The 115,343-nt window shown below is 48.6% G+C and carries 100 protein-coding genes, 5 tRNA genes and 1 riboswitch (3 of these 106 only partly in view); of the genes, 67 read left to right on the forward strand and 38 right to left on the reverse strand.

Annotated elements, in window-relative coordinates; translation table 11 throughout:
• Positions 1-10 carry the start of an ABC transporter permease gene (locus ACYVIC_RS15660; RefSeq protein WP_460861474.1) on the reverse strand. Its footprint begins 2,477 nt before the window's first position, so only the first 10 of its 2,487 coding nucleotides appear in the window; it begins with the start codon at positions 8-10; its stop codon lies off the left edge, out of view.
• Positions 1-707: the 5' portion of an ABC transporter ATP-binding protein gene (locus ACYVIC_RS15665; RefSeq protein ID WP_460861475.1), read on the reverse strand. It extends 1 nt beyond the left edge of the window; 707 of the gene's 708 nt are visible here — the first part of the coding sequence; its start codon is at positions 705-707; its stop codon straddles the left edge of the window (only 2 of its three bases are visible, at positions 1-2). The genes ACYVIC_RS15660 and ACYVIC_RS15665 overlap by 11 nt, the downstream gene beginning before the upstream one ends.
• A gap of 1 nt (position 708) precedes the next feature.
• Here ACYVIC_RS15665 and ACYVIC_RS15670 point away from each other — a divergent pair, with 1 nt between their 5' ends.
• Positions 709-1,296, forward strand: a complete 588-nt coding sequence (locus ACYVIC_RS15670; protein ID WP_460861477.1) for an arylesterase — start codon at positions 709-711, stop codon at positions 1,294-1,296.
• An 86-nt stretch (positions 1,297-1,382) separates the two neighbouring features.
• Here ACYVIC_RS15670 and ACYVIC_RS15675 read toward each other — a convergent pair.
• From ACYVIC_RS15675 to ACYVIC_RS15690, 4 genes are all read right to left on the reverse strand, one after another.
• A tRNA-Glu gene (locus ACYVIC_RS15675) sits at positions 1,383-1,458 on the reverse strand.
• A 29-nt stretch (positions 1,459-1,487) separates the two neighbouring features.
• Positions 1,488-1,563: transfer RNA gene (locus ACYVIC_RS15680), tRNA-Glu, on the reverse strand.
• 30 nt (positions 1,564-1,593) lie between these two features.
• A tRNA-Glu gene (locus ACYVIC_RS15685) sits at positions 1,594-1,669 on the reverse strand.
• Between the two features lie 15 nt (positions 1,670-1,684).
• Positions 1,685-1,760 (reverse strand) — tRNA-Ala (locus tag ACYVIC_RS15690).
• Positions 1,761-2,102: 342 nt separating this feature from the next.
• Between ACYVIC_RS15690 and ACYVIC_RS15695 the strand changes: the two genes are divergently transcribed.
• Entirely contained in the window at positions 2,103-3,104 is a 1,002-nt protein-coding gene (locus ACYVIC_RS15695; protein ID WP_460861478.1) for an ExeA family protein, read from the forward strand.
• Positions 3,105-3,121: 17 nt separating this feature from the next.
• Here ACYVIC_RS15695 and ACYVIC_RS15700 read toward each other — a convergent pair whose 3' ends face one another.
• From ACYVIC_RS15700 to ACYVIC_RS15715, 4 genes are read right to left on the reverse strand one after another with little or no spacing between them, the layout of a single operon-like run.
• On the reverse strand, positions 3,122-4,807 hold the full coding sequence (locus ACYVIC_RS15700; RefSeq protein ID WP_460861480.1) for a hypothetical protein: 1,686 nt from the start codon (positions 4,805-4,807) through the stop codon (positions 3,122-3,124).
• Entirely contained in the window at positions 4,776-5,675 is a 900-nt protein-coding gene (locus tag ACYVIC_RS15705) for an XrtA-associated tyrosine autokinase (RefSeq protein WP_460861482.1), read from the reverse strand. Before ACYVIC_RS15705 ends, ACYVIC_RS15700 begins: the two co-directional genes overlap by 32 nt.
• Positions 5,672-7,267 carry an XrtA system polysaccharide chain length determinant gene (locus ACYVIC_RS15710; protein WP_460861484.1) on the reverse strand — a complete coding sequence of 532 codons (1,596 nt, stop codon included), beginning with the start codon at positions 7,265-7,267 and terminating at the stop codon, positions 5,672-5,674. The genes ACYVIC_RS15705 and ACYVIC_RS15710 overlap by 4 nt, the downstream gene beginning before the upstream one ends.
• A gap of 49 nt (positions 7,268-7,316) precedes the next feature.
• Positions 7,317-7,952, reverse strand: a complete 636-nt coding sequence (locus ACYVIC_RS15715; RefSeq protein WP_460861486.1) for an XrtA/PEP-CTERM system exopolysaccharide export protein — start codon at positions 7,950-7,952, stop codon at positions 7,317-7,319.
• A 187-nt stretch (positions 7,953-8,139) separates the two neighbouring features.
• Here ACYVIC_RS15715 and ACYVIC_RS15720 point away from each other — a divergent pair, with 187 nt between their 5' ends.
• The 12 genes from ACYVIC_RS15720 to ACYVIC_RS15775 all read left to right on the forward strand — a co-directional run bounded on the left by ACYVIC_RS15720 (position 8,140) and on the right by ACYVIC_RS15775 (position 23,203).
• Positions 8,140-9,549, forward strand: coding sequence for a TIGR03013 family XrtA/PEP-CTERM system glycosyltransferase (locus tag ACYVIC_RS15720; RefSeq protein ID WP_460861489.1), 1,410 nt, complete (start codon positions 8,140-8,142; stop codon positions 9,547-9,549).
• Positions 9,550-9,554: 5 nt separating this feature from the next.
• The gene (locus ACYVIC_RS15725; protein WP_460861492.1) at positions 9,555-10,403 is read left to right on the forward strand and encodes an XrtA system polysaccharide deacetylase; all 849 of its coding nucleotides are present in this window, start codon (positions 9,555-9,557) and stop codon (positions 10,401-10,403) included.
• Between the two features lie 14 nt (positions 10,404-10,417).
• Positions 10,418-11,446, forward strand: a complete 1,029-nt coding sequence (locus ACYVIC_RS15730; protein WP_460861493.1) for a FemAB family XrtA/PEP-CTERM system-associated protein — start codon at positions 10,418-10,420, stop codon at positions 11,444-11,446.
• Positions 11,443-12,660 (forward strand): TIGR03087 family PEP-CTERM/XrtA system glycosyltransferase, encoded by a 1,218-nt coding sequence (locus ACYVIC_RS15735; RefSeq protein WP_460861494.1) that lies wholly within the window; start codon positions 11,443-11,445, stop codon positions 12,658-12,660. Before ACYVIC_RS15730 ends, ACYVIC_RS15735 begins: the two co-directional genes overlap by 4 nt.
• Positions 12,660-14,126 (forward strand): exosortase A, encoded by a 1,467-nt coding sequence (xrtA, locus tag ACYVIC_RS15740; RefSeq protein WP_460861496.1) that lies wholly within the window; start codon positions 12,660-12,662, stop codon positions 14,124-14,126. The genes ACYVIC_RS15735 and xrtA overlap by 1 nt, the downstream gene beginning before the upstream one ends.
• Positions 14,123-15,274, forward strand: a complete 1,152-nt coding sequence (locus ACYVIC_RS15745; protein ID WP_460861497.1) for a TIGR03088 family PEP-CTERM/XrtA system glycosyltransferase — start codon at positions 14,123-14,125, stop codon at positions 15,272-15,274. The genes xrtA and ACYVIC_RS15745 overlap by 4 nt, the downstream gene beginning before the upstream one ends.
• A gap of 2 nt (positions 15,275-15,276) precedes the next feature.
• A complete protein-coding gene (locus ACYVIC_RS15750) occupies positions 15,277-17,169 on the forward strand; it encodes an XrtA/PEP-CTERM system amidotransferase (protein WP_460861499.1) in 1,893 nt (630 codons plus the stop codon).
• Position 17,170: 1 nt separating this feature from the next.
• Positions 17,171-18,094 carry a hypothetical protein gene (locus ACYVIC_RS15755; protein WP_460861501.1) on the forward strand — a complete coding sequence of 308 codons (924 nt, stop codon included), beginning with the start codon at positions 17,171-17,173 and terminating at the stop codon, positions 18,092-18,094.
• Positions 18,091-19,302 (forward strand): TIGR04063 family PEP-CTERM/XrtA system glycosyltransferase, encoded by a 1,212-nt coding sequence (locus tag ACYVIC_RS15760; RefSeq protein ID WP_460861502.1) that lies wholly within the window; start codon positions 18,091-18,093, stop codon positions 19,300-19,302. The genes ACYVIC_RS15755 and ACYVIC_RS15760 overlap by 4 nt, the downstream gene beginning before the upstream one ends.
• The gene (locus tag ACYVIC_RS15765; protein WP_460861504.1) at positions 19,292-20,419 is read left to right on the forward strand and encodes a glycosyltransferase family 4 protein; all 1,128 of its coding nucleotides are present in this window, start codon (positions 19,292-19,294) and stop codon (positions 20,417-20,419) included. Before ACYVIC_RS15760 ends, ACYVIC_RS15765 begins: the two co-directional genes overlap by 11 nt.
• Positions 20,416-21,774 carry a phenylacetate--CoA ligase family protein gene (locus tag ACYVIC_RS15770; protein ID WP_460861506.1) on the forward strand — a complete coding sequence of 453 codons (1,359 nt, stop codon included), beginning with the start codon at positions 20,416-20,418 and terminating at the stop codon, positions 21,772-21,774. The genes ACYVIC_RS15765 and ACYVIC_RS15770 overlap by 4 nt, the downstream gene beginning before the upstream one ends.
• A gap of 79 nt (positions 21,775-21,853) precedes the next feature.
• Complete coding sequence (locus ACYVIC_RS15775; RefSeq protein WP_460861507.1) at positions 21,854-23,203, forward strand: putative O-glycosylation ligase, exosortase A system-associated; 1,350 nt, start codon at positions 21,854-21,856, stop codon at positions 23,201-23,203.
• A gap of 5 nt (positions 23,204-23,208) precedes the next feature.
• Here the strand turns inward: ACYVIC_RS15775 and ACYVIC_RS15780 are convergent, their stop codons facing one another.
• Positions 23,209-23,922 carry a hypothetical protein gene (locus ACYVIC_RS15780; RefSeq protein WP_460861508.1) on the reverse strand — a complete coding sequence of 238 codons (714 nt, stop codon included), beginning with the start codon at positions 23,920-23,922 and terminating at the stop codon, positions 23,209-23,211.
• A 165-nt stretch (positions 23,923-24,087) separates the two neighbouring features.
• Here ACYVIC_RS15780 and ACYVIC_RS15785 point away from each other — a divergent pair, with 165 nt between their 5' ends.
• Genes ACYVIC_RS15785 through ACYVIC_RS15840 form a run of 12 tightly spaced genes read left to right on the forward strand, consistent with a single transcriptional unit; the run spans position 24,088 to position 37,667 of the window.
• Positions 24,088-25,521: an oligosaccharide flippase family protein gene (locus tag ACYVIC_RS15785; protein ID WP_460861510.1), complete on the forward strand. Its 1,434-nt coding sequence runs from the start codon at positions 24,088-24,090 to the stop codon at positions 25,519-25,521.
• Positions 25,522-25,536: 15 nt separating this feature from the next.
• Entirely contained in the window at positions 25,537-26,442 is a 906-nt protein-coding gene (locus ACYVIC_RS15790) for a polysaccharide pyruvyl transferase family protein (RefSeq protein WP_460861511.1), read from the forward strand.
• 1 nt (position 26,443) lies between these two features.
• Positions 26,444-27,403: a glycosyltransferase family 2 protein gene (locus tag ACYVIC_RS15795; RefSeq protein WP_460861512.1), complete on the forward strand. Its 960-nt coding sequence runs from the start codon at positions 26,444-26,446 to the stop codon at positions 27,401-27,403.
• A 32-nt stretch (positions 27,404-27,435) separates the two neighbouring features.
• Positions 27,436-28,416, forward strand: coding sequence for a glycosyltransferase family 2 protein (locus tag ACYVIC_RS15800; RefSeq protein ID WP_460861514.1), 981 nt, complete (start codon positions 27,436-27,438; stop codon positions 28,414-28,416).
• 49 nt (positions 28,417-28,465) lie between these two features.
• On the forward strand, positions 28,466-30,256 hold the full coding sequence (locus ACYVIC_RS15805) for an asparagine synthetase B family protein (protein WP_460861515.1): 1,791 nt from the start codon (positions 28,466-28,468) through the stop codon (positions 30,254-30,256).
• Positions 30,249-31,187: a polysaccharide deacetylase family protein gene (locus ACYVIC_RS15810; protein ID WP_460861516.1), complete on the forward strand. Its 939-nt coding sequence runs from the start codon at positions 30,249-30,251 to the stop codon at positions 31,185-31,187. Before ACYVIC_RS15805 ends, ACYVIC_RS15810 begins: the two co-directional genes overlap by 8 nt.
• Positions 31,188-31,203: 16 nt before the next feature.
• Positions 31,204-32,340, forward strand: a complete 1,137-nt coding sequence (locus ACYVIC_RS15815; RefSeq protein WP_460861518.1) for a hypothetical protein — start codon at positions 31,204-31,206, stop codon at positions 32,338-32,340.
• On the forward strand, positions 32,337-33,446 hold the full coding sequence (locus ACYVIC_RS15820; protein ID WP_460861519.1) for a GNAT family N-acetyltransferase: 1,110 nt from the start codon (positions 32,337-32,339) through the stop codon (positions 33,444-33,446). The genes ACYVIC_RS15815 and ACYVIC_RS15820 overlap by 4 nt, the downstream gene beginning before the upstream one ends.
• Entirely contained in the window at positions 33,439-34,263 is an 825-nt protein-coding gene (locus tag ACYVIC_RS15825) for a serine aminopeptidase domain-containing protein (RefSeq protein ID WP_460861520.1), read from the forward strand. Before ACYVIC_RS15820 ends, ACYVIC_RS15825 begins: the two co-directional genes overlap by 8 nt.
• Positions 34,260-35,114 (forward strand): hydrolase 1, exosortase A system-associated, encoded by an 855-nt coding sequence (locus ACYVIC_RS15830; protein WP_460861521.1) that lies wholly within the window; start codon positions 34,260-34,262, stop codon positions 35,112-35,114. Before ACYVIC_RS15825 ends, ACYVIC_RS15830 begins: the two co-directional genes overlap by 4 nt.
• An 18-nt stretch (positions 35,115-35,132) precedes the next feature.
• Positions 35,133-36,443, forward strand: a complete 1,311-nt coding sequence (locus ACYVIC_RS15835; protein ID WP_460861523.1) for a hypothetical protein — start codon at positions 35,133-35,135, stop codon at positions 36,441-36,443.
• 57 nt (positions 36,444-36,500) lie between these two features.
• Positions 36,501-37,667 (forward strand): right-handed parallel beta-helix repeat-containing protein, encoded by a 1,167-nt coding sequence (locus ACYVIC_RS15840; protein ID WP_460861524.1) that lies wholly within the window; start codon positions 36,501-36,503, stop codon positions 37,665-37,667.
• Between the two features lie 75 nt (positions 37,668-37,742).
• Here ACYVIC_RS15840 and ACYVIC_RS15845 read toward each other — a convergent pair whose 3' ends face one another.
• Both ACYVIC_RS15845 and ACYVIC_RS15850 read right to left on the reverse strand, forming a co-directional pair.
• The gene (locus ACYVIC_RS15845) at positions 37,743-38,987 is read right to left on the reverse strand and encodes a pyridoxal-dependent decarboxylase, exosortase A system-associated (RefSeq protein ID WP_460861526.1); all 1,245 of its coding nucleotides are present in this window, start codon (positions 38,985-38,987) and stop codon (positions 37,743-37,745) included.
• Positions 38,984-40,576, reverse strand: coding sequence for an acyl-CoA ligase (AMP-forming), exosortase A system-associated (locus ACYVIC_RS15850; RefSeq protein WP_460861527.1), 1,593 nt, complete (start codon positions 40,574-40,576; stop codon positions 38,984-38,986). Before ACYVIC_RS15850 ends, ACYVIC_RS15845 begins: the two co-directional genes overlap by 4 nt.
• A gap of 151 nt (positions 40,577-40,727) precedes the next feature.
• On the opposite strand from ACYVIC_RS15850, the gene ACYVIC_RS15855 reads away from it, so the two are divergent.
• Genes ACYVIC_RS15855 through prsT form a run of 3 tightly spaced genes read left to right on the forward strand, consistent with a single transcriptional unit; the run spans position 40,728 to position 45,071 of the window.
• Entirely contained in the window at positions 40,728-40,970 is a 243-nt protein-coding gene (locus ACYVIC_RS15855) for a phosphopantetheine-binding protein (RefSeq protein ID WP_460861528.1), read from the forward strand.
• A gap of 59 nt (positions 40,971-41,029) precedes the next feature.
• Complete coding sequence (gene wecC, locus ACYVIC_RS15860) at positions 41,030-42,274, forward strand: UDP-N-acetyl-D-mannosamine dehydrogenase (RefSeq protein WP_460861530.1); 1,245 nt, start codon at positions 41,030-41,032, stop codon at positions 42,272-42,274.
• 40 nt (positions 42,275-42,314) lie between these two features.
• A complete protein-coding gene (gene prsT / locus ACYVIC_RS15865; protein WP_460861532.1) occupies positions 42,315-45,071 on the forward strand; it encodes an XrtA/PEP-CTERM system TPR-repeat protein PrsT in 2,757 nt (918 codons plus the stop codon).
• 157 nt (positions 45,072-45,228) lie between these two features.
• Here prsT and ACYVIC_RS15870 read toward each other — a convergent pair whose 3' ends face one another.
• The 6 genes from ACYVIC_RS15870 to ACYVIC_RS15895 all read right to left on the reverse strand — a co-directional run bounded on the left by ACYVIC_RS15870 (position 45,229) and on the right by ACYVIC_RS15895 (position 51,694).
• Positions 45,229-46,116, reverse strand: coding sequence for a PEP-CTERM sorting domain-containing protein (locus tag ACYVIC_RS15870; protein ID WP_460861534.1), 888 nt, complete (start codon positions 46,114-46,116; stop codon positions 45,229-45,231).
• A gap of 176 nt (positions 46,117-46,292) precedes the next feature.
• Positions 46,293-47,144, reverse strand: coding sequence for a ThiF family adenylyltransferase (locus tag ACYVIC_RS15875; protein WP_460861536.1), 852 nt, complete (start codon positions 47,142-47,144; stop codon positions 46,293-46,295).
• 66 nt (positions 47,145-47,210) lie between these two features.
• A complete protein-coding gene (locus ACYVIC_RS15880; protein ID WP_460861537.1) occupies positions 47,211-48,005 on the reverse strand; it encodes a PEP-CTERM/exosortase system-associated acyltransferase in 795 nt (264 codons plus the stop codon).
• Between the two features lie 112 nt (positions 48,006-48,117).
• Positions 48,118-48,621 (reverse strand): GNAT family N-acetyltransferase, encoded by a 504-nt coding sequence (locus ACYVIC_RS15885; RefSeq protein WP_460861538.1) that lies wholly within the window; start codon positions 48,619-48,621, stop codon positions 48,118-48,120.
• A 69-nt stretch (positions 48,622-48,690) separates the two neighbouring features.
• Positions 48,691-51,006 carry an acyl-CoA dehydrogenase gene (locus ACYVIC_RS15890; protein ID WP_460861540.1) on the reverse strand — a complete coding sequence of 772 codons (2,316 nt, stop codon included), beginning with the start codon at positions 51,004-51,006 and terminating at the stop codon, positions 48,691-48,693.
• A 1-nt stretch (position 51,007) separates the two neighbouring features.
• Positions 51,008-51,694, reverse strand: a complete 687-nt coding sequence (locus ACYVIC_RS15895) for a TetR/AcrR family transcriptional regulator (protein WP_460861541.1) — start codon at positions 51,692-51,694, stop codon at positions 51,008-51,010.
• A 478-nt stretch (positions 51,695-52,172) separates the two neighbouring features.
• Between ACYVIC_RS15895 and ACYVIC_RS15900 the strand changes: the two genes are divergently transcribed.
• Positions 52,173-54,776 carry a TonB-dependent receptor gene (locus ACYVIC_RS15900; RefSeq protein WP_460861543.1) on the forward strand — a complete coding sequence of 868 codons (2,604 nt, stop codon included), beginning with the start codon at positions 52,173-52,175 and terminating at the stop codon, positions 54,774-54,776.
• Between the two features lie 115 nt (positions 54,777-54,891).
• Positions 54,892-56,148: an HD-GYP domain-containing protein gene (locus ACYVIC_RS15905; protein WP_460861545.1), complete on the forward strand. Its 1,257-nt coding sequence runs from the start codon at positions 54,892-54,894 to the stop codon at positions 56,146-56,148.
• A gap of 49 nt (positions 56,149-56,197) precedes the next feature.
• On the opposite strand, the gene ACYVIC_RS15910 is transcribed toward ACYVIC_RS15905, so the two are convergent.
• Complete coding sequence (locus ACYVIC_RS15910; protein ID WP_460861546.1) at positions 56,198-58,417, reverse strand: S9 family peptidase; 2,220 nt, start codon at positions 58,415-58,417, stop codon at positions 56,198-56,200.
• Between the two features lie 117 nt (positions 58,418-58,534).
• Here ACYVIC_RS15910 and upp point away from each other — a divergent pair, with 117 nt between their 5' ends.
• The 3 genes from upp to ACYVIC_RS15925 all read left to right on the forward strand — a co-directional run bounded on the left by upp (position 58,535) and on the right by ACYVIC_RS15925 (position 61,290).
• Complete coding sequence (gene upp, locus ACYVIC_RS15915; protein WP_460861548.1) at positions 58,535-59,161, forward strand: uracil phosphoribosyltransferase; 627 nt, start codon at positions 58,535-58,537, stop codon at positions 59,159-59,161.
• A 69-nt stretch (positions 59,162-59,230) separates the two neighbouring features.
• Entirely contained in the window at positions 59,231-60,121 is an 891-nt protein-coding gene (locus tag ACYVIC_RS15920; protein ID WP_460861550.1) for an alpha/beta fold hydrolase, read from the forward strand.
• A 59-nt stretch (positions 60,122-60,180) separates the two neighbouring features.
• Positions 60,181-61,290 (forward strand): META domain-containing protein, encoded by a 1,110-nt coding sequence (locus ACYVIC_RS15925; protein WP_460861552.1) that lies wholly within the window; start codon positions 60,181-60,183, stop codon positions 61,288-61,290.
• Between the two features lie 62 nt (positions 61,291-61,352).
• Here the strand turns inward: ACYVIC_RS15925 and rplT are convergent, their stop codons facing one another.
• From rplT to ACYVIC_RS15960, 7 genes are all read right to left on the reverse strand, one after another.
• The gene (rplT, locus tag ACYVIC_RS15930; protein ID WP_068235207.1) at positions 61,353-61,712 is read right to left on the reverse strand and encodes a 50S ribosomal protein L20; all 360 of its coding nucleotides are present in this window, start codon (positions 61,710-61,712) and stop codon (positions 61,353-61,355) included.
• A gap of 17 nt (positions 61,713-61,729) precedes the next feature.
• A complete protein-coding gene (gene rpmI, locus ACYVIC_RS15935) occupies positions 61,730-61,927 on the reverse strand; it encodes a 50S ribosomal protein L35 (RefSeq protein ID WP_027672243.1) in 198 nt (65 codons plus the stop codon).
• Between the two features lie 88 nt (positions 61,928-62,015).
• On the reverse strand, positions 62,016-62,558 hold the full coding sequence (gene infC / locus ACYVIC_RS15940; RefSeq protein ID WP_460861682.1) for a translation initiation factor IF-3: 543 nt from the start codon (positions 62,556-62,558) through the stop codon (positions 62,016-62,018).
• Between the two features lie 41 nt (positions 62,559-62,599).
• On the reverse strand, positions 62,600-64,510 hold the full coding sequence (gene thrS, locus ACYVIC_RS15945; RefSeq protein WP_460861554.1) for a threonine--tRNA ligase: 1,911 nt from the start codon (positions 64,508-64,510) through the stop codon (positions 62,600-62,602).
• 200 nt (positions 64,511-64,710) lie between these two features.
• The gene (locus ACYVIC_RS15950; RefSeq protein WP_460861555.1) at positions 64,711-65,955 is read right to left on the reverse strand and encodes an EAL and HDOD domain-containing protein; all 1,245 of its coding nucleotides are present in this window, start codon (positions 65,953-65,955) and stop codon (positions 64,711-64,713) included.
• Between the two features lie 18 nt (positions 65,956-65,973).
• Positions 65,974-66,483, reverse strand: a complete 510-nt coding sequence (locus tag ACYVIC_RS15955; RefSeq protein WP_460861557.1) for a DUF6436 domain-containing protein — start codon at positions 66,481-66,483, stop codon at positions 65,974-65,976.
• Positions 66,480-67,973, reverse strand: coding sequence for a methyl-accepting chemotaxis protein (locus ACYVIC_RS15960; protein WP_460861560.1), 1,494 nt, complete (start codon positions 67,971-67,973; stop codon positions 66,480-66,482). Before ACYVIC_RS15960 ends, ACYVIC_RS15955 begins: the two co-directional genes overlap by 4 nt.
• A gap of 140 nt (positions 67,974-68,113) precedes the next feature.
• Here ACYVIC_RS15960 and ACYVIC_RS15965 point away from each other — a divergent pair, with 140 nt between their 5' ends.
• From ACYVIC_RS15965 to ACYVIC_RS15975, 3 genes are read left to right on the forward strand one after another with little or no spacing between them, the layout of a single operon-like run.
• Positions 68,114-68,974: a fructosamine kinase family protein gene (locus ACYVIC_RS15965; RefSeq protein ID WP_460861561.1), complete on the forward strand. Its 861-nt coding sequence runs from the start codon at positions 68,114-68,116 to the stop codon at positions 68,972-68,974.
• Between the two features lie 55 nt (positions 68,975-69,029).
• Positions 69,030-69,794, forward strand: coding sequence for a pteridine reductase (locus tag ACYVIC_RS15970; protein WP_460861563.1), 765 nt, complete (start codon positions 69,030-69,032; stop codon positions 69,792-69,794).
• A gap of 23 nt (positions 69,795-69,817) precedes the next feature.
• Positions 69,818-70,018 (forward strand): CPXCG motif-containing cysteine-rich protein, encoded by a 201-nt coding sequence (locus ACYVIC_RS15975; RefSeq protein ID WP_460861564.1) that lies wholly within the window; start codon positions 69,818-69,820, stop codon positions 70,016-70,018.
• 5 nt (positions 70,019-70,023) lie between these two features.
• On the opposite strand, the gene ACYVIC_RS15980 is transcribed toward ACYVIC_RS15975, so the two are convergent.
• Positions 70,024-70,647, reverse strand: coding sequence for a riboflavin synthase subunit alpha (locus ACYVIC_RS15980; RefSeq protein ID WP_460861565.1), 624 nt, complete (start codon positions 70,645-70,647; stop codon positions 70,024-70,026).
• 60 nt (positions 70,648-70,707) lie between these two features.
• On the opposite strand from ACYVIC_RS15980, the gene ACYVIC_RS15985 reads away from it, so the two are divergent.
• The 13 genes from ACYVIC_RS15985 (at position 70,708) to ACYVIC_RS16045 (ending at position 80,834) form a co-directional block, all read left to right on the forward strand.
• Positions 70,708-72,066 carry an MATE family efflux transporter gene (locus tag ACYVIC_RS15985; protein WP_460861567.1) on the forward strand — a complete coding sequence of 453 codons (1,359 nt, stop codon included), beginning with the start codon at positions 70,708-70,710 and terminating at the stop codon, positions 72,064-72,066.
• Positions 72,067-72,069: 3 nt separating this feature from the next.
• Positions 72,070-73,080: a DUF3080 family protein gene (locus ACYVIC_RS15990; RefSeq protein WP_460861569.1), complete on the forward strand. Its 1,011-nt coding sequence runs from the start codon at positions 72,070-72,072 to the stop codon at positions 73,078-73,080.
• 129 nt (positions 73,081-73,209) lie between these two features.
• A tRNA-Val gene (locus ACYVIC_RS15995) sits at positions 73,210-73,286 on the forward strand.
• 436 nt (positions 73,287-73,722) lie between these two features.
• Positions 73,723-73,859: riboswitch (molybdenum cofactor riboswitch) on the forward strand.
• Positions 73,848-74,819, forward strand: a complete 972-nt coding sequence (moaA, locus tag ACYVIC_RS16000) for a GTP 3',8-cyclase MoaA (protein WP_460861570.1) — start codon at positions 73,848-73,850, stop codon at positions 74,817-74,819. It overlaps the preceding riboswitch by 12 nt.
• A 1-nt stretch (position 74,820) precedes the next feature.
• Positions 74,821-75,399 (forward strand): molybdenum cofactor guanylyltransferase, encoded by a 579-nt coding sequence (mobA, locus tag ACYVIC_RS16005; RefSeq protein WP_460861572.1) that lies wholly within the window; start codon positions 74,821-74,823, stop codon positions 75,397-75,399.
• Positions 75,386-75,925 (forward strand): molybdenum cofactor synthesis domain-containing protein, encoded by a 540-nt coding sequence (locus tag ACYVIC_RS16010; RefSeq protein ID WP_460861574.1) that lies wholly within the window; start codon positions 75,386-75,388, stop codon positions 75,923-75,925. Before mobA ends, ACYVIC_RS16010 begins: the two co-directional genes overlap by 14 nt.
• Before the next feature lies 1 nt (position 75,926).
• Positions 75,927-76,430: a cyclic pyranopterin monophosphate synthase MoaC gene (moaC, locus tag ACYVIC_RS16015; protein ID WP_460861575.1), complete on the forward strand. Its 504-nt coding sequence runs from the start codon at positions 75,927-75,929 to the stop codon at positions 76,428-76,430.
• Positions 76,423-76,671 (forward strand): molybdopterin converting factor subunit 1, encoded by a 249-nt coding sequence (moaD, locus tag ACYVIC_RS16020; protein WP_460861577.1) that lies wholly within the window; start codon positions 76,423-76,425, stop codon positions 76,669-76,671. The genes moaC and moaD overlap by 8 nt, the downstream gene beginning before the upstream one ends.
• Position 76,672: 1 nt before the next feature.
• Entirely contained in the window at positions 76,673-77,125 is a 453-nt protein-coding gene (gene moaE, locus ACYVIC_RS16025; protein ID WP_460861579.1) for a molybdopterin synthase catalytic subunit MoaE, read from the forward strand.
• 2 nt (positions 77,126-77,127) lie between these two features.
• Positions 77,128-77,904 (forward strand): molybdate ABC transporter substrate-binding protein, encoded by a 777-nt coding sequence (gene modA / locus ACYVIC_RS16030; RefSeq protein ID WP_460861580.1) that lies wholly within the window; start codon positions 77,128-77,130, stop codon positions 77,902-77,904.
• A complete protein-coding gene (modB, locus tag ACYVIC_RS16035; RefSeq protein WP_460861582.1) occupies positions 77,894-78,577 on the forward strand; it encodes a molybdate ABC transporter permease subunit in 684 nt (227 codons plus the stop codon). The genes modA and modB overlap by 11 nt, the downstream gene beginning before the upstream one ends.
• Positions 78,574-79,620: a molybdenum ABC transporter ATP-binding protein gene (gene modC / locus ACYVIC_RS16040; RefSeq protein WP_460861584.1), complete on the forward strand. Its 1,047-nt coding sequence runs from the start codon at positions 78,574-78,576 to the stop codon at positions 79,618-79,620. The genes modB and modC overlap by 4 nt, the downstream gene beginning before the upstream one ends.
• A gap of 152 nt (positions 79,621-79,772) precedes the next feature.
• Positions 79,773-80,834 carry a DUF3083 family protein gene (locus tag ACYVIC_RS16045; RefSeq protein WP_460861586.1) on the forward strand — a complete coding sequence of 354 codons (1,062 nt, stop codon included), beginning with the start codon at positions 79,773-79,775 and terminating at the stop codon, positions 80,832-80,834.
• A 92-nt stretch (positions 80,835-80,926) separates the two neighbouring features.
• Here the strand turns inward: ACYVIC_RS16045 and ACYVIC_RS16050 are convergent, their stop codons facing one another.
• From ACYVIC_RS16050 to narL, 3 genes are all read right to left on the reverse strand, one after another.
• The gene (locus tag ACYVIC_RS16050; protein ID WP_460861587.1) at positions 80,927-82,543 is read right to left on the reverse strand and encodes a thiamine pyrophosphate-binding protein; all 1,617 of its coding nucleotides are present in this window, start codon (positions 82,541-82,543) and stop codon (positions 80,927-80,929) included.
• Positions 82,544-82,641: 98 nt separating this feature from the next.
• The gene (gene moeA / locus ACYVIC_RS16055; protein ID WP_460861589.1) at positions 82,642-83,877 is read right to left on the reverse strand and encodes a molybdopterin molybdotransferase MoeA; all 1,236 of its coding nucleotides are present in this window, start codon (positions 83,875-83,877) and stop codon (positions 82,642-82,644) included.
• 3 nt (positions 83,878-83,880) lie between these two features.
• Positions 83,881-84,531 (reverse strand): two-component system response regulator NarL, encoded by a 651-nt coding sequence (narL, locus tag ACYVIC_RS16060; RefSeq protein WP_460861590.1) that lies wholly within the window; start codon positions 84,529-84,531, stop codon positions 83,881-83,883.
• A gap of 324 nt (positions 84,532-84,855) precedes the next feature.
• Here narL and ACYVIC_RS16065 point away from each other — a divergent pair, with 324 nt between their 5' ends.
• Positions 84,856-86,472 (forward strand): MFS transporter, encoded by a 1,617-nt coding sequence (locus ACYVIC_RS16065; protein WP_460861592.1) that lies wholly within the window; start codon positions 84,856-84,858, stop codon positions 86,470-86,472.
• A 61-nt stretch (positions 86,473-86,533) separates the two neighbouring features.
• On the opposite strand, the gene ACYVIC_RS16070 is transcribed toward ACYVIC_RS16065, so the two are convergent.
• Positions 86,534-88,318 (reverse strand): ATP-binding protein, encoded by a 1,785-nt coding sequence (locus ACYVIC_RS16070; protein WP_460861593.1) that lies wholly within the window; start codon positions 88,316-88,318, stop codon positions 86,534-86,536.
• A gap of 335 nt (positions 88,319-88,653) precedes the next feature.
• Between ACYVIC_RS16070 and ACYVIC_RS16075 the strand changes: the two genes are divergently transcribed.
• The 8 genes from ACYVIC_RS16075 to nrdD all read left to right on the forward strand — a co-directional run bounded on the left by ACYVIC_RS16075 (position 88,654) and on the right by nrdD (position 100,391).
• On the forward strand, positions 88,654-92,370 hold the full coding sequence (locus ACYVIC_RS16075) for a nitrate reductase subunit alpha (protein ID WP_460861594.1): 3,717 nt from the start codon (positions 88,654-88,656) through the stop codon (positions 92,368-92,370).
• Positions 92,371-92,386: 16 nt separating this feature from the next.
• Entirely contained in the window at positions 92,387-93,922 is a 1,536-nt protein-coding gene (gene narH / locus ACYVIC_RS16080) for a nitrate reductase subunit beta (RefSeq protein ID WP_460861595.1), read from the forward strand.
• Between the two features lie 4 nt (positions 93,923-93,926).
• The gene (gene narJ, locus ACYVIC_RS16085) at positions 93,927-94,682 is read left to right on the forward strand and encodes a nitrate reductase molybdenum cofactor assembly chaperone (protein ID WP_460861597.1); all 756 of its coding nucleotides are present in this window, start codon (positions 93,927-93,929) and stop codon (positions 94,680-94,682) included.
• Between the two features lie 12 nt (positions 94,683-94,694).
• The gene (gene narI, locus ACYVIC_RS16090; RefSeq protein WP_460861598.1) at positions 94,695-95,384 is read left to right on the forward strand and encodes a respiratory nitrate reductase subunit gamma; all 690 of its coding nucleotides are present in this window, start codon (positions 94,695-94,697) and stop codon (positions 95,382-95,384) included.
• 177 nt (positions 95,385-95,561) lie between these two features.
• Positions 95,562-96,329, forward strand: a complete 768-nt coding sequence (locus ACYVIC_RS16095) for a peptidylprolyl isomerase (protein ID WP_460861599.1) — start codon at positions 95,562-95,564, stop codon at positions 96,327-96,329.
• Positions 96,330-96,575: 246 nt separating this feature from the next.
• Positions 96,576-97,793, forward strand: coding sequence for a hypothetical protein (locus ACYVIC_RS16100; protein WP_460861601.1), 1,218 nt, complete (start codon positions 96,576-96,578; stop codon positions 97,791-97,793).
• A 330-nt stretch (positions 97,794-98,123) separates the two neighbouring features.
• The gene (gene nrdG, locus ACYVIC_RS16105) at positions 98,124-98,576 is read left to right on the forward strand and encodes an anaerobic ribonucleoside-triphosphate reductase activating protein (protein ID WP_460861603.1); all 453 of its coding nucleotides are present in this window, start codon (positions 98,124-98,126) and stop codon (positions 98,574-98,576) included.
• A 12-nt stretch (positions 98,577-98,588) separates the two neighbouring features.
• Positions 98,589-100,391 (forward strand): anaerobic ribonucleoside-triphosphate reductase, encoded by a 1,803-nt coding sequence (gene nrdD, locus ACYVIC_RS16110; RefSeq protein ID WP_460861604.1) that lies wholly within the window; start codon positions 98,589-98,591, stop codon positions 100,389-100,391.
• Positions 100,392-100,458: 67 nt separating this feature from the next.
• Here nrdD and ACYVIC_RS16115 read toward each other — a convergent pair whose 3' ends face one another.
• Positions 100,459-100,839 (reverse strand): SirB2 family protein, encoded by a 381-nt coding sequence (locus ACYVIC_RS16115; RefSeq protein ID WP_460861605.1) that lies wholly within the window; start codon positions 100,837-100,839, stop codon positions 100,459-100,461.
• Between the two features lie 317 nt (positions 100,840-101,156).
• On the opposite strand from ACYVIC_RS16115, the gene ACYVIC_RS16120 reads away from it, so the two are divergent.
• Both ACYVIC_RS16120 and ACYVIC_RS16125 read left to right on the forward strand, forming a co-directional pair.
• Positions 101,157-103,424 carry a nitric-oxide reductase large subunit gene (locus ACYVIC_RS16120; RefSeq protein WP_460861607.1) on the forward strand — a complete coding sequence of 756 codons (2,268 nt, stop codon included), beginning with the start codon at positions 101,157-101,159 and terminating at the stop codon, positions 103,422-103,424.
• Between the two features lie 102 nt (positions 103,425-103,526).
• Complete coding sequence (locus ACYVIC_RS16125; protein ID WP_460861609.1) at positions 103,527-104,213, forward strand: MOSC domain-containing protein; 687 nt, start codon at positions 103,527-103,529, stop codon at positions 104,211-104,213.
• Positions 104,214-104,247: 34 nt separating this feature from the next.
• Here ACYVIC_RS16125 and ACYVIC_RS16130 read toward each other — a convergent pair whose 3' ends face one another.
• Complete coding sequence (locus tag ACYVIC_RS16130; RefSeq protein ID WP_460861610.1) at positions 104,248-104,718, reverse strand: hypothetical protein; 471 nt, start codon at positions 104,716-104,718, stop codon at positions 104,248-104,250.
• A gap of 175 nt (positions 104,719-104,893) precedes the next feature.
• On the opposite strand from ACYVIC_RS16130, the gene ACYVIC_RS16135 reads away from it, so the two are divergent.
• Together ACYVIC_RS16135 and ACYVIC_RS16140 are read left to right on the forward strand one after the other, a co-directional pair.
• Entirely contained in the window at positions 104,894-105,190 is a 297-nt protein-coding gene (locus ACYVIC_RS16135; RefSeq protein WP_460861611.1) for a hypothetical protein, read from the forward strand.
• A gap of 129 nt (positions 105,191-105,319) precedes the next feature.
• Entirely contained in the window at positions 105,320-106,504 is a 1,185-nt protein-coding gene (locus tag ACYVIC_RS16140; protein ID WP_460861613.1) for an HPP family protein, read from the forward strand.
• A gap of 2 nt (positions 106,505-106,506) precedes the next feature.
• On the opposite strand, the gene ACYVIC_RS16145 is transcribed toward ACYVIC_RS16140, so the two are convergent.
• Positions 106,507-108,468 (reverse strand): methyl-accepting chemotaxis protein, encoded by a 1,962-nt coding sequence (locus tag ACYVIC_RS16145; RefSeq protein WP_460861614.1) that lies wholly within the window; start codon positions 108,466-108,468, stop codon positions 106,507-106,509.
• 167 nt (positions 108,469-108,635) lie between these two features.
• Here ACYVIC_RS16145 and ACYVIC_RS16150 point away from each other — a divergent pair, with 167 nt between their 5' ends.
• Positions 108,636-109,040: a ribonucleotide reductase subunit alpha gene (locus tag ACYVIC_RS16150; RefSeq protein ID WP_460861615.1), complete on the forward strand. Its 405-nt coding sequence runs from the start codon at positions 108,636-108,638 to the stop codon at positions 109,038-109,040.
• Positions 109,041-109,122: 82 nt separating this feature from the next.
• Here the strand turns inward: ACYVIC_RS16150 and hemN are convergent, their stop codons facing one another.
• Positions 109,123-110,484 (reverse strand): oxygen-independent coproporphyrinogen III oxidase, encoded by a 1,362-nt coding sequence (gene hemN / locus ACYVIC_RS16155; RefSeq protein ID WP_460861617.1) that lies wholly within the window; start codon positions 110,482-110,484, stop codon positions 109,123-109,125.
• 85 nt (positions 110,485-110,569) lie between these two features.
• Entirely contained in the window at positions 110,570-111,082 is a 513-nt protein-coding gene (gene ubiT / locus ACYVIC_RS16160; protein WP_460861618.1) for a ubiquinone anaerobic biosynthesis accessory factor UbiT, read from the reverse strand.
• Positions 111,083-111,192: 110 nt separating this feature from the next.
• Between ubiT and ubiU the strand changes: the two genes are divergently transcribed.
• The 3 genes from ubiU to mog all read left to right on the forward strand — a co-directional run bounded on the left by ubiU (position 111,193) and on the right by mog (position 113,735).
• The gene (gene ubiU, locus ACYVIC_RS16165) at positions 111,193-112,185 is read left to right on the forward strand and encodes a ubiquinone anaerobic biosynthesis protein UbiU (protein WP_445426625.1); all 993 of its coding nucleotides are present in this window, start codon (positions 111,193-111,195) and stop codon (positions 112,183-112,185) included.
• Between the two features lie 4 nt (positions 112,186-112,189).
• Positions 112,190-113,062: a U32 family peptidase gene (locus ACYVIC_RS16170; RefSeq protein WP_460861621.1), complete on the forward strand. Its 873-nt coding sequence runs from the start codon at positions 112,190-112,192 to the stop codon at positions 113,060-113,062.
• Between the two features lie 136 nt (positions 113,063-113,198).
• The gene (mog, locus tag ACYVIC_RS16175) at positions 113,199-113,735 is read left to right on the forward strand and encodes a molybdopterin adenylyltransferase (protein ID WP_460861623.1); all 537 of its coding nucleotides are present in this window, start codon (positions 113,199-113,201) and stop codon (positions 113,733-113,735) included.
• Here the strand turns inward: mog and ACYVIC_RS16180 are convergent.
• Positions 113,732-115,343 carry the 3' portion of a protein kinase domain-containing protein gene (locus ACYVIC_RS16180; protein ID WP_460861624.1) on the reverse strand. Its footprint extends 125 nt past the window's final position, so the window shows 1,612 of its 1,737 coding nt (coding positions 126-1,737); its start codon lies off the right edge, out of view; it ends in the stop codon at positions 113,732-113,734. The two genes, mog and ACYVIC_RS16180, sit on opposite strands and share 4 nt — an antisense overlap.

Consider the following 115,343-nt stretch of genomic DNA (forward strand, 5'->3'; position numbering starts at 1 on the left):
TAGCCCACATCTGACAACTCCTTTAGTTCACTATTAACAAAACGCCCCGCCTGCATTTGATATTGGCGCTGACAGCGCCTGGCCAACTCACTGTTGTGTGTTACCAGCACTAGCGTTGTGTCTTGCTCAGCATTTAACTTAAACAATAAATCTTCTATCTTACGCCCGGTCGCAGCATCCAGGTTCGCTGATGGCTCATCGGCAAATAACACCGCTGGCCGGGTGATAAACGCCCGCGCAATTGCTACCCTTTGTTGTTCTCCACCAGACAATTGTGCCGGGTAAAAATCAGCCCGCTCTGCCAAACCAACCTGTTGCAGCAAACTTATTCCCCGGGCCCGGGCATCCGCGATACCAGCCAATTCTGCTGGCAGAGTAACGTTTTCCAACGCGGTCAGGCTGGGTAACAATAAAAATGACTGAAACACAAAACCAACATTACTGGCACGAATTGCTGCACGCTGATCTTCCGACAACTGATGTAACGGCTGCCCTGCCAGTACAACTTCACCTTTAGAGGGTAAATCCAGGCCGGCAAGCAAACTCAGTAAGGTTGATTTACCGGAGCCTGAAGCACCAACAATGGCAACTGTCTCGCCACGATTGATCGTCAAGCTGATATCATGCAGGATAGTTAAGGAACCATCGGCCACTTTTACATTCTTAGCCAGGTTAACTGCTTTTATATGAACTTCAGGTGTTTTCATTATGCGTATTATCTTATTTCTGTTAATTGGATGCTTTAGTCAACTGAGCCTGGCCCAGAAACTGCTGATCTTAGGCGATAGCCTCAGTGCCGCCTACGGTATGCAACAACACCAGGGCTGGCCACATTTGCTGCAGCAAGACACTCACTGGCAACTTATCAATGCCAGTATTAGTGGCGAAACTACCGCTGGCGGTCTGGCACGCTTACCGGCGCTGTTAGAGCAGCATTCGCCAGACGCAGTGCTGATTGAACTTGGCGGCAACGATGGCTTGCGTGGATTCGCTATCGCAACGGTAAAATCTAACCTTAACGAAATCATTAATTTAGTAAAAAAACATCAGTCCACGCCCATTCTAATGCAAATACGCATTCCACCAAACTATGGACCACGCTACATACAGCAATTCAGCGCAATTTATCCGCAGTTAGCCCAAGAACAAAAAATTACGCTCTGGCCATTTTTTATGGATGATATTGCCAGTAATAGCGATTTGATGCTATCTGATGGCATACATCCAAACCAGGCAGCCCAGCCACTGATAAGCAAATTTGTTGGGAAATTATTGGCTGACTTTGAGCCAGAATAGCAAAAACGGCCGCAAGGATGCGCAGCTAAAATGTAACTGAGTATGTAATTTGAGGGTGAATTTATAGAATTAACACTGACGCGAAGTGGCGTCCCCTAGGGGATTCGAACCCCTGTTACCGCCGTGAAAGGGCGGTGTCCTAGGCCTCTAGACGAAGGGGACACAGTAACAGATAACAATGAATGATGAATTGGCGTCCCCTAGGGGATTCGAACCCCTGTTACCGCCGTGAAAGGGCGGTGTCCTAGGCCTCTAGACGAAGGGGACGCAAAGACATTCATTCAAAACAAGATTTATTGGCGTCCCCTAGGGGATTCGAACCCCTGTTACCGCCGTGAAAGGGCGGTGTCCTAGGCCTCTAGACGAAGGGGACGCACTAAAAAAATCTTGGTGGAGCTAAGCGGGATCGAACCGCTGACCTCTTGCATGCCATGCAAGCGCTCTCCCAGCTGAGCTATAGCCCCACACTTTATGCTCATTGCTTTCTTACGTTAGCGCTGAACACGGGGCGCATTCTAGGGTGCCACTGAAAATGTGTCAACAGTTTTTTCTGGCAGTTTTTCCGTTCGATCGCTTTTTAAGCATAACGCTGAAATTATAGACAATACATGTAAGAAAAAGCTGTTTTTAGAGTACCTTAGACAAGCACCAGCTAACTTGATGCCAACCAGAATATTTCTTAGGCCTGCCAACAGCTTGAATATGTTCAGCAGCAAATGTGTTGTTCCAGCTGTTTTTTGTATAAACTATCAGCAGCCGACAAAACAATGTCAGACTGAATTTTTTGATGTAAAGGATTGTAGCTTATGTACGAGAAGTACTTCGGGTTCAAGGAAAGGCCGTTTCAGTTAACACCCAGCCCTAACTGGTTTTATGCCAGCAAGCTTCACAAGCGCGCGTTGGCATACCTGCAATATGGTTTGTCACAAGGCGAAGGTTTTATCGTCATTACCGGTGATGTCGGCACAGGCAAAACAACGATAGCCAATCAGTTGTTAAGCCAGCTAAGTCAGGACGAAATTATCGCCAAGCAAATTGTCACGTCAAAACTTGAACCCGATGATTTGATCCGCATGATCGCCTCCTGTTTTAACCTGGTCGTGACCGAACATACCAAAGCCAGTTATCTTGATGCGATATATAACTATCTTAAACGGCTGCATTCTCAACACCGCCGCGCGCTGCTACTGGTTGACGAAGCTCAAAATTTGCCACTGGCGTCCATAGAAGAATTGCGCATGCTGTCAAATTTTCAAATAAACGGTAAGCCATTGATCCAAAGCTTCCTGTTAGGCCAGAACGAGCTAAATGCTATTATTCAAGCGCCGAATATGGAACAGTTTCGTCAGCGTATTATCGCCTCTTCCAACTTATCTGCATTTCAGTTAGAAGATACCCGCGCTTATGTTCAGTACCGTTTACAACAAGCGGGTGGCACACTCAATTTACTGACTGACGATTGCTACGCCCTGATCCAGAATTACAGCAAAGGCATCCCGCGTAAAATTAATACTGTAATGGATCGGGTGCTGTTATTTGGCTATTTGGAGGAATGTAAGCAGATTAACGCAGACAATGTCAGCGCTGTACTTGAAGAAATTGCACAGGAAGTGGCAAACATGCCGCCCAAAACAGAATACAACACCGAAGCAACGCCAAACACGACCGCAAAACCAAAAAATATGTTAAACGAGCTTTCTGGTATCATCGACAGCGAGCTGGAGCAAAAATTAAAACTGGTTAAAGAACTTGATGCGCTGCTTAAACGCCAGCAACAACTGTTAAGCAGCCGCAACAATAATGACTAAATGTGCCGGCTAGTTCTTTATAGCCGGTGACTATAGCTTAGCCATACGCGGTTTTCAGACAAATTAAAGGTGTCTTGTGAAGAGTTTCTGACTGTGCGTCTAAACTTCAATTTCACGGTCGCATGTTCATTCAGCTTCCGCTCAAAGCCGGTTTCAACTAAAATGTTGTTGTCGGTACGTTCTTCATCGTTGTACGACATATCATAATGGCTGGCTGACAACTGGAAACTGCTTAGCCGGCCAACCTGCCAGCTTGATACTACATTTACTGCCTTGGTGACTGAAGAGCGCAAAGACTCAGCATACTGATCTTCCGTCCTACTGAGCGAAATATTCAACTTTAATCGCCGTTGAGTGTACCCCAGATTAAACAGTGCAGAACGGCGCTTAACCAGCTCCTCACTGATATCAAACCCTTGCTGAATAAATTGCTGCAACGACTCGCCCGGCTGCAGCTGGTAGTTATTGGTTGGTGGTTTAATACAATCAGCAATTTGCTGTGAACCCAAAGGACAAACAAAGATACCCAAATCTTCAAAAATCTGCTCTAAATTAGACAAAACCTGCAACGACTCAGAGACATTTAACCGCGCAGACACTAAACGCATATTATACTGACCGGCAACCGAGGTTGTCCGGCCAAAAAACTGCCGATCATACCGGTACAGCAGCGAGCTACGCCGGCTAGGAGCTATAAATATTTCAGTGGCGTAATATTTTTCTTCTTCGGTTTCTTCATCGGCTGCGTCTTGCTCACCACTGCGCGAGGAGCGATTTTGTGTGACATTAATATAGGATACGGTACCAAAACGGTACTCCAGCCCAGCACCATAGGATTCAAAAGTACTGAAGTAATTGACAAAATTTCCGCTGCCAGCAACGTCGCCATTGATATTGTCCTGATAACTGGCACGAACGATAGCAGACAAATTGCCAAACAACGGCAGGCCACCAACAAAGCTGGCCTGTTCGCTATCAAAGTCTTGTGCCGACTCGCGGCTGGTTTGGTTCACATTACCGCTTAACAGCCAAAAAGCACCAACCCCCCTAGTCCCGCCAGACAACTGCATGGTTGCCCGCAAACTGTTGTTATCAAAACTATTAATACCATCGTCAAGATCCGGCCGCTCCGACCTGAACTTTTGATAGGACAAACCAAGTTTGGTTTGAACAGCAGCAGTGCGCAGGTTAGTAAAAAGCAGGTTAGCACCGTAACTGGTGGTTTTAGATAAATTATCACTGCCGGTTATAATGTCAGAAAAAATATTGCTTTGAGCATTGCGGACCTGATGGTCAGACTTTGCATTCAACTGCAGCGATAACCGATTATCAAACATCGATAAACCACTATTACCGGTGAAACTGGTCAGATTTTTGTGCTTGCGTTGGCTGTCGTCATACCAGACTGATTCATTTTTAATCTTCAAACTGGCTGATGATTGCAAGCCTTTGTGTGTCATTAAAATAGCCGGCGCAGCCATAACCGCAAGGCCTCTATCCACCCCAGGCCCCGCTAGCTCATCACGTAACCAAAATCCATAAGCACCGGTTTCAATTTCCGGCGTCACAGTAATGTCTGCAGCACTGCTGGCAGAATACATCGTAAAGGCAACCATAGTACACATACATACCGCAATCTGCCGCTGCGCTCCCCGGGCCAGGCGCAATGTATCAAGTCGCGCCATAGTAGTAGCCGTAACCATAACCTTTAGCCTGATTTCGATGCGCTTTATTGATTAAAAAACCAACTGCAATATCTTTAGGCAGCAACGCAACTGCTTGCTCTACTTCCGCCAGCTTGGTTCTGTTTTCTTCAACAACGATAAGAGCTTGTCCGCACATTGACGCCATCACCGCCGTTTCATTTACACCTAACAGCGGCGGCGCATCAAAAATAACGATCCGATCCTGATAGCGGGTAGCAAACTCATAAGCCAGCTGCACCATCCGCTCGCTGGCCAACAGCTCGGTAGACAAATGGTGTGGACGTCCTGCAGTGATAATTTTAAGGCGTTCAACATTAGTACTAAGCATAATGTCGGATACTTTTACTTCGTCTGATAACAGATAGTCTGTTAACCCAACGCTATGATGCAAATTCAACGTTTTTGAAACGCTGGGGCGCAGCACATCACTGTCAACTAAAAGCACAGTTTTGTCCTGCTCCAAGGCAATACTCAAGGCCAGATTAACTGCAGAAAAGGTTTTACCCTCGCCAGACCGTGAACTACTGACCAGAATTAAATTGGGATGTTTTAACGTCTTGCTTAAGGCACCAAAAGCATTGTTAATCAATTTGCGTTTTATCACGCGATATTCTTCATTAATCAAGCGTCGTTCACTGGACAAAGACACAAAGTTCTTTTGCTCCAGCATCGCCAGATCCAATTCAACACCGACCTTGGGTTCTGTACTCTGAGTTTGCGCATCGCTACGCGTCTCATCGCCGTCGTCTGGCTGTGACAATGTAAGCTCGTTCAGCGCTTGATTGTCCGATTCATCAAAAGCATCAGTGGCCCGAGACTGCTGCACGCTGGTTTGCTTTGAAATTGCTTTTTCAATAATACTCATCCGACAAACCTCGACAACAACTCAGCTGAACGTCCAAACAACATTTCATTGGTAAGTAACAGGATGAAACAGAAGACTAAACCGGCGGCCAGCAAAGCGAAGTAAAAAAAGTGCAATCTTACCTGGCGCAAAATTGCCGATTTGTTGGTATGCGACACAACGCCGAATACCGGAAAATCAGTAATACTCTGTAATTGACTTGCTCTGGTAAGCACCGGAGATATCATGCTGCGCAAAAATGCCATCACAATACCCGCCCCTATACCAACGGCCAGCACCAGAGTATAAAACAACACTCTGTTAGGCCCTGATGGCGCTAGCGGTACCCGTGGCGGCTCTATTACATTAAACTGAACATCTTGCTCAGACGCGCCAGCACGTCGCGACAACTCAGCTGACTCACGCCGGCTAAGCAAAGCCTCATATTTTGATTTAGTAATGTCATAATCACGATTTAAACCAGTAAATTCAGCTTCTATTTCAGGGATCAGGTTCAGCTTACTGACTAAAGCGGCGACGTTTTCTTCGTAGGCTCTTACCCGTACTTTCAACGAAGCAACTTCAGTCTCCAGCCTGGATACACTGATACGTAATTCCTGATAAACCACATTTTGATTTAAGCTGGCGTTGTTACCTGGTTGTTCAGCAGACAACTGCGCAAGCTGCTGTAACTCGTCGTCTCTTTGCTGCTCAAGCTGTTGCAACAAACGTTTAGTCTCAAGCACATCCGGATGAAATTCGGTATAGCGGATCATTAAATTATCCAGTTGAGATTGCAACGAGCGGATCCGTTCGTCAAACTGCGTCGCTGGCCGGCCGGCACTGCCAGCAAAAGGCATCACGCCAAACACAGGCTCTTCGCCTACCATCTGACTTCTGGCAGACTCCAAACGCGTTTCCAGCTCCCGCAACGTTAAGCGAGCCTCCTCCAGTTTTTTCTTCTCGCTGTTTATCTGGCTGTAGAAATCATTTTCGTTGCCTGGCAGTAAATTAAGCCGGTTCTTTTTGAAGTCGGACAATCTGAGTTCAGCTTCCATCAAGCGCCGCTCATAGTCAGCAATCTGGCTGGTTAAAAACCGTTCCGCGGTCTGAGTATCGGCACGGCTGGAACCAAGCTGGCCTTCAACAAAATTATTTAGCGTCTCCTGCACCACCTTAAGTGCAAGTTGTGGTTGCGGATTGCTGTATGAAATAACATAAATATTCTCCCGGCCCGAAGCAGATATATTTATCGTTTTTTGCAAAGTATCAATCAGCTCTTCAAACTCTTTATCTGTCGTTGCCGTGATGTCCAGGTCAGTGGCGCGGGCGATCTTTTCCAGATTAGGCCGGCTAAGCAGCGTCCGGGCCATAAGTTTGATTTCATCATCGTTATTTGTTCTTAACGCCAGTCCTTGTAGCAAGGGTTGCAATACCGTACTGGTTTCAACATAAAGCTTGGCATTAGCTTCGTAGGTGGGCGGCAAATTGTAGACAAAAAACCAACCAATCGGGCAAATCAACCAAGCGGTAATAACAATATACCTGCGCCTTAGCCAAATTCCCTGAAGATAGGTATAAAGTTGCTCTATCGCTTGCTGTAGCTCTTTCATTTATCACTCCCTGACTGCGGTTACTGCTTAGACCGTTTTCTTCACAACTTTAGAACCAGGCCTCTGGAATAATAATAACGTCACCGGGCAAGATATCGACATTAGCGCCTATTTTTCCCTCTCTGATTAAGTCATCCAAACGTAATTCGTAGGTCAGTTGACGACCATCTTTAACGCGAACTAATTTAGCACCATTACCATTTGCAAATTCTGTTAAGCCCCCTACCTCGATCATCAAATCAAGCAGGGTCATGTATTGGTTATAATTAATAGATTGAGGATTGGTTGCAGCCCCTATTACCCTAACCTGCTCGCTGTAAGGGCCGATGAAACCATTTACCGACACTGTTACAACAGGATCGCGAATGTATTTACTTAAAATGGCTTCCATGTCACGCGCGACCTGAGTTGGCGTTTTGCCGCTGACTACTACATCTTCAACTAACGACGTGGTTATCTTACCATCTGGTCTGACAACAAAACTGCCGGACAACTCTGGGTTGCGCCATACAAAAATTGCCACCGTGTCTTTTGGGCCAATAAGATATTGATAATTATCAACCGACGTAGTAAGTGAGTTTTGCACTGTAGCAGGAGGCAGGTAGTAACTTTTACACCCAACCAGCAAAAAGCAGGCAATAGCAAAGAGGAAACCGCAATATCCGTTAGCAGATCTAGCCATCATAGTACAAATCCTTATTCTGATGCCTTTTTAATATAACTTAAAAAATTACCATTGTGCTGCAAATAATGAAAATTTAATTTTTGTTTTAGCGTAAAAACAGTATAATTACTGAGCTACCCTATGCAGGTTTAAGAGTAACCTGAAACGGCAATGGCTTCAACGCAATGGATGCAACAAGGATGTGGTTATGAGTAAAGCAACTCGTTACGGACGAAATACGATTGCAGATAGGCTGTTTTTACTCAGCGAGCTGTTACTACTATCTGTGTCAAGTCTGCTCGCCAGCTACGCTATTAGTCTGTACATCGCCCCCGTTACACTAGAACATCAACTTATTAATGCCGCGCTGTTTTCAGCATCAGTAATGCTGTGCGCCTTATCAGTTGGTTTGTACGACCAAAAGCTACGCGAAGGACAAAAAGGCATTATCAAGCGCGTAGTCATCACGCTGCTATTTAATGCTATTTTGCTCGAACTTATCGTGTTCCAATTATTTCCTCTGCTACACATCAGCAGCTTATATTTGTGCCTGGCTTCCGCAACAGCCGCCTTGTTTATTTCAGCGTTCAGAGCACTATTCCATTATCACGACGTGACCAGAATTAGCCGGCGACGCGTGTTAGTGCTCGGCGCTGGTGAACGCGCGTCGATAATTGAAAAACGCATGCGGCGTAATGTTGACAAACGCAATTTCGAGATAGTCGGCTTTACTCCTATCGATGGAGACAAAGAAGCTGGTATTGCAGAGCATAAACTGGCCAAATTCGATTACCAAACCGAATTATTTCAATATGTGATGGAACATCAGATAGACCAATTGGTTATTGCCTGTGACGAAAGACGCAATATGTTGCCAGTTGAACACTTGTTTAAGTGCAAAACCCGTGGCATAGACGTTATTGAAATTCTTGATTTTATTGAGCAGGAAACCGGCCAGATAGCCGTTAACCTGATTTACCCCAGCTGGGTTATCTATGCCAATGGCTTGGATCTCAATCAGCGCTTTAAAACTAATCTGGATTACAAACTCAACGCGGTACTGGCAGTGCTAATGCTCGCAGTGACCTGGCCTGTTATGTTAATTACGGCGCTGTTGATCTATCTGGAAGACGGCCGAAAATCTGGTACATCAGTGTTTTACCGCCAGTTGCGGGTCGGAATAGATGGCAAACCGTTTTATATTATTAAGTTTCGCAGCATGCGCTCTGATGCTGAAAAAAATGGTGCCCGCTGGGCCAGCGCCAATGATGACAGAGTAACACGGGTTGGCAGAGTCATCCGTAAATACCGTATTGATGAACTGCCGCAGCTTATTAATGTGTTAGCCGGCGATATGGGCTTTGTTGGTCCAAGACCTGAGCGACCAGAGTTTGTTAACCAGCTGGTAAAAGACATTCCGTACTATAACCATAGACATAATGTAAAACCCGGTCTTACCGGCTGGGCGCAGCTCAAGTATCCCTATGGTGCTACCGCTGAAGATGCACAGGAAAAACTAAAGTTTGACTTGTATTACATAAAGCATCGCAGCTTGATGCTGGATCTCATGATTCTGGTCAGGACGGTAGAGATTGTGCTGTTTGGCAAGGGGCGCTGACATTAATGGTAGTAGCGCCAATCAGATGTAATGCTTTAACCGTAGACGTCGAAGACTATTTTCACGTTGCAGCCTTTGACACTACGGTATCGAAGCAACAATGGCCAGACTTGCCGCAACGGGTGGTACAAAACACCGAAATATTATTGCGGCAATTTGACGCGCATCAGGCAAAAGCCACCTTTTTTATCTTAGGTTGGGTGGCTGAGCGCTTCCCGCAATTGGTGAAGCAGATCCACGCCGCAGGGCATGAAGTGGCGAGTCATGGCTATGCGCATGCTAAAGCGTCAGTACAAAGCCAATCTGAGTTTTTGCAGGATATTCAGCGCGCTAAAGCCTTGCTGGAAGATATTACAGGCAGCCCGGTTACCGGTTATCGGGCACCGAGTTTTTCTATCGGAAAAAGTAACGAGTGGGCTTTTTCTGCGCTACAGCAAGCAGGTTATTTGTACAGCTCAAGCACTTACCCCGTTGTACACGACTTATATGGCACACCAGACTGGCCGCAGCATCCCTATAAACGGGTTGAAGGTATTTGGGAGTGCCCAATGCCGGTATTAAATAAAGCCGGTAAACAGTGGCCTATTGCCGGTGGTGGTTACTTCCGGTTGTTGCCTTACTGGTTAAGTAAAAAATGCATAGACAGTTATTTGCAGCAAAGTACTTCGCCGTATATGTTCTATTTCCATCCATGGGAAATCGATCCGCAGCAACCAAGGTTTGCCGATGCACCGTTAAAATCTAAGTTCAGACACTACACCAATTTAGATCGGATGGAAGCCAAGCTGGTGCGTTTGCTGCAAGACTATCAGTGGCGTAGTATCCGGGAAGTATTTCAGCCGTATTTTGTTTAACGTAAGGGAATCGGATGTATCAACTGCATACATTGTCGCTCAGGGACGAGCAGGCTATGGCATGGGACAACTTTGTTAACGCCAGCGAAGACGCCACTTTTTTTCACCTATCCGGTTGGCAACAGATCCTTGCTGATGCTGGCCATCAATGCCACTACCTATACGCTACTGAAAATAACCAAATTGTTGGCGCCTTACCTTTAGCGCGGGTCAAAAGCCTGCTGTTTGGTGACGCACTGGTGTCAACACCGTTTTGTGTATATGGCGGTGCAATCGGTGCGCCGCTGGTAAAGCGTTTTTTGGAACAACAAGCAATACAGCTTGCGACTTCCCTGGGCGTCCAGCATATCGAGTTTCGTTATAAAACGGCGCAAGACAATAACTTGATGACACGCCACTCGCATGCCTATTTTGCCTGTGAGCTGGCAGATACCGCTGAGCAAATACTGGCGAACGTAAAGAAAAAGCAGCGAGCCGTGCTACGCCATGCCCTAAATGAAAATTTACAGTACACATTAGATAAGCAGACTGCTGAGTTCTATCACACCTATTCACAAAGTGTGCGTAACCTCGGTACACCGGTGTTTAGTCAGGCGTTTTTCGATAAAATTATGGCGGTGTTTGCCGAACAAACAGAAATATTAACCGTACGTCAAGATAACAAAGCCGTGTCCTCCGTACTGAGTTTTTACTATAAAAATGAAGTATTGCCGTACTATGGCGGCGGCATACTGCAAGCAAAAGAGCTGAAAAGTAACGACTTTATGTATTATCAGCTAATGTGTCACGCCCGTAATAACAAAGGCTGTTCCCGCTACGATTTTGGCCGCAGCAAAATCGATTCAGGCGCTTACCATTATAAAAGGCATTGGGGCATGCAGGCGGTAGAACTGCCCTATCAATACCAACTTATCAGCGCAAAACAGCTGCCAAATCTTAGCCCGAACAATCCACGCTACCAGTTATTTATCAAACTATGGCAACAACTACCACTTGGTCTGAGTCAGTGGCTGGGGCCAAAACTATCGAGATATCTGGGATGATAGCAACTATAAAACCTCCCTTGCTGATGTTAGTGCACCGTATACCTTATCCACCAAACAAAGGCGATAAAATACGCTCATTTCACCTGCTGAAAAACCTTAGCCAGCACTACCGTGTTTATCTGGCTTGCTTTATAGACGATCCCTTCGACGAACAGTATCTGCCGGAGTTAAAGCAGTGGTGCACAGAGCTGTGCTGCATCAGATTATATAAAAAACCGGCCATGCTGCGTGGTTTAACAGCATTTTTAACCAATAAGGCTGTTACGCTGCCTTATTACTACAGCAGTGTGGTACAAAACTGGGTAACTGCCAGGATCAGCGAACAGGCTATCAGTCAGGTACTGGTTTACAGCTCAGCAATGGCACAATATGTAGAACATCAGCCAACATTAGTTACTAAAGTCATTGATTTTGTAGATATAGACTCGGATAAGTGGCAACAATATGCCGAACGTAGTACGGGTATTAAGCGCTGGTTCTACCGACGTGAAGCCCGATTACTCCAACGCTATGAAATCAATATTTGCCGCCAGTTTGACCGAAGCTTATTTGTCTCAGAGGATGAAGCTGAGGCTTTTCGCACTTTGCTGCCGGCAGCGTTACAACATAAAGTATCAAGTCTTAGCAATGGTGTAGATATAGAATTTTTTGACCCACAATCAGCGTTACCAGCGGCCGAGATAACCTTACCTGCACAGTACCTGGTGTTTACCGGCGCTATGGATTACTGGGCCAATGTTGATGCAGTATGCTGGTTTTGTCACGAAGTATGGCCGGCCTTGCGCCAGCAGCATCCAAATTTACAGTTTTTAATCGTAGGTGGTAATCCACACCCTGATGTTAAAGCGCTCTCCAAGCTCGCAGGCGTTGTGGTAACCGGCAGGGTGGCTGATGTCCGGCCTTATCTTAAATCAGCACAGTACGCCGTCGCACCTATGTTAATAGCCCGCGGCATACAAAATAAAGTGCTCGAAGCGATGGCCATGAACAAAGCTATCATCTGCACCCCAATGGCGATGGAAGGTATTAACGCCCCACTTACTGCAGATACTCAGGTTGCTGAGCATGCACCCGCTTTTATACAGGCATGTTTAACTATGCTTGCTGCATCCGGTCAGCCTGGCAGCAATCGTCAGTGGATTGTTCAGCATTTCAGCTGGCAAAACACCTTGGCCAGGCTGAACAGTTTTATCCGATCTGAGGCAGCGTAATGCAAATGCCAAAGCACCTTATCAGCTATTTTGCCATGCTAACCCTGGCCCTGGTGAGCTATGTATTGCTGTATGCTGAAGCCTGGCTGGATATGGAGCGCATATGGCGCAGCTCTGCCACTTATAACCACTGTTATCTGATCATCCCCATTAGTTTATGGTTGTTTAGCCGGCGTAAATCCGGCGCTAACCCGCAAACAGCAGTAAACCGCGCCAAAGGCTTTGGTTTGCCTTTGCTGCTACTGTGTTTACTGCAACTACTCTATTTGGCCGGTTTTGCCAGCGGCATTGCACTGCTGATGCATATCGCAGCGGTATTATCACTACAAGCTTTGCTGTGGCTGGTACTGGGCAATCAGAATGCAAAACAGCATTGCTTTGCCATCAGCTACCTGGTATTCCTGTTGCCTTTTGGTGATGAACTGTCGCCGGTTCTCCAACATATCACTGCTGATCTTACCGTATATTTACTGCAACTGGCCGCTGTTCCGGTATTTCGTGAAGGCCTGTACCTGGCCACACCCGTTGGATTATTTGAAGTTGCCGAAGCCTGTTCCGGCTTACGCTTTCTTATCGCCTCAGTCGCTATCTCAGTGTTATATGCTTATCTGACTTATAATAAACTGCTCAAACAGTTGCTGTTTGTTTTCACTATGGTGGTGGTGTCGATCCTGGCCAACGGCGGTCGCGCATTTATGCTGGTATACATAGGTGAAAAAACCAACATGGCTTATGGCTTTGGTGCCGATCATTTTTTGTACGGCTGGTTGTTTTTTGCTGCGGTATTAATGGCAGGCTTTTGGCTTGGTGGCCGTTTCGCCGACCATGATACTGAGCTGGAAAAAGCCAGCTTAGTCAGGCCACTGCACCGTCAAAGCCACACTCTGGCGTTGCCCATGTTAGCCACTGCATTGCTGGTCACTATGCTGTATCAGCATAGCCTGCCAAGCGTCACACCGCCTTTGCAGCCTGAACAATTAACACTATCAATCGAAAACAGTGAAGTAATAAGCGAGTCTGACTGGGGTATCAGCTTTGTTGACAGCCTGCAACAAAGCCATCTGTTGCAGGCATCAGGTACTGAGTATTTTGCCGCCGTTTACGCCAACAACCAGTCACAAGGCAAATTAGTTAGCTGGAACAACAGGTTATTTAACAATAATGTATGGTTTGTCACCGACAGGCAATCTAATAACGGTATCACACTGTTACAGCTAAAAAATCAAGCTCAGCAATACCGCTCAGTGTTGTACTGGTATCAAATAGGACAGATTAAGACCAGCAGTTTGCCACAGGTTAAGTTTTATCAGGCCTGGCATTTGTTATCGGGCAAATCTGGCCCGGCCAGTATTTTTGCTGTATCAGCAAAAGGCCCCTTAACCACCGACACGCAGCGTCAGTTAGAACTTGCAGCAGCAAAGCTTAGTGCTATGCCTGTCGTTAACTACGGTGCACTGGCATTATGACCTCAGGCAAACCGGTGCATATCACCCATCTGATCTGGCATTTTGGTACCGGAGGCCTGGAAAACGGCGTGGTTAACTTAATCAATCATCTGCCGCAAACCGATTTTGTCCACAGTATTATCACGCTGACCGGCCACAATGCTGATTTCGTCAAGCGCATTACCACCCACAACGTCCATTTTTACAGTTTAAATAAAAAGCCAGGGCATGATTGGGGTACGTTCCCGCGTTTGAATAGCCTGCTAAAACAACTAAAACCTGACGTACTGCACAGCCGCAACCTGGCAACGCTCGAGCTGCAGGCTGTAGGCTGGTGGCGTAATATTCCTCTACGTCTGCATGGAGAGCATGGTTGGGACACCAATGATCTGGCCGGAATAAACAAGAGAAACCGGCTGATACGCCGGATTGCCAAGCGATTTGTGCACCGTTTTATTTGCTTATCAGCCGAGTCCGAACACTACCTCAGGCAGATTATTGGCATAAAAAGCAACCGCATAAGCCGTATTTGTAACGGCGTAGACATTGGCAAGTTTGCCAGCGCAGCGCCGGCCGATATCAGCTTCGCGCATGCCGCTGGCGCAGCTAAACCGCTATACTTTGTCAGCGTGGGCCGGTTGGCCGCAGTAAAAAACCAGGTACTGCTGCTGCAGGCTTTCGCCCTGCTATTACAACAGCACCCGCAGTATCGTGGTATAGCCAGGTTGGTTGTCGTTGGCGACGGCCCCTGTCGGCAAAGCCTGGAGTTGCAAAGCCAACAACTAGCAATAAGCGATGAGGTCTATTTTACCGGACAACGGCAGGATATTGCAGAGATTATGCAAGCGGCAGACGTGTTTGTATTACCCTCACTGGCAGAAGGCATTTCTAACACCCTGCTTGAAGCCATGGCAGCCGGCACTCCCGTAATTGCAACCGCGGTCGGCGGCAATGCCGAATTACTGCCTGAACCTTTAAAACACACCAATCTGGTAGATTCCGACAACGCCGGCCAACTGGCAACGGCTATGCTGCGCTATCTACAACAGCCACAGGCGTTAAATGTTGACGCTCAGTTGGTTAAAAACCATTGCCATCAGCACTTTAGTATAGATAGGATGGTAAACCGCTATCGTGAGCTTTATGAATTGACAAGGATGCAGCCCTAACCATGTGTGGTATAGCAGGAATTTATCAGCTAAAAACCCAGGCAGTGCCTGATAGCCAGATCCTAAGCAGAATGAATGACAGCCAATGGCATCGCGGGCCAGACGCTGGCGATTACTTTTACCAGCCCAGTATAGGTCTGGCTCACCGGCGTTTGTCGATTATTGATATTGCCGGCAGCCCACAACCGATGCAAAGTGCTAATCAGCAGGCGTGCATCGTGTTTAACGGTGAGATTTACAATTACCGCGAACTGCGCCAGCAATTACTGGCAAAAGGCTATGTGTTTAACACCAACGGCGACACCGAAACCATTCTCAATGCCTGGCTGGAATGGGGTGAAGACTGCGTACATCAGTTACGCGGAATGTTTGCCTTTGCTATTTGGGATAAGCAACGCCAATGCCTGTTTTTAGCCCGCGACAGGCTGGGTATTAAGCCGCTGTTCTATTCGCTTTTAGCTGATGGCCAATTTATTTTCGGCTCTGAGCTTAAAGTGCTGCGCCACCACCCGGAATTCGTCCCAACCCTGCGCGACAGCACCATTGAAGACTACTTTAGTTTTGGCTATGTCCCCGAGCCCTATACTATTTATCAGCATAGTTACAAGTTGGCTCCCGGCCACACTTTGTTACTGCAACACGGCAGCGTAAGCTTACCGCAGCCGCAGCAGTACTGGGATCTGCCAACACAGTGGCAACACAGTGTCACAGAGCAAGAACTGAGCGAGCAAATCATTCACCGCTTTCGCGAAGCCGTCGATATCAGGCTGGTAGCAGAAGTGCCACTGGGTGCCTTTTTGTCGGGTGGCGTCGACTCAAGTGCTGTAGTGGCTATGATGGCTGGCCTGCAACCAGATGCAGTAAACACCTGCTCTATTGGTTTTGACAGCCCTGAATTTAATGAAACCGATTTTGCCCGTCAGGTGGCGCAGCGCTACCATACCAATCATCATGAAAACATCGTCAGCCAGAATGATTTTGAACTGCTGGACAAACTGGCCGATTTATATGATGAACCCTACGCCGACAGCTCAGCGATCCCAACTTACCGTGTCTGTCAAATGGCGCGCCAGCAGGTCACTGTTGCCCTAAGCGGCGATGGTGCTGACGAGCTGTTTGCCGGCTACCGGCGCTACAAATTGCACCTGCACGAAGAGCGTTTCCGCCAATGGCTGCCCCTTGCGCTGCGCAAACCGCTATTTGGTATGCTGGGCAAAATTTACCCCAAACTGGACTGGGCACCACGGTTTTTAAGGGCCAAAACCACTTTTCAGTCACTGGCGCTGGATACCGTTGCCGCTTATCACAACTCTATTGCCATTTTGCGCCAGGATCAGCGCGACAGACTGTTTTCAGAGTCGTTTAAACAAAGGCTCAATGGCTACAATTCCCTTGAGGTGTTCCGCCGCTACGGTGACAAAGTTAAGCACTTTGACCCAATGAAAATTGCTCAGTATCTGGATATGAAAACCTATCTCGTCGGCGATATTCTGACCAAAGTAGACAGAGCATCGATGGCGCACTCGCTGGAAGTTCGCGTACCGTTTTTAGACCACAAATTTGTTGAATGGGCTTTTACCGCTGAATCATCGGCTAATTTGCAAAACGGCATTGGTAAATACAGCCTGAAAAAAGCACTGCAACCGCACTTGCCAGACGATGTCCTGTACCGCAAAAAAATGGGCTTTGCCGTGCCGCTGGCACAGTGGTTTCGCGGCCCGTTACAGCAAAAGTTGCAAGACAAGCTGTTGTCAGATGCCATGCTAAACAGCGGGTACTTCAATATTGCAGAGCTTAAACAACTACTGGATGACCACAAACGTGGTTTAAAAGACAACAGCGCACCACTGTGGACACTGTTAATGTTTGCTGCTTTTCTGGAGAAAAACACTTAACATGAAACTATCAATAATAATAATCAGCTCACGAGAATCGTTAAGTGTCATTTCCAAAACTATTGATGCCGCAATAAGCGCTTGCAAAAGTTACAACTACACAATTAGCCTCTTACTGAATGGAAATGAAACCGCAGCCACCGCTCTATCAAAACCATTGCTGGAAAAATATTCATCGCATTTGAGAATCTGGTTTTTTCCTTTAGGTGACAAAGCTAATTGTTTTAATAAATACTGCTATTTTTTGTCTGATGGATATGACACACATTTTTTCATAGACGGATATGTCACTATTGACACAGATAGCATAGAAACTGTTATGAGAACTGCCTCTAATAATAAGGCTTTGGCTTACACTGGAGTCCCTACAACAGGAGCTAGCCATAAAAAACTAGCAAGCGAAATGTTATCGATTGGTGGGCTACATGGCAATTTCTTTATGATTCCTAAGGAAAGCATGGATAGCTTAAAAAATTCATTATTTAAACTCCCGCTAGGTATCTACAGGACTGATTCCACGATAGGTGCTGCCATTAATTTTGGCTACGCACCTGAAAAAAACAGCTGGGCACCGTCCAACATTCTTGTTATCCCGGATGTAACCTGGAAACACGCACCGTTAAAATGGTACAAACTGGCAGATGTAAAAACCCAAATTAAACGGTATCTAAGGCAGTTCTTAGGCAAAATAGAGAATCTGGCTGTAAAGGAGATTTTCGCTGATAAGAAGCTACCGGTATCAAAGCTACCAGAGTATTCTTACGATCTATGCTTTGACTATTTAAGTAGAAATAAACTTAGTAAATTATTTTTAATACTAAATCCTGGTGCTTTTTTATTAAAAAATAAGCTCTCAGAACTAGAACAGAAAAAACCACACTTTAAAGAAAATCAAGACAAGTTTTGGGAGTTAAAACTCCTATGAAAATACTGCATATATTTGACCACTCACTACCACTACACAGTGGTTATACCTTTCGCTCACGTGCTATTTTGCAACAACAACGGAAGCTGGGCTACGACACCTGCCATGTCACCAGCCCCAAGCACCCCAACAGTGATAACGACAGCCAGACAGCTGAGGGTTTCAGCTTTTACCGCACTAAAGCTTACCAAAGCTGGTTTTGGTGCTTGCCGGTACTAAAAGAGCTTGCAGTAGTTCTGGCACTTAAAAACCGCCTGCGCCAACTTATTAAGCTTGAAAAACCCGATATTATGCATGCTCATTCACCAGCGCTTAATGGCCTTGCTGCATTGTGGGCAGCAAAAAAAACGGGCATTCCTGTGGTATATGAAATCCGCGCCTTTTGGGAAGATGCGGCGGTTGACCATGGCAGCTGCCGCGAGGGCGACCTGCGCTACCGCCTGACGCGCGCGCTGGAAACCTATGTCGCGAAAAAAGCCAACGCCGTTACCACTATATGTGAAGGCTTGCGCCGCGATCTAATTAGTCGCGGTATCAGCGCCGACAAAATAACCGTGATCCCTAATGCTGTAGACCCACAACAATTTCAGCAAATAAACAGCAAAAATACCGCGCTGCAGGCTGAGTTTCAGCTACAGGGCAAAGCAGTGCTGGGCTTTTTGGGCTCATTTTATGCTTACGAAGGTCTGGATCTACTCATTAAAGCCCTGCCACTGATCCGGCAAAAAATTCCCAGTGCCACCCTGCTGCTGGTGGGTGGCGGCCCACAAGAGTTGGCCTTAAAACAATTGGTGACAGAACTTAATCTTAACGATGCGGTAATTATGCCTGGCCGGGTGGCGCACAGTGAGGTAATGCAATATTACAGTTTAGTCGATTTGCTGGTTTACCCCCGTAAAGCCATGCGCCTGACCGAGCTGGTCACGCCGCTAAAGCCGTTGGAAGCCATGGCACAGGGTATGCGTTTGCTGGCGTCAGATGTTGGCGGCCATCTCGAGCTTATCGAGCACGGTAAAACCGGTTGGTTGTTTCAACGTGACAATATTGACGATTTGGCCGAACAAGCCATCCGGGTGCTTAAAAACTTCAGCAGCAACGACAGTATCATCGAAAACGGCCTGCAATTTGTGCATAACGAGCGAAATTGGGCAGTATCTGTTAGCCGCTATGTTGCCTTGTACCAAAGGTTACAACAGCATGAGCACTAGTTTGCAGCAGTTGCCTGTTTGCCTGGTGGGGCCTGTTGCGCCCCCCGCAGGCGGCATGGCAAACCAAACCTGGCAGTTGCTTTGCTTGTTGCAACAAGAAGGCGTAAAAGTAGAATTTGTCGCAGTAAACCCACCGTATACACCGGCCTTTATTGCTAAAATACCGGGGCTACGGGCTTTGTTTCGCATAGTGCCATATTGTTTTAAGCTATGGCGTGCCTGTGGCCGAGCCAGGCTTATACATATTATGGCCAACTCGGGCTGGTCCTGGCATTTGTTTGCCGCACCGGCTATCTGGATAGCACGCATGCGCGGCACAGCAATCATCGTTAATTATCGGGGCGGCCACGCCGATAGCTTTTTTGCCGGCAGCTGGCGCAGCGTAAATACGTCGCTACGCCATGCCAGTGCGGTGCTGGTGCCATCGGTGTTTTTACAACAGGTATTTGCCCGCTACCAGCACCCCGGCAACGCCGTGCCACTGGCTATAGTGCCAAATATTCTCGATCAACAGCTATTTTATCCGCGTAACAGCGATAGCAGTTTGCTTAACATCACTGCACCGCACGTTATTGTTACCCGCAATCTGGAAGCTATTTATGATGTTGCCACCAGCATTGCCGCCTTTGCTCTGCTAAAGCAAGATTACCCCGGCGCAACGCTTACCATAGCCGGCAGCGGCCCGTTGCTCGGCGAGCTGCAGCAACAAGTGCATCAGCTTAATCTGGGCAGTGCGGTGCAGTTTGCCGGGCGCCTTAGCTCAGAGCAAATGGCCAGGCTGTACCGAACTGCTGATATTATGCTAAACAGCAGCCGGGTCGACAACAGCCCTAATTCGATTATTGAAGCCCTGGCGTGCGGTGTGCCTGTTGTCAGTAGCGATGTCGGTGGTATCAGCCATTTAGTAAGCCACCGCCATGATGCAATGCTGTGCAGTGCCGGCGATGCCAAAACCATGTCTCAGCTGGCTGGCGAAGTGCTACAAAACACCAGCTTGCGCCAGCAGCTTATCGCCAATGGTTTGCGTAACAGCCAACGTTTTTACTGGCCTGAAGTAAAACAGCGCCTGGCACAGCAGTATCAGGCCGCGATTCAACGGCAGGAGCGTAACCAATGAGCAGTCTGTATACCCGCGTCATCGCGGCGGTGGTGTTTCCGCTGCAGGAATGGCTAAAAAAACACGATACCGTGCGCCGCCGCCGTGAGCTAGAACGCAGCCAGTGGTTGCCATTGGCTAGCTTGCAGCAGCAACAAAATGCCAAACTACAGCGGTTTATCGCTTCGGCAGAGCAGCAAGTGCCCTACTACCGCCAGCTATTACAACAACAAGGCCTAACAGCCGCCGATTTTAACAGCGTGGCCGACTTAGCCAAACTGCCGTTTTTAACCAAGGCTTTGATCACTGAACACTTTGACCAGCTAAAAGCTGCCCATGCCGGGGGGTTAAAACGATTTAATACCGGCGGTTCCAGCGGCCAGCCATTAATTTTTTTACTCGGTAATGAGCGGGTATCACATGATGTTGCAGCCAAATGGCGGGCCACCCGCTGGTGGGGCGTAGACATTGGTGACAAAGAAATCGTCGCCTGGGGCTCGCCTATCGAACTGGGCGCTCAGGACAGAGCCAGGATATTTCGCGATCTGCTGTTCCGCTCGCAGTTAATCCCCGCTTTTGATATGAGCGAGCAAAAACTGTTAGTGTTTTTACAGCACATCCGAGATAACAAACCTAAGATGCTGTTTGGCTACCCATCGGTATATCATTTACTGGCGCAAACAGCACAAAAGCATGGCATTGCTATGCATAAGCTTGGTATCAAAGTGGTGTTTGTTACCTCAGAACGGCTTTACCCCTATCAGCGAGAACTCATAGAACGTGTATTCGGCGCACCGGTCGCCAATGGTTATGGCGGCCGCGATGCCGGCTTTATTGCTCATGAGTGTCCAGCCGGCGGTATGCATTTGTCGTTTGAAGATATCGTGGTTGAGATTATCGACCCCGCCACTGGTGCCGTGCTACCTGCAGGCCAGGCCGGTGAAATCGTCGTCACGCATCTGGCAACGTCTGAGTTTCCGTTTATCCGCTACCGCACCGGCGATATTGCAACCCTGGCCGAACAGCCCTGCAGCTGCGGCCGCAGCTTACCGTTGCTGGAGTCAATTGAGGGGCGCAGCACCGACTTTGTTGTCGCCTTTGACGGCACCATGATGCATGGCCTGGCACTAATTTATATTCTGCGTGACATCAGCGGTATAGCAGCGTTTAAAATTATTCAGCACAGCCTTAGCCACACCACAGTGCAGGTGGTTTGGCCCGAAGGCCCGCTACCAGAGCCAATACGCACACTAATTTGTGCAGGCTTTCAGGCGCGGCTCGGGCAAAGTGTCCAGATTGATATTGAACAACTTGATGAGATAGCACCTGAAAAATCAGGTAAATACCGTTATGTTATCAGTAAGGTAACCGCATGATAGACAGCCTTTACTTACTCGCCGTTATTACAGCCATATGTTATTTATTTTATTGGGCCGATAAGCAGGACAAATCCTGATGCGCGATTTAATACTGGTAGCTTTTTTATTTGTCGCCGTATTTTACAGCTTTAAACGGCCTTTTATTGGTATTGCGGCCTGGGCTTTTATTGCATTATTGGCGCCGGCAAACTGGGCTTTTGGTTTTTCTAACGACTTCCGGCTTAATCTGACCATCGTCGCCGTAACATTTTTGTCCTATCTGTTTGTGCATAAACAAAAAAAACTAGCTTTTAATGGCTTAAGTTTTTGGGTGTTACTGTTTGCCTTCTGGACGCTTATCTCATCATTTGATGCTGTCGATAAAGCTTATGCCATCGGCTACTGGAATCAGTTTATTAAAGTCCTGCTGCTGTACTTCTTTATTACCCTGGTACTAACAAAAAAGCTGCATGTCGACACGCTCATCTGGGCCATAGTGCTGGCCATATCATCTTATGCTGCCATGGAGGCGGTTAAAGTCGTGTTGTCGGCCGGTGGGCATATGGTAAAAGGCCGCTCTGGCGCCCTGCTCGACCGAAACGACTTTGCCGTCGCGGTAAATATGTGTTTGCCGCTTATTTTATATTTAATCTATGTCAGCAAGCACCATTATTTAAAGCTGGGATTATGGGGCTTATTTATCGGCAATATTATTGCGATTGTTGGCACCGGCTCTCGCGGTGGCTTTATTGGCCTGGCAATATTGGCACTGGCCTTCTGGTGGAAATCAAAGCGTAAAATACTCTGGTTACTGCTGGCCGTGCTGGTGTTGCCCACCGCTTATCAGTTTACGCCAGAAGACTGGCGCGAACGGCAAAGCACCATTCAAACAGCAACCACCGAAGACGCCTCTTTTATTGGCCGGCTTTGGGCCTGGAAAATTTCGGTAATGATAGCAAGGGATAATCCACTCACCGGTGGCGGCTTTAAAGCGGTAACTGAACCGGTGCTGTGGTACAGTTATGCGCCTTATACGCCCTATTTTGGTCCGATTGAAACGCCGCCAATACCTAAAACATTGGCACCTAAGGCTGCACACAATATTTATATGCAGGTATTGGGCGATCATGGTATCGCCGGATTATTTATTTTTGGCATGATTTTGCTGGGTATGTTGCGGCTAAACCGCCGCAACCGCATATTGGCGCTAAAACATAATCAACAGTGGTGTGTGCAGCTTAGCAACGCTATAACGCTTTCACTAATTGGTTATGGTGTTACCGGTAATAACGTTAGCCTGGCCTATTTTGACTTACTTTATGCTATTGGCGGTATTATTGCTGTTATTAGTATCCGCCAGCTTTATTTACCCGAGCCGGCGCCGCAACCTGCTGTGGCACCAAGACCAGCGGCCGCTGGTAGCGACGACCTGGTGATTAAGCGCTAAAGCCGTTACCAGCTATAACCTTTCGCCGCCAGGCGCTGGCGTAGTGCCGGCGCAGGGTAATTTAACAGATAGGCTTTTTGCGCATAAGGCACAGCGTCTTGCAACTGCCCCGCCTCCATTAAATACCAGCCTAAAAAGTAATTCAGCTCGGCAGATTCATTTAACAGTAAATCTGGCGCCTGCTTTAACACGCTAATGGCTTGTTCAAGCTGTTTTTCCTGTTTCAGGTAATAAGCCAATGCAGTGTATGGTAACGAGTTTGCCGGATGAGTGCCGGCTAAGCGTTGTAATACAGCAAATGCTTCCTGCTTTTTATTACTCAGATAAAGTGCTTTGGCATAATTGACATGTATTTCAGGATACCAGTGGTGCTGAGGCTTTATTTTGTTGTAGGTAAAATGTATTTCAGATACCGCCTGCTTTAGGTTTCCCTCCCTTTGCTGACCAAAGGTACTTGCAGCTCGTTGCAGCCAAATAACACCGGCGCAATAGTGCCAGGCACCACCAGCCTCTTCGCCAAATCGACTAGCGTCTTGAAACTGTTGCGGGCTAAAACCTTGATAATAACCAGAGCTACGCCCTGAACCGCTTGCAGCATATGCTTTTTTACAACGCGCATCCCAGCTTTTAAACTCTGTCTCAGACAGCGTAAAATCAAAAGCATACCCCACCATAGGTAGAGCAAAAATAACCGTAATAAGGAAATATTTCACCTTCATGCTAACCATCCCTGATAACCTTGCTGCCTGTTTGCTACAGCATTATAGTAGCGAAAAAAACCACTAAAGCCACTATAAGTTTGCAACCGGCTTTCACTTTGCCTAATCTGGCGTTACTATGTTGCGTCGTCGATTAGTAGCGGCGAAATACTTCAAGAGGATTGCATGGATAGCATATCCAAACGCGCACGTACGGCGTTCAGGTGGACATTAAGCTTACGGTTGCTGTCACAGTTGTTTACCTGGCTGGCATCACTCTTTGTTATTCGTTTACTCACCCCTGCCGATTACGGCATAGTTGCTATTGCAGAAATGGTACTAATGCTGGCGTTGCAATTTGCCAGCGCCGGGCTGGGCGACGTACTAATACGCCAAAAGCAACTTGATGACAATTACATCCGCAAGATCCTGAACTTACTGCTATTGCTCAACGGCGCTATTGCCGTATTGCAAGTGAGTTTTGCCGCCAGCATCGCCCAGTTTTACCAACAGCCAGCGCTAGAGTATGTATTGTACCTCACCGCAACGGTGTTTCTGGTTATGCCCTGGATCACGGTTTCATCTAACCTGCTGGCCAGAGAGATGAATTTTAAAAGTCGCTCTAAAATCGACTTTGCCGCCACCTTGAGCAGCAGCGCGCTTGCCTTGCTACTGGCGTTTTATGGTTTTGGTTTTTGGTCACTGATAGTGGCCAATGTGGTCGTTATTTTTATCCGTGCTGTGGGTTATAACATCACTTTACGTCGCTTCTACCTGCCACGTTTTGACTTCAGCGATATGCTGCCAGCATTAAAGTTTGGCCTGACACTGATGGCTACCGGCGCACTGTTTACGCTGTTTATGAAAGTTGATATTTTAATTGCCGCCAAATTTATTGATACAAATCAATTAGGATACTATGCCGTAGCCATGCATCTGGCGTTAATGCCAATGACAAAGGCCATGCCATTGATCAACGAAGTGGCTTATCCGATGTATGCGGCCATAAGTAATGATAAAGAAAAGTACCAGCAAATATTTAGCTATATGCTGCGTATTATCACACTGTTTTGCTTTCCGCTATTTTACGGCTTTGCCGCCACCGCAGATGAATTGGTGCAATTGGTATTGGGCACACACTGGCGTAATGCGGTATTGCCGCTGCAGTTGATATTGCTGACCATACCGCTGCGCATTATTTCAAATCTGTTTACACCCTTGTTAAAGGCACTAGGCTTTCCTGGCACGGGGTTAATTCATATTTGCTTTTCGTTACTGCTAACAGTAATCGCTGTTTCAGTGACTGCAAGGTACGGCATAAATGCATTAGCCGCAGCCTGGTTGGTTATCACCCCGCTCTTTTTTCTGTTTGCCATCTACCTTTGCACATCTCGTGCTGGTATCAGCACTAAAGCTATTATTATGGCAGTCTGGCCGCCATTACTGTTATCATCAGGCATGGTGTGTTTATTGTTCGGTATGCAACAAACGGTATTGTCAGAACTGGTGTTATTACCCCGGCTGATAATCATGATATTGATAGGTGCCTTGTTCTACGTCGTGGCGTTACGCCTGTTTTTTAGATCACGTTTTGATGAAGCACTGAAGTTCAGGATTTAACACAAGGATGTTATTTTGCGGTTATATTATTTCAAAGACAGAGAAGGCAACTTCGGCGACGACCTGAACCCCTGGTTGTGGCAGCAATTGTTTCCCGATTTCTTTAATGCCGACGATGAAGCGCTGTTTGTCGGCGTGGGCACTTTGCTAAATCACCGTATTCCCGCCGCACCTTCAGTAACGGTATTTGGTTCTGGCCATGGTTATGGCCAGTTGCCAAACGTAAACAGCAACTGGACGTTTTACGCCGTGCGCGGGCCGTTAACGGCCAAAACACTTGGCCTGCCTGCAGAGCTGGCGATAACAGACCCCGCTTCGCTGTCAGCACAGTTTCATAACCAGGCTGTAGTAAAGCAGCACAACATCAGCTTTATGCCACATTGTGAAAGCGCCCGTCTCGGCGACTGGGCCAGAGTTTGTCAGTTGGCGGGTATTCATTACATCGACCCGAGAAAGCCATTTTTGCAGGTTTTCGATGCGATACGCCAGTCACAAGTCTTGCTGACAGAGGCCATGCATGGCGCAATTTTGGCAGATTCATTTCGCGTGCCGTGGGTCCCAGTTAAAGCTTACCCGCATATTTCGGAATACAAGTGGCAAGACTGGTTGCTGTCGGTAAACGTTGAAGCGACTTTTTCACCGCTGGCACCGGTTTGGCGTGGCGATGAGGCTGCCAGCACCAGCGAGAAGTTAAAAAATGGCCTCAAGCGCAGCCTGCTTAACACGCCGCTATGGCGCTCAGATTGGGGGCCACCACCACCACTTAAATCAACTGCGCAGCATCTTGACGCTGTTGCCCAAGCCTTGGTTAATATTGCCCGCCAGGCGCCGGTGCAACTGAGTAAGGACAGCGTGTTTAATGACAACACCGAGCGCTTGCAGCAAACCGCGCAGCAATTCAGGCGGGACTTTGGTATTTGATATGGACCAGCCGTTAGTTAGCGTTATCATTCCCTGCTATAACAACGCCGAACATATAACCGCCGCTGTTGACAGCGTGCTGGCGCAAGACTATGCCAACATTGAGATTATTGTAATCAACGATGGCTCAACTGATAACAGTATTGAGGTTTTGCAGCAGTATGGCGATAAAATAACACTGCTCACGCAAGAAAACCAAGGGCCTGCGGTAGCCCGAAATAGCGGCATAGCGGCCGCGCGCGGTGACTTTATCGCTTTTCTCGATGGTGACGATATCTGGTTACCCGGCAAAATAACTGCGCAAATAAATTACCTGAACAATAACCCGCAAACCGGCTTGTGTTTCACCAGTTGGTTAGTGTGGGATCAAACACAACCGCTGGCCGGGCTGTTAGCACAGCAGCCCAAAACAGCAGATCTGCCAGAATTGGTTGCAGACAGATCGGGCTGGCTATACACAAAGTTACTCGAAGTATCAGCTGTATGTACCATTACGGTAATGCTGCGCGCTGAAATAGTCAGGGCAGTAGGTTTTTTTAATAAAGACTATGCGATAGGTGAAGATCACGACTACTGGATCCGGGTTTCCCGCCACTGTCAGATTGATAAACTCAGCGCCGTCTATGCGGTGTACCGGCAAAACCCCCATAGCACGACCAAAAAATTGCATCTGCAAAACTACAGCTTGCAAGTGTTGCAGTCTGCCCTGGCTAACTACGGCCGCAGCTGCCCTTCCGGTAAGCAGGTGCCCCAATCTGAGATAAACCGCTTCTTAGGCGAGCGGCATTTTGCCTATGGTTACAACGCCATGCTAAAAGGCTCCCGCATCAAAGCCTTTGAATCATTTAAGGCCTGTATCCCGTTAAAATATCGTCTGCTTAAAACTACTGTATTTTGTCTGATCTGTGCAAATAGCTGGCTGTATCAGCTGTTTTACCGCAGTGCCGCTAAGGAAAGTTAAACCGCCATGGCCATCTTTGGAAAACCACAGCCGTGACTGAAAAAATGGCACCTTTGGTTAGTGTGATTATCCCCTGCTACAACAATGCAGCTATGTTGTCATCGGCAATAACCAGTGTATTAACACAAGATTATGCCAATATCGAAGTGATTGTTATTGATGACGGTTCAACCGACGATAGCATCAGTGTTTTAAGCCAATTCGGCGATAAAATCACGCTTATTCAGCAGACAAACCAAGGCCCCGCAGCCGCCAGAAATGCCGGGCTGCAAGCCGCTGCCGGCGAGTATATAGCATTTAATGACAGCGACGATCTGTGGTTACCCGGCAAGCTAACCGAACAGGTGAGCTACCTGCAACAGCACCCGAATGTGGGCCTGTGTTACTGCGGCTGGACGGAATGGGACGGCACTACCGCGCTGGCCAACGTAACAGCAAACCTGGTAGACGTCGCCCCCGTTATTGCGCCCAAACAGCCTGGCAGCGAAGGCTGGTTATATTTGGATCTGCTAAAAGAATCGGTTATTCATACTATTACGGCAGTGCTGCGCCGGGAAGTAATTGACAACGTGGGCATGTTTAACACTGACTACCGTATTGGCGAAGATCACGACTTTTGGCTTAGAGTGTCGCAGAAGTACCGCATTGCTAAGCTTAACCGGGTATATGCTTTGTACCGCAATAATCCGGCAAGCATAACGAAAAAAGTACAGGACAAAAATTACAGTTTACTGGTACTTGAGTCTGCCGTGGCACACTATGGCATTGCCAGCCCTTGCGGAGAAAAAATAGCGCCAAAAACGCTAAACACCTATCTGGGTGACCGCCACTTTAACTACGGCTACAACGCCATGCTAGGCGGCAAGCCAGACAAAGCCAAAGTGTCGTTTACAGGCTGCATTCGCCACAAATATAAATTACCCAAAGCCATAGCGTTTTGGTTAATATGTAGCATAGCGCCGCTTTATAATATGTTTTTACAGCGAAAGTTTAAGCAAAAGGCAGACCGGTAAAGTTGGCTGGCTTAATAGCCATGATGTTAAACAAATAAGGGATTTACTTATGTGGTGTCATAATGGAATAAACACCCCGGCGGCAGGTGAGCAGTACCGGCTGGATCTAAGCAATAGCGCCATTGCAAATAGCGCAGTGCAATTTAGCAGCCACAGCAGTTTAGCCCTGGCAGAGGATGAGCACAGCCTTATCTGCGTAGCTGGGCGCCTTCGGCCTTATAACCAGGATTATCTGACAACCAATTCGGCAGAGTGGTTTTTGGCGCTGTATCAGCGCCAACCAGATACCTTCTTGCCACAGATTGCCGGCTTCTTTTTACTGTTTATTCTGGATAAAGCCAGCGGCGGCATTTGTATTATCAATGACCATGTCGGCAGTATGCCTTGCTATATCGACCAGCGCGACAGCACAGTGTTGCGCATCAGCGATAGCATGGCCGCATTGCACACCTCAGCACAAGCTGCAGCGCTTAACCCGCAAGCGGCTTTTAACTATGTGTTTTTTCATTGCATTCCATCGCCACTAAGCATTTATCAGGGCATTAGCAAACTGGAGCCTGGCGTTGTTGCCCAAATTGACAGCAGCGGCCAGCTGCAACAGCGCGGCTATTACCAACCGGCTTTTACACCCTCTAACGACAGCACAGAACAACTAATGCAGCGCTGTCAGGTGCTAATATCAGACGCCGTGCGCCGCAATATGGCCGACGATTGTGCGGCATTCTTAAGCGGTGGCCTGGACAGTTCAACAGTGGCCGGCATGCTGGCCAAACATAGCCAGAGCAGCGGCCAAAGTGCCAAAACCTATTCTATTGGCTTTGAAGCCAAAGGCTATGATGAAACCGAATATGCACTGCTAACGGCCAAACACTTTAACACCCAACACAAGGTTCATTATTTACAACCGGACGAAATCACCCAACATTTTACGACAGTGGCGGGCTACTTTAACGAGCCCTTTGGTAACTCATCGGCGATGGCGGCCTATATATGTGCCAAAACAGCCAAAGCCGACGGTATTAAAGTAATGCTGGCAGGTGATGGCGGCGATGAAATTTTTGCCGGTAACGAGCGCTATGTTAAACAACAGGTATTCGAGCGTTATGGCGCCCTGCCGCGCCCGTTGCAAGCCCTACTTAACCTGAGCCTGGACAACAAGCTGGCCGATAAGCTACCGCTGCTAAAAAAAGCCAGCAGTTATGTGCGTCAGGCCAAAGTACCGCTGCCAGAACGGCTCGACAGCTATAACTTTGTTAATCGCTTTGATATAAAGCAAATGTTCAGCCAACAGCTGCTGCAACAAGTAGACAGCAGCCTGCCGGCGCAGCAAAAGCGCCAGCGCTATGGCGCCTGCTTATCGGGCAATTCAATAGATAAAATGATGTACCTGGACTGGAAGTTTACTCTGGCCGATAACGATTTTGTTAAAGTAAACCAAATGTGCCAGCTGGCTGGTGTTGAGGTGCGTTTTCCTCTTATTGAGAAAGAGCTGGTCGACTTTAGTTGCACCGTACCCGCCAGCGTTAAGGCGCCGGGGCAAAAACTGCGCGACTTTTACAAGAACAGCTTTCGTGGTTTTTTGCCAGACGCCACCTTAAGCAAAAGCAAACACGGTTTTGGTTTGCCGTTTGGTGTGTGGATGAAGCAGAGGCCCGACTTACAACACATTGCGCTTAGCGCGCTTGAACACTTTAAACAGCGGCAAATTTTACAACCGGCTTTTATTGACCAGGCTATAGATACTTACAAGAATGGCCATGCCGGCTATTATGGTGAGTTGGTGTGGATTATTGTCGTGCTGGAGCTATGGTTGCAACAGCATGGAGCCACACATGCTTAGCGCCCTGCTGCATAACGGCTTGCAACTGGCCGGTAAAGTACTTGGCCGCAATAAGCTTAGTATCCTGATATATCATCAGGTGCTGGCAGAGCATGACCCCATGCGGCCAAGCGAGCCGACTGCTGCAGTGTTTGACTGGCAAATGCAGCTGCTGCGCGACCACTTTACCCCGCTATCGCTGGACGCAGCATTACATCACCTTGAGCACAATACCCTGCCGGCCAATGCAGTCTGCGTTACCTTTGATGATGGCTATATTAATAACCTTACCGTTGCAGCGCCAATATTGGCGAAATACGGCATTCCTGCCACCGTTTATGTGGCTACCGGCTTTAGTGCAGGCACGAATATGTGGAACGACAGGCTAATCCATTTATTTGCCACAGCAACTGAGCAATTACAGCTGGGCGATGAGCAAGTGCCGCTGGGCGACTGGCAGGACAGACACAGCAAGGCTCAGCAATGGCTTAAGCAGCTTAAGTATCTGCCTATAGCTCAGCGACTTGAAAAGATTGACCAGTTTTATCAGCAAAATAATGCAGCTGAGCAGGCACCGTTGATGATGACACCGGCGCAGATAAAACAGCTGGCCGAATTGGGTGTAACCATTGGTGCCCATACCGTTAATCACCCAATTTTAAAAGTGATGCCACCACAGCAGCAACAGCAGGAAATTAGCGAGTCCAAACAACAGCTGGAAAGCTGGCTGGGTAAACCAGTACTGCATTTTGCCTACCCTAATGGTGTAGAAGGTGTAGATTTTGATGACACTACAACAAAGCTGGTACAAGAAGCCGGCTTTAGCAGCGCTGTAGTAACAAACTGGGGTATATCAACCCCGCAAACGCCGCAGTTTAAACTAAAGCGCTTTACACCTTGGGATAAAAGCGTAGCGAAGTTTCATTTACGGCTCATAAAACAATTGTCTTAAAAGGAATGTAAGAGCTATGTCACACACCAGTGCTGCGCTAGTAATCGGTTTATGTAGCCATGGTCTTGCTGTTACCAGAGCGCTTGCTGAGCAAGGGGTTACAGTATATGCAGTTGAGCAGAATAAATCCTTGCCAGGTACTTCAACTAATAGCGTTAAGCAGGTTTTTCCGGTAAATAGCTTTGATGCTGCCGATTTAGTGCCAGCGTTACTGCAGATCCGACAACAGTTAAGCCAGTGGGATAAAGTTGTATTAATGCCGACTAATGACAATCATGTCAAAATCGTGGGTGAAGCTATTAAACAACTTGTCCCGCCATATTTATTAAGCTGGTCAGACTGCGCTTCCGATATATTACTGCTGCAGAAAAAGGATTTTTTAGAGCAGGCGTCAAGACGACAACAGGTAAACTATCCCAAAAGCATCGTGTTCTCCAGTTTGGACAACATTGATCAGCTTGTTCAGCAAATGCAGTTTCCGATGATTTTGAAACCTGTAAAACCCATGTCATCTTTCAAAACCATTATTGTCGAATCGCAAACAGACTTAGCATTACAGTTATCAAACTATCAGCATGATCTACCGATTGTTGGCCAGGAGTATATAGCAGGCGCTGATAACACTCTCTTTTTTGCTGAAATGCTGCTTGATAACGGAACTGTGATTCAAAATCTCACAGGCAGAAAAGTTGCATCACACCCTCCAGCAAGAGGACAAGCCACCATTGCCGAAATTTATCCTAATGAACAAGTTGCGGTACTTGCTGAAAAATTCGTTGCACCTTACCAATTATCTGGTCCCGTGGCAGTCGAATTTAAAATGGCGCCAGATGGCAGCTTTTGGCTAATTGAACCTACCGTTGGCAGAACTGAATTTCTAGTAGAGTTAATTATTGCTGCTGGGTATAACCAGCCATACCAAGAGTTTATGGTAGCTTTGGGGCAACGGGTTCCCAATTACGCTGACGTGAAGCAAACAGTTTGGTTTGACTGTGAGCGTGCGCCACTCAACTATTTCAAAACGTGCTGGAAACAAAAAACGTTTAAGCCTTTTGGTAAAACGCCTGCTTTCACTTACTTCTCGCTGACTGATATTAAGCCTTTCATCCTAGCATGCGTCTCACTGCTGAAAAGGATAATCTTCAAACCATGAGTAGCAGTTCATACCATGTAAAAATTTATCCCGCAGAAATGCCGTTGTCAGCTGACTTACAGCAATGGCTTAATAAGCATAATTCCCATGCTATTTTTGCGTCATATGAATGGTTCCATGCCGTAACGTGCTTTAAAAATCAACATGATAGCTGCAGAGATACACAGTTTGAATGGCTGTTTGTTTTCCAAAACGACGCCCCCTGCGTAGCGATGCCTTTAGAGAAAAGTGGTAAAAAACTGAAGTTAATTACAAACTTCTACACCCCATATGCTGACATTTTTTTCGACAGCGCTATGTTAAACCCGCATGAAGCCTGGGAACTATTGTTTGCCCAATTAAACTTTGCATACCCCAACTGGCTTAGTCTTGAGGTTGCGCCCTTGTACTCTGCACAGTTCGATACGCTATTAGCATTACAAACCAGAACGCAGATTTCAGTGTTTAAATATTATTTTTCGGCCAATTACAGCACTCAATACACCAATTTTGAAACTTACTGGAATAGTCGTTCATCCAGGCTACGAAATACGTATTCGCGACGTTTAAAAACATTAGCCAAGCAGAACTATGCTATTGAAATCCATTCCAGCGTCAATGAAGAAATTAAACAGGCTTACTGGCAAATATATAAGCAAAGCTGGAAAGTACAGGAACCGTCTGATGATTTTATTAATTGGTTAATGCACTGGGCCGATCAGCAACAACGATTTAAATTGGGCTTACTGAGCATAAACGGTGTGCCTGCTGCTTTTCAACTATGGTTGTTAGATGGCACAACTGCCTATATTTACAAATTGGCACAGGACAAGCAATTCGACGCGTTCTCGCCTGGCACCATACTTACCAAGTACATGATAGAGCAATTATCCGCTGACAATGCAGTTAACAGTGTCGATTTCCTGCTCGGTGACGACAACTTCAAAGCACTTTGGATGGACAACAAAACCAGTGTTATTGGGGCAGAAATAATTAATTTCTCAACCATCAGCGGAAAATTACTGGTTGCGCTTTACAAGCTAAGAGACTATATCAAACGGACCACAGGCATTAATTTTTCCAGTAATAGGTTTGTAAAGCTGCCACCTGGAGACGTCAATGAGTGAGTCAGGTTTAAATAAAACAAACTTTTACACCATGCCCTCTGGCAAGCTTTTTCTGCGCATAGAGCAATCGCAAGATGCGACTTCGGCAGTTGTTGTCATCCCGCCTTTTGCTGAAGAAATGAATAAAAGCCGGCATTTATTAACGGCGTTAATGCGTCAGCTGGCGGCAAAGGGTTGCAGTTGCTTTATGCTGGACAACTATGGCACCGGTGACAGCGAGGGTGATTTAGACAGCGCGACAACGGCAATCTGGCGGGCTGATTTGCAGCAACTGCTTAGCAAGCTGCGTGATGAGGGGTTTGAGCAGGTTAGCTTTATCGCCGTGCGCTTTGGGGCCTTGCAGCTGTTCGACCTGCTAAACCACAGCAACTTAGCGCTGACAGCAAAACAGCTGGTATTGTGGCAACCGATGTTCGACGTGACTAAGTTCTGGCAACAGTTTGTGCGCATTAAAGTGGCTGAAGCCATGGCCGGCGGCGCCAAAATAAGCCAGAAAGACATAGAGCAACAATTAACTAATGGTGAAACGGTTGAAATAGCCGGTTATCCGATAAGCCCGGCGTTTTACCAAAGCCTGCTGCACATGCACACTACCCTGCCCGCCAGCCTAAACCAGTTTGAGCTTAGCTGGTTTGAAACGTCGCTACTGGATAACATTGCCCTGCCGGTACAAAAACAGTTGCAGCTGTTACAACAAAGCGCTGCGGTAAATTTTGTCCAGCTAAAAGCCGAGTCGTACTGGCAAACCAGTGAATTAGCCAGCGCTGATGAGCTGATAAGCTTAACCGTACAACAACTTAGCGCAGGTACCGCATGAACGAGCGTTACATTAGCCTTGCCAGCGGCACAGCCTCTCTCAGTGCAATTTTACACACACCAACAAACGGCCAGTGCAGCCAGACCGGGGTACTTATTATTGTTGGCGGCCCGCAGTATCGGGTGGGCAGCCATCGGCAGTTTGTTAAACTCAGCCGCGCGCTTGCCGACAACGGCATAGCGTCAATGCGGCTGGATACCAGCGGCATGGGTGACAGCAGCGGTAGCAAAGCAGCATTTTATCAGCAAGATAATGATATTGAAGCGGCTATAACCGCCTTTATGCAACACAACCCGCAGCTGAAAAACCTGGTACTGTGGGGCCTGTGTGATGCCGCCAGTGCCATTTTAATTAAGCTACAAAGCCCTGATCCACGCATCAGCGGTATTATTTTGCTTAACCCCTGGGTGCGCCAGCAACATAGCCACGCCGAGGTTATGCTAAAGCATTACTATTTAAAACGCCTGTTCAGCCGCCAGTTCTGGCAAAAAATGCTCGGCGGTGGCGTGGCCTTGCGCCACAGCGTAAAAGACATTTGGCAGACCTTGCAACAACGCAACGCAAAGCACAGCAGCACTGCGCTGACACCTGAGGCTAACGAGCAAAATTATGTGCAACTGATGTTACAGGGCTGGCAACGCTATCAGGGCAAAACACTACTGATCACCAGTGGTAATGATTTAACCGCACAAGAGTTTCTCACCTTGTGTCAGCAGCACCAGAGTTGGGCGCACTGCTTGTCAACAGCACAGCGGGTGCAGATTAGCGATGCCAACCACACCTTTTCCAGCCAGATATGGCGTGAACAGGTAGAACAGGCTACGCTGGCAATGCTGCAGCAGCTAAATTAGCCACAGAAGGCAGACACTATGGCCAGCAAAAAAGGGCAACAAAAGCAAAGCCGTTTTGCCTATCGCTGGCTGCGTCGGCTTATGGTACTGCTGGCGTTGCTGGCAGGCTTGTGGTGGTTACTTACCACAAGCGGCCAAAGCAGTGCCAGACGCATTAGCAGCAACGATGTAACCACAGCCCGTAACGTGTTAAGCGACACATTGCGCCAGCTGGGTGATGCCGACGACAGGATCGAGCTGCGCTTTGAACAGGCACAGCTCGACGCTTTAATGAATGTCGCCAGTTATACCTTTTCGCCGATGCAATTCAGCGGTGTCATATCAAACTTTGGTGTCGCCCTTCGTAGCGACTGGCAGCTAACCGCAAACCGGATGATCAGTGCTTATTGCCTGCTACTGCCGGGTAACAATGGCTTTGCTATCGACCATTGCAAACTAGGCAAAATAACGCTGCCAGGTGTTATTGCCAATGCCATGCTGTCAGGCACGGTAAAGCTCGCTCTGGCTGCGCCAGCAGACCAGCAGTTGCTGTCATTGTTGCGCAAAGGTCAGCTGGCCCAGGGCAAGCTTTACTTTGTCGATGAAAACGCCAGCGCACTAAAAATACGTTTGAACCCGCAGTTATATAGTGCGCGTAATATTGCCCGCGACCTGCTGCAGGGCGACAACCATTTTGCACCGGACATTGCGCTTTATCTTGCCTACATAAAACGGCTAAGCCAGCAACAGCCGGAAGAACGCCGGCTGGCCTTTTTCAGCCGAGAGCTGTTACTTTTTGCTAAACAACGTGCCGGCACTGCTGCACCGGAGCGGGAGTATCGTCAGGCTCTGTGGGCGCTGGCAGTTGGGTTTGGCAACCATAGCTTTATCCGGTACGCCAATGCAAAGTCTGACATGAGTCAGATCCCTGAACTACCTGAAGCCACCTTGCTGGGGCGGCACGATTTAGCCCTGCACTTTTTGTATTCAGCGGTATTTCAGCAACTGGGCAGTGCTAATATTTCAACTCAGATTGGAAATTTAAAAGAAATTCTTGATGCCGACGATGGCGGCTCCGGCTTTAGTTTTGCAGATTTAGCCGCTGACCGCGCCGGTATTATGTTTGCCGGGCGTTTAGACAGCATTAACAGCGCAAACTTATATCGCTTTGATACCGACGACATGGAGGTTGCCATGATGCCCAGGGTAAACGACCTACCCGAAGGCTTGTCTGAACAGCAGGTTATTGACCAGTTAGGTGGCTATAATGGCAGCGGCTTTAAGGCGCTAGAACAGCAAATTCAGGCTCGGCTGGAGCGATTAAGCCTGTATCAACAGACACTACCCTGATAACCGGCTTTGTCCCCACAGATAATGCCGGCATTTTAACGTGAGGGAACAGCGGCGATGAAAACCTTACTACGGCTACTCGGTTTGAGTTACCTTTGGCTAAGCGCCCTTTTGGCACATGCCGTGCTGCTTTATCTGTTTTGGTTTCAGCCCGCCATGTTGTACCGCGCAATTGAACTAGTGCCCTGGCCGCTTTATCCGGCGCAGCAGTCACCGGCAAGGTCGCCGGACGATATAGCGCAGCAAATCCAAGACGAGTTGTTAAGCGTTATGCCAGTGTGGCAGGCCCGGACGGCAGAACAATTCAGTGGCATATGGCTTGATGGCACTGCCTATCCGACCTTAGCGGCAGCGGTAACACAACTACAAGATGGCAGTCACTTAAAAATTGGCCCGGGCGTTTACCGCGAAGCGCTAAACATCGGCCGGCACAATGTCACCATTGAAGGTATTGGCCATGCGGTACTGGAGCAGGCAACCTCTGATGGCAAAGGTGCCATTGTTGCCCGCGGTGATAACTTAACCATAAAAAACCTTGAGTGTCGCCATATTAAAGTAGCCAGTAAAAATGGCGCCTGCGTGCGTTTAGAGGGGCGCGGCCTGACACTTGAACATGTTTATTTTCATAGCAGTGAAACCGCATTACTGGAAACCGCCAAACAGCATGGTTACATCACTATTCTCGATAGCCGGTTTGAGAACCTGGCCGCCAATGCCCGCGCTCATTCCATTTACCTTAACAGCGCCAGTTTGCACTTTAACAACTCTGTCATTCTGGCTAACCGGCATCAGCATAGCCTTAAATCCAGAGGGCCGCTTACCATTATTGAAAACAGCATTATCGCTGAACTGTCGGCGCCGGGCAGCCGGCTGATAGATATATCCAATGGCGGAGAACTGCTGATCAAGAGCTCATTGTTGCAGCAAGGCCCCAATGCGGTAAATAGTCAGGCTATAGGTTTTGGTTTAGAGGGGATAAAGCATCAGACCAATCAAATCAGCATAACCGACAGCGTAGTATTGCTGGAGCGGGAGCGCAGCAATTTTTTACTGCACAGCGGCTCACATCAGCCTAAACTGACTATTGAAAACAACCTGATAATCGCCGCTGACGACAGTTATCCACATAACCGGCAGTTAAATGACCGCAGAGCTGCCGGCTTAGCCAACTACCCTTCCCTGCCAGCTATTTTGTGCAATTTGCATCGTTGCACGGCACTATAAGCTGTTATAAAAAACTATTGATAACTATGTTTTATCATCAGCCCGCTTGCACCATTAAACCCTGTTCGTTATAAATTAAACCAATATCTCCACCACAGCCGGGTGGCCAAGAAAATCCTGTGGGCTTGCCGTAGGCCCATAGGCGCCAGACTGATACACCACTACCCAATCGCCAACGTCTGCCGCGGGTAAGGTTACTTTGTCTGCCAAAATATCCAGCGGCGTGCATAGCGGACCAACTATCGTTACCTGCTCGGTTACATCGCCGGTTAAACGGTTACCTATTGCCACCGGATAATTTTTGCGGATAACCTGGCCAAAATTGCCCGAATTAGCTAAATGGTGATGCAAACCGCCGTTACAAACTAAATAAGTTGTACCACGCGAGACTTTTTTATCTACTACCTGACAGGCGTAAATGCCCGCTTCAGCCACCAGATAGCGGCCTAACTCAATAACCAGTTCAATATCTTTTAGCGCGCTATCGTACTGTGCCAGCAACTGCTGCAACGACTGCCCCACCGGCGCCAGATCTAAGCGTTTTTCTCCGGCAAAATATGGCACGCCAAAACCGCCGCCCAGGTTAATCAAATCTGGCCGGTACGGGCTGGCCGCAACCAGTTTGGCGGCAAGGGCAAAGGTATGTTGATGCGCTTCTATCAGGGCATCAGGTTTAAGATTTTGTGAGCCACAAAAAATATGAAAACCGCGCAGTTTAACTGCCATGGTGCCAATGTCAGCTAACAGCTCAAATGCCTGTTCTTCATCTATACCAAAGGGCTTGGCGCCACCGGCCATTTTCATGCCTGAGGCTTTAAGTTCAAACGCCGGGTTAATTCGCAGGGCTACCTGAGGTGTAAGCTCAGCGCTAAGGCCAAGCTGAGCAATACGTTTTAGTTCGCCGGCCGACTCAACGTTTAATGTGACGCCAGCGGTAATAGCGCTAAGCAGTTCAGCATCGGTTTTACCCGGCCCGGCAAAGCTGATATCGGTTACCGGCATACCAGCCTGCAGCGCCAGTAACATTTCTTTTTGCGAAGCCACGTCAAAACCATCAACAAGCGGCCGCATATGCTGTAGCACTGGCCAATAAGGGTTAGCTTTGATGGCATAATGCAGTTTTATCCGCGCCGGAATAACGCTGCGAAAACGTTGCACCTGGTTAGTGATTACGCTGCGATCATAGGCATAAAACACGCTTTTACCCAGCATAGCGCTGATCTGATCCAGGCGGTAACCGCCCAGGATGAGCTGGTTATCTCGCAGCTCAAACTGATCCATCAGGTCGTGTACAACTTTTATGTTTTCAACACTGCTCATGCGCGGCTCGCTTGAAAATAGTCTCTATACTGCTCAGACAATAACTTACGGTCAATTTTACCGTTGGCATTTTTCGGTAACATCGGTTGCAGCAATAAGGCTTTGGGCTGCATAAAATTGGGCAGGCTACGCTTTAATTGCAATTGCCAGGCAGCTAAGTCAGGCTCAGTGCCCTCTTTACACGCCAGCAATACCAAAATCGCTTGTTCTAACTCAGGGTGCGGTACCCCTAGCGCGGCAACATCAACCAGATCGGCGCTTAAAGCGTACACCGCTTCTTCTACTTCGGTTGGGCTGACACGGTAACCCGAGGTTTTTATCATTTCATCGCGCCGGCCAATAAAATACAGGTAGCCGTCGTCGTCAAAGCGCACGGTGTCGCCGGAAAACACAGCCAGTTGCGGCAATTGTATGCCTTTGGGCGCAACAGGGTCAGGTTTAAAACGCTCTGCGGTTTTTTCCGGCGCATTCCAATAGCCTAAACTAACCAGGGGGCCGCGGTGCACCAGTTCGCCAGGTTCATTCGGCCCGCACAAACTGCCGTCATCGCGCACCACGACAATCTCCGCATTCGGAATTGCCTTGCCCATAGAGCCTGGCCGCTGCTGAATGTCGGCTGGCGGCAAATAGGTAGAGCGAAACGCCTCTGTTAAACCATACATCAGGTAAGGTTCGGCGTTGTGGAAAATTTGTTGTAGTTGCTGCAATAAAGCTTGCGGCATAGCACCGCCTGAGTTGGTCAGGTAACGCACGCTAGCTGCGCTGCCATCAACCCAGTTAGCTTTGGCCAATTGTGCCCACAACGGCGGTACAGCGGCTATGCCGGTAACGCCATGTTGCTGCACTGCGCGCACCACATCCTGTACTAAAAAGAAGTCCAGCAACACTACGCTGGCGCCGGTCAAAAACGCCGTGGTCAGCTGGCTTAAGCCATAGTCAAAACTCAGTGGTAGTAAAGCCAGCAACACATCATCACAGTTATTACTAAGGTAACTGGAGACGCTTTGCGCCCCTACCAGCATATTACGGTGTGATAACACCACGCCTTTGGGTTTGCCGGTGCTGCCGGAGGTGTAAAGTATCGCCGCCATGTCGGCATCTGTGACATGCGGGTACTGGCGCAATTGCGTGTCAGTATGGCAGTAAAAAGGTTTAAGTTGCAGATGGCCAACACCTGTTGCGTCGCCGTTAGCCGAATCGGTTAACAGAACCGTATGTAGATCGGGGCATAGCTGTAGCTCTTGTTGCAACGCAGATAGCCGCTCGCTACTGGTGATGAGCAAGCGTACATTGCAATCGCGTAAAATATGAGACACCTGTGCAGCTTTTAAAGCCGGATTTACCGGCACAAACACCGCGCCGGCGCAAGACGCGGCAAACAAACTGAACACTGTTTCAAATTGCTTTGGCAGATATACAGCTACGCGCTCAAAACGGCCGATACCGGCTTGCTGTAAACGTATCGCAGCGGCAACAACGCCCTGATACAATTCGGTATAAGTTAATATCTGTTGCTTAAAGTACAACGCAGGACGTGAAGCGTACTGCTGTGCTGACTGACTGATAAGTTCATGAATATTTTTGGTCATAACATCCTTCAGACCTTGCGCTTTTATTCCCTTTGTGTGCAATAATAAAACAGTTTTGCAAAAAAACCGACTGTAATTTGTCGCTTTTTACTAAAGTGGCCGGTCGTGGATGTAAAGCAGGGAATTTAGTTTGTTATTTAAGGAATGCAACATGTCTCACCAGCAGTTACTCGCAGATATACTCCGCAGCGTTTTACAAATAGATAAACATTTTAATGACGATACCTTGTTGCTCGGCGCCATAGCGGAGTTTGATTCTATGGCCGTTATCGCGGTAATTACCGAACTGGAAGATCAACTGGGCATCGTGGTTAACGACGATGAAATCTCTGCTGAAGTATTTGAAAGCTTTGGTCAGTTGCGTAAGTTTATCGAACAAAAGCAAGCCGCCTGATTGTCGATTGTTCCGCTGGCTGCACCAATTAGTTCCGCATTAGCGTTTTAGGAAACAGTATGCACACATTCTCGCGGGTTTCAGTTATCGGTTTAGGTTATATAGGTTTACCCACAGCAGCCGTTATCGCCTCACGTGGTGTTGACGTTTTGGGCGTGGACGTATCTGAGCATGCCGTTAACACCATTAATCAAGGCAAAATTCATATTGTTGAGCCTGATTTAGACATGCTGGTGCAAGCCGCGGTAACCACCGGCAAACTGAAAGCTTCGTTGACACCAGAGCCAGCCGAAGCCTTTATGATAGCTGTACCCACACCGTTTAAAGACAATAAAAGCCCGGACTTAAGTTATATTCGTGCTGCGCTGGAAAACATCGCACCGGTTATCGCTAAGGGAAATTTAATTGTACTGGAGTCAACTTCACCGGTTGGTACTACCGACCAGATTTCAGCCTGGCTGGCCGAGCTACGCCCCGATTTAGTCATGCCACACCAAGACCCGGATAAAGCGGATGTGTATATAGCGCATTGTCCGGAGCGTGTGTTACCCGGCAGGGTGTTGCAAGAGTTGGTCAGCAATGACCGCATTATTGGTGGCATTACAGAGCGCTGCGCGGCACGGGCGGTTGACTTGTATCATTTATTTGTCCGCGGCGAGTGCCTGCTAACCAATGCCCGCACTGCTGAGATGGCCAAACTGACCGAAAACTCGTTTCGCGATGTCAACATCGCGTTTGCCAATGAGCTGTCGATGATTTGTGATCATCTTAAGATCAATGTCTGGGAGCTGATAAAACTGGCCAACCGCCACCCCAGGGTGAATATTTTATCGCCCGGGCCGGGCGTGGGTGGCCACTGCATAGCCGTTGATCCCTGGTTTATTGTTGACTCTGCACCAGAGCAGGCACAAATCATTCGTAAGGCTCGCGAAATAAACGACAGTAAACCACACTATGTAGCAGACAAAATTAAGCAGGCTGCCGATCAGTTTAAAAAACCGGTTATTGCCTGCTTAGGTCTGGCATTCAAGGCCGATATTGATGACTTACGGGAAAGCCCGGCACTGGATATTGCCATGTCACTGATAAGCGACAACGTTGGTGAAATATTGCTGGTCGAGCCCAATATCAGGCAGCTGCCAGCTAAATATGCCATGCATAATGACAAGCTGACACCGCTGCCACAAGCGTTAGAGCGTGCCAATGTGCTGGTAGTGCTGGTTGACCATAAGCAATTTAAAACCTTGCACCCGGCTGACGTTGCGACCAAGGTTGTAATAGATACCAGAGGCATCTTCGGCTAAATAAACCAAGCTTATATTTCCATTACAGGGAGCGTATAACATGAGTAAAAAAACTCTTTTAGCCAGTGCTTTGTCACTGGCTTTACTTACTGGCTGCGGTACTAAAGATGCCGCCAGCCACTATACCGACGCATTAAATTATATTAATCAGCAACAGTACGATGCAGCTGTTATTGAGTTAAAGTCAGCAATACAACAAACCCCTGACAATAGTGAATATCGCTATACCCTGGGTACTTTGTATTTACAAATTGGCGATGTACATTCAGCTGAAAAAGAATTGCAACGTGCCTTTGCTGGCGGCAAAGCCTTGCTTGATGTGGGCTTGCCGTTAATTCGGGCGACCTATCTGGCCGCTAACTATGCCGGTGTTCTAGCACTGTATCAGGACACCGCGCTACCACCTGAAATAAAAGACTACGTTACTTTATACAAAGCCATGGCCGAGCTGGAGCTGGGTTCCGTAGATGAGGCATTAAACCTGTTTTCAAGCGTGGCCGATAGCGAGAAAACGGGTGTTGCAGCCTATGCACAAGCAAACTTGCTGATCCCACAGAGCAAGTATCAGGATGCTTTTGACTTATTAGCATCGCTAGCGCAGGACCACCCACATCAACAGGAAACGCTATACCTCAAAGCAAATTTGTTAATTGCCCTGTCTGAAGATCAAGCAGCCTATACCGAACTAAAAAATTACATAAAATTGCAGCCCAGACAATTTAAAGCCCGTCTGCAAGCGGCACAAGTTGCCATAAAACTGGAAAAATACAACGACGCAAAAGAGCAGTTAAAAATAATCTTTGCCGTCTCCCCTGATCAACCGCTGGCAAATTATCTGGCTGCAATTGCAGCAATGCACGAAGAAGATTACACAGCTGCTAAAGAATACGTAGAAAAGGCGTTATCTAAAGGCTACAGAACAACCCAGGCCAGAATACTGGCTGCTGTTGCCTCTATCAAATTAGGTTTAGAGAGCCAGGCGCTGCATCATTTAAGCACTATTGAGCAACATCTGGATGCATTTCCACAATTGCAGCGTATTTATATAGCCATGCAGCTTAAAGAAAACAAAACCGACAGCGCCAAACAAGAACTGTTGAACATGCAAATGACTGACGAAGATATCCGTCTGGTCGCTGGCACTGCACTTAATTTGGTCCAACAAGGCAACAATACCGCAGCACGTGAACTTATTGCCAAATACGAAAGCAGTATGTCAGATGCACCACAAAGCCTCAGTGCGGTGGGGCAGCTTAAAATGTCTATCCCAGGTGAAGAACTGGCCGCAATAAGAGATCTTGAGCAAGCATTGTTACTGGCACCCGGCATGCATCAAACGCGGTTGGTATTGGTTGCCAGTTATCTGAAGAACAGCCAGTTTAGCCAAGCTGAAAAGCTTGCCGACACTTGGCTTGCTGATGCAGAAACAGCAAATTTAGGTTACAACGTAAAGGCCTATAGCAGCTTACTGCAACAAAACATTAATGACGCGCAGCAATGGTTAAGCAAAGCCGCTGAATTTAGTGACGACAACCCGCTAACATTAATGCTGCAGGCTGCGATTGCTAAACAGCAAAATAATACGCAACTTGCAACCAGTCTTACCAACACCATATTACAAAAAGCCCCTGACTACATTCCTGCTATACGCCTGGCATATATGCTGGCAAAAGAAGAAAACAACACTGCAGCTGTCATTGCTGCGACAAAAAAAACTGAACAGGCTAATCCAGGCAACTATATGTTGCGCCTTACGCTTGCCAAAATGCTGAGCGCTGAATCTCAGTTTAGCGAAGTCAGTAAGTTGTTAGAGCAACAGCCGCCCCGGTTAAGCGACAGGCAACCAGAACACTGGGTTCTGCTGATTGACTCAGCACTTAAGCAAGATAAACCTAAAGATGCCTTACGCCTGAGCCAGGGCTGGTTTGAGCAGCAACCTAATGCTATCCAGCCGGGGTTAACTTACGCAAATTTACTGCTAAGAGAAAAATTACCCCAGGATGCGCTACGTACCTTAAACCTGCTAAAAAACAACCACAGCGGCCATGTTCAGCTTACGCTGTTAACCGCTGCAGCACTTGAAACGCTTAAACAATATGACGCAGCATTAACCGAACTAAACAGCCTGCCAGCAAATGTCGCCGATACAGCCCTGACATTGGCGCTTAAAGGTCGGTTGTTATTGTTGTTAAACAAACCTGCGCCAGCACTTGAAACCTTGCTTGCCAGCTACGACAAAGAACCGGACAATACAACAGCTACACTTGTTGCTGATTTATATGCCAAAGAATACTCGTTGCGCAGAGGTGTTGAGTTTATAGAGCAGCATATCGCCAACACTGAGCCATCAGAAATGTTGATGTCGTACTATGCCAATTTGTTAATCTCATCAGATCCGCAAAAATCGCAGGACATTTATGCCTCATTGTTAAACACTTATGCTGAAAACTTCATACTGTTGAATAACTATGCCTGGCTGCTGCTACAAAATAAAAATTACGCTGAAGCCTTAACGTACGCCGAAAAGGCTATTGCTCTGGCACCAGATAACCCCGATGTTCTTGACACCTATGGCGCAGCACTGTTGCGCACCAACAACACCGCAGAGGCCATAACACAACTGGAAAAAGCCTATAAACTAAAGCCAGACAGCATCGACATTAAGCTGATATATGCCGAAGCCCTGCTAACAGCAAACCGCAGCGATGAGGCCAGAGTGATTCTAGACACGGTTAACAGCACAGACCGAGAAGTAAAACGTAAACTTGAAGCGCTGCAGCAACAAGCTAGCAATTAAGGTTATCGTGTAAAGCACGGTAAGCGGATAGTGGTTATCCGCTTTATGCTTTTTGCATTATTACAACACGATACACTGAGTTGCAGACATAAAAAAAGCCGGATAAACCGGCTTTTTTATTTGCAGCTTTACCAGATGGTAAAGCGCAACAGTTATATTATGCAGCTTTAGCCGTACGCTTACGCGAGCTAAAACCTAAACCTAATAAACCCAAGCCTAATACAGCTAAAGAAGCTGGCTCTGGCACTGCGAAGATGCCGGTAGCATTAAAGTCATTAGTACGAACTAGTGTTTCACAAGCTGCATCAACACAGTCTGGTGTTGCGTTAGGCCGGCTAGGATCGTCCAAATTAAAGTCAAGACGGAACGCAATAACCGGTGGTGGCGCTAACTGGCTTAACTCGTAAAAAGTTTTGCCTTTTTCAGTATCGTAAAAAAAGTTTTCCACCAGGGTGCTGCCACCGCCGTACCAGCCGTAATCTACTTCCATAAAAAATATTACGTTAGGGGTAAACGGTATCAATTGAGCATAATTTAATGTTAATTCTAAAACCTGTTGACCATTATTTGTATTACCAGGGTTTGATATGTCGTGGTAAAACATTTTGATAATGCCGGCAGTATAGGTAGGGATAATACCGTCGCCAAAATCGATCTGGCCATTATTGTCAGCATCGACTGTGCCATCGGCAGCGAAAGGCGGTAAACCATCTACCAGAGTCGCATTACCGGAAAACTCGTATTCAAAAGTAATACGCCAGTCGGAATTATAATTGGTTGAATCAGTACCAAAAATAGGCACTAATTCACCAAAAGAGCCAGTACCAGCATCATTAAAAGTTAATGCCTGGCCAATTAAATCATCAGCTTCTGTTACGACACCTGCACCAAGTGAATGGGTGTAAACTGAAGTAACGCCTATATTACTGGCACCTAGTGCTTCAAACGCTGCTGTAGTGCCGTAGTCGCTTGTTATTGAAATTGGCCCGGCCTGTGCGGCACAAGCAGAGCCAAGTAACGCTGCTGCTAAAATATGCTTTTTCATGGTAACTCCTTGTTAAACTCTGTAGTCATATACAACCATCATAACTAAGCAAAGAGCGTACCAAGTATAAAAAAAACTTTATTATCAATACGTTATTTAAATATTGTTATGCCCCACTTGCTAAGATGAAAAAAAAGCTGACACCCATACCGGCCCAATAACGAGAACAAAAGCGCTTAACTTTTCACCAGTTTTTTTGCAATACGAAACATGATTCTTGCTGTCAAGCCACGATTACCAAATGGCCGCCAGGTTTTAACCAATTTATTGCGATAGGCGTCAAAATGCAGGCCATAAGGCGCACACAGTATGTCACCTCGTTGCAGTATGATTTTTAACACATAGGTACCCGCAATACCGGCGCACAACTTAACAGCCATAGGCGTTGACGGGCCACGTTTCTCGGCAAAACTGACCCGGCTGGGATCAACCAGATATTGTCTTTGTAACATTGCAGGCGATAAGCCAATTAAAAATTGTACTAACTGGTCCGCCTCACTTTTACCTTCAAAGCAAAAATACTGCTCGAAGCTCATTTTGCCGGGCATAAAACATAAAAATGCGCAGCCCATCCCCAAAGGGGCAGCCGTAACGACAGGAATATTTTTTTCGTAGCATTTTTGAAACACCAGCTTTCTGGCCGACAACGCAAAAAAATCCAGGCTGTCTACATAAACATCTACACCGTCGAGAAACTGATCAATATTGCCGGCATTTATGCCTTGTTCAAATAACTCAATATTGCTTTGAGGATTGATATCTTTGGCAATTCGCTCCATCACTGATATTTTGTCCTGGCCAATGGTTGACATAAAAGCGCCGGCCTGACGATTAAAATTGTGCAGCTCAAACTGGTCGAAATCAGCAAGTTTAAAATTGCTAATACCAAGCCGGCTTAGTGTTACAACATGTTCAGAACCGACACCGCCTGCGCCGGCAATCGCCACACAACAGGTTTTAAGTGTTTGCTGCTCAGCTTCAGTAACCCAACCAATATTCCGTGAAAACGCTGTAGTATAGTTAAACATGACTTGTCCCTGCTGATCATGTAGACGAAAGCATTACATTGGTTAATCAATCCGTTGTTTAAGTTGTCAGGACTGACTTGCGCCAAAAATTTCTTTTTCAACCATGTTGAGTAAATTCAAATACAAAGGTTTAAGTGTTTGTTTTAATTCGCGGGAATCAACATAGTAGGCAGCTCGCTTGCCATGAAACTCTATGGTATCGCCCACCTGTTTAAATTTAATGCCGACAAAAGACATACTGCGCGCCAGCAGTGGTTCCATCATAACAAAGGCATGATAGCGGCGCGTTCTGTAGGACATAGCGGCAGCAGAAAGGTATAAGCAAATGGGAATATACGGAAAGCAACGGAACTCATGTGACGAAAATGTTTTTTCATTTAACACACCAGTAGCCGCGCCTTCATACTGGTCTATTTCTCTTTTACGAAAACTCGAGGGTACAGCCAGGCGCGAAATTTCGCAGATTTCGTGTCTTTCAAAGCGGGATGGCGCCAATTTAGGGTTATCAAGTGCTGCCGCACAATATTGTTCCAGCGGCAACAGTTCATCATTTGAAGTGGAGGTAATTAACCTTACTGTGCCGGCCAGGCGCTGTGATTGCAAATGCCGGATAACGCAATGTAGTGCTCGCTCATCAAAAGCATCTTTTTCTATTTTGTCTTCGTTAGTCTGTTCAAAATGCAGCTCTTCGCAATAAATCTGATGGCGTAACTGGTACACCTCGGTCTTTAATTGCGGAGTATCGGCTAACTGTGGCTGTAAAAAATGAGAAAAATGCTCAGAAATATGCACGGATTCTATTGCAGCATCACGCGGACTGTCAGCGTCGTCTTGCTTGTTATCTGATTTAAATTGCATCATACAAAATCCGTCTTATTAAAATTCGTCAAAGCCCAGTTGCAGGCTTTAAGCTTAGCCCTAGTTGTTGCATCTGCCAGCATTTTTCGCCATCACCACCACGGTCAAATGCATATTATCCTGCCTGGGTAGAATATTGCTGCGCAAGGTTATGCAAATTATCTCCGGTAACCCGGTTAATGCGCCAATCATGTAACATGATTGCGCCCTGCGCCTGATAAAAATCTATCGCACTTTGATTCCAGTCTAATACTGACCACTCTAGCCGACCGCAATCGCGCTCTATTGCAAGCTTGGCCAGATAACTTAGCAGCACCTTACCTACGCCTTTACCACGATATTGTGGCAGTACGAATAAATCTTCCAGATAAATACCCGGCTTGGCTAAAAAGGTAGAGTAATTATGAAAAAACAGGGCAAAACCTGCCGCTTGTTGCTGGTATTCAGCAATAACCACTTCGGCATAGGGTTTAGCACCGAACAACGTAGCACGTAATTTTTCTTCTGTTGCCACCACCTGATCGGCCAGTTTTTCATACTCGGCCAGGCCGTTAATAAAGTTCAGTATTGTTGGAATATCCTGCTCTGTAGCTAACCGCAGCTGGATTTGTTCAGACATAAAGGCTCCATAATAAAAAAACGCTGCCCGGCAATATGCCCGGCAGCGTTTTTCAGTGTAGCAAGTTGTTTAAGCGGCGTCAGCAGGCTTTACTGCCATCGCTTCCAACGTGCCCGCAGCGAAACTGTCAACGCTGATGGCACTAAAACGCAAGGTATTCATCTTTATGAGTTGTTCTGCTTCAGTATCAGTAATCACCGCAGCACTCTTTGCAAGCTCAATAGTTTGCAGCAACGGCAGCTTGCGCGCTAACTTGCCTTCGCGCTGCGCCTGATAAATCTTTTTCATCAGAGGCTGCGCTTCATGCATAGCAACAAAGGCTCTTTCCATTAAACCGGTAGCATCGTTTTCATCGGCGCCGACATAACACAAGTGCGTTAGACGATCGCGAACTACGCCCGGTTTTGACAGCGCTTCACATATTTGAATTGCCACATCGTCATTGGGTAGCTTGTAACCAATACCAAACGGGAACACCAGTGTTTTTAACACCCGAGCCACAACACGATTTGGGAAGTTAGCAAAGAAACCATCAAAGGCCCGGCCAATTTCAAACAGCGCCCGCTGCAGGCTGTAATGTACAAAAGGCAAATCACACTGTTGGCGACCACTATCCTCGTAGAACTTAAGTACAGCAGAGGCAATGTATAGCTGGCTTAATACATCACCTAAACGAGCTGACAGCATTTCGCGGCGTTTTAATTCGCCACCTAAAATCAGCATTGATATATCTGCACTTAGCGCTAAAGCACGGCTCATTCGGCTAAGTTGCTTGTAGTACTTGGCCGTTTCACCTGACACCGGCGCGCTGTTAAATGCACCTGCGGTTAAGCCCTGCCACAGTGCGCCAAAGGTGTTACCGATAGCAAAACCAACGTGTTTTAGCAGTAAGTTATCAAACTGTTTTAAGCCTTGTTCTGCATCCGGATTGGCCGCGGCTTCCAGCTCAGCCAGTACATAGGGATGACAGCGGGTAGCGCCCTGACCAAAGATCATTAAGTTACGGGTTAAAATATTCGCGCCCTCTACCGTAATAGAGATGGGAATACCCATATAACCATGCGCCAGATAGTTTTTCGGACCAACCTGAATTGCGCGGCCGGCATGAATATCAAAAGCATCGTTCATCAGTGTGCGCGACATCTCTGTCATGTGATACTTGGCAATAGCTGTCACAACGCTTGGGCTTAATTTCATATCGATAGCGCCTGCAGTCATTACCCGCATGGCTTCAAGGCTGTAGGTTAAGCCGCCGATCCGCGCCAGTGACTCTTGCACACCTTCGAACTTACCAATAGACATACCAAACTGCTGCCGTACATAACCATAAGCCCCCGTCATACGAGCCGCTAAGTGGCCGGTAGCAGTAGCCAGTGCTGGCAAGCTTATGCCACGACCCGCTGACAAACACTCAACCAGCATACGCCAGCCACGGCCGGCATAATCGGGGCCGCCAATAATCCACTCCAACGGGATAAACACGTCTTTACCGTAGGTAGTGCCGTTCATAAAGGCCATATTCATCGGGAAATGCCGGTCGCCAATTTGTACGCCTTTATGGCTGGTTGGTATAAGTGCACAGGTAATACCCAGCTCTTGCTTCTCACCCAACAAATTGTCTGGATCGTACAATTTAAACGCCAGACCAAGCACAGTGGCTACCGGTGCCAGCGTAATATAGCGTTTATCCCAGTTCAGACGAATGCCCAGTACTTCTTTGCCATCATGCATGCCTTTACACACAACGCCCGTATCCGGAATACCACCTGCATCAGAGCCTGCTTCTGGCCCGGTCAGAGCAAAACACGGTACTTCCGTACCATTGGCTAAATTGGGCAGCCAAAAATCTTTCTGCTGCTGGGTGCCATAGTGCATTAGCAACTCACCCGGACCTAAAGAGTTAGGCACCATGATAGTAACGGCTGCCGTTAAACTGCGGCTGGCAATACGCGAGACGATAGTAGAGTTGGCAATAGCAGAAAACTCGCGGCCACCATAGGCTTTAGGAATAATCATGGCAAAGAAACCTTCGCGCTTTACGAAATCCCATACTGCCTTGGGTAAGTCTCGCTGCTCTTGTACTATCTTGTAGTCGTCCAGCATTTTCAACAAGGTTTCTACCTGGTTGTCCATAAATGCCTGCTCTTCAGCATTCAGCTCTGCTTTAGGGAAACTGTGTAGTTTTTGCCAGTCTGGCTTGCCTTTAAACAGCTCACCATCCCACCACACGTCCCCCGCTTCCATAGCCTCACGCTCCGTGTCAGACAGTGGTGGTAAAATCTTCTTAAATATCGCAAAAACAGGCTTAGTAATTAAATTTCGGCGGATATCAGCAACACCAAGGATCAGCGCCAACACAACGACCAGAATTAACAGAGCTAACATATTACCTTCCTTCACCGGCCACTAAAGGCGCGGTTTGACTAAATTGAGCTATTGTGGGTACAGGTGCAGCGATAGCTGCAGATAAATACGGCAGCAATCGCAAGATCACGCCTTCAATATCGACATTTTCGTTAAAGTCGGCTTCGGCAATCTCTGCCAGCGCCTCGTTAGAGGCCATGGTAAACACCACGGTACCCAGCGAGAAATGCAGCCGCCAGAACAACTCACTAGGCGGCAATGTTGGACACGCCTGCTGCACCAGCAGCACAAGCTTGTCCAGCACAGCGCCATAGTGATGGTTAAAAAACCAGCGCAAGTGGCCCTGAACATCGGTATAACCACGACCAAGAAGCTGTAAAAACATTCGGGTGCCGTTCTGATGTACGTTGTTTAGCTCTAATAAGGGCTTCACAAATACCGACAACACCTGGTTGATACTGTTTGGCTGCTGCGCCGCCAATAAACGGATAAATTCCTGATCCAGCCTTGGCATTAGCACCAACAAATAACGTTGTAATACCGCCTGGATCAGTTCTTTTTTTGAGCCAAAATGGTAGTTCACTGATGCCAGATTTACTTCGGCCAGACTGGTGATCTGCCGTAGCGACGTATCGTTGAAGCCGGTTTCAGCAAACAGACTTTGCGCCGCATCAAGGATTTTATGTTGGGTACTTTGCTTACTTGCCATAATTACTTGTATAAACCATGCACTTTTAAACACCTGTTTGAAATGTACGTTTGAATCAGGAAACTGTCAAGCCGCAAATGCACAACTGGTCCAACCTTCATTGGTAGCTAATCGGCAATTGGGTATATTTTCGGCATTTGTTAAAAAACACTTGACAGAAAACCGCAGATGCCTGAGTTTAATATCAAAGAAAAATCTGCTTTATCACCACAGGAGACGTAACGATGCAAAAATGTGCAGTTAATCATTACGGCTATTACGTCTCGCCTTACTACTTGTCCGAGTGGTTCAATAATTAGTTCTCCCTCTGCGTCAGGCAGAGGTCTATTCCGATAATATTACCGGGTACTTATGGTGTTGCCGTCGCAGCAATGCCTGCAGATGCAGTTTATATTATCCCGTCTTTGCTTTGACGCATTTTACTGCTTTTTAATCAGATCGCCTTCTAAGGCGGCGTTTACTATCCAGAGGAATGTGTATGTACTTTAGAGCAAAAATGAAGCTATCTACCCTGAGTGTGGCCATGTTGGCAGCAATGACTGGTTATACCGCGCAAGCTGCCGAAGCAGCCGCTGCCGAACAGGAAAAAATTGAAAAAATCCAGGTTACCGGTTCACGGTTAAAAGGCGTGGACATGGAAGGTGCCAACCCGGTGCAAATATTTGACCGGAACGACTTAATCTCTCGTGGTTACAATACGCTAAGTGATTTTCTGCGTGATTTGCCACAAGCATCCAGTGCCGGAACCTTTACCGAAAACGGCGGTGTTGGCGGCGCCGATGGCAGCCCGGCTGGCTCTGCCGGTGTTAGTTTACGGGGCCTCGGTAGCAGCTCTACCCTGGTTTTGGTTAACGGCCGCCGTGTAGCAGTAGATTCTTTTAGCAATGGTTTCGACTCCTTTGTTAACGTTAATACCATACCGATGTCTGCACTTGAGCGCGTTGAAGTGCTCACCGACGGCGCCTCATCAGTCTATGGTTCGGATGCTATTGCCGGCGTAATCAACTTTATTTTGCGCAAAGATGTTGAAGGCCACGAAATTTCGGCTTCCTACGGCGATGACACAGCCAGCAGCAACTTTGGCAGAACTAATTTAACCTATGTCGGCGGCTTTAATACCGCCAACAGCAATACCACCGTGGTGATTGATTACTTTGACCGCGAAGCCCTGTTTAATAGCGACAGGCCAATCACGGTGACGCTTAATTCCAGCACCCGCGTCAGCATTGACGGCAGCGACTACGCCGAGCCCTGGTGTGACGGCAACACCAGTAATGGCGGCACACGCTGTCGTTATGACTACGTTACACAACGTGCCATTCAGCCCGATACCACGGCCATCGGTGCCACGCTGCATCACACTTATCGTTTAACCGGTGGTAATGAGTTTTTTGCTGAGGCCATGTTTCAACAAAACAGTGGTTCGGCTTACGACTCTGCAGCAGCCTTTGACGTCAGAGTCGCCGGTGATTCACCTTTAGTGCCGCAGTGGGCCCGGGATATTAATGCCGCAGACGGTGCCATAAATCAGATCCGTGTACGCTCACGCTTCCCGGAAACACGGGTTCAGGATTACGATACCACCAGCTACCGCTTGCTGGCAGGGTTACGCGGCGACTTAGCTGACTGGTCATGGGAAACCGCCGCCACCTACGGTAAAACAGAAAACGAAATTACCCATGTGCAGGGTTACATGGGCATTGATAAAGTAAATGCCGCTATAAGTAACGGCAGCTTTAATCCGTTTAATCTGGGCCAGGACAACAATGCAGCAGCATTGGCAGCCGTGCGTGAACTGGCACCACGCATCGGTGAGTCAGAAGTGTTTTCTGTTGACGCTAATATCGCCGGTGATTTAGCCCTGCAATTACCCGCCGGTAACATCAGCGCGGTGTTTGGTGCAGAATATCGTAGTGAAGATATTTTCGACCGCCCATCTGCTATTGCGAAGAACGGTGGCGTGTTTGCGCTTGGTGCCAGTGATGCAGCGGCCGACCGCACGCAATATGCAGCCTATGCCGAATTTAACCTGCCAATCACAGACAGCCTCGACCTTATTGCCGCCTTGCGTTACGACCACTACAGCGATTTTGGTGGCGATGTTAACCCTAAATTGTCGCTGCGCTACCGGGCAACCGACGATCTGATCTTACGAGCATCCTGGAGCACAGGTTTTCGCGCGCCCTCTCTTTCGCAGTTAGGCGCCGGAGAGTCATTGGGCAGTGCATACATTAACTGTGGTGCCAGCCAACCGTTTGATGCCTTGTGCGGCGATTTTGGTGCCACAGCCAGCGAATTAGAGCTGGACCAGGAAACCCTTGGCAACCGCGACCTGAACGCAGAAAACTCTGAGGCGGTAAACCTGGGGTTCTCCTGGAACCTGACAGAAAACCTGCAGGTTACCGCAGACTACTGGCGCTATGAGCACAGCGACATTGTCGATGTTGATGCCAACACCACGCTAAAAGCCTGTATCGCCGGCACGGCGCCAGTGACTAACAGCGTTGCCGGCTTAAATGGTGACTTTGGTTGTGTACTGGATGCTGGCAATGATTTAGTGTTTTTAAGAACAGGCTTCTTTAACGTAGGTAGCCAGGAAACCGACGGTATAGATGTTAAGCTGGATTACCGTATTACCACCGATAATCTGGGTACTATTTCATTGTTTGCCGCCGGTACAAAAACCTTTAATTACCAGCGTCAGATAACACCGGACAGTGCAAAAGAAGATCTACTGGGTAAACTCAGCGGTGCCAATGAAATTGCCCGACCAGATTTTGTTGCAGACTTTGGTGCCGACTGGAACCTGGAAAACTGGAGCGCCAGCCTGTCAGGGCACTATATCAGCGAACTTGGCGATGGCGACTTTAAATTTGGTGGCAATGAAACAGTTGATGCCTGGCTTATTTTCAGCGGCAGTGTCGGCTATGACATCAGTGATACTCAATCGTTGCTGCTGTCAGTGCGTAACCTGACTGATAAAAAACCACCCTATGCATCATCACCGACCAATGGCTACGCCAGCTCAGTGCATGACTGGATTGGCCGTTTATGGACAGTGCGCTACACCATCCGCTTCTAATCGTGTCGTTTCAGTGCTAAGGCCAGAGTTTTCTGGCCTTTTTTGTTCTGTATCACTGGCATTGTCGGGTAACAAGCTTACACTAGTTAAAGTTATTAAGTTTGGAGCGTTATGGTTGTCCGTATTAAAAATTAAGCCTGAAGAATTAAAGCTGGGTTATGCCGTAAAACTACCCGGCAGCTGGATGAAACACCCGTTTTTATCCGGAAATATGATTATTGAAACCAGCCAACAACTGCAGATTATCCGCTCATTGAATTTAGACTATGTGCTTTTTTACCCGGAAAAAAGTAAGAAAGTTGAGCAACCAGCAGAGCTATCAGACGAGGATCAGGCCAGTTTTAATATGGCCGCCAGCGAAGCACAAATAAAACTGCAACACGAAAAAATGCAACGCATTGAGCAAGCCAAAGCCAACCGGCGTGACATTCAAAAAACCGAAAAAGCCTATGCACAATCACTGATCCAGGTAAAAGCCCTGATGGCAAAAGTCAACGGCCGGCCGCTCAATGCTATCGAAGAAGCCAGCAGCCTGATCGGTGCCATGGCTGATGTACTTTTAGGTGCCGACTCGCTGATACTGCATCTTATATCATCGTCGAATAAAGAGCAGGAAGGCCTGTATTATCATGCGTTGAACGTTGCCACGTTATCCATGATGCTGGCAAAAAATCTTAAATTTAGCGCAGCAGATATTAAAACCGTTGGCATGGGTGCATTGTTTCATGACATTGGCAAAATAAAAATTCCGAGCCAGATATTGCGTAAAACCACACCGCTCAGTGGTCCGGAAGAAAACCTGTTGAAAATGCACACTAAATACGGTGTTGAACTGGTAAGCTTAACCGACACCTTTCCTGCAGAAGCCTGGCCTATTGTCGAGCAGCACCATGAGTTGATTGATGGCACCGGTTACCCCAAAGGGTTAAAAGAAGCCCAGTTAGACAAACTGGCCCGCCTTGTTTGTGTGGTCAATACCTTTGACAATTTGTGCCACCCGCTGGATATCAGCAAAGCACGGTCACCGCACCATGCTTTGTCATATATGTATCGCAGCATGAAAGGCAAACTGCCAGAGCTGGAAATGCGGGTAATGATTAAGATGATGGGTGTTTACCCGCCTGGCACTATAGTGCAGTTATCAGATCAGCGTGTAGGTATTGTGATGTCGGTTAACAGCGACAATCTGCTTTGCCCTAATGTGATGATTTACGACGCTGATGTGCCCAGATTGGAAGCTCCGGTACTTACTCTGGAGCCAGACAAAGTCAGTATAAGCAAAGTGCTTAAAATACAATCTTTACCACAGCAGGTAGCAGAATACCTCAACCCCAGAGCGCAAGTGAGTTATCATTTGCAGGGTAAATCCTGATCAGCTAATCAAAAATTAAGGCCGGCAACGTTGCCGGCCTTGCTATCGTTTATTTCAAATGGCGGTCAAAAAACTGCGTAATGCTTTTATGCAGATGGGTTTGCACCGGCTGGCCAAACATAGAATGTTTACTGCCAGGGTAATTCATCATATCAAACATTAAGCCTTTGTCCTGCAGTTGTTTATACAGTTTGGTACTGTGAGTAAACAACACATTGTCATCGGCCATACCATGATAAATCAGCAAATCCCCTTTTAGGCCATCTGCGTACGGAAACACGGCACTGTCGGTATAACCTTGCGCATTTTGTTCAGGATGGCCTAAATAGCGTTCTGTATAATGGGTGTCGTATAATGCCCAGTCAGTTACCGGCGCACCTGATACCCCAGCGGCAAAATAGTCGCCGGCTTTAAACATCGCCATTATTGCCATATAGCCGCCATAACTGTGGCCGTAAATTGCCACCTTGCTTGCATCCACATAAGGCAGGCTACGCAGGTATTCAACACCACGGATTTGGTCTTTAAGTTCTACCTCACCTAGTTTTAGGTAAATCGGGTCTTCAAAGGCTTTACCACGGTTATAAGAGCCACGGTTATCTAACTGGAATACCAGATAGCCTTGCTGTACCAGATAATGCAGGTATAGATCGCGTGGGCTCCAGCTGTTAGTTACGCGCTGGGCATGCGGACCACCGTATACACTGACAATAACCGGATATTTTTTATCCGCTGCCAGGTTTTTCGGTGCAAACAGCCGGTAATGCATCGTCTGCCCATCTTCAGCCTGCAAAGTACCAAAACGCGGCGCATTAAGCGCACTGTGATAAGGTGTTAACGGATGGCTGTTATCAAGTGTATTTTGCTCAAGCCAGGTTAGCACCTTACCATCGAGGCCACGCAGTGCCACCTTAGCCGGTGTGCTGACATTAGAAAAACTGTCAATAAAGCTACTGCCATCTTTAGCCATCACTAAGGCGTGGTCAAAGCCGGCTTCGGTTAAGCGGCTAATGTTGCCATCTTTAAGGCTAACCTGATACAGATGACGTTCCAGCGGCGTGTCTTTGCGGCCGGTAAAATACACCATGCCACGTTTTTCGTTTACTGCATCCAGCTCATCCACCACCCAGTTACCACTGGTGAGCTGGCGTAAAAGTTTGCCGCTAAAGTCAAAGTAGTACAGATGTTTATAGCCGCTGCGCTCAGAGGCCCATATAAAGCCCTGTTCGTTAGCTAAAAAATGTAAGTCGTCATGCAGATTGAGCCAGGTATTGCTGGTTTCGCTAAGTAACACTGTTTGCTGGTTATTGCTTAAATCAACCAGACGCAATTCCAGTTGCTGCTGGTTGCGGCTTTGCCACTGATAACTTAAATAGCGTGGATTTTTGGTCCACTCAACCCGCGGTATATAGATATCTTCATCATCGCCATGTGAAATCCAGTTTACGCTACCGTCTTGCAGTGTTACTACACCCAGCTGAATTTTGGCATTGGCCGTGCCGGTATAAGGATAACGCTGGTTAAACAGCTTGATCTCGTCGGCATAAATTTCGTTGCGCACCACCTCTGCTACACCACTTTCGTCGGTGCGGGTAAACGCGATTTTGCTGTCATCCGGCGCCCACCAATAGCCAGTCATGCGGCCCATTTCTTCCTGAGCAACAAACTCAGCCATGCCGTTTTTAATCTCGCCGCCACCGTCAAACGTTAACTGGGTTTCTTTACCACTGGCAATCTCCAGCACAAACAGGTTTTGCTGACGAATAAAGCCAACATAACGCCCGGTGGGCGAAATAGTGGCGTCAGTTTCAAATTCGCTGGTGTCAGTCAGTTTTTTCGCACTTTTGCTGTTTAATTGGTAGTAATACAAATCACCATTTAACGGAAACAACAAGGCGTCACTGTTTTTTGACCAGCTGTAGCTGATAATACCAGAGGCAAATAAACGCATACGCTCACGACGGGCTTTCTCTTCATCCGATAAAGTTTCCGCACCACTGATTAAACTATCGGCATCAACCAACAGACTGTGTTTGCCTTCTTTAATATGGTATTGCCATAAATCCAGTCTGTTGGCGTCGGCATCTTTGCCTTTAAGGTAGGTAACTCTGCTACCATCCGGCGCCATACTTAAAGAACGCGGTGTAGCACCACTCAATGCCGGATCGGCAAACAAGCGTTCCAGCTCGAGTTGCTTCGCGTTTGCCATACTGGCACCTCCAAGTAATAAACTGAGTATCAATACAAAACGTGGTAATTTAACTTGCATTGTTGTCCCTGCGACGTTGCTTTAATTATGCCTGCCGTTTGTATAATGCTTCGGTGCAAACTGCAAGAAAAAGCCGCTTGCGTTATGCTTAGCTGCGATAAACAGAGGATTAAACAGATGACATTGACAGAAGTTAAGCACCCATTGGTAAAACATAAAATTGGCTTGCTGCGCGCAGCCGATATTAGCACCAAACAATTTCGCCAACTGGCAGCTGAATTGGGTAGCCTGTTAACCTACGAAGCCACCAAAGATCTGGCGACAGAGCCGGTTACGATAGACAGTTGGAGTGGCCCGGTTAGCATAGAACAAATTCAGGGCAAAAAGGTCACCATAGTGCCGATACTGCGTGCCGGTTTGGGTATGTTAGACGGCGTGCTGGAACTGTTACCCAGCGCCCGTATCAGTGTGGTAGGCATTTACCGCGATGAACAGACTTTACAACCGGTGCCCTATTTTCAAAAACTGGCCTCTGATCTCGGACAACGTCTGGCTATTGTAGTAGACCCTATGCTAGCGACCGGCGGTTCACTTATTGCCACAGTAGATCTGCTAAAACAACATGGCGCCAGGCACATTAAAGCGCTGGTGTTGGTTGCCGCTCCCGAGGGTATAGCCGCGTTGCGCCAAGCCCATCCCGATGTTGAGCTGTATACCGCTGCTGTCGACCGCTGCCTGAACGAGCACGGCTATATCCTGCCTGGCCTGGGTGATGCAGGCGACAAACTGTTTGGCACCAAATAACACTGCCCGCTTGTCTGCGACGGCAAAGCGTGGCACTTTAACGCCGTTTTGCCACTAAAGGAGAGTGCCTTGCAGTTAGTTCCGTGGTCTTATCATACGCCCGCCGGTTTTACCCTGCGTGGCTACCGCAGTGAAGCAACGGGTAAGCCGGTATTGCATATGCTGCACGGCAACGGTTTTTGCAGCCGTATTTACCAGCCAATGCTTCAGCTGCTGGCAGAGGATTTCGATTTGTTTTTGTCCGATGCGCAAGGCCATGGCGACAGCGACCATGGTGGCCCTTTTGTCGGCTGGAATAAAAGTGCCGAGCTGGCCGCTGCAGCCTGGCTGGCACACAAAGCGTTATACCCTGGTGCTGCTGTATATGGTGTCGGCCACAGCTTTGGTGGCGTATTAACCGCCCTGATCCATACTACTGCACCTAGTCCATTTAACAGTGCTATCTTGCTCGACCCGGTGCTGTTTACGCCAACCATGCTCACTCTGATGAGCACCCTCAATGGCGTTCGGCTATATCATAAAAACCCACTGGCCAAAGCTGCACTGCGCCGGCGCCAACACTGGCCAGACAGGGATTCTGCCACCAGCTATCTTACCAACAGGGGTATGTTCGCCAACTGGCATCCCGATGCACTGGCAGCCTATATTGACCATGCGTTAAAACCGAGTGAGCATGGCTTAAGTTTAAAATGCCAGCCACAGCGTGAAGCGGATATTTTTGCTTCATACCCGGATAAACTCTGGCGGCAACTAGCCCGTCCTTGCCCGCCGGTGCATGTGGTTTATGGCGATAAGAGCTACGACTTTATTTATAAAGCGTTATGCAAATGGCAAAAACGAAATACTGCTGTCAGTATCGAACCATTCAGCGGTGGTCATTGCTTTATGCAAGAGACGCCTGATCACGCCGCAGCAGTGGTTGTACAAGCGATTAAATGTGTTGTTGCCAACGATAAATAGCAGTTAATGCTGTTGCCGAAATCCGATATAATAGCGAAAACCTTTACCAGGGAATCCAGATGAAAAAGCGCTTGCTCATTAGTACAGCCCTGCTCCTATCAGCCTGTAGTCAGTTGCCGTCAGACCGCAAAACCGCTGAAACCCAGCTAATACAGCCGGTACAAACCAAAATTTCAGCACCACCGGAAGAAATAGTGGTAGAAAATTCTGCTGTGGCACAGGCTGTAGCCACCGATTTCGAACATATCTTTATCGACAGCGATATGAGCTTTATTGGCACCCTGCCCTGCGCAGAGTGTCCGGGAATTACTTACCATATTAATTTATATCGTGATGGACGCTTTGAAGCGCGGCAGGAATATCTGGAACGCAGCAAAGTGAGTATTGTAAAAGGTGTTTGGTTACTGGAGAAACGCAACCTGCATCTGGTAAACCAGCAACAAACGCTGCCAGCGTTTCACTTTCTGTCAAATAATCAGCTGACTATGCTGGATCTAAGCGGCAAACCTATCACCAGCAATCTGAACTATCAGTTGCGGCGCGAAACCGAATTTAAAAAGTTGGATACCCGTCAAGCTATGCTGGGGTTGTATCAGCTGAAGGATAACCTGGCTACCTTCACCAGTTGCCGCAGCGGTGATACATTAAATGTCGCCAATACGCAGTTTCATTTACCGGTAATGCGACAGTATCAACAAGATGAGCGATACAAAGGCAAGGCTGTGATCGCCACCCTGCAAGGACGACGCGGTCAGGATGATCAACAGCAAACCTTATTCATTGATAAATTTGAACAGTTTTGGCCAGGCGCCGTGTGCCCGGACCAAAATACCCCGGGCAGAATGCAGGGCATTGTCTGGCGCGCTGAAAAACTCACTGATCGTTATATCCCACAGCAACTTAATGTTCGGGTAATATTCGATCAAAATGAACGCCTGTACGGCTTTGCCGGCTGTAACAACTTTAACGGCAACTATAAACAGCGCTCTAACCAACTGAGTGTACAACCCCTTATCAGCACCCGTAAATTCTGTGCTGAAAGCAGCGAACTGGAACAGCAATTTACTCAATCACTGCAAGGAGCAGATCGGGCTGAAGTAAATGGCGAAAAACTGCAACTGTTTAAAAATAATCAGTTAATTCTGCAATTCACGCCCGCAGTTAACTAAGCCACAGTTTGTCTCAGCATAAAAAAAGCCACCGCAAGGTGGCTTTTTCATAGCAAGGTAAATTACGCTGCTAAGGCTTGTTTCGCTTTGCTCACTAAAGCAGTAAAGGCTGCTTTATCGAATACTGCGATGTCAGCTAAAATCTTACGGTCGATTTCAACAGAGGCTTTTTTCAGGCCATCAATGAAACGGCTATAAGATAAACCATTCATACGTGACGCCGCGTTAATACGCGCGATCCACAGTTGACGGAACTGACGCTTACGTTGACGACGGTCACGGTAAGCATATTGGCCGGCTTTAATAACGGCTTGGAAAGCAACACGATAAACACGACTGCGGGCACCGTAGTAACCTTTAGCCTGGTTTAATACCTTCTTATGGCGCGCGCGCGCCGTTACACCACGTTTAACTCTTGGCATGTCAGACTCCTAATTAATTATGCGTACGGCATGCAACGGACTAAGCCGGCGATGTCTACTTTAGCGACTAAGGTTTTTGGACCTAACTGACGCTTACGCTTAGAGGTCTTCTTCGTCAAAATGTGGCGAAGGTGTGATTGCTTACGTTTAAAGCTACCAGAAGCGGTTTTTTTGAAACGCTTCGCAGCACCTTTATTGGTTTTCATCTTTGGCATAGTTAAAAACTCGCATTGTTAAGTTACAACGAATAATAAGGCGTCAGCCCCGCCCTTTGCAGTGCGGGGTTACACTTAAAAGCACTTATTACTTCTTATTTGGGGCCAGCATCATGATCATCTGGCGACCTTCCACCCGTGAGGGGAAAGATTCGCACAAAGCAATGTCTGATAAATCTTCTTTAATCCGATTTAACATCTCAATGCCGATCTCAGTATGCGCCATTTCACGACCACGATAGCGCAGCGTTACTTTAGCTTTGTCACCCTCTTCAATGAAGCGACGCAGGTTGCGTAGTTTTACCTGGTAATCGCCTTCATCAGTTCCAGGCCGGAATTTTATTTCCTTAATCTGGATCTGTTTTTGCTTCTTCTTCTGCTCTTTAAGAGCTTTACTCTTTTCGAACAGGAACTTACCGTAGTCCATCAACTTACATACTGGCGGTTCGGCTGTCGGGCTAATCTCTACTAAATCTGCGCCGCCTTCTTCAGCCAAACGAATGGCTTCAGCAATACTTACTACACCCAGTTGCTCACCTTCAATACCAATTAACCGTACCTCTGGCAGGTTAATTTCTTCATTGATCCTGTTAGGACGGTTTGCAGGTAATGTCTTCTTTCCTACTTTAATAGTATGTTCCTCCGAAAATTATTCTTATCGCTTAACTGGGTTTACACCCGGGTCTTAATTTCTGTAGTCAGCTTTTCTACAAAAGCTTCCACAGACATCTTACCCAAGTCTTCACCCTTGCGCGTTCTCAGTGCAATATCACCGGCTTCCATTTCTTTATCACCAACGACAACAAGGTAAGGAATGCGCTTAAGCGTGTGCTCGCGAATTTTAAAGCCTATCTTCTCATTTCTCAAGTCACTTATGACCCTAATACCGTGAGATTTGAAAGTTTTTACTAAATTTTGCACATATTCGGCCTGATTATCGGTAATGTTCATTACCACAACCTGAGTCGGCGCCAACCAGGCAGGAAATAAACCGGCATACTCTTCAATTAAAATACCGATAAAACGCTCAATTGAACCCAAAATGGCACGGTGGATCATTACCGGCGTTTGCTTTTCGCCACTTTCTGCGACAAAAGTGGCACCTAAACGGCCTGGTAAAGCAAAGTCTAACTGCACAGTACCGCACTGCCAGGCACGGCCTAAACAGTCATGCAGAGTAAATTCAATTTTCGGGCCGTAAAACGCGCCCTCGCCCGGCTGCAAATCATAGGCGATGTCATTGGCTTTTAGCGCTTCGGTTAAGCCCTGCTCAGCGCGGTCCCACATTTCGTCGGTGCCGATACGCTGTGCCGGCCGGGTAGACAGTTTTACTGCGACGTTTTTAAAGCCAAAAGTGCTGTAGGTATCAAATACCATCTGGATACATTTGGTCACCTCGGCCTGCACCTGGTCTTCCGTGCAAAAGATATGCGCATCGTCCTGGGTAAAGCCACGCACGCGCATTAAACCGTGTAAGCCGCCTGATGGCTCGTTACGGTGGCAACAACCAAACTCAGCCATCCGTAGTGGTAAATCGCGGTAAGACTTTAAGCCCTGATTGAATATCTGCACATGGCCCGGGCAGTTCATCGGCTTAATGGCATATTCGCGGTGCTCAGACTGGGTAGTAAACATATTGTCGGCGTACTTTTCCCAGTGGCCGGATTTTTCCCACAGCACGCGATCCATCATTAACGGACCTTTTACTTCGTCGTAGTCGTACTCACCCAGTTTTTCGCGCACAAAGCTTTCCAGCTCACGGAAGATGGTCCAGCCGTCGTTATGCCAAAACACCATACCCGGTGCTTCTTCCTGCCAGTGAAATAACCCCAACGCTTTACCTATTTTACGGTGATCGCGCTTTTCGGCTTCTTCTAACTGCAACAAATAGGCTGCCAGCTGCTTTTTATCAGCCCAGGCGGTGCCGTAGACGCGCTGCAACATTTTGTTTTTTGCGTCGCCGCGCCAGTAAGCGCCGGCCACTTTCATAATTTTAAAGTGCTGGCAAAAGCGCATATTTGGCACATGCGGGCCACGACACATATCAATATATTCTTCATGGTGATACAAACCGGGCTGGTCATCACGGCTGACGTTTTGCTCAAGGATTTCCAGCTTGTAGCTTTCGCCACGGGCTTTAAAGGTATCAACCGCTTCTTGCCAGCTAACTTTCTTCTTGATCACGTCGTATTCGGTTTTTGCCAGTTCGAACATACGCTGCTCAAGCTTGGCTAAATCGTCGCTGCTGATTGGCTGGTCTAAATCTACGTCGTAGTAAAAGCCGTTATCAATTACCGGACCTATGGCCATTCTAACATTCGGCCACAGCTGCTTAATGGCATGGCCTAATAAGTGCGCACAAGAGTGGCGGATAATGTCCAGGCCGTCCTGATCTTTGCTGGTAATAATGCTTAAGGTTGAGTCTGTCGTGATAGGGTCACAGGCATCGACTAACTGGCCATTCACCTTGCCGGCGATGGTGGCTTTGGCTAAGCCCGGGCCGATGTCTTTGGCGACATCCATAACGGAAACGGCATGATCAAAAGCGCGCTGGCTGCCATCAGGCAGAGTAATAACTGGCATGATAAATCCTTATACAGTGGTGGCCCATACCAAGGGTCACATGTTTTTTGTTCAAAGGGTTAGCATCTTGCTGCAACGCCATCAGTTAATGACTTACACGAAAAGTCATAAGATGGTGCTAGCAGTAAGGCGAATAAATCGGCGGCTATAGTAACAGGTGTTGTTAATGGCTAAAAGCCATAATTGCGGGCGAAGCAAGCCTAACTACCGGCAAACAGCCGAAACTTTTGCTGTACCTCATACTGCTGTTGGTTGTACAAACTAAAATACTGTTGGGCTATGTCATCAGTTAACATTTTCATTGAATAGGTTTGCTCGATGGATTGCACTATAACAACGGCTTTGGCGGCGTCGCCTTGCCCCTGACAAATTGCCTCTTTAATCTCTGGTGCAATGTTTAGCCCGGCGACAAACTCAGCAGGAGCCACACCGAACAACACATCAACGCCGGAAATTAGCGCCGTTAAAAAGCACTGAAGTTGCCTGTTAATATCTAAATGCCAGTGTTCAGCCAGCCGCAGCGCAGTGTAAGCCCGGGTAAGAATTAAACTGGCTGCTGCCGGGCTGCAATTGTTCAGTACAGCAAACATAAGCACCCATTTTTTAACCACATCAAGCCCCAACCGAACGATAAGATCTTTTACCGAGCTGACTTCACGGGTTTTTCTGTACAGTGGGCTGTTCGCTATACGCAGCATACCAATGACCAGGGTAGGCTCATCGTTTAATTGCCGGGATAATTTTGCAATATCAGGTTCAGGCTGAAACAGGTTGTCAATCAGCTCTGCCAGTTTTAGCGTTGCCACTGGAAGTTTTTTACCTGTAACTAATTCAGGCCGGGCTAAAAAGAACCCCTGGAACTGGGTAAAGCCTAAAGCTTTGCATTGCTGCAGCTGCTCTGGCGTTTCGACCCGCTCTGCCAACCAAATTAACGGAAACCGGCGCAAGCGCAACATTTGTTCGCGTATCGTGTCAAAGGAGCATTGTAAAATATCCACTTTGATAATGTCGGCCAGTGCAATCAATGGATCCCACTCGGGGGTAAACTCGAAATCATCCAACGCAAAACGAAAACCACGCTGCTTTAATGCCGCAACGCAGGCGATAAGCTCTGCACTTGGCGCAATGCGTTCAACCAACTCAACAACTACTTTATCAGCCTCGAGCGGCAAAAAACTGCTGGACATCAGGAAATCAGAGCAAACATTAATAAAAACCGGTGCATTGTACTGGGCTATCTGGGCAGAAATGCCACTGCATAAATTATAAATCAGCTCAGTTGTCGCCAGATTTTCACCCAGCTCCAGCGCCGTCACACCAGTGTCGCTGCGATACAACAGCTCAACTGCTATACGGTTATTGTCGGTATCAAAAATAGGCTGAGCCGCAAACAAACTCTGCACATTTTGCATATCTATATTAGCGCTGGAGCCTGGCGTTGGCATGATTCGTCTCCCGGGTAACTACAACGGACAGCGGCAGGCGCTGGTTTCAGCATTCAACCAGAGCCCGGGCAATATTACCTGCTGCTTGAGTATAGGTGTTATAAGACTATCGTCCACTGCACACAAAGGCCCGGATGCGTAAGGCCCGGCATAAAGCAGTTTACCTTGAAAAAATATCAGCACCGCAGGCGTTGCTGGCAGCGTAAAGCCGGCAGATGCGGTATCTGCCGGGCTAAAAAAATGCTGCTCTACATCCTCGGGTATCTGTAATGTGTTCAGTTGCCGGATATGCGCCTTAGCGCGGGCGTTGCACACACAGCCGTCGGCGAACACATGCAGTATCTGAAAGCCAGAAGCCGCTGTTAGTCCAAAAGCGGCAGCCTCAATCGTAGTGCTATGCCACACCTTATCAGGTGCAAAAACACCGTAGTGGCGCTGGCCCAGATAAAACAGTAGCGCTGACATCAGGATAATCCACCCGCCAAACAGCAGCAGCGCCAGCTGCAAGCGGCGGTCCTTTCGGTTCAAACAACAAACTTCGTCGATTCTGCTGCCAGCACTGTAGTAATATCACCGACGCGGCGAGCACTTTGCACCACCCGCTCACCTTGAGCATTTTGCTCAGATGTCATGCTGCTAATATGCTGCGCGCCCTGAGCGACCTCTTCGCTGGCTGTACTTTGTTGTCGCAGAGCATCGGCCATGATATCTGCGGAACTGGCAACCTGCCGGGCATGTTGCAGTATTTGCTCCAGCATTATGCCACTTTGCTCCGCATGCTGACGGGTATCGGCTAGCTGTTCAACGCTGCGCTCAACTACGGTTACCGACTCATTGCTGTTCTGTACTAATTGACCAATCATGATTTTAATTTCATCAGTCGAGCCACGGGTGCGCGACGCCAGGGTGCGAACTTCATCAGCGACCACGGCAAAGCCACGCCCCTGCTCACCAGCACGGGCAGCTTCAATAGCAGCGTTAAGTGCCAACAAATTGGTTTGCTCAGCAATTGACTCAATAACATCCAATACTTTACGAATATCGGCCGTGGCCTTAGCCACATCGTTAACTTTATCGCCAGTCTGAGCCAACTGCTGCGCTAAAGCAGATACCGAGCCAATAGTCTGGCCAACCGACTGCTTACCGTCAGTAGCCGCTTGCTCAGCCAGCTTTGCGGCATCCAGTACCTGCATCGACAACTCAGTCACCTCGCGGATACTTAATGACATTTGCTCTGTGGCTGCAGCTATCCGGTCTACCTCAGCCAATTTTCTAATCATGCTATCAGATAAATCATGGCCATCTTGCAACAACTGTGTTGCGTCTTGTTTTAAGGTATCGCTGGCATTACCAATGGTGGTTATGGTGTGCTGCAACGAATTGAGTACCGAATTAAAACTATTAACGACCTGTGACTTAATATCATCACAACGATGCGTCAGCACAATTTTGCTGTCTTTTGTTAACAAGGCATCAGTGGCATCAAACAAGGCCTGGCCTACCTGTGCTTCTCGCAGACTCTGCCTGGATATAATGATAAGTACCGCCGACTCTACAACCACAAACAAGGCATGCAACATAATAATGCCAAATGACAGGCTCTCTTGCGGCACCAGATAAACGCCGATGCTTTGCATTTGTAAGTACATAAACAGTAAATGGTGAACAGCGATGGTCACAGCGGCGGCAATAATAACGATGTAATCACGAAACGCGATAAGTACTGCTAAAAGCACAAAAATCGCAAAGTGCATCTCCAGCATGCCGCCGGTTTCATGAATAAACAGTGCCGCGAAGAACATAAAACTTACACCGTAACTCACACGGGAGAGTATGTGATCACCAAGCATGTTGTACAGTAGCAGCGGTATAATTGCAGTGGGCAACCCAACCAGGATAGCCGCCAACCAGCTGTTATTCACCAGTGCCAGACCAAGCGCAACGATAAGCAGCAACATATTTACAGCCAACATAATCTGATAAGCAGACTTACGGAACTGTGCCGTGGGTATTGTCATAAAATTGCCTTGTAATATGGAGGATAAATCAACATCGTCATTAGCTTAGGCTAAACTACGTACTGTTAGTATGATCCCGATCAGTGAAATTTCCAGTTGATCAGCCATACTTTTAGTACGGGTACAACAGGAGTTAGCGCATGTGGCAGGCCATTGCTGAACATATCAACAGTGAGTTGGATAGCGGTTTTCAGATAGAAAACAAAGTGCAACTGGATGGCTGTAGTATTAATCTGGCATGGCATATCAGTGGCAAAGGCCAACACTACTTTGTTAAATTAAACCAGCGCGAGCAGTTAGAACAATTTGAAACCGAAGCACTTAGCCTGCAAACCTTGAAGCAAGCACATTGTATTCGGGTACCACAGGTTGTTTGTAGTGGTCAAACCGTGGATAAAGCCTTTTTAGTGCTGGAATATCTGCCACTGCAAGGCGAAAGTGTAACTGGCTGGCGCAATTTGGCCCAGCAATTGGCACTGCTACACAAACAGCATGATCAAGCAATGTATGGCTTCGATTGGGACACTATGCTGGGCAGTACTGTGCAGCCCAATAAATGGCAAAGTAACTGGAGTAGTTTTTTCTCAGAGCAACGCCTTGGCTGGCAGCTGCAGTTACTGATGGAACAAGGCTTTGGCTTTGGCAAAATCGATTATCTGGTCGAGCAATGTCGCCAGCGGCTGCAACATTATCAGCCGGCGCCCAGTTTGCTGCACGGTGACTTATGGCGTGGCAATGTCGGTTTTTGTGCTGACACGCCAGCAGTGTTTGACCCAGCCTGCTACTTTGGCGACCGCGAAGCTGATATTGCTTACACTACCTTGTTTGGCCGTTTTCCTGACGCCTTTTATCAAAGCTACAACGAGCTCTATCCGCTACAACAGTCTTTTAATGAACGTAAAGATCTTTATAATCTTTACCATGTGCTTAACCACGCCAATCTATTTCGCGGCGCTTATCTGCTGCAGGCACAAGACATGATTAAACACTTATTTTACTGATCGCTTTGCAGTCATTACCGATATAACCGCTGCCTGCAACTAACTGAGATTCTCTATGCTTAACACTTCTGCGCTGCCCGTCGCACTAATCACCGGCAGCGCCAAACGGCTTGGCCGGCAAACCGCAATAACACTGCACAGCGCTGGTTATAATGTCATTATTCACTGCAACCATTCACGCGATGACGCGGCAACACTGGCTCAGCTGCTAAATCAACAGCGCGCTAACAGTGCCGCTGTGCTGCACGCAGACTTACTTGACGAACAACTCTGGCCAACGCTGGCAGCAAATGCCGTAGCCTGCTTTGGCCGGTTGGATGTACTGGTGAATAATGCCTCCAGTTTTTTCCCTACGCCGGTTGCACAAGCCAGCACAGCTCAGTGGCAAGACCTGTTTGGCTCCAATGTTAAAGCGCCCTACTTTTTAAGCCAGGCCTTAGCACCGGAATTGGCGAAACAGCGGGGGGCCATTATTAATATGGTGGATATTCATGCCGAAAAGCCATTGGCAGAGCACAGCCTGTATTGCATGGCAAAGGCGGCACTTTTAATGATGACAAAATCGCTGGCGTTAGAATTAGCGCCTACAATAACAGTTAACGGCATAGCGCCGGGCGCAATTTTGTGGCCACCAGAGCAATCTGTGCAACTGAGCGAGCAAGACAAGGCCGCCATACTGCGGCAAATACCGCTTAACACTCTGGGCTCACCACAAGATATTGCCAACACGGTGCTATTTTTAGTGCGCTCGCCTTATATTACCGGCCAAATTCTGGCAGTAGACGGCGGACGAAGTTTAAGCAGCCCCAGCAAAGCCTGAATAATGCTGGCGCAGGAGCCAATATGAGCATTTTACAGCAAACCATCAGCTGTCCGTTTTGCGGCCACGCTACACACCTTAGCGTAGAAGTGACCGATGATGATCAGGATTACATAGAGGACTGCAGCAACTGCTGCAATCCTATACATGTGCGGGTACACAAAGACGAACAGCATCGTAGCATTCAACTATTTATTGATGCCGACGACGAGCAATACTATTAAACCGGTTACGGCGACGAAAATCGCTCAGCCATGATGCGCTCTACCGTTTGCACTATGGTTTGTGTTTGCTGGTCCAGCTCGATATTAATTATATCGCCAACCTGCTTTTGGCCAAGTGTGGTAATGGCCAGAGTTTCCGGAATTAAATACAGACTAAAGCCATCAACATAGGTTTCGCCTACCGTTAAACTGCAGCCCTCTACTGCAATAAAGCCTTTGCTTAAAATGTAACGCATATGCTCTGGTGCTAATGTCAGACGCATAGCGCAGTTATTAGCTGTTTTCTCCAGCGCCGTTAATGTCGCCGTAGTTTGAATATGACCAGACACTATATGGCCGCCCAGCTCGCTGCCAAAGCTTAACGAGCGCTCAAAATTAACCGCATCGCCAGGGCTTAAAGCGCCCAGATTGGTTTTGCTTAAGGTTTCAGCTATCACATCAAAACACACCCAACCGGCCGCAGAATCAAAATCAGTTACCGTTAAACACACACCATTAATGGCAATGCTGGCGCCACGGGCCAGATTTTGTAGATATTGCGCGCCAGGCTGCAAGGTTAGCTGACGAAAACCCGCTTCGTCGCGAATGGCAGTTAACTGCGCTTTGGTTTGAACTATTCCGGTAAACATAAGCCCCCATTTGTGCTACATTGCGCGCCATTACACGCTGCTGATACAACAGACCTGCCTATGTTACCTTTTTCCCGCTTCGAAGCCAGAACCATCCTGAAACTTTCCGGCCCCATCGTGCTGGCGCAGCTGACACAAACCCTAATGTATTTTGTCGATACGGTTATGGCTGGCCGTTATAGCGCAGTAGATATGGCGGCTATTGCTGTCGCCTCCGGTCTATGGTTTCCGGTAGTAATGACCATGCAGGGTTTATTGCTAGCGTTAACGCCCATAGTGGCGCAGTACTACGGCAGTAAACAGGTCAAACCGGTCACCCACTTCACAACGCAGGCGATGTATTTAGCTATGGCACTGGCAGCAATGCTGTTTGTACTGATGCTGTATGTGCATGTACCGATAGACTTGCTTAAAATGGATGAAACCCTGCGGCAAAAATCGCTGGATTATCTGTATTATGTCAGCTTCGGCTTATTTCCCGCCGCCGGCTACATGGTGCTGCGCAGTATGTTTGAAGGCATTGGTAATACCAAGGCCAGTATGTGGATTAGCTTTGTGGGCATTCTGGTTAATATCCCGGCTAATTATATTTTTATCTACGGTAAGCTGGGTATGCCAGCCATGGGCGGGGCTGGTTGTGGTATTGCCACAGCCCTGGTCTTTCTGGCGATGTTTATTGCTATGTTAATCTATGGCTGGTTTAGCCGCAGTACCGCCCGCTACCGCACCCACCCAGACAGCTACCGGGTTCACTTTAAAGATATCTGGCAAATTATTTGTATCGGTACGCCCATTGCCTTTTCTATCTTCTTTGAAGTCACCTTATTTGCCTGTATACCGCTGGCCATAGTACACCTGGGGCCGATTATGGTAGCCGGCCATCAAATTGCGCAAAACTACAGTGGCATTGTGTTTATGCTGCCATTGAGTTTGGGTATGGCCACCACTATTCGGGTGGGGCATTTAGTTGGCCAGCAAAGCATACTGGAGCTGAAAAAAGCGGTATCTACCGCCATAGTACTGGCGGTGCTGATGTCTTTTGCAATTGCCAGTTTCACGTATCTGCTGCGCGGTAGCATTGCCACGCTGTATTCACCGGATCAAAGCGTTGTGGCGCTGGCGGCATCGCTGCTTATTCTGGCTTGTTTTTATCAGGTATCCGACGCCATTCAGGTGGTATCAGCCTGCGCGCTGCGCGGTATGAAAGTGACTAAACCGGTGTTCTTTATTACCTTTATCGCTTACTGGCCAATCGGTTTTGGCCTGGGCGCCGTATTAGGCTTAACTGACTGGCTGGTAGCACCGATGGGGGCACACGGTTTCTGGGTGGGCATTATCGCCGGCCTGAGTGTGGCAGCAATACTACTGGCTATTATCTTAAAACGTACACTGCATAGATTCGAACAAGAGGCAGCTTAGAACATGAAGCTATGGCTACTGCCGTTACTGGCCCTTAGCCTAATCGCCTGCTCCGGCAATAATGGCGATAAGGTGTTTAAAAACTACCAGCAGCGCCTGGCGCGGGTGTTGGCTACGGAGGCGATACAAACGCCAATGCCCGCCGCCGCCGCTCTGGCAGAGCCACGTGATGTAAAGCAGCCGCTGCCTGATTTACGGCTCGACCTGACAGACACCTTCGCCACCCGCCGCTGTGGCCTGGATACCTTAATTGGCGAGCGCAACTCAAGCCTTGGCCGGGTATACAGCGCCAGTAAACAATTAAGCTACGAGCTGCGCTTTTTAAGTCAGTTACAAAACTGTCTTAGCCAAAGCTGGGATAACACAGCGTTGCTGCAACAGCTGCAACAGGTGTATCAGCATAAGCAAGACAGCGTGCATGTTGCCTTTAACAATATGCTGCTAACTGACGACACCTTGCGCAAACAGCTGTTTGGTGTGCGTGAAAGCCTGCCACTTAGCGATACAGCTGGACAAAGCGAAACCTGGCAAGCTCTGACAGAACTCACGCAGCTACAACAATTTATCCGCGATCAAAACTGGCAGGCTGCTGGTGCGATTGACATAGAGCAGCAGTTACAACTGTTGTATCAGTACAACTTTATCGGCCGCTTACAACACAGCCTGCGGCTAAGCAGCCATCAGCTGGCACAGCTTAATTTAATGCTGGCCAGTGTTAAACCCGAGCAATTGTGTCAACCGCGGCCAGACAAACAACAGCTGGACATTCTGGCCAATATTTTTAATAAGTACTTTATTGCGCAGGTGCAGCAGTACACGGTTAACCTTGAACGCTACCACCAACAACTTTGGCCACTACTGGAAGCGCTTTACCGCGATACGCCACTACAGCCTGCACTGCAACAGCGCTTTGACGGCAATTATCAGCAAATGCGTACAGAACTGAGTAACCACGTAAAATGGTGGCAAAGCGTCAACAGTCAATGTCCGCTGCAGTTAACGTCTGGCAGCTGACATAAAGCGGCGAAAAATACAGCAAACTCGCACCATTACTATAAAAACACTTGCCAATACAGCAGTGGCACAATAACATAGCCGCCGTTGTTAGCCGTGCGCAGCACTAGCGATTACAACACAACGTGTGCGTCCTTAGCTCAGCTGGTTAGAGCACCACCTTGACATGGTGGGGGTCGGTGGTTCGAGTCCACTAGGACGCACCAACAAATTCAAACAAAAATGCCGCTCACTGAGCGGCGTTTTTGTTTTTAATCTTCTGATTTTAAATACTTTAACAAATACTGAATTTTATACTTCAAACAACAGCAGCTTTATGCACCCTCTCCTAATCACCGCTGTTTTGCTTAAAATTTGCAACGGTGACCAATTGGTGACCAAACAAGGTTGCTATCAAACTCCCAACAAAAAAAGTTTTGACCACCCTAGTGACTGGTCACATTTTAATTTTACAGGTCAAAAACTCTGGCGTCACTTCGGATATTTTACACAATGTAGTGGCACTGTGAATTTGCGCCACCTAATTAGATATGTCACAAAGCATCTCGTAAGACTCAAGGTCAAATGAAAACAATCTACCCACTAGGTAGTAGTAAAACGCCCCTTCTTGGCAATAACAATACGCCAGCAAACTGCTTAAGCTTACAGACATAACACCGAGCTACCGGCTCTAAGGCTTTAACCAGGCTAGGAACGGTAAGCCGTGGCAATAACGCCACCGGGTATGACTGGAAACGGCCACACCTCCCCATTTGGAAAGGTGAGTTATGTTAATTGACGCCTATGCGCGCCGCTTTAGTTATTTACGCTTATCCATTACGGAGACCTGTAACTTCCGTTGCAGCTATTGCCTGCCTGATGGCAACACCTGCGATTCACGCGCTGGTGAATTGTCTATTGCTGAAATAAAGCGCTTGGTTACCGCCTTTGCACAGCTTGGCACCCGCAAAGTACGGATAACCGGAGGCGAGCCCTCACTGAGAAAAGATTTAACCGAAATCATTGCAACCTGCAAAGCTGTGCCCGGCATCGAAAAAGTGGCGCTTACAACCAACGGTTACCGCTTACTGCGCGATGCTAAAGCCTGGCAAGCTGCAGGGCTTGATGCGATTAATGTCAGTATAGATAGCCTGGACGCTGATAACTTTCACCTCATTACCGGTCAGGACAAACTGGCCGAAATTCTTGCAGGCGTTGCTTATGCGCAAGCCGTGGGCATTGCGCAAGTTAAAATCAACACGGTGTTACTCAAACAGCATAATGCCGCTGAACTAGGTGACTTTCTTAGCTTTGTTAAATCTCAGCCTATCGCACTGCGATTTATCGAGCTGATGCGCACGGGCGATAATGCCAGCTATTATAAGCGTCAGCACTTAAGTGGCAGTCTGATCCAAAACCAGTTACTGCAGCAGGGCTGGCAACTCAAGACAAAAGCGAAAACCGATGGCCCGGCTCTTGAGTATTCACACCCGGATTATCAAGGCAATATCGGTTTAATCATGCCTTACAGCAAAGATTTTTGCTCCGACTGTAATCGTTTACGTGTATCCAGCCTCGGTCAGCTCTATCTGTGCCTGTTTACTGATAGCTATCAGGATCTGCGCTCTTTCTTACACACCGACGACACCGCAGCACTGCAGCGCTTTTTACAACAAGCGGTGCAAGGCAAAGCCTATAGCCATCAGTTACAACTGGAACACAGTGGCAGCACGCGGCACCTTGCACAGATCGGAGGCTAGCATGCAAACACACACTGCGTTCACTGCCCTGATCCTGGCCGGCGGCTTATCCAGCAGAATGGGACAAGATAAAGCCCTACTTAACATTCAGGGGCAAACTTTGCTGTCGCATATGCAGCAACTGGCATTTGCAGCCGGCGCCAAACAGGTTTTGGTAAGCCGTAATCAAGCCGGCTTTATTCAGGATTTAGCACAGCCCATGCTACATCAACAAGGTCCGTTGGCAGGCATTTTAGCCAGTCTGGGCCACTGTACCAGCGATAGATTATTGGTGCTGGCTGTGGATACACCACTGTTAACGGCCGACACGCTACACCTGTTGCTAAATGCTGCTGCGAACCAGGCGACTTACTTTACCGATAGCCCGCTACCTTGCGTGTTACCGGTTAGCACCAGCTTGGCTAACCAGATTGAACAGCAATTACATGCAGGGAAACGCTCTGTAAAACAATTACTCGACCAACTTGGTGCCTTATCTGTTGCAGGCCCTGCATCCGAGCTACTTAACACAAACACCCTCGAACAATGGCAGCAGTGTCTTAACGTTTTAGCGAACCGGAGGGATTATGCCCAAGCCTGACTTAACGCATTTTTATCCGCTTGCGATTTGTGTACTTACCGTATCGGACAGTCGAACTGAACACAATGACAGTAGCGGCGCCTTACTCTGCGACGCCTTACAAACAGCGGGGCATAACCTTGTTGGCCGGGCGTTACTGCCAAATAACAAGTATCTGCTGCGCGCTCAGCTTAGCCACTGGATTGCCAGTGATCTGGTACAGGTTGTGCTGATAAACGGCGGTACCGGCTATGCAAAAAACAACTGTACTATTGCTGCCATAACGCCGCTGCTTGATAGTACGGTACCCGGCTTTGGCGAGCTATTTCGCCAGCTGTCTTATCAGGATGTTGGCTCTGCGGCGCTGCAATCTGGCGCCTTGGCCGGGTTAGCCAATGACACACTGATATTTGCCATGCCCGGTTCTGGTTCAGCGTGTCAGTTAGCAATGCAGCAACTGATCTTACCGCAGCTTAGCGGAAAAACCGGGCCCTGTAATTTTGTCGCCCATGTTAAACATAGCCCCAGCCAAACCTGTGGAGCCTGACATGTCCAATATGCAAACCGCTACTCTCACCCATTTAAATGCCAATGGTGCCGCCGCAATGGTTGATATTAACGATAAAATGGCTAACCAGCGCGTAGCCAGGGCATCAGCCAAAGTGCAGACCTCAAGTGAGGTTATTAAGCTTATTGAGCAGGCATTGCTGAAAAAAGGCGATGTGCTGGCGACGGCACGTATTGCCGGCATTATGGCCGCGAAGAAAACCAGTGAGCTGATCCCTTTATGCCATAGCCTGATGCTAAGCAAAGTCAGCATCGACTTCCAGCTTAACCCCGAGCGGGGCCAGATTTATATTGAATCTTACTGCAGCGTAACCGGCCAAACTGGCGTAGAGATGGAAGCGTTAACGGCTGCATCCGTTGCAGCACTTACCATTTACGATATGTGCAAAGCCGTCGATAAATCTATGTCTATTCACGATGTGCAACTGCTGGAAAAAACAGGTGGCAAGTCCGGGCACTATTTACTGGAGACTCATCATGATTAAAGTGCTGTTTTTTGCCGCGCTACGTGAACGGCTGCATTGTGACCAATATACCGCGCATTGCGCTACCCCAACGACCGTCGAGTCACTGTTGTCACACTTACAACAGCACAATGAACAATGGCAGCAAGCCTTAAGCGGTACAGAGTTACTTTGTGCCATTAACCAAACCATGGTTAGCCACAGTGCCGAGGTCGTTGCTGGCGATGAGGTAGCCTTTTTCCCACCGGTCACCGGAGGTTAGCATGACGGTATTTGTTGCTGTGCAAACGGATGACTTTTGCCAGGCCAGTGAGTATAACGAGTTACGCCGTAATGCCGGTTGCGGTGCCATCGTTACCTTTTGTGGGCTAGTACGGGATCTGCAAAGCACTACCCTATCTGGCATGACACTGGAACACTACCCGGGCATGACGGAAAAAGCGTTAAAAGATATCGCCTACAAAGCGAAATCGCGCTGGGCGCTGGGTGCAGTGCATATTATTCACCGGGTTGGCTATTTAAAACCCAACGCCCAAATCGTCTTTGTCGGCGTGGCCAGTGCTCACCGGGCAGCCGCTTTTAATGCCTGCGAATTTATTATGGACTACCTGAAAAATCAGGCGCCATTTTGGAAAAAAGAACACACCACTGAAGCCGAATACTGGGTAGCCGCCAAAGACAGCGATAAAGTGGCATTAGCACGCTGGGAGCACTAAAGATGTTGCGCCACGCGCTTTACCTGATGTTCACCGTTTTCTGTCTTTCGCTGCAGGCGGCAGACAAGCTAACCATAGCCGCAGCGTCGGATCTCAGGTTTGCCCTTACGGATATCGTGGCGCAATTCAAACAGCAGCACACTGCTGCAACGGTCGAGTTAGTATTTGGCGCCAGCGGAAAACTCAGTAGCCAAATCCAACATGGCGCACCGTTCGATATTTATTTTTCTGCCGATATCCAATATGCCAATAATCTCTCCGAAGCAGGTTATACTGCTACCACGCCAGAGTTGCATGCGTTAGGTAGGATCGTACTGTGGAGTAGCAACACGGATATACGCGCACTTAACCTGTCCGATCTGACGCAAAAGCGTTTTAAGCGTATCGCCATTGCCCAACCAGAGCATGCCCCTTATGGCTTGCGCGCCAAACAAGCTCTGATAGCTGCCGGTGTGTGGCAACAGTTACAAGGTAACATCGTCTACGGCGAGAACATTGCACAAACCGCGCAAATGGTCAAATCCGGTGCAGCGGATATCGGCATTATTGCTTTGTCACTGGCTCTGTCCCCGGCCTTACACGATAAGCCTTATACGCTGATTGACGAGACGCTGCACTCACCACTTGAGCAAGGCTATGTTGTTACCTTGCACGGCGCTACTAACCCGCTTAGCAAACAATTTATCGCCTACCTGCAAAGCACAAACGCCCGCAACATTATGCTCAGGTACGGTTTTACTGAACCACAACGTAACCATGAGGAGCGCTATGCACCTTAGTCCTGCCGACTATCAGGCGATTTGGTTAACGCTGAAACTATGCAGTCTGACAACAGTTCTGCTGTTAATCGTTGCCACGCCGCTGGCGTGGTGGCTGGCGCGCACCTCGAGTAAAAGCCGCATTGTAATTCAGGCAATAGTGGCGTTACCTTTGGTATTGCCACCCACTGTTTTGGGCTTCTATTTGTTATTGCTGCTTGGGCCAAATGGCGCTATTGGCAGTACTCTTGAGCTTATGGGGTTCTCCCACCTGGCGTTTAGTTTCAGTGGCATTGTAGTGGCCTCAGTGTGTTACTCGCTACCTTTTGCCGTGCAACCCCTGATGCAGTCGTTTCGGGATATGGGCCCTTTACCGCATGAACTGGCGGCAAGCCTTGGCGCGGGTCCTTTAGATCGGTTTTTCAGCATTACCTTACCGCTCTGCCGCGGCGGCTTTATTGTTGCGGCAACCTTAAGCTTCGCCCATACCCTGGGGGAGTTTGGCGTCATACTGATGCTGGGAGGCAGTATTCCGGGGGAAACCCGGGTACTATCGATTCTGATTTACGATCATACCGAAGCGATGAATTACGCCGCAGCTCACACGCTTTCGATTGGCATGTTAGTGGCTGCGTTTGTTGTGCTGTCTATCGTTTATAGCGCGCAGCGCCGCTTCGCCCAGGTAGCAGCATGATTGCTTTACAGTTGCAGCTGGCACGGCAGCATTTTGATCTGAACATCAACACAACCTTACCGGCAACGGGCATCACCGCTATTGTTGGGCGCTCGGGCTGCGGCAAAACCAGCCTGCTACGTGCTATCGCTGGCCTGGAGCCCAATTGCCAAGGGCTGATTCAATTTAATAACCAGTCATGGCTAACAGGCACTGTCGCATTACCAGTAGAGAAACGACGCATTGGTATGGTGTTTCAGCAAGCTTTTCTGCTGCCGCATTTAAGTACTGAGCAAAATCTGTTGTATGGCTTTAACCGCACGCGAAAACAGCAGCGCTCGTTAACCCCCGAATTGATCATAGCCATGCTTGATCTGAAGCCATTACTTGGCCTGAAACAGCACCAATTGTCCGGCGGGCAGAAACAGCGGCTGGCGCTGGGACGCGCCCTGTTAACCAGCCCGCAGCTGTTGTTGTTGGATGAGCCTTTTGCTGGCCTGGATCAGCAAAGTAAAGCTGAGATACTGCCTTTTTTACACCGTATCAGCCAGCAAACAAAGATCCCTATGTTGTTAGTAAGCCATCAACTGGACGATATTGTGCAGCTTGCCGACCATATTGTCTTACTACAGCAGGGGCAGCTTGTTACACAAGGTCCGTTGCAACAGCAACTGAGTCTGGAAGCATTCTCAGCGTTTGGCGCCATGTCAGTGTTATATTGTCAAACCGGGGCGAGTATTGGCACCACACTGCTGGCGTTGCAGCTGGGTCAGCAACAACTGATGCTGCCTTATCAGCCCCTCAGCGGTGCTTGCCGCTTACGGATACAAGCAAAAGACGTCGCGATAAGCCTTGAGCCCATTATCAACAGCTCAGTCAATAACCAGCTGAAAGCCCGCATCTGTGGTTTTTCAAACGCGCCGCACCCGGCAGAACGCTTAGTGCAATTAGACGTTGAGGGCCAACGGTTACAAGCTCTTATTACCCATAACTCTATCGAACGGTTACAGCTAAAAGCAGGCATGTCCGTCTACGCTCAGATTAAGGCCGTTGCGATATATTAAACGTTAAACCGCAGCCTAGCCGCTTTGCTTATCACCTGTGTCAGCGCACTACCCCCAATGCAGTATCACCAGCCAAAGTTGTTCTGGAACAAGGTTTTGTTACGGCCCGCCTTTACACTGTCAAGGTATTGTTCATCACGCCGGAGTGCATCATGCCAGTTAGCAGCCAACACAAAGTTTACTTACCCGAAAACGCTAAATCTAACCAATACATCCTGGCCGAATTTAAAGCCAGCCCAGAACTTTACCAGCATTATGTCGGCAGCTGGCATTGTTATCAGCAATTAAGCGAACATCTGTTTAAACTTGCTGAAGAATATCAGCTATACAACGTGCATCTTATTGCAAACGATAAGCTGCCTGTGGTGCGGTTTCATCATGAAGCCTACTCACTGCAAACTGCCGAACAAGTGCTGTTTTTTTATAATCCACTTTATCACGAAGCTCAGGATCTGATTAGCACCGCTAACTATCAGGCAAAAAAAATACAGCTGATATTTTTAGCCACCGGCGACAATCTGCGCGCCAACGCTGCAGATTTTCACCTGCGGGTTTACCAGTTGTTGCAACAGTTAAAGCAGCATCTTCCTGTTAAAGATGTGGCGATAAAAATCAGAGACCACCAGCATTTAACCTACGATCTGTTCGCCAGGCTCAAAACACCAACCGAGAGTTATGGCTATAAACTGCGCTCTTTGGCGGCACGTTATAAAGCACGTCAGCTCGAACTGGCCGAACATAGCGCGCTGACCTATGTGCATGTAACCTTGCCTATTAGCCGACAACTAAAACAACGCTTTGCGGATAACCCAAGCGAGCATAGCAGCCTGTACCAAGGCTTAAGTGCAAGCTTCGAGCAGGCCATTGCCGGCAAGCAGCTGGGGCATTGCGCTATGGTAGCAAACGGTTTGACACCGTTAGTCAGAAATAGCAAGTTCGAACAATCAGATACATCAAATGAACTTATTCGCCTTGGTTTTGACCCAGCCCGCCCTGAAACGCCTTTTGTCAGTTATTGCAGCAGCGAAAAGTTAGTCGACTCGGTACATTTTTTAGTCGTGGCGACTGAAGATGACAAAACAGAAATGGGCTTTGGTAAGTTTATGAACCGTGTTGAAGCGGCTTTACACAGCTTGAGTGATAAATTGCAGCTGGATGGCAAGCACAAGGACATGATAGTGCGCTTTCACCAGCACATCAGCTATTTGTTTTAACCACACCGTAAAAATCCACCGCCATAGCAGGTGGTTTAGGGCTGACAAGCAAAAAAACCGCCTAAATGGCGGTTTTTTTCTAAACTTTATTCTTAACAGGCGACCGGGTTTTTCTGTGCGCCGAGAAAGCCAGCGGCAAAAGCATTTAAGCGCTCACTGCGGCTGTTTTCGGGCACCATTACCTCAATTAAGCTAAAGCGTTTGCTACGCAGAGCCAGCTCCAGTGCCTGGTCAAAATCGTCCAGGCTATTAACCTGCATGCCTACCCCGCCCATGCCGCGGGCCAGATCAGCATAATGCCAATGATCCAAATGTGTGCATTGCAGCGTTGGCGAAAAGGCTTCAATCATGTCCCAGCGCCGGTTGTTAAACACAATCACTATTGGCGCAAAACCATACCGGACACAGTGCCCGAGCTCTAATCCCGTCATTAAAAAAGCGCCATCGCCAACCAGAACCACTGGCCTTAAGCCGGTAACCGCTTGCACCCCAACTGCAGCAGGCACGGCATAGCCCATAGAGGCATAAAACGCAGGCGCTAACATTAAACTGGGCTTGGCGTGTAAAGAAGCAAACAGACAATCGCCGATATCTGAAATAATGGGTACGGTTTGTGTGCTTTCAGCCAAGCGCATATCCAAATGCTGTACCACGGCGCTGGCACTAAATTGCCCGGCCATGGTCTCTGCTTGCTGAGCAAGCGCTAATTGCTCGGCAAAAGGCGGCATATTTTGCGCATTAAGCGCGGCCAACAAGGCATTTAGCGGTAACTGATGGTAAGTCACTAAATCCAGCTTCAGGTTATTCTGCTCAATTTCAATCACCGATCCCGCAGGAAATAATGCAGCATGGGCCGCGAAGTTACTGTCGGTTTTAATCACGCCGATTTGCAAAATAAGATCGGCATCTTTTAGCAACTGCGTTGGCCTGACATCAGACTTATCCAGGAAAATCCCCCGATACAAAGGGTGCTGCTGATCAAAGCTGGCCCTGCCCATTAAGGTGCTACAAAACGGGATATTAAGATTTTCTGCTAATTGCTGTAATTCTGACACCGCGTCGAACCGCCTGACATCGACACCCGCCAGGATCACCGGTCGCTTAGCGGCTTTTAACTTGTCAGTAAGATGCGCCACCGCCAGAGCAAGCTCTTGCATCGGCACCTTGGGTGACTGGTATTGCCCCGCCAACGTCGTGCGAAAGTGCACCGCATCACGCGGTATTTCAATTAACACAGGCCGGCTTTGCTCGGCTGCGGTTTTAAGCGCCAGACGAATATCCAAACCTACCCGCTCAGCCGAATCCAACCTTACCTGGCACGCGGTGATTTCGCGATAGATATCGCGCTGTGAGTCAACCGTTTTTGCCTGATGGTGAATTTGTAAGCCTCGCTTTATTTCCTGCTCACTGGGGAAACCGGCGATAACAACCAGCGGTACATGTTCAACATAAGCCTGAGCCACCGCATTCACAGCGTTTAATGCGCCGGCACCGTAGGTTAGTAATACCGCAGCAGGTTTGTTACTAATGCGGGCGGCCGCATCCGCAGCAAATACCGCTGAGGGCTCGTGACTAAGATAATACAGCGGTAAACGATCCCGTTGCTGTAACTGCTCAAATAACGGCAACACAAAATCGCCAGGTATACCAAATAGCTGCTTAACGCCAAACAACTCTAACTCTGCTAGTAGCGCATCAACCAATAACATAAGCACCTCCGTTTTTTGCAGTGTGCTTGTATACCTGATCAGTTAACTTGACTTAGATCAACAGAGCGCTGGCTCAGACCAGCGCAAAAGAGGTAGTGCTAACGGAGTAAGGCTGAAAAAGGCAGGATTGTTACCGTATCGCCACTTTGTACACCGGCGTTTTCAGCCGCTAATACAATGTAGCAATTAGCATTGGCAATAGAGCTAAGCATACCCGAGCTTTGCGCGCCCAGGGTTTTCACTTTAAGGCCATCAGCCTCCTGCCAAAACCAACCGCGCTGAAAGTCCTGCCGCCCGGGCTGTTTCTTCAGATCAACCATGGTTTGCGCACGCCAGGTTGGCAGAGTTGTTGCTGCCAATTCGCCCGCTAGCTTACGTATTACCGGTTGCACCAGTTGCTCCAGCGTAACCACTGCGGCAACCGGATTACCCGGCAGGCCAAAAAACCAACACTTCGCCAGCCGGCCAAACGCAAAAGGTTTACCCGGTTTTATTGCCACTTGCCAAAAATCAATCTGGCCAAGTTTATTCAGAATTTGCCGGGTATAGTCGGCATCACCAACCGACACACCGGCACTGGTGATCAGCACATCAGCTTCTGCCATCGCCCGCGCAAACGCCTGCTCAATCTGCTGTGGATCATCAGGCACTAAGCCTAAATCAATAATGTCTACATCCAGTCGCTGCAACATGGCTTTGATAACAAAGCGATTGCTGTCGTAGATTTTGTCCGCTGGCAAGATGTCGCCGGGAGCAATCAGTTCATCACCACTGGATAACACCGCCACTTTTAAGCGTGGCTTTACTTTTACCGTAGCAAAACCAAGTGACGCTAATAAACCTATATCGGCAGGACGCAATTTATGGCCGGCATCCAATACCAACTGTCCGCTGCTGATATCTTCGCCCGCCTTGCGTACATGCTCACCAACGTCTGGTATCAGCTGACAGGTTATGGCTGGCAGACCGTTGCGATCAGCGACCTGACTAACAAGCTCCTGCATCACAACCGTATCAAGATCTGCGGGTAACACTGCACCTGTAGTGATGCGTACACAGGCCCCTGCAGGCACGTCAGCACTAAAAGCGTGCCCGGCCAACGCAGCTCCGGCAATAGTTAGAGGTGCATTGGGTGACACCTCAGCAGCGCGCAGTGCGTAGCCATCCATTGCGGCGTTATCATAACCCGGGACGTCAATGGCAGAAAAAACTGCCTCAGACAACACTCTGTCCAGCGCCAGCTCCAGAGCAACAGATTCAACGCCAGCTTTGGCATCGACCTGTTCCAGCATATTCTGAATCGCCTGCCCGGCGCTTAGCATAGGCTTTTTCATTGCTTAGCCATTCCCTTGCTGATTAACCATCCAAACAGCAGCTTCAACGCGGGAGCGCAGCCCCAGCTTTTTCAGTAAATGCTTAACATGAACCTTAACAGTGCCATCAGAGATATTAAGCTCCCGGGCGATCAGTTTATTACTCAATCCTTTGGCGATAAAACTCAGAATTTCATATTCGCGGTTGGTCAGGCTGTTAAGCTCTGCCGGGCTTTTCACCGCCGGGCGGCGTAATGCGGTGGCCAAAACCTGTGTTATGGCTTCGCTCAGTACCATTTTGCCACTGATCGCACGCTTGATGTGCTCCAGTAAAACTTCCGGATCGCTGTCTTTTAATAAGTAACCGTCAGCACCGTTACTAATGGCATTCACCACATCTTCATCTGCATCGGATACCGTTAGCATAACAATACGTGATGTTACCCCTTCGTCACGCAGCCGTTTCAACGTGGCGATACCGTCCATACCCTGCATATTTAAATCCAGAATAATTAAATCCGGATCCAACTCTGTTGCCAGAGGTATGCCCTCAGCACCACTACTCGCTTCAGCTATTACTTCCAAATCATCTTCCAGCGCCAGTAACTGTTTCAATCCTTTACGCAGCAATGGATGATCATCTATCAGCATGACACTGGATTTTTGCTCTGACATATCGGGCTCCCAAACAATTATTCCGAAGAAATACTGCTATTAGCATATAACAAGGCAGTGTCGTTTTTGATATAAATCAGTTAATTGCCAATTTACTTAGCCACATCAAACGGCAACGTTCTAACACCACCCCGCCACAAAATAACACTAAACATATGATATTAAACAACTAATTTTTATATAATTCAGATAAATACCACTTTATAGGTAACTCCAACTATCCACAGGACGCGAACTAGCTAACACCGAAGATACATTGTTAGCTAAGGGTTTGCCCTGCATAGTTTCCACAGTACCAACTATGGTCTCTATCAGGAGTACGCTATGTCAGATCTCAAACAGTGGCGACCAGAAGACGATACCTTCTGGTTGCAACAGGGTAAAAAAATCGCCAATCGCAATCTATGGATATCCATTCCAAGCTTGCTGTGCGGCTTCGGTGTCTGGATGCTTTGGAGCATTGTCACTGTACAAATGCTGAATGTTGGCTACCCGTTTAGTACAGCAGAGTTATTTACACTAACCGCAATTGCTGGTTTAACCGGCGCCACACTGCGTATTCCATCAAGCTTTTTTGTTCGGTTATGTGGTGGCCGTTATACATTATTCCTGACCACCAGCTTACTAATGATACCTGCTGTTGGCACGGGCTTAGCGCTGCAAAGCATCGAAACGCCACTTTGGGTGTTTCAGTTAATGGCTCTGTTATCTGGCATAGGCGGGGGTAACTTTGCGTCATCCATGTCTAACATCAGTTTCTTTTTTCCTAAAAAGCAACAAGGCCTGGCGCTGGGGTTAAATGCCGGCCTGGGTAATTTCGGTGTCACCACAGTACAAATACTGGTACCTGTTTTTATGTCGTTTGGTGTCTTTACCCTACTCGGTGGCGGTGAGCCGATGATCCTGGCTAAAGCAAGCGGCACAGTCACTGGCACTATTCCGGCAGGAACTGAAACCTGGATCCAAAATGCTGGCTTTGCCTGGTTAATTACGCTAGTGCCACTGGCCTTTTTACTCTGGTTCGGTACAAACAATATTCACACAGAAGAAGTCACACCTAAATTACCCTCTGCGTTAACTTCATTCAGTATCATACTTGCAATGCTGGGGATCGGTTTTATTACGTCTATCGCTGGTTTATGGCTGATATTGCCCGAGTCGGCCAACGGCTCTGGTTTTGGTATTCCCAAAGAGATAGTTCTAATTGCTATCTTGTTTGCCACGGTATTTTTATTAAAACTGCTTCCCGGCGCCATTCGCACCAGCTTAGATCGGCAATACAAAATATTTAATAACAAACACACCTGGGTCATGAGCGTACTGTACGTAATGACGTTCGGCTCTTTTATCGGCTTTGCCGCCGCCTTTCCATTGTCGATTAAAGTAATATTTGGCTACAGCCATATTATGGTTGACGGCGTAATGACTCACAGCACACCTAACCCGAATGGCCCCAGCGCATTAACTTACGCTTGGATAGCACCTTTTGTTGGCGCACTTATCCGCCCCGTAGGTGGATGGATTGCCGATAAACTCGGTGGTGCCTTTGTTACCCAACTGTGCTCACTGGTGATGATACTGTGCGCCTTGGGTGCGGCTTACTATATGCAGCTGGCCTATCAGAGTGCCACGCCAGAGCAATACTTTGTGCCGTTTTTCTTGATATTCTTAGGTTTGTTTGCCGCCAGTGGTATCGGTAACGGCTCCACCTTCCGTACCATCGCTGTAGTATTCCCCAAAGAGCAAGCAGGCCCTGTACTGGGCTGGACATCTGCGGTGGCGGCATATGGCGCCTTCTACATTCCGCAGGTACTGGGTGAGCAAATAAAAGCTGCCACACCTGAGTACGCGATGGTGGGCTTTGCCATTTTCTATGGCTTGTGCCTGCTCGTGAACTGGTTTTTTTACCTGCGTAAAAACGGTGAGTTTTATAATCCGTAACTTTCGGGGGGGCAAATACCTGGGGCGCCGCTGTTCTGACAATGGCGCCCCGACAGCACCATCACGCCATTTGCTGTTGCAATAAATACTCTGGTGTAAAACTAAAATACACGCCGGTGCCGCCTTCTTTACGCGCTTTAATCTGTATTTGTCCGCCTAAATGCTTGCTACGCTCCTGCATTATGGCCAGGCCATAATGGTTTAGCTTTTCTGCCGCTTGTGGTATGCCGACGCCATTATCTTCTACCGTCAGGCTGATGCCATCGCTACTGTGCTGTAGGCTAATCTTCAGCTCGCTGCCCTGGCTGTGGTGCACCGCATTCTGGCTGGCTTCACGGATAATTTGCAGCAGGTGAATTTCTTCATGCGGCGCCAATGGCACATTAGTCAACTGATAATCTAGCTGGATCTGCAAACCAGACTGTTCGGTTAACTGTTTTACCGTAGTTTGCAGCGCACTTAACAAGCCAGAACCGTCGACTTTTAAGCGGAAAGTGGTTAAGAGTTCACGCAGCTGGCGATAGGCCGCATCCAGCCCCTGCTTTAGTTCAGCTGACACATCAGCAACGGTGGCTTTATCATCTTTCTGGGTGGCTTTATTTAACCGGGTTACCTGAATCTTTAAATAAGACAATGCCTGCGCTAAGGAGTCATGCAGTTCACGGGCGATTACAGTGCGCTCCTGCATCAGCGCCAATCTGCGTACTTGCTGCTCTTCTGATTTTAAGCTGAAAGCCAGTGCCAGCTGATCAGCCACCGAAGCCATTAACTGTTGCTGCCAGCGGGCCAGTTTTTGGCCTAAAGGCACACGCGCGACAAGCACACCGTATTTTTTCCGTTCACGTTGCAAAAGAAAGTTATATTGATAAGTGCTGCAATCTAAATTCTCAGTCTGGCTCAAACATTCACCACAATTTTGTTCAACACAAGGAGCAGCATCAGAGTCTCCCGGCACAAGCTGCATATAGGGTTTATCACCCTCCTCTGTAAACAAACACAACTCCAAATTCTCTAGTTTAACTACCGGCTTAAGTTCATTGATGATCTGGTTGAAATCGGAATACTCGGGCACGTGCTCACTAATACGCTGCGCCGTGTTATACAAAAAAAGTAGCGTAGTGTTAGTATGTTTTAGTGCTTCGGTTTGCTGCTCTACCCGTTGTTCAAGATTGCCGTACATATAAGCAATTGAGTCATTCATTTTATTGAAACTGTGCGCCAGGGTGCCCAACTCGTCTTTATTCTCGATGGTCAGTCGGTGAGTAAAATCTCCCATAGCGACCCTCTTCGCTCCCTGCGTCAAGGCTTCCAGCGGCTGCTGTACCATAACTTTTAACCAGTAAATGACAATGGCTGATAATAATACCGTAACCAACAGTGCAACCAGTTGCAGAGTACGAAAATTGCGTACCTTTTGCTCTGCATCGTGCTGGATATAAGACACCAGCTGCTCTAACAACTGAATTTGCTCTGTAAGAGCCTGTTCAATCTTTACCGGCTGCTGAGGCAGTTGTGCCAACTGCGGTTCCAGCTGCTGCCAATGCAGTCTGGCAGACTCAAATTGATTCACTATAGTGTCGTTATGCATAAAACGGGTAAATACTGGATGTTGCCAGCTTTGATTAAACTGCTTTTTGGCATCTTGTAGCTTTTGCTCGTCCTGCTGCAGAGATAACCAAGCCATACGGTAACTTTGCATCCGTAATGAACCTGCCACGTTGACCGCATGGGCATCGTTATCAGTTTTGTCCGACAGCCAGTACGAAGCCAGCATAGTTCCAACAGCCAGCGTAACAATACAAGCCAGCGCAATATTAATACGGGTAACAATAGAAAACTGTCGCATAACCACTCCACTAATTTACTGCTTAAGCATACCTGCTTATATGGCATTGCGCCGCTTTGTTATTAAAAACCACCGACACAATTTAGCTACCCCTTTTTTCTCGCCAGGGTAGCTGCATTTACCTACTTCACACCATAAGGGGTAAACACCTGTGTATTGTCGGCGATTACAGCCCTACCCACACTACCACCTTGTGGGTATTTTCGTTTTTTATCAGCTATTTAGCGCTCTGGTTAGCATGATCTAAATCAAGCATCATCGCGCTGTTGTTTCTATAGTGTGCATACCAGAAAAGCAATATGTCTGTTCATGCAGGACAAGACCAGGAGTAAACCATGAGTCACCTACTCGACAAACTGCGGTTTTTTAAAACCCGCAAAGCCCCGTTCGCCGACGGCCACGGTGTTACCACTAATGAAGATAGAACATGGGAACAGGGTTACCGCCAGCGCTGGCAACACGATAAAATTGTGCGCTCTACCCATGGTGTAAACTGTACCGGCTCGTGCAGCTGGAAAATATATGTAAAAGACGGTCTGGTTACCTGGGAAACCCAGCAAACCGACTACCCACGCACCCGGCCGGATTTACCAAACCATGAGCCGCGCGGCTGCCCACGTGGCGCCAGCTATTCCTGGTATATTTATAGCGCCAACCGCTTAAAATATCCTAAGGTACGTCAGCAACTGATGAAATTGTGGCGCGAAGCCAAGGCTGCGCATAAAGATCCGGTAAAAGCCTGGGAATCTATTGTCACTAACCCGGAAAAAGCCAAAAGCTACAAAGAGCGCCGTGGCTTGGGCGGTTTTGTCCGCGCCAGCTGGGATGAGGTGAACGAGCTGATTGCCGCCTCTAACGTGTACACCACTAAAACCTATGGCCCAGACCGAGTTACCGGCTTCTCGCCTATTCCGGCGATGTCGATGGTGTCTTATGCCGCTGGCGCACGTTATCTATCGTTAATTGGTGGTAACTGTTTAAGCTTCTACGACTGGTACTGCGACTTACCGCCTGCGTCACCGCAGGTATGGGGCGAGCAAACCGACGTGCCGGAATCGGCCGACTGGTATAACTCGAATTACATTATTGTTTGGGGCTCTAACGTGCCACAAACCCGTACGCCCGATGCACACTTCTTAACAGAAGTGCGTTATAAAGGCACCAAAACCTGCGTTATCACTTCAGATTACTCAGAAGCCTCTAAATTTGGTGATACCTGGTTAGCGCCACGTCAGGGTACTGATGCTGCGCTCGCGATGGCGTTTGGCCATGTGATTTTAAAAGAATTCCATGTTGATAACCCAAGCGCCTATTTTACCGATTATGTAAAACGCACCACCGATATGCCCATGTTGGTGATGCTGGAGCAAGGTGAAAAACACCTGAGCCAGGGCCGTTTCCTGCGCGCTGCCGATTTAGTCGATAACCTGGGTGAGGACAATAACCCGGACTGGAAAACCATAGCGCTGAACAGCGATGGCCGCTTAACCAGTCCTAACGGCGCAATTGGTTACCGCTGGGGCCAAGCAGGCAAATGGAACCTTGAGCAAAAAGACAAAGATGGCGAAATCGACTTACAATTATCGCTAAAAGATAACCGCGACGAGCTGGTCGAGGTAGCCTTCCCGTATTTTGGCGGTGCACCGCACGAATATAAATACTTCCAGCACACCGCACATGACGACGTACAAATTCGTAAAGTTCCGGCCAAACGCGTCGAGCTTGCCAATGGTAGCACCGCTTTAGTTGCCACCGTATTTGATCTAATGCTGGCGCACTATGGTGTAGATAACGGCATTGGTGATGACAGCCGCGCCAAGTCTTACCTTGATAACGTACCCTACACGCCAGGCTGGCAGCAGCCTATTACCGGTGTGAACCCGGAAGATGTGATTCGGGTAGCGCGCGAATTTGCCCGTAATGCCGATAAAACCCGCGGCCGCTCTATGGTGATTGTGGGGGCGGCATTAAACCACTGGTACCACATGGACATGAACTACCGTGGCTTAATTAACATGCTGATGATGTGTGGCTGTATCGGCCAAAGCGGCGGCGGCTGGGCACACTATGTTGGCCAGGAAAAACTGCGGCCACAAACCGGCTGGACACCACTGGCCTTTGCGCTGGACTGGCAGCGGCCACCACGTCACATGAACGGCACCTCGTTCTTCTATAACCATTCCAGCCAGTGGCGTTATGAAAAGCTGGATATGACCGAAGTGGTATCCCCACTGGCGAACAAAGAAAAGTGGAGCGGCAGCATTATCGACTTTAACAGCCGCGCCGAGCGCATGGGCTGGTTACCGTCAGCACCGCAACTGGGCGTTAACCCGCTGGGTCTGGCCGCTAAAGCCAAAGCCGCCGGCGTTGAGTTAAAAGACTATGTGGTGCAGCAGCTAAAAGATCGCAACATTAAATTTGCCTGCGAGCAGCCCGACAGCCCGCAAAACTTCCCGCGCAATATGTTTATCTGGCGCTCTAACCTGCTGGGTTCCAGCGGTAAAGGCCACGAGTATATGCTGAAGCACTTTTTGGGCACCAAACACGGCCTGCTGGGCAAAGACTTAGGCGAGTTCGGTGGTAAAAAGCCGCAGGATATCGAGTGGACTGACAAAGGCGTCGAGGGCAAGGTCGACTTATGGGTAACGCTGGATTTTAGGATGTCCACCACCTGCCTGTATTCCGACATCGTGCTGCCTACCGCCACCTGGTATGAAAAAGACGATATGAATACCTCGGATATGCATCCGTTTATTCACCCGTTAACGGCCGCGATTGACCCGGTATGGGAAGCGCGCAGCGACTGGGAAATTTTCAAAGGCATTGCCAAGGCGTTCTCTAAAGCCGCCGTTGGCCACTTAGGCGTTGAAACTGATGTCGTAACCACACCGATGCATCACGATACCCCTGCCGAACTGGCGCAGCCTTATGGTGTTAAAGCCTGGTGGAAAGGCGAATGTGATGCTATTCCGGGCGTTACCATGCCACACATTAATATTGTTGAACGCGATTACCCTAATACCTATGCCCGTTTCACGTCAATTGGCCCCTTACTGGAGAAAATTGGCAACGGTGGTAAGGGCATCAGCTGGGATACCAAAGAGGAAGTGAAATTCCTGAAAAAACTCAACCGCGTTCACACCGAGGAAGGCGTAAACAAGGGCATGGCGAAAATCGACAGCGCCATTGACGCCTGCGAAATGATTTTATCCTTAGCACCTGAGACCAACGGCCATGTGGCAGTAAAAGCTTGGGATGCACTGGGTAAAATTACCGGTCGCGACCATACCCATCTGGCTCGGCCGAAAGAAGAGGAAAAAATCCGCTTTAACGACATCGTGGCGCAGCCGCGCAAAATTATCAGCTCGCCAACCTGGTCAGGCCTTGAGGATGAGCATGTGTCGTACAACGCCGGTTACACCAACGTGCACGAGCTAATTCCATGGCGCACCATTACCGGCCGCCAGCAGTTTTATCAGGATCACGAGTGGATGCGCGATTTTGGTGAGCAGCTGTGTAGCTACAAACCACCAATTAACCTGAAAACCGTACAGCCGGTGCTGAACAAAAAACCGAATGGCAACAAAGAGGTCGTACTGAACTGGATCACGCCGCACCAGAAATGGGGTATCCACAGTACTTACTCAGACAACCTGCTGATGCTGACACTGTCACGCGGTGGCCCAATTGTCTGGCTCAGTGAAACCGATGCTGCCGCAGCCGGCATTGAAGATAACGACTGGATTGAAATCTTCAACGTGAACGGTGCCATTGCTGCCCGAGCCGTTGTATCACAACGGGTACCTGAGGGCATGAGCATGATGTATCACGCTCAGGAGCGCATTGTAAACGTGCCTGGCAGTGAGCAAACCGGCACCCGCGGTGGTATTCATAACTCGGTCACCCGAGCAGTAATGAAACCCACCCATATGATCGGTGGCTATGCCCAGCAATCCTATGGCTTTAACTACTACGGTACCGTTGGCTGTAACCGTGACGAGTTCGTCGTCGTGCGCAAAATGCACAACGTTGACTGGTTAGACACTAAATAAGGTTGGAGTAAGTAACATGAAAGTCAGAGCCCAAATTGGCATGGTGCTGAATTTAGACAAGTGCATAGGCTGCCACACTTGCTCCATCACTTGTAAAAATGTCTGGACCTCGCGTGAAGGCGTCGAGTACGCCTGGTTTAACAACGTTGAAACCAAACCTGGTATTGGTTTTCCGAAAGAGTGGGAAAACCAGCAAAAATGGAATGGCGGCTGGATGCGCAATAAAAGCGGCAAGCTGGAGCTGAAAATTGGTGGTAAACGCCGCATTCTGGCGAATATTTTCGCCAACCCGGACTTACCAGAAATTGACGACTACTATGAGCCGTTCGATTTTGACTACCAGCATTTACACAATGTTGGCGACACCAAACACCAACCGGTAGCACGGCCACGCTCACTGATCAGTGGCCAACGGATGGAAAAAATTGAATGGGGCCCGAACTGGGAAGAAATTCTCGGCACCGAGTTTGCCAAACGCAAAAAAGATAAAAACTTTGACGAAGTGGTGCAAAAGGACATCTACGGTCAGTTTGAAAAGACCTTTATGATGTATCTGCCACGTTTATGTGAGCACTGCTTAAACCCGGCCTGTGTGGCGGCCTGCCCTTCCGGCGCCATTTATAAGCGCGAGGAAGATGGCATAGTACTGATCGATCAGGACAAATGCCGTGGCTGGCGCATGTGTGTGTCGGCCTGCCCGTACAAAAAAATCTATTACAACTGGAAAACCGGTAAATCAGAAAAATGTACCTTCTGCTTCCCGCGCATTGAAGCCGGTCAGCCGACAGTATGTTCAGAAACCTGTGTTGGCCGCATCCGCTACTTAGGCGTGCTGCTGTATGACGCCGACAAAATTGAAGTGGCAGCCAATACGCCAAACGAGAAAGACTTATATCAGGCGCAGCTGGATATCTTCCTCGATCCGAACGATCCGGTGGTGATTGCCGCCGCCCGCGCCGAAGGCATCAGCGATAACTGGATTAAAGCCGCCCAGCGCTCACCGGTATATATGATGGCGATGGACTGGAAAGTGGCTCTGCCACTGCACCCGGAGTATCGCACCCTGCCCATGGTATGGTATGTACCACCACTGTCTCCTATTCAAAGTGCAGTACAGGCTGGCCATGTTGGTATGAACGGTGAAATCCCGGATCTGAAATCACTGCGTATTCCGCTGCGTTATCTGGCCAATATGCTAACCGCCGGAGATGAAGCCCCGGTGGTACGGGCACTGGAGCGGATGATTGCCATGCGCGCCTTTAAACGCGCGCAGCAGGTAGATGGTGTCGAAGATGCCAAGGTGTTAAAGCAAGTGGGCTTAACGCCAGTGCAGGTAGAAGAAATGTACCGCTATATGGCGCTGGCGAACTATGAAGACCGTTTTGTTATTCCAACCAGCCACCGTGCCTATGCCGAAAATGCCTATGACTTAAAATCAAGCTGTGGTTTTAGTTTTGGCAACGGCTGTGGCGATGGCAATAACGGCGTAAACCTATTTGGCACTAAAGCCAAAGGCGTGCGTCAGGTTATCCCGGTTGAGATTAAGGACTAAAGCCATGCAAATATTACAACTGTTATCCCTGCTGCTGGATTACCCGAAGCAGCCGTTAATTGATGCCAAAGCTGAATTGCTGGCGATAGTGGCAGATGCCGCTATCGCGGCAGAGCTTAAGCAAAAGTTGAATGCTTTTATTACAGCTCGCTGCAGTGGTGAGCTGATGGACTGGCAATCAGAATACGATGGCCTGTTCGAGCGCGGCCGCTCGTTATCATTGCTGATTTTTGAGCATATTCATGGCGAATCGCGTGACCGCGGCCAGGCCATGGTTAACCTGATGGCGCAATACCGTGAAGCCGGGCTGGATATCGGCGTAAAAGAGCTGCCGGATTATCTGCCGCTTTACCTGGAGTTTTTATCTACCCAAGGGGAACAAAACGCGCAAATTGGCCTGGAAGAAATCGCGCCGGTGTTGGCGGTACTGCTGTGCCGCCTGCAGCAGCGCGATTCTGACTACGCCAGCATTTTCGCTACCCTGGTTTCCCTATCTGCTGCTGAAGTCGACTTAGCTGACATAAAGCAACAAATTGCCGGCGAGAAACGCGACGACACCCCAAAAGAGCTGGACAAGGTTTGGGAAGAGGAAATGGTCAGCTTTATCGGCAACGAGCAAGCCAATTCTGCCTGCGGCAGTGGCAATAAACCGACTGACGGTCAACGCCGCGATCAGTTTATTCCGCTAAGCACTGAGCTGCTCGGTAGCGAAGAAGCCGGGCAACAACTTTATAAAGCAGCCGCGGCTAAACGCGCTTAAAGGAGCATTGAAATGGCACACTTAAATCTGTTTGCCTTTGGCATTTACCCCTACATTGCCATCGCCATTATGGTGATTGGCAGTTGGATCCGCTACGACAGAGAGCAATACACCTGGAAAACCAGCTCCAGCCAGTTGCTGGAAAGCAAACAACTGCGTAAAGGCAGTATCGCTTTTCACATCGGCGTGCTGGGCATCTTTTTAGGCCATTTCTTTGGCTTATTAATGCCCAAAGAAATCTGGTACCTGTTTGGCATTACCACCCAAATGAAGCAGATGATCGCTATCGTCGCCGGTGGCATCTTTGGCTTGATCTGTTTTTACGGCTTAACCGTGCTGATTAAACGCCGCTTGTTTAACCCGCGCATTCGCGCCACCAGCAACCCTATGGACATTGCCATACTGTTTTTACTCTACGCACAGTTAATTCTGGGTTTGCTGAGTATCACCGTATCAATGGGCCATTTAGATGGCGCTGAGATGCTAAAACTGATGGCCTGGGCGCAAAACACTGTCACCTTTAACAGCGTGGCGGCAGCAGAAGCCATTAGCGGCGTGCACTGGATTTTTAAACTGCACGTGTTTTTGGGTATGACGTTGTTTGTGGTGTTTCCGTTTAGCCGCTTAGTGCACATGCTTAGCGTGCCGGTGCAGTACATCAGCCGTCAGCACCAGATAGTACGCCAGCGTTTTGTGCGCTAACTAAACTTTCAGGATCCGGGAGGCTTTAAGCCGTTGTTGCACACAAAGACGCCGTAAATCCATCCCTGGAGGCTCCTCTTTGGCATCCATGCCAAAGACGCTTTGTTTAGCAACAACGGCTCGCCTCCCTCAGCAGAATAGTGGCAAGCTAACAAGCACCGATTACAGAGGTTTAATATGATACAAGTCAACCAAGCCAGTATCAGCGAAGCGGCGATAATGGCCGAAATGCAGTACCACCCGGCCAGCGATAAACGCGCGGCCATGTTAAAAGCCGCCGAATCATTGATTATTGGTGAGCTGTTGCGCCAGCGCGCTAAAGCGCTAGGCATTAGCGTAAAAAGTGAAGCCAACACCGCCAGCGATGATAATTTTCTTGATGCACTGATAAACGCAGAAGTGGCTATTCCACAAGCAAACCAGACCGAATGCGAGCAATATTACCGCTTAAACCCACAGCGCTTTCAAAGCTCGCCGCTGCTGGAAGTCAGCCATATACTGCTGGCTGCAGCGCCAGAGGATGACAAAGCGCGGGTAGAAGCCAAAACCTTGGCCGAGCAGTTAATCACCAAGCTACAACAAGGCGAACCGCTGGCCGCACTGGCACAGCACTACTCAGCCTGTCCGTCGAAAGAAACCGGCGGCAGCTTAGGCCAAATCAGTCGCGGCCAAACCGTACCGGAGTTTGAGCGGCAAATATTTAATGCTGAGCCGGGGCTAATGCCACAGCCGGTAGAAAGCCGTTATGGTTACCACATCGTGTATATTGCGCGCAAAGTGCCTGGCCAGTTATTGCCCTTTAGCGCCGTCGAGCAAAAAATTGCCGACTATTTAAATGAAAAAGTACGGCGTAAAGCGGTAGCGCAGTATATTCATACGCTAATTGTTGACGCAGAAATAGATGGTTACGACTTTAACCTTTCAACTTCACCGTTAATGCAGTAGAGGCGCATCATTACGCCCAAGCTTATTTGCGCCCTGCTTTATTTAATATTTTATCTCAAACCTATCCAACAAAATTAGGGGCGTAAATATACGCCCCTACATTATTACTGTTGCAGTATCAACTCCACAGCCCCTTAAACAGAGTGAAAGCCTCATTACCCTCAAGTAGGTAACCCCTTAACCTAATTATAAATAAAGCTGTTTCAGGCTAGGATCTCTGCATCAACTGTCGTATGGAGCTTCACCATGAAAATAGCCGTTTCTGCTTTACCTTTTGCCGTCAGTTTAGCTTTATCATCTGCAGTAGTTTCTAACCCTTTACAAGCTGCAGATGTCAGCAAGCAATTCAACGATGCTGTAAAACAGAGCTCTGTCTCTACTCAGTTCCGCTACCGCTTAGAATATGTTGAGCAAGACAATGCGCTGGACGATGCCATCGCCTCTACCCTGCGTAGCCGCTTAAGTGTTAATACCGGCAAGGCTTATGGTTTTAGCGCCTTACTGCAGGTAGACAACGTTAGTCTGCTGGGTAACGATAATTACAACAGCACAGTAAATGGCAAAACCGACTACAGCGTGGTGGCCGACCCAAAAGGCACTGATATTAATCAAGCGCTGCTGCGCTATCAAAATGACAACGGCACCACGATAAGCGCAGGCCGCCAATTAGTGAACCATTTAAACCAGCGCTTTTTAGGTGGCGTCGGTTGGCGGCAGAACGAGCAAACGTTAGACGGTTACCGGCTGCAGCAAACATTCAACGCTAATATCAGCGCTGAGCTTGGCTATTATCACAATGTTAACAGGGTATTTGGTCCCAAAGGCGCCGGCGCCGACCAAGGCGGCAGCATTAATACCGCTTTGCTGCAGTGGCAGCTAACCCCGGCACATCAGCTGGCCACTTTTGGCTATGATTTTGACTTTGATAACTGGGTGGTGCGCAGCAGCCGTACCTATGGCGTCGACTATCAGGGTAAATTAACCAGCGGCCCGAAACTGAGCTGGCAGTTAGCTCTGGCCAAACAGGATGATGCGCACAATGCACCGCTCAGTTTTAGCCATCACTATCACCGTTTCAGCTTAAGCTGGGCGCTGGATAACCTTACACTGCAAGCCGGTCAAGAGCGTTTAGCCGGTGATGGTCAAAGCGCCTTCCAAACTCCGCTGGCGACCCTGCATGCGTTTTCTGGCTTTGCCGATGTGTTTTTAAACACGCCGAATAACGGCCTGCGTGATAACTGGTTGGAAGCCAAAACCAAGCTGAACGACTTCGCCTTGAGCCTGGCTTATCACCGTTTTGACAGCGACCTTGGCAGCGCGAAATATGGCGATGAATGGAACGCCAGCGCCGGTTATAGTGTTAATCAGCAACTGTCAGCGCTGTTAAAACTGGCGTATTACAATGCCGATACGTTGGCGTCCGACACGACTAAAGTGTGGTTGATGCTTAGCTATCAGTTGTAATCCTGATTGCTTTGTAAGGGGCACATTCCTGTGCCCCATTTGGAATCACTTTCTCTCTCATAGCTCCACGTTGGCCAATGTTGTTATTGGCTCCTCTGCACCGCCCCTGGTTTTCAGCGGGCGGTTTTTTCATTTCCATGACTGCGGTCTGCAAAGGTTGTTTACCTCCGATGGGGTAACAAGCTCAGCTTTAATGCGCTCTGGCGCGGCTGTGGCAATTCCAGCCCGCCAAAACTTGATCCAGATCAAACTTTCACCGACAGCTAACGCTAAGCTAAAACACAACATCTAGTGCATCAGAAATAAAATAAACACTATATAGAGGATTAAATGCTTAGGTTCACCGATGAGCAAATCGCCTTTCAGGAAGTACCAAACGAGGTGTCACTGGCCTTTACCATTGCTGGCTGTACGCTGGGCTGCAAAGGCTGCCATAGCAGCTATAGCTGGCAGGCTAATCAGGGTACAGCTCTGACACCGGTTTACCTGCAACATCGCTTAGATAGCTATAAAAACCTGATCAGCTGTGTATTGTTTTTAGGCGGTGAGTGGCAGCCTGAAGCCTTGATATCACTGTTGGAGTTAAGCCGCAATGCCGGGCTTAACACCTGTTTATATACCGGATTGGACGATGTCAGCAGTGAGCTGAAACAGCAGCTAACCTACCTTAAAACCGGCCGTTGGCTGTCTGAGTGCGGCGGCCTGGACAGCCCGAGCACTAATCAGATTTTTACCGATTTACGCACTAATCAACGCCTTAATCACTTATTTGTAAAACCATAAAAGGGATCTGCCATGCAAGCGCTTAATTTCTCGCAACTACAACAAAAAATCAGCTTTATCGACAACTACCTGCATGCCACTAATGCCGCCGATGGCTCAAAGTTAGATGCCAATGCTAACGTCACGCAAAAAAACATTGCCACGTTGGAAGCTGAGCTGATGAAGGATCAGTTTATTCAGGTCAACCGGGCTTTAGTGAGCAATAAAATCAGCGAGCTGTTTGGTGCTGAACTGGCAGCAGAATACCTGCGGCAGATAACCGATCACGAAATTTATGTGCACGACGAAACCAGCTTAAAGCCCTATTGCGTGTCAGTAACCATGTATCCGTTTTTACGTGATGGCTTAACCAAACTGGGCGGCGAGTCACAGGCGCCGAAGCATTTAGAATCCTTCTGCGGCTGCTTTGTTAACTTTGTGTTTGCGGTGTCCAGCCAGTTTGCCGGCGCCGTGGCTACGGTAGAGTTTTTAACCTACTTTGATTATTTTGCCCGTAAAGACTACGGCGACAACTATTTGCAAACCCATCGCAAGCAAATCGAAAACCACTTGCAGCATGTAGTATACGCGCTAAATCAACCAGCTGCCGCCCGTGGCTACCAAAGCGTATTCTGGAATATCTCGGTGTACGATCAGCACTACTTTGACAGCATGTTTGGCAACTTCGTGTTTCCGGATTTTGTTAAGCCAGAGTGGCAGTCGGTTTCCGCGCTGCAGCAGTTTTTCTTAAGCTGGTTTAATAATGAACGGGAAAAAACCGTACTGACCTTTCCGGTGGTCACGGTGGCGATGCTAACCGAGAACGGTAAATGCAAGGATAGCGCCTTTGCCAATGACATCGCTACTGAGATGGCAGCGGGTAATTCGTTCTTTATCTACCAGTCAGAAAATGCCGACTCGTTAGCCAGCTGCTGTCGGCTACGAAGTGAAATCAGTGACAATACTTTCTCGTATTCGCTTGGTGCCGGTGGTGTCGCGACGGGCTCTATTAATGTGATTACCATTAATATGAACCGCTTAGTGCAGGATGGCCGTGATTTAGCCGTTGAGGTCGCTAAAATTCACAAATATCAGGTGGCCTACCGCAAACTGATGGAGCAGTACAAAGCTGCTGGCTTATTAACCGTATACGACGCTGGCTTTATCAGCCTGGACAAGCAATTTCTAACCATTGGCATTAACGGCATGGTAGAGGCCGCAGAGTCGCAGGGCTTAACCGCTGGCAATAACCCGGCTTATATCCATTTTGTGCAACAACAGCTCAAAGTGATTTTCGACGCCAATAAAGCCGCTAAAGCCGAATACGGCTATATGTTTAACACTGAGTTTGTGCCGGCAGAAAACCTGGGGGTAAAAAACGCTAAGTGGGACCGCGAAGACGGCTATGTGGTGCCACGCGATTGCTATAACTCGTACTTTTATGTGGTAGAAGATGAGCACAGCAACACACTGGACAAATTTCAACTGCATGGCCGCGAACTGTTAGATTATCTCGATGGTGGCTCAGCGCTGCATTTAAATCTGGAAGAAAAGCTGGATCAGCGCGGCTATGTAAATTTACTGAATATTGCCGCTAAAACCGGCTGTAACTACTTTTGCGTCAACGTGAAAATTACTATCTGCAACAGCTGCGAAGCCATTGATAAGCGCACCCTGTGCGCCTGTGCCCAATGCGGCAGCAGGGATATTGACTACGGCACCCGGGTAATTGGCTACTTAAAACGGGTATCGGCCTTTAGCAGCGGCCGTCGCCAGGAACACAGCTTGCGCCACTATCAAAGAAAGCAAACCGCGCAGCAACAGCGAAGCGCTTAAAGCGGATTAAATCCGCAGCGTAAAAACCGGGGCACAATACTGTGCCCCTATAAAACCGATGCAGACATCAAATAAACAACAAGGGTTTAAACCGGGCCAAGTAAAAAATACCCGCCAGTTGCGCCAGTGCCATCATAGCCCAAGCCACACGCACCGGCGGGCTTAAGCGCTGTTTTAAGGCTGTAATGCCAGACAGGATATAGCCAATTAACAGTAAAATTTTAAAACCCAGCCATTGGTGCGCAAAGGGCTGCCAGGGGCCTATGGCCAGTAGCGTAAACGCCAGCGTTAGCAACAGCGTATCGTTAATATGTGGCAAGTGTCGCACCGGGCTTAAGCGCCAACACGGTTTACCAGCCAAATCTAACAACAAACGCAGCACAAACAAGGTGGCACTTAAATAAGCGCAGAACATATGCAGTTGTTTTACTGGTAAATAGTATTCCATCTGGCAGCTCTCTTAGTCATCTTTGCGCGCCACCATAAAACAACTTTCGCGCCATGCCTATATCGCTAAAGAGGTAGAAAACACCAAAAGCAATCAGGCTTAGGGTAATTTATACCCTGCAGGTATTTTAAACCCAACTGCTTTAAGGTCAAAACCACCACCCACCCTGCCGTCTTTAAAATATTTCTATTAAAAACAATAAAATAAAACATGGCTTGGTTCTTGTAATAACTCCATAGGCGATAACGCCGGTTATATAAAAAAACAGGAGTGATCTATGACACTTGGGCGCAAAAACAATAACGTAAGGAGGCTGTATGGCCGGATATCGTAAACTCTGGTGGCTGCTAATTACCATTTTAGCCATCACCTTTAGCGTGCTGGGCTATTTTGGTGCCGAGGTCTATCGCTCGGCGCCGCCTATTCCGGCAAAAGTGGTTAGCCAGCAAGGTCAGGTGCTGATGACCAACGAGACTATCTTAAACGGCCAGACGGCCTGGCAATCAGTTGGCGGTATGCAGCTGGGCTCTATCTGGGGCCATGGTGCTTATCAGGCACCCGACTGGACTGCCGACTGGTTGCACCGTGAGCTAATGGCCTGGCTGGAACTGGCAGCACAGGATGAGTTTGGTTTAAGCTACGACGCCTTGACACCCAGCCAGCAAAATACGCTGCAATTTGCGTTAAAGCAGGCCTATCGCACTAACAGCTACGATAAAGCCACTGATACTCTGGTACTGAGCGACCGCCGGGTAGTGGCCATCACGCAAACGGCAGAGCACTATATAGCCCTGTTTGGTGATGATATTGCGCTTAGCCAAACCCGCGCCAACTATGCGATGAAAAACAATACTCTGCCCTCTTTAAGCCGCCGTCAGGAAATGACGCAGTTTTTCTTCTGGACCGCCTGGGCTGCAAGCACCGAACGTTACCCGGATAGCGCCACCTACACCAATAACTGGCCGCATGAGCCATTAATTGATAACCGGCCAACCGCTGAGAACCTGATTTGGTCTTTAGTGAGCATTATTTTACTGATTGCCGGTGTCGGCGGCCTGATTTGGGGCTGGGCGTTTTTACGTAAACACGATGAAGAAGAGCCACAAGCACCTAAACAAGACCCTATTGCCCAGCTTAAACTTACGCCATCACAAAAAGCGCTGGGCAAATATATTCTGGTGGTGGTTGCGCTATTTACCCTGCAGGTAATGCTGGGCGGTTTTACTGCGCACTACACAGTAGAAGGCGATGGTTTTTATGGTTTAAATACCACCGAATGGCTGCCGTACAGCCTGGCGCGCACCTGGCACATTCAGGCCGCAATGTTCTGGATCGCCACCGGCTTTTTAGCCGCCGGGCTATTTTTAGCGCCGATTATTAACGGCGGCAAAGATCCTAAATACCAGAAACTCGGCGTGGATATCCTGTTCTGGGCTTTAGTGGTGCTGGTTGCAGGCTCTTTTGCCGGTAACTACTTTGCAATTATGCAAATTATGCCTGAGCAATACAGCTTCTGGTTTGGCCATCAGGGCTATGAGTACATTGATATTGGCCGCTTCTGGCAAATTATTAAATACGTAGGCGTACTGTTCTGGTTAGTGCTGATGCTGCGCGCCGTGGTACCGGCCTTTAACGCCCCTGGCGATAAAAACCTGCTGGCGCTATTTGCTGCCTCAGTGATTTGCGTCGGCTTATTTTACGGTGCTGGCCTGTTTTATGGTGAACGTACACATTTATCAGTAATGGAATACTGGCGTTGGTGGGTTGTTCACCTGTGGGTAGAGGGCTTCTTTGAAGTATTTGCTACTGTATCACTGGCGTTTATTTTCCATAGCATGGGGCTGGTATCACGCAGTGTGGCCACCAGCGCCAGCTTAGCGTCAGCGTCACTGTTTATGTTAGGCGGTATACCGGGCACTTTCCACCACTTGTACTTCTCGGGCACCACTACGCCGGTCATGGCAGTTGGCGCCACTTTTAGTGCCCTGGAAGTGGTACCACTGGTAGTGCTGGGCTATGAAGCCTGGGAGAACTGGCGCTTAAAACACAAAGCGCCATGGATGGGCGATATAAAATGGCCACTGATGTTTTTCGTCGCCGTGGCGTTTTGGAATATGCTTGGTGCCGGCGTGTTTGGTTTTATGATTAACCCTCCTATCGCGCTGTATTACCTGCAAGGTTTAAACACTACGCCAACCCATGCCCATGCTGCGCTGTTTGGTGTCTATGGCTTCCTGGCGCTGGGTTTCTGCCTGCTGATCTTGCGTTATATCCGGCCAAAGCTGGTGTTTGATGAAAAGCTGATGAAAACGGCGTTTTGGTGGATGAACGGCGGCCTGGTGCTAATGCTGTTTAGCAGCCTGTTGCCGATTGGCTTTATTCAGTTTTACGCCAGCGCAACCGAAGGCTTATGGTATGCCCGCAGTGAAGCCTTTATGCAAAGTGACATTTTGCATACGCTACGCTGGGTGCGCACCTTTGGTGACGTGATCTTTATCATCGGTGCCTTAGCAGTGAGCTGGCAAGTGGTAAAGGGCGTGTTTGACAGCAAAGCTGCCGTGCAGCCATTGCAACAGCTAAACTGATACCCAAACTATCATAAAAGGCTTCTGCTTAATTAAAGCGAAGCCTTTTTGGTACCTTAACCTGTCAAACAATACCCCTTTTGTTCAGGAGCAACACAACAAATGATTGTCAGCGCAAGAATTATCCACATAAGAACCGGCGGCTTGCAACCACTCGGCACAGAGGGGGTTATCAGCGGCATCCATAAAACGCCGGTAAAGCAAGCCTGGCTGGGCATTAACGGCTTAGAAGGTGACTTACAGGCGGACCGGCTACATCATGGCGGTGCAGAAAAAGCCTTACATCATTACCCCGCCAGTCACTATAACTACTGGCAGCAAACACTGGGTAAGCTGCCCGATTTTGGAGACAGCGCCGCCTTTGGCGAAAACCTAACTACAGATGCCTTAACCGAACAGGATGTTTGTGTTGGCGATATCTGGCAATTGGATCAGGCTATTGTAGAGGTATCGCAGGCAAGGCAACCGTGCTGGAAATTAAACTTACGTTTTGCCAAACAAAACATGGCAAGGTTAGTACAGGATAGCCGCCGTACCGGCTGGTATTACCGAGTACTCACGCCCGGCATGGTAGCAACCGGTTACACTATGACACTGCTTGAACGCCCTTATCCTAACTGGCCGCTATCACGTTTGTTAGACACCCTTTATGGCTCGGCCTGGAACACAGAAGTATTACAAGAAATCGCCACGCTTAGCCCGCTGAGCGACTCATGGCGAAGTTTAGCAAAACAGCGCTTAAAGACAGGCCAGGTAGAAGACTGGCGCAAACGACTCGGTGAGCCATAAATTAACTTACCCGTGTCTAGCAAAACCCGCTTACTTAATGTGTAATAGGCAAAAACGCGTCATCATTAAAATACTCAGAATAGCGCTGCAACGCCCGTAACAACTTAACAGCGCCCTGGCGTTGGGTTGTCAATTCACTTGCCGCCATGGCTTGCTGGCTTTGCATCATTGCCGCTAATACCAAATGAAATTGCGCATCGGTCTCGGGTGTTAACTTGCAATTGGCAACGATATGGTTAACTTCCTGCTGCAACACCTGAGCAAACTGTTGATATTGTGACGCGGTAAAACGTTTGTGATGAATATCATCCAGATGCGTTAGCAGCTGTGCCCTCAGCCGAAGCATCGCCTCACTTAACACTGTATCTACCGGCCATTTAGCGCCATCATTCAGCACCAGCATGGTAAGCACATCCTCATCGCCATGGTGATGATGAGCCTGCTCTGCCTGTAAGGGCGCGCCATGTAGTAAGCCTGTTAACAGTAATATCGGTAGTGTTTTCATTCATTATTCTCCGTTTGATATGGAATTATTCCGTTAACGCACAGCCCTGTCCACCCTGTTACAGCAGTGAGCGACAAATCATATTAGGCACTAAGATGTACCCACTTTGTATAATAGCCAGGCAATACGTCATACAGTAAAGTTGGCGCTCTTGCAGTAACCGGAGGCTGGTATTATGTCGATTAAACCTGATCTGAATACCGCAATGCAGCAATTGCTGGTTGAGGTTAAAGCCACTCTCCCTTTATATGAACCCGCCACCTTTGTCTGTGGCATTACCAATACCGACTGCCAAGGTTGTCCGAAAAAACTGCTTGAGATGGCGGACGCCGAAGTGTCTTTTTGGGAACATGCGTTAAAAAATGGCCGTACCCCCAAATTTGATGAAATTAGGCGCTTTGGCAAATTATGCCTAAGTGTGAAACGCAGCCTTATTCGCAATAAGATCATAGCGGCCGACACAGCACTTTAACTCAGTTAGATGGCTAGCCTGTACTGCCAACCCGCTTTATAAGCCAGACAACACCAGAGCGACCGGTTGTCTTTTTTTCTGCTAACTGCTTATACTTGCCCCCCTTTGGTGCAATTAACGGATCCGCCTTTGCCAACTCAAGCAAACAATCTGCTCACTGCCGTGTTGGCCCAACTGGGCCTGATTAAGCGCGACAGCCAGCGGCTATCCGCCATACCGCTGACAGAGCGGTTAAAGGTGGCACTGGCCGCCTTTATCGCAATATTTATCGTCACCTACACCAGCCTGCAACTGGCTGACACTGCCAGTACTATAGTGCTGCTGGCTTCTATGGGTGCATCATCGGTGTTGCTATTCGGCTTACCAAACAGCCCGCTGGCGCGGCCCTGGTCTTTTGCTGCCGGCCATCTTATCTCAGCAGCCGTCGGCCTTATCTGCTCACATCTGTTTACCGATCTGGCCCTGATGGCCGCCGTCACCATCGGCTGCGTGTTGTTTGTTATGTATCTGTTTGAGTGTATGCACCCGCCGGGCGGTGCCACGGCGCTCGTACCGGTGATTGCCTCCACCGACAACGTACTGGGCTATGATTTTTTATTGTATCCGGTAGCGTTGAATGTGCTGGTAATGCTTACTATTGCTGTATTGCTGCAAAAATTCTGGCTAAAACGCGGTATGCAGCCAACCGCACAAAAGTTTGATCCGGTGCATTTGCATAGAGACGCCTCACCGCTAAAACGGCTGGGCCTGCAACCGGAAGATTTACTCAGTGCGCTGAACAGTTTTGATACCGTGGTCGATATTAGTGAGCAGGATTTAGAGCGTTTATATCATCAGGCGCAATTAAATGCTTATCAGCGCAAAAGCGGTGAAATCCGCTGTAGCGATATAATGTCGCGTGATATCGTCACCGTAACGTCAGACACCACAGTAAGCAGTGCCTGGCAGCTACTGCGTAAACATAAAATCAGTATGCTGCCGGTAACAGATAACCAGCAGCAGCTATTGGGTGTAATATCGACGGTGGATTTTCTAAAGAACCTGCAAGTACCGCATTACTGGGGCTTACTGCGCCATGTCAATCAGCTGTTGTTAAAAAGCCGCCATAAAACCCAGCATAAACGTCAGGTTGCCGAAATTATGGTGACTAAGCTCACCGTTGCTCATGAGCAGGACCATGTAGTGGCGCTGATACCTATGCTGTCCGATCAAGGTCTGCACCATATACCCGTGCTAAACGACCAGCAACAGCTGGTCGGGGTAATAACCCAGTCAGATCTTATCGCTGCGCTGTTTAAAGCCAAACTGGCTTGACATTAGGCCAGTGTAAAACGCCCTACCAGTTGCTGTAATTGCTCGGCGAGGCGCGCCAACTCACGGCTGGTGCTGGCGGTTTGCTCTGCGCCGGCACTGGTTTGTACTGCTACATCACTAATATTAAGAATTTTTTGGTTTATCTCATCAGCTACCGCAGCTTGCTGCTCGGCCGCTGAGGCGATCTGCGTATTTTTATCGTTAATGCCATTAATCCCCTGTAGCACCTGCGCCAGAATATCACCGGTTTCAGCTACTTTATCGCGGCCTTCCTGCGCCTGGCTTAAACTTGCCCGCATCGCATCAGTGGCGTGGGTTGCGCCTTGTTGCAGGCCCTCTATCATGCGCTGAATGTCGGTTGTTGACTGCGCCGTTCGCTGCGCCAGAGTGCGCACCTCGTCGGCCACTACGGCAAAACCGCGGCCCTGCTCGCCGGCCCGGGCCGCTTCTATCGCCGCATTTAACGCCAGCAAATTCGTTTGCTCGGCAATGCCGCGAATCACATCCAGTACCGAGGTGATGGCATCACTGTCCTGTTTTACCTGGTCAATCACTGTGGCGGTGTTGTCAACCTGACCAGATAAACGCTGAATAAGCGCTATGGTTTGTTCTAACCGGCGCTGCCCCTGAGCAGCACCGGCCTGCACGGTTTCCGACAGCTCTGCCGCCTCAGCCGTGCTGGCGGCAACATCGCGCACGGTTGCACTCATTTCATGCATCGCAGTGGCCACCATTTCGGTGTCTTGCTGTTGCTGTTGTACGCCTTTACTGGTTTGCAGCGTTACTGCCGAAGATTGCTCGGCAGCGTCAGCGACCTGCGCAGTAGCGCCGCCAATTTCATTAATAACCCGCTGCAGCTCTTGCGCCATGCTGTTGGTACTATCGGCTATACGGCCAAACTCATCTCTACTTTTATAGTGGCTACGCACGGTAAGGTCGCGCTTTGCCAGTGCGGTAATGGTGCTTTCAATACTGCGTACTGCAGCTGAAATACTGCGCATGGTGATACCTGCCACAATTGCCAGCACAGCACTTATCAACACAATTGCCGCCGCTAACAACCATAATTGGCGCACAGACTGTTGTTGCAACTGCTCAGCAGAGGCGACAATACCGGCTTTAAGTGCGGTTTCAAATTCTGTCATTTGCGCCAGACGGCTAGTAGCCAGGTCAAACCACTGGCCATCATCTACGTTAAGCGGCTCCCCCAGTGCAGTGTTAAACGCCAGTTGCTGCAAACGGCTAACTTCAGCAAAGCTGTTATGCTGACTAAGAGTGAGCCAGGCGCTTTGCTGTTGCGGGCTAACCATTCGTAAAAAGTTTTCGGCAAAGGCATTATAAGCGCCTAAATTATTACTAAAGCGGGCCAGTAATTCACTGCTAAAACTGCCACGGCTAAATACCAAGCCTAAAATAGCGCGCTCGCGCCCGGCGCGCTCTTTCATTTCTATAAACTGGTTTAGTATCGCCAGTTGCCGCGCCATATCCCGATGCGTCAATGCCGCTTCCAACTTATGGTTTTGCGCAATCATGGCAGTAATGAGTGCAGTATAACGCTCTGCCGACGTAGCATTGTTAATGCTTTGCTGGTCAACTTGCCGGCGCAACGCATTAAGCTCGCCGAGCTGTTGTTGCAGCGCGCTAAGCTCAGGCAATTGCAAAGCTAAAAACGCCTGTAAGCGCTGATCACTATGCTGGCGCAGTTGCGCCAGGCGCTGGGCAAAGCGATTACCATTGCTGGCCAGATATACACCACTTGCACCGCGCTCAGCTTGTAGGGTTGCCACTAACGCATTGGTTGTGGCTGACACCTCAATAGCCTGGCTAACATGCTCAGCTACTCTTACTTGCTGCCAGCTGTCGTTAAAACGGCCCAGCGCCAGCGATAGCGCGGCCAGTGCGGGCAGTAACAGTAATAACATCAGTTTACGACTAATCGACAAGTTGCGGATAAAATATGTCATAAAACGGTCCCAGGGTGAAAATTACCACTATTTTAGGTAAAAGCCACCCAATTGCTAAGCAGGCAAAGGTGACTACCTCTTCAGGGTTAGCCCCTACCCCACCAGAGCCGGTATTTTCACCACACAGGCTTTGTTACACTGGCGAAAACTGTTAGCAGGCGTGAATCATGAATATAGAATCTTACTCTGACTTAATAAAAGCGGCGGCCATGCAGGACGAGCCGCAGCGTTTGCTGTTTGTGTTTGCCAAAGCCGAGCTGCCAAACGGTTATACCGACACGCAAAAACACAACTTCGAGCAAGGCCAGGGCGGCGCTTTAGCACCGGTGCTATGCGTCGATAAACTGCCTGATGAAGTAAACGATTTTGCCAGCTTAGTGCAAGAGTCCACCACCACTGGCGTTGACTGGGATATTGCCTTTGTCTCCGCTTTAGGTGGCCGTGGTGGCTTTGCACCGAATAGCGACGAAGCGACACAGCCACTAAAGATGATGATGGAGAAAATTCAGGGCGGCATGATTGCCGATTTCCTGACCTTTAATAAAGCCGGCGAGTTAGTGGCGTTGTATTAACCATCCCACTTCATCCGATGTTACGTAGGGTGCCTGCCCGGTGTAAATAGGCGCACCCTATGCTATTTGGGCCCCTACTGAGTTAAACCACCTTTGAATAACGCTGCTGGCCCTGGCTCAGATATGCATCAAAGCAAGCGCAGATGCTGCGCACCCAAAGCCGGCCGGCGTCGGTAACTTTTATCCGCTCGGCGTATACCTCTATCAGGCCATCTTCCATAAAAGGTTTTAAGCGCTCTAATGCCTCGGCGAAGTATTGCCAAAAGCCATTAATGCGCCAGCGTTCGCAAAAAGCTTCGACATCCAGCTCGAAATGACAAATTAACTGGCTGATTAATGCAGCGCGCACTTTGTCATCGCTATTTAAGCTAAAACCGCGCTCTGCCGGCAGCTGGCCACTGTTTATCGACGCATAATAGGCTGGCAGCTCTTTGCTGTTTTGCCATAATACGCCGCTTACCTGGCTAATGCTGGACACGCCTAGGCCAATTAATGCATCTTGGCCGGCGGTAGTGTAGCCCTGAAAATTACGCTGCAGCTTGCCGGCTTGCTGCGCCTTGGCTAAGGCGTCATCTGGCCGGGCAAAGTGGTCCATGCCAATAAACTGATAGCCGGCGGCGACAAAACGGTTAATGGCCAGCTGCATCAGTTCCAGCTTTAACGGGGCATCCGGCAGGCTACCGTTGTCTATTTTACGCTGGGCAGCAAAACGCTCCGGAATGTGCGCATAGCTAAATAACGAGATGCGATCGGGGTTAAGGCGGATAATTTCGTCGACAGTCTGGGCAAAACTGGCCGGCTGTTGAAAGGGTAAGCCGTAGATAAGATCGAGATTGATCGAGCTAAAACCGAGCTCACGGCTTAACTGCACCTGATGCCGGATAAGATCAGTATCCTGAAGCCGATTAATGGCAATTTGCACTTTCTCATCTAAATCCTGCACGCCATAACTCACCCGGTTAAAACCCAGAGTGCGCAAATGCCGCAGCTTCTCGTCACTGCAACTGCGCGGGTCTATCTCAATACTGATTTCAGCATCAGCCTTAACAGTAAAGTGTTGCTGCAAAAGCGTCATTAAACGGCTTAGCTGCACTTCAGTTAAAAAAGTTGGTGTTCCGCCGCCTAAATGCACCTGGTTGATGCTTTTACTCTGGAGTAGTGGCTGATACAGCGCCATTTCCTGCGCTAAGGCATCCAGATAGGTATCCGCCTTATGCTGATGACGGGTAATCACCTTATTGCAACCGCAGTAGTAGCAAAGCTTATGGCAAAACGGGATATGTAAATACAGGCTAAGCTCGTTTGGACTTTGGCCAATGGCGGTTTGAATTTGCGCTCGGTCAAAGCTGGTATTTAGCGCCAGCGCTGTGGGGTAAGAGGTATATCGCGGGCCGTTAATATTGTATTTACTGATTAACTTTTGATCCCACTGTATGGTTTTCATTCTAACCTCGATGACTGGTTTCGACCGGCGGCTTACAATCATAACGACCACCAGGGCGCATACTTTGATCTGCCGCAGGCCAAACTTAATTGGCCACAGCAGAGGCGTTGTCGCGGGCGATCTGCTGTTGCTGTGCCAGCCAATTTAGCCCGAGCTGACATAGTTTAGGCAAACGCTCTGGCCCTATGCTGTCGAGCAGGTTTTTGCAATACAAGCCAAGCTCAGTATCGCCCAGCATTTGCAGGCGGCGGCGAAAAAACAAGGTATCCGGATCAGCCGTATTGCTGATCATCGCCACAAAGTCAGTAAACTCAGCCTTTAGCAGTAAATCCTGCTGTGGGCTGTTTAACTGCACAGCTAAGCTGTCGCCGTTTAAACTGATGGCAAACTGCAGGGCAATATCCGCTACCTGCACCACCAGGGTCTTGCCACTTAAAAAATCCAGCTCACCGGCTTTTAGCTCCGGGCGGAAAAACCGGTTCAGCGCCAACTGTAACACGCAGGCCTTAGCGGCTTTGGGTGCACAGCGGGTAACAGTACGTATCATTGTAGGTAGTGCTGCTACCAATTTAGAGTTAACACTTTTAATATCAAACATATACAAGCCTTGTACTGAGTTATCACCCTATAATAAAACCACAGTACGCTGCTGAAGGCTATGCCCTGTCGGTGGTAGTAATAAAGCCAAATTAACGCGGAGCCACCCTTATGGAGCTGCTTTGTCCCGCTGGCAGTATGCCGGCTCTAAAGGCTGCCATCGAGCATGGCGCTGATGCCGTTTATATCGGTTTAAAAGATGATACTAACGCCCGTCATTTTGCCGGCTTGAACTTTGACCAAGCTAAGCTGAAAGACGCGGCCCGTTATGTGCATCAGCACGGAAAAAAGCTGCATGTGGCGATTAATACTTTTGCTCACCCGAATAACTACCAGCGCTGGCAACAAGCAGTCGATATGGCCGCCGACGCCGGCGCGGATGTGCTTATTCTGGCCGATATTGCCGTGCTGGCTTATGCCGCGGCGCGTTACCCTAAAATAGAGCGGCATTTATCAGTGCAGGCCTCCGCCACCAATGCCCCAGCAATAGATTTTTACCGCCAGTTTGGCATCAGCCGGGTAGTACTGCCGCGGGTATTATCGATGCAGCAGGTGCGGGCACTGGCCAGAAGCTGCGAAATCGACCTAGAAGTGTTTGCCTTTGGAAGCTTGTGCATTATGGCCGAGGGCCGCTGCTATTTAAGCTCTTATATGACCGGGCAATCGCCCAACACCGCCGGTGCCTGCTCGCCGGCAGCTTTTGTACAGTGGCAGGATAACAAGGGCACGCTGGAGTCACGTTTAAACGGCATTTTAATTGATCGCTTTGCACCCAATGAAACCGCCGGCTACCCCACCCTGTGTAAAGGCCGCTTTAGCATAGGCAACGAAACCTACCATGCGCTGGAAGAGCCTACCAGTTTAAACACGCTGGATTTACTGCCCGAGCTGTATGCCGAAGGTATTAAGTCATTAAAAATAGAAGGCCGTCAGCGCAGCCCAGCTTATGTGGCGCAAATTACTAAAGTCTGGCGCGCTGCCATCGATGCGGTAATAGCAACACCAGAGCGTTTTAATGTGCAACCACAATGGCAGCAGGTGCTTGCCGGCCTGTCTGAAGGCAGCCAAACCACGCTTGGCGCTTATCATCGCAAATGGAAGTAATCACATGCAATTTTCACTAGGCCCGGTGCTGTATTTTTGGCCCAAGGCGCAGATGCTTGAATTTTACCGTCAGGTAGCCGACAGCGACATTGATATCGTCTATCTGGGCGAAACCGTGTGTAGCAAAAGGCGCGAACTTAAATTTGATGATTACTTTGCACTAGCGCAGATGCTGCGCGAGGCCGGTAAGCAGGTGTGTTTATCGTCGATGACCTTATACGAAGCCCCCGGCGAGCTGCGCGAACTGCGTAAATACGTTGATAACGGTGAGTTTTTAGTGGAAGCCAATGACGTGGGCGCCATTAGTATGTTGCAGCAGCAAGGCTTGCCTTTTGTCGCCGGCGCGGCGATTAACTGCTACAACCAGCATACGCTGCGACGCCTTATCAGCATGGGTTTAACGCGCTGGGTCATGCCGGTAGAATTATCCGGCCACTGGCTTAGCGAGGTATTACAGCAGAGCCTAATTGCCGATATCCGCGACTGTTTTAGCACCGAAGTGTTCGGTTTTGGCCACCTACCACTGGCCTGGAGCGGCCGCTGCTTTACCGCCCGCTCAGAAAACCGCAGTAAAGATCAGTGTGAGCTTTGCTGCATTAACTACCCGCAGGGGCGCGAAGTTAAAAGCCAGGACGGCACTCAGGTATTTGTGTTAAACGGCATACAAACCCAGTCTGGCCAGCGCTATAACCTGCTGAACCAGCTAAACACTATGCAGGGCCTGGTAGATATAGTACGGTTAAGCCCACAGCTAAGTGGCACCTTTGACTGGCTGGCGAAATTTAAGGCCAATATTAACGGCGCAGCGCCGCAGCCACTGCCGACAACCGACAGTAACGGCTACTGGCTGAACCTGGCCGGTATGGCAGTAGGTTGATAAACCCAGATAACACAACGGTTGCGACACACCTTGTGCTCGCCGCAGCAACTCGCCCTTATGCCTACGGCAGGGCTCAGACACTCTGCGTCTGTGCGCAATGTGGTAGCAACCTCGCTGAAAAACAGGAACAATCATGAGCAAACAAGCGGCCAAAATCGGCATCGTTACCGTAAGCGACCGCGCCAGTGCCGGCATTTACGAAGACTTATCCGGTAAAGCGATCATCGATACGCTAAAAGACTACTTAACCAGTGACTGGCAGGCCGAATACCGGCTGATCCCGGATGAACAGCCGTTAATTGAGCAAACGCTGCGGGAACTATGTGATGAGCAAGGCTGCTGTTTAGTGGTTACCACCGGCGGCACCGGCCCGGCAAAACGCGACGTTACGCCTGAAGCCACCGAAGCGGTGTGTGACCGCATGATGCCGGGTTTCGGCGAGCTGATGCGCACTGAATCGTTAAAATATGTGCCCACGGCAATATTGTCGCGCCAAACTGCTGGCCTGCGTGGCAGCAGTTTAATTATTAACCTGCCGGGTAAACCCAAAGCCATTCGCCAGTGTTTAGATGCGGTATTTCCGGCGGTGCCCTACTGCATCGATTTAATGGACGGGCCTTATCTGCAGTGCAATGAAGGGGTAATTAAAGCGTTCCGGCCAAAAAGTTAACGCCGCAGCAAAAATAACCACACCACCAGCAATAAGGTAATAAACCAAAAGCCGGACAACAATTGCCAAAACAGCAGCGGGTTGGTTTTATGCTGCTGTTTAACTTCTTCGTGTAAAAACGCCGGATTCGGTTGCTGCAGGTCAGTCAGTAGCTGATTAATGCTTTGATAGCGTTGTGATAAATCCAGACTAACACCTTTTTGCAGTGCGCGGTCAAACCAGGTTGGGATCACCGGGTTAAACTGGCTGGCACTGCGATAACGCAGCTTGTCGTAATCGGCCGCGGTGCGGCATTCCTCTACGGCAGCGCCGTAAGGTAAGTGACCACTGCTGAACAGCTCATAGGCAATGGTCGCAAGGGCGTAGATATCGCCCTGCACACCGGAGTTGTGCCCCAATAAATAGTGCGGATCGGAATAGGCCGCGGTGCCAAGTGCAGCCTCATGCTGCAGCGGGCTGTATATTTCGGCCAGGCCTGCCACATACACTGAGCCAAAGTCGACAATTTTTACCCGGCCATCCTGCAGGTAAATAATATTGCCGGGTTTTAAATCCTGATGAATGGCGCCCATGTGGTGAAACGCGGTTAAGCCTTTGGCTATCTGTTTTACCAGCTTAATGGCCAGCGCCGGTTTTAGTGGCTTGGGCTGGCTTTCAAACCATTGCTCTAAACTTTGGCCGTCTAAATGCTCCATCAAATAATACAGAAAGGTGCGCGGCCGGGTTTGCCGCACCACTTTTACGACATAATCAGATTCAATGCGCAGGCCTATCCACTCTTCGCGGATAAAGCGGTCAATATACAGGGCATCATCATCGTAATTCAGTGACGGGCATTTCAGCACCAGCTGTGCACCACTGGCTTCGTCCTCTACCAGATACAAATGGCTGCGGCTGCTGGCAAACAGCTCCTGCAGCACCTTATAACCATCCAGTTTCATGCCGGGGCTTAACGCCGGCGGAAATGGCAGCCGGGTTAAATGCTGGTTTAAATCATCCAGGCTTTGCTCGGGCAGCGCTGTTATCTCAAGCAAGATCAAACTGATATTGTCATCACTGCCCTGCGTTAATGCCTGTTGTTTTAGCTGCAAAGCGGCTTGCTCAAGATCATCCGCTGCCGATACGGCCTGCTGCAGTGCTTCCGGGCTGACAAAGTCCGACAGGCCATCAGAGCAGAGTAAAAAACGGTCGCCGCGTTTGACAGTTAAACTGCCCTTTTGCAGCTCAACCCGGGCATCCATACCCAGCGCCCGGCCAAGAAACTGGCGTTGCTCAGATAACACTGTCGTATGATCCTGGCTCAGCTGCACCAACACGCCATCGCGCCAGTGGTACAACCTACTGTCGCCTATATGAAAAAAATGTGCAGTTTGCGATTTCAGCACTAGCGCGGTAAAGGTAGTCAGATAGCCTTTTTGATCGTGCGCAAACTGATGGCTCAGCTCGTACAGCTCGTTGTTGATGGTCGCGAGCAACTGCTCGGCGCTGTAGGCCACCGACCAGCTATCTGGTGTCTGGCTGTATTCGCGGCAAAAGCGGCTAACCGCGCGCTGGCTGGCCTGCTGACCGGCTTCGGCGGTACTGACGCCATCAGCTAATGCAAAACAG

The organism is Rheinheimera gaetbuli (assembly GCF_054781935.1).

Bases quoted from the DNA above. Each gene is read 5' to 3' on its own strand.
- ACYVIC_RS16075 (WP_460861594.1), top strand. From the start codon at position 88,654: ATGAGTCACCTACTCGACAAACTGCGGTTTTTTAAAACCCGCAAAGCC.
- ACYVIC_RS15835 (WP_460861523.1), top strand. From the start codon at position 35,133: ATGGCCAGCAAAAAAGGGCAACAAAAGCAAAGCCGTTTTGCCTATCGC.
- mog (WP_460861623.1), top strand. From the start codon at position 113,199: ATGAGCAAACAAGCGGCCAAAATCGGCATCGTTACCGTAAGCGACCGC.
- ACYVIC_RS15720 (WP_460861489.1), top strand. From the start codon at position 8,140: ATGAGTAAAGCAACTCGTTACGGACGAAATACGATTGCAGATAGGCTG.
- ACYVIC_RS16070 (WP_460861593.1), bottom strand. From the start codon at position 88,318: ATGCGACAGTTTTCTATTGTTACCCGTATTAATATTGCGCTGGCTTGT.
- moeA (WP_460861589.1), bottom strand. From the start codon at position 83,877: ATGAAAAAGCCTATGCTAAGCGCCGGGCAGGCGATTCAGAATATGCTG.
- ACYVIC_RS15845 (WP_460861526.1), bottom strand. From the start codon at position 38,987: ATGAGCAGTGTTGAAAACATAAAAGTTGTACACGACCTGATGGATCAG.
- ACYVIC_RS15990 (WP_460861569.1), top strand. From the start codon at position 72,070: ATGAAGCTATGGCTACTGCCGTTACTGGCCCTTAGCCTAATCGCCTGC.
- ACYVIC_RS15825 (WP_460861520.1), top strand. From the start codon at position 33,439: ATGAGTGAGTCAGGTTTAAATAAAACAAACTTTTACACCATGCCCTCT.
- moaC (WP_460861575.1), top strand. From the start codon at position 75,927: ATGTCCAATATGCAAACCGCTACTCTCACCCATTTAAATGCCAATGGT.
- ACYVIC_RS15830 (WP_460861521.1), top strand. From the start codon at position 34,260: ATGAACGAGCGTTACATTAGCCTTGCCAGCGGCACAGCCTCTCTCAGT.
- upp (WP_460861548.1), top strand. From the start codon at position 58,535: ATGACATTGACAGAAGTTAAGCACCCATTGGTAAAACATAAAATTGGC.
- moaE (WP_460861579.1), top strand. From the start codon at position 76,673: ATGACGGTATTTGTTGCTGTGCAAACGGATGACTTTTGCCAGGCCAGT.
- ACYVIC_RS16145 (WP_460861614.1), bottom strand. From the start codon at position 108,468: ATGACATATTTTATCCGCAACTTGTCGATTAGTCGTAAACTGATGTTA.
- ACYVIC_RS16130 (WP_460861610.1), bottom strand. From the start codon at position 104,718: ATGAAAACACTACCGATATTACTGTTAACAGGCTTACTACATGGCGCG.
- ACYVIC_RS15910 (WP_460861546.1), bottom strand. From the start codon at position 58,417: ATGCAAGTTAAATTACCACGTTTTGTATTGATACTCAGTTTATTACTT.
- modB (WP_460861582.1), top strand. From the start codon at position 77,894: ATGCACCTTAGTCCTGCCGACTATCAGGCGATTTGGTTAACGCTGAAA.
- ACYVIC_RS15950 (WP_460861555.1), bottom strand. From the start codon at position 65,955: ATGCCAACGCCAGGCTCCAGCGCTAATATAGATATGCAAAATGTGCAG.
- narI (WP_460861598.1), top strand. From the start codon at position 94,695: ATGGCACACTTAAATCTGTTTGCCTTTGGCATTTACCCCTACATTGCC.
- ubiT (WP_460861618.1), bottom strand. From the start codon at position 111,082: ATGTTTGATATTAAAAGTGTTAACTCTAAATTGGTAGCAGCACTACCT.
- thrS (WP_460861554.1), bottom strand. From the start codon at position 64,510: ATGCCAGTTATTACTCTGCCTGATGGCAGCCAGCGCGCTTTTGATCAT.
- ACYVIC_RS16150 (WP_460861615.1), top strand. From the start codon at position 108,636: ATGAATATAGAATCTTACTCTGACTTAATAAAAGCGGCGGCCATGCAG.
- ACYVIC_RS15840 (WP_460861524.1), top strand. From the start codon at position 36,501: ATGAAAACCTTACTACGGCTACTCGGTTTGAGTTACCTTTGGCTAAGC.
- ACYVIC_RS15870 (WP_460861534.1), bottom strand. From the start codon at position 46,116: ATGAAAAAGCATATTTTAGCAGCAGCGTTACTTGGCTCTGCTTGTGCC.
- xrtA (WP_460861496.1), top strand. From the start codon at position 12,660: ATGCAAATGCCAAAGCACCTTATCAGCTATTTTGCCATGCTAACCCTG.
- ACYVIC_RS16065 (WP_460861592.1), top strand. From the start codon at position 84,856: ATGTCAGATCTCAAACAGTGGCGACCAGAAGACGATACCTTCTGGTTG.
- narL (WP_460861590.1), bottom strand. From the start codon at position 84,531: ATGTCAGAGCAAAAATCCAGTGTCATGCTGATAGATGATCATCCATTG.
- ACYVIC_RS15880 (WP_460861537.1), bottom strand. From the start codon at position 48,005: ATGATGCAATTTAAATCAGATAACAAGCAAGACGACGCTGACAGTCCG.
- ubiU (WP_445426625.1), top strand. From the start codon at position 111,193: ATGGAGCTGCTTTGTCCCGCTGGCAGTATGCCGGCTCTAAAGGCTGCC.
- ACYVIC_RS16170 (WP_460861621.1), top strand. From the start codon at position 112,190: ATGCAATTTTCACTAGGCCCGGTGCTGTATTTTTGGCCCAAGGCGCAG.
- ACYVIC_RS16010 (WP_460861574.1), top strand. From the start codon at position 75,386: ATGCCCAAGCCTGACTTAACGCATTTTTATCCGCTTGCGATTTGTGTA.
- ACYVIC_RS15695 (WP_460861478.1), top strand. From the start codon at position 2,103: ATGTACGAGAAGTACTTCGGGTTCAAGGAAAGGCCGTTTCAGTTAACA.
- moaA (WP_460861570.1), top strand. From the start codon at position 73,848: ATGTTAATTGACGCCTATGCGCGCCGCTTTAGTTATTTACGCTTATCC.
- ACYVIC_RS15875 (WP_460861536.1), bottom strand. From the start codon at position 47,144: ATGTTTAACTATACTACAGCGTTTTCACGGAATATTGGTTGGGTTACT.
- ACYVIC_RS16045 (WP_460861586.1), top strand. From the start codon at position 79,773: ATGCCAGTTAGCAGCCAACACAAAGTTTACTTACCCGAAAACGCTAAA.
- ACYVIC_RS15705 (WP_460861482.1), bottom strand. From the start codon at position 5,675: ATGAGTATTATTGAAAAAGCAATTTCAAAGCAAACCAGCGTGCAGCAG.
- ACYVIC_RS15815 (WP_460861518.1), top strand. From the start codon at position 31,204: ATGTCACACACCAGTGCTGCGCTAGTAATCGGTTTATGTAGCCATGGT.
- ACYVIC_RS15730 (WP_460861493.1), top strand. From the start codon at position 10,418: ATGTATCAACTGCATACATTGTCGCTCAGGGACGAGCAGGCTATGGCA.
- ACYVIC_RS15795 (WP_460861512.1), top strand. From the start codon at position 26,444: ATGGACCAGCCGTTAGTTAGCGTTATCATTCCCTGCTATAACAACGCC.
- ACYVIC_RS16120 (WP_460861607.1), top strand. From the start codon at position 101,157: ATGGCCGGATATCGTAAACTCTGGTGGCTGCTAATTACCATTTTAGCC.
- rpmI (WP_027672243.1), bottom strand. From the start codon at position 61,927: ATGCCAAAGATGAAAACCAATAAAGGTGCTGCGAAGCGTTTCAAAAAA.
- ACYVIC_RS15760 (WP_460861502.1), top strand. From the start codon at position 18,091: ATGAAAATACTGCATATATTTGACCACTCACTACCACTACACAGTGGT.
- ACYVIC_RS16125 (WP_460861609.1), top strand. From the start codon at position 103,527: ATGATTGTCAGCGCAAGAATTATCCACATAAGAACCGGCGGCTTGCAA.
- ACYVIC_RS15780 (WP_460861508.1), bottom strand. From the start codon at position 23,922: ATGAAGGTGAAATATTTCCTTATTACGGTTATTTTTGCTCTACCTATG.
- ACYVIC_RS15770 (WP_460861506.1), top strand. From the start codon at position 20,416: ATGAGCAGTCTGTATACCCGCGTCATCGCGGCGGTGGTGTTTCCGCTG.
- ACYVIC_RS15985 (WP_460861567.1), top strand. From the start codon at position 70,708: ATGTTACCTTTTTCCCGCTTCGAAGCCAGAACCATCCTGAAACTTTCC.
- ACYVIC_RS15750 (WP_460861499.1), top strand. From the start codon at position 15,277: ATGTGTGGTATAGCAGGAATTTATCAGCTAAAAACCCAGGCAGTGCCT.
- ACYVIC_RS15925 (WP_460861552.1), top strand. From the start codon at position 60,181: ATGAAAAAGCGCTTGCTCATTAGTACAGCCCTGCTCCTATCAGCCTGT.
- narH (WP_460861595.1), top strand. From the start codon at position 92,387: ATGAAAGTCAGAGCCCAAATTGGCATGGTGCTGAATTTAGACAAGTGC.
- ACYVIC_RS15980 (WP_460861565.1), bottom strand. From the start codon at position 70,647: ATGTTTACCGGAATAGTTCAAACCAAAGCGCAGTTAACTGCCATTCGC.
- ACYVIC_RS15745 (WP_460861497.1), top strand. From the start codon at position 14,123: ATGACCTCAGGCAAACCGGTGCATATCACCCATCTGATCTGGCATTTT.
- nrdD (WP_460861604.1), top strand. From the start codon at position 98,589: ATGCAAGCGCTTAATTTCTCGCAACTACAACAAAAAATCAGCTTTATC.
- ACYVIC_RS16095 (WP_460861599.1), top strand. From the start codon at position 95,562: ATGATACAAGTCAACCAAGCCAGTATCAGCGAAGCGGCGATAATGGCC.
- ACYVIC_RS16100 (WP_460861601.1), top strand. From the start codon at position 96,576: ATGAAAATAGCCGTTTCTGCTTTACCTTTTGCCGTCAGTTTAGCTTTA.
- ACYVIC_RS15900 (WP_460861543.1), top strand. From the start codon at position 52,173: ATGTACTTTAGAGCAAAAATGAAGCTATCTACCCTGAGTGTGGCCATG.
- ACYVIC_RS15765 (WP_460861504.1), top strand. From the start codon at position 19,292: ATGAGCACTAGTTTGCAGCAGTTGCCTGTTTGCCTGGTGGGGCCTGTT.
- mobA (WP_460861572.1), top strand. From the start codon at position 74,821: ATGCAAACACACACTGCGTTCACTGCCCTGATCCTGGCCGGCGGCTTA.
- ACYVIC_RS16050 (WP_460861587.1), bottom strand. From the start codon at position 82,543: ATGTTATTGGTTGATGCGCTACTAGCAGAGTTAGAGTTGTTTGGCGTT.
- ACYVIC_RS15755 (WP_460861501.1), top strand. From the start codon at position 17,171: ATGAAACTATCAATAATAATAATCAGCTCACGAGAATCGTTAAGTGTC.
- ACYVIC_RS15710 (WP_460861484.1), bottom strand. From the start codon at position 7,267: ATGAAAGAGCTACAGCAAGCGATAGAGCAACTTTATACCTATCTTCAG.
- ACYVIC_RS15890 (WP_460861540.1), bottom strand. From the start codon at position 51,006: ATGTTAGCTCTGTTAATTCTGGTCGTTGTGTTGGCGCTGATCCTTGGT.
- ACYVIC_RS16135 (WP_460861611.1), top strand. From the start codon at position 104,894: ATGTCGATTAAACCTGATCTGAATACCGCAATGCAGCAATTGCTGGTT.
- ACYVIC_RS15670 (WP_460861477.1), top strand. From the start codon at position 709: ATGCGTATTATCTTATTTCTGTTAATTGGATGCTTTAGTCAACTGAGC.
- ACYVIC_RS15960 (WP_460861560.1), bottom strand. From the start codon at position 67,973: ATGACAATACCCACGGCACAGTTCCGTAAGTCTGCTTATCAGATTATG.
- moaD (WP_460861577.1), top strand. From the start codon at position 76,423: ATGATTAAAGTGCTGTTTTTTGCCGCGCTACGTGAACGGCTGCATTGT.
- ACYVIC_RS15805 (WP_460861515.1), top strand. From the start codon at position 28,466: ATGTGGTGTCATAATGGAATAAACACCCCGGCGGCAGGTGAGCAGTAC.
- ACYVIC_RS15775 (WP_460861507.1), top strand. From the start codon at position 21,854: ATGCGCGATTTAATACTGGTAGCTTTTTTATTTGTCGCCGTATTTTAC.
- rplT (WP_068235207.1), bottom strand. From the start codon at position 61,712: ATGCCAAGAGTTAAACGTGGTGTAACGGCGCGCGCGCGCCATAAGAAG.
- ACYVIC_RS15700 (WP_460861480.1), bottom strand. From the start codon at position 4,807: ATGGTTACGGCTACTACTATGGCGCGACTTGATACATTGCGCCTGGCC.
- ACYVIC_RS15975 (WP_460861564.1), top strand. From the start codon at position 69,818: ATGAGCATTTTACAGCAAACCATCAGCTGTCCGTTTTGCGGCCACGCT.
- ACYVIC_RS15885 (WP_460861538.1), bottom strand. From the start codon at position 48,621: ATGTCTGAACAAATCCAGCTGCGGTTAGCTACAGAGCAGGATATTCCA.
- narJ (WP_460861597.1), top strand. From the start codon at position 93,927: ATGCAAATATTACAACTGTTATCCCTGCTGCTGGATTACCCGAAGCAG.
- modA (WP_460861580.1), top strand. From the start codon at position 77,128: ATGTTGCGCCACGCGCTTTACCTGATGTTCACCGTTTTCTGTCTTTCG.
- ACYVIC_RS15735 (WP_460861494.1), top strand. From the start codon at position 11,443: ATGATAGCAACTATAAAACCTCCCTTGCTGATGTTAGTGCACCGTATA.
- ACYVIC_RS16115 (WP_460861605.1), bottom strand. From the start codon at position 100,839: ATGGAATACTATTTACCAGTAAAACAACTGCATATGTTCTGCGCTTAT.
- ACYVIC_RS15965 (WP_460861561.1), top strand. From the start codon at position 68,114: ATGTGGCAGGCCATTGCTGAACATATCAACAGTGAGTTGGATAGCGGT.
- ACYVIC_RS15855 (WP_460861528.1), top strand. From the start codon at position 40,728: ATGTCTCACCAGCAGTTACTCGCAGATATACTCCGCAGCGTTTTACAA.
- nrdG (WP_460861603.1), top strand. From the start codon at position 98,124: ATGCTTAGGTTCACCGATGAGCAAATCGCCTTTCAGGAAGTACCAAAC.
- wecC (WP_460861530.1), top strand. From the start codon at position 41,030: ATGCACACATTCTCGCGGGTTTCAGTTATCGGTTTAGGTTATATAGGT.
- ACYVIC_RS15820 (WP_460861519.1), top strand. From the start codon at position 32,337: ATGAGTAGCAGTTCATACCATGTAAAAATTTATCCCGCAGAAATGCCG.
- ACYVIC_RS15715 (WP_460861486.1), bottom strand. From the start codon at position 7,952: ATGATGGCTAGATCTGCTAACGGATATTGCGGTTTCCTCTTTGCTATT.
- ACYVIC_RS15895 (WP_460861541.1), bottom strand. From the start codon at position 51,694: ATGGCAAGTAAGCAAAGTACCCAACATAAAATCCTTGATGCGGCGCAA.
- prsT (WP_460861532.1), top strand. From the start codon at position 42,315: ATGAGTAAAAAAACTCTTTTAGCCAGTGCTTTGTCACTGGCTTTACTT.
- ACYVIC_RS15970 (WP_460861563.1), top strand. From the start codon at position 69,030: ATGCTTAACACTTCTGCGCTGCCCGTCGCACTAATCACCGGCAGCGCC.
- ACYVIC_RS15725 (WP_460861492.1), top strand. From the start codon at position 9,555: ATGGTAGTAGCGCCAATCAGATGTAATGCTTTAACCGTAGACGTCGAA.
- ACYVIC_RS15810 (WP_460861516.1), top strand. From the start codon at position 30,249: ATGCTTAGCGCCCTGCTGCATAACGGCTTGCAACTGGCCGGTAAAGTA.
- modC (WP_460861584.1), top strand. From the start codon at position 78,574: ATGATTGCTTTACAGTTGCAGCTGGCACGGCAGCATTTTGATCTGAAC.
- ACYVIC_RS15850 (WP_460861527.1), bottom strand. From the start codon at position 40,576: ATGACCAAAAATATTCATGAACTTATCAGTCAGTCAGCACAGCAGTAC.
- ACYVIC_RS15785 (WP_460861510.1), top strand. From the start codon at position 24,088: ATGGATAGCATATCCAAACGCGCACGTACGGCGTTCAGGTGGACATTA.
- hemN (WP_460861617.1), bottom strand. From the start codon at position 110,484: ATGAAAACCATACAGTGGGATCAAAAGTTAATCAGTAAATACAATATT.